At 51.7% G+C, this 115,343-nt stretch carries 88 protein-coding genes, 4 tRNA genes and 1 pseudogene (2 of these 93 cut by a window edge); 56 read left to right on the forward strand and 37 right to left on the reverse strand.

The window, feature by feature from the left end; all coding sequences use genetic code 11:
• The 13 genes from ACO064_RS01465 to ACO064_RS01525 all read left to right on the forward strand — a co-directional run.
• Window positions 1-1,188: the 3' portion of a hypothetical protein gene (locus tag ACO064_RS01465; protein ID WP_421825651.1), read on the forward strand. Its footprint begins 483 nt before the window's first position; the window shows 1,188 of its 1,671 coding nt (coding positions 484-1,671); the start codon falls outside the window, past its left edge; the stop codon is at window positions 1,186-1,188.
• 322 nt (window positions 1,189-1,510) lie between these two features.
• Window positions 1,511-2,242 carry a hypothetical protein gene (locus tag ACO064_RS01470; protein ID WP_421825652.1) on the forward strand — a complete coding sequence of 244 codons (732 nt, stop codon included), beginning with the start codon at window positions 1,511-1,513 and terminating at the stop codon, window positions 2,240-2,242.
• 120 nt (window positions 2,243-2,362) lie between these two features.
• On the forward strand, window positions 2,363-3,388 hold the full coding sequence (locus tag ACO064_RS01475) for a hypothetical protein (protein ID WP_421825653.1): 1,026 nt from the start codon (window positions 2,363-2,365) through the stop codon (window positions 3,386-3,388).
• Window positions 3,389-3,492: 104 nt separating this feature from the next.
• Window positions 3,493-4,527 (forward strand): hypothetical protein, encoded by a 1,035-nt coding sequence (locus ACO064_RS01480; protein ID WP_421825654.1) that lies wholly within the window; start codon window positions 3,493-3,495, stop codon window positions 4,525-4,527.
• Window positions 4,528-4,644: 117 nt separating this feature from the next.
• A complete protein-coding gene (locus ACO064_RS01485) occupies window positions 4,645-5,148 on the forward strand; it encodes a hypothetical protein (RefSeq protein ID WP_421825655.1) in 504 nt (167 codons plus the stop codon).
• Window positions 5,149-5,231: 83 nt separating this feature from the next.
• Window positions 5,232-6,311 carry an agmatine deiminase family protein gene (locus ACO064_RS01490; protein WP_421825656.1) on the forward strand — a complete coding sequence of 360 codons (1,080 nt, stop codon included), beginning with the start codon at window positions 5,232-5,234 and terminating at the stop codon, window positions 6,309-6,311.
• Window positions 6,311-6,649 carry a n-acetylglutamate synthase gene (locus ACO064_RS01495; protein ID WP_421825657.1) on the forward strand — a complete coding sequence of 113 codons (339 nt, stop codon included), beginning with the start codon at window positions 6,311-6,313 and terminating at the stop codon, window positions 6,647-6,649. The genes ACO064_RS01490 and ACO064_RS01495 overlap by 1 nt, the downstream gene beginning before the upstream one ends.
• 82 nt (window positions 6,650-6,731) lie before the next feature.
• Entirely contained in the window at window positions 6,732-7,340 is a 609-nt protein-coding gene (locus ACO064_RS01500) for a hypothetical protein (protein ID WP_421825658.1), read from the forward strand.
• 34 nt (window positions 7,341-7,374) lie between these two features.
• Complete coding sequence (locus ACO064_RS01505) at window positions 7,375-9,708, forward strand: peptidylprolyl isomerase (RefSeq protein ID WP_421825659.1); 2,334 nt, start codon at window positions 7,375-7,377, stop codon at window positions 9,706-9,708.
• A 100-nt stretch (window positions 9,709-9,808) separates the two neighbouring features.
• On the forward strand, window positions 9,809-11,170 hold the full coding sequence (locus ACO064_RS01510; protein ID WP_421825660.1) for a foldase protein PrsA: 1,362 nt from the start codon (window positions 9,809-9,811) through the stop codon (window positions 11,168-11,170).
• A 201-nt stretch (window positions 11,171-11,371) separates the two neighbouring features.
• Window positions 11,372-12,337 (forward strand): AAA family ATPase, encoded by a 966-nt coding sequence (locus tag ACO064_RS01515; RefSeq protein WP_114409524.1) that lies wholly within the window; start codon window positions 11,372-11,374, stop codon window positions 12,335-12,337.
• Between the two features lie 206 nt (window positions 12,338-12,543).
• Entirely contained in the window at window positions 12,544-13,329 is a 786-nt protein-coding gene (locus ACO064_RS01520; protein WP_421825661.1) for a hypothetical protein, read from the forward strand.
• A gap of 38 nt (window positions 13,330-13,367) precedes the next feature.
• Window positions 13,368-15,818: a carboxypeptidase regulatory-like domain-containing protein gene (locus ACO064_RS01525; protein WP_421825662.1), complete on the forward strand. Its 2,451-nt coding sequence runs from the start codon at window positions 13,368-13,370 to the stop codon at window positions 15,816-15,818.
• 36 nt (window positions 15,819-15,854) lie between these two features.
• Here the strand turns inward: ACO064_RS01525 and ACO064_RS01530 are convergent, their stop codons facing one another.
• From ACO064_RS01530 to purL, 6 genes are all read right to left on the reverse strand, one after another.
• Window positions 15,855-16,427, reverse strand: coding sequence for a dihydrofolate reductase family protein (locus tag ACO064_RS01530; protein ID WP_421825663.1), 573 nt, complete (start codon window positions 16,425-16,427; stop codon window positions 15,855-15,857).
• A gap of 256 nt (window positions 16,428-16,683) precedes the next feature.
• Window positions 16,684-17,274 carry a nucleotidyltransferase family protein gene (locus tag ACO064_RS01535; RefSeq protein ID WP_421825664.1) on the reverse strand — a complete coding sequence of 197 codons (591 nt, stop codon included), beginning with the start codon at window positions 17,272-17,274 and terminating at the stop codon, window positions 16,684-16,686.
• A complete protein-coding gene (locus ACO064_RS01540; RefSeq protein ID WP_421825665.1) occupies window positions 17,271-18,248 on the reverse strand; it encodes an XdhC family protein in 978 nt (325 codons plus the stop codon). The genes ACO064_RS01535 and ACO064_RS01540 overlap by 4 nt, the downstream gene beginning before the upstream one ends.
• An 83-nt stretch (window positions 18,249-18,331) precedes the next feature.
• On the reverse strand, window positions 18,332-19,102 hold the full coding sequence (gene truA / locus ACO064_RS01545) for a tRNA pseudouridine(38-40) synthase TruA (protein ID WP_421825666.1): 771 nt from the start codon (window positions 19,100-19,102) through the stop codon (window positions 18,332-18,334).
• Window positions 19,103-19,141: 39 nt separating this feature from the next.
• The gene (locus ACO064_RS01550) at window positions 19,142-19,744 is read right to left on the reverse strand and encodes a Uma2 family endonuclease (protein WP_421825667.1); all 603 of its coding nucleotides are present in this window, start codon (window positions 19,742-19,744) and stop codon (window positions 19,142-19,144) included.
• 15 nt (window positions 19,745-19,759) lie between these two features.
• A complete protein-coding gene (gene purL / locus ACO064_RS01555; protein ID WP_421825668.1) occupies window positions 19,760-22,009 on the reverse strand; it encodes a phosphoribosylformylglycinamidine synthase subunit PurL in 2,250 nt (749 codons plus the stop codon).
• 267 nt (window positions 22,010-22,276) lie between these two features.
• Between purL and ACO064_RS01560 the strand changes: the two genes are divergently transcribed.
• Window positions 22,277-23,071: a HipA family kinase gene (locus tag ACO064_RS01560; RefSeq protein WP_421825669.1), complete on the forward strand. Its 795-nt coding sequence runs from the start codon at window positions 22,277-22,279 to the stop codon at window positions 23,069-23,071.
• Window positions 23,052-23,432, forward strand: a complete 381-nt coding sequence (locus ACO064_RS01565) for a DUF3037 domain-containing protein (protein ID WP_421825671.1) — start codon at window positions 23,052-23,054, stop codon at window positions 23,430-23,432. The genes ACO064_RS01560 and ACO064_RS01565 overlap by 20 nt, the downstream gene beginning before the upstream one ends.
• A gap of 19 nt (window positions 23,433-23,451) precedes the next feature.
• Here the strand turns inward: ACO064_RS01565 and ACO064_RS01570 are convergent, their stop codons facing one another.
• The 4 genes from ACO064_RS01570 to ACO064_RS01585 form a co-directional block, all read right to left on the reverse strand.
• Complete coding sequence (locus ACO064_RS01570; protein WP_421825672.1) at window positions 23,452-24,012, reverse strand: cupin domain-containing protein; 561 nt, start codon at window positions 24,010-24,012, stop codon at window positions 23,452-23,454.
• Window positions 24,013-24,193: 181 nt separating this feature from the next.
• The gene (locus tag ACO064_RS01575) at window positions 24,194-24,418 is read right to left on the reverse strand and encodes a hypothetical protein (RefSeq protein ID WP_421825673.1); all 225 of its coding nucleotides are present in this window, start codon (window positions 24,416-24,418) and stop codon (window positions 24,194-24,196) included.
• A 91-nt stretch (window positions 24,419-24,509) separates the two neighbouring features.
• Window positions 24,510-24,583: transfer RNA gene (locus tag ACO064_RS01580), tRNA-Arg, on the reverse strand.
• A 74-nt stretch (window positions 24,584-24,657) separates the two neighbouring features.
• A complete protein-coding gene (locus ACO064_RS01585; RefSeq protein ID WP_421825674.1) occupies window positions 24,658-25,125 on the reverse strand; it encodes a VOC family protein in 468 nt (155 codons plus the stop codon).
• Window positions 25,126-25,314: 189 nt separating this feature from the next.
• On the opposite strand from ACO064_RS01585, the gene ACO064_RS01590 reads away from it, so the two are divergent.
• Both ACO064_RS01590 and ACO064_RS01595 read left to right on the forward strand, forming a co-directional pair.
• A complete protein-coding gene (locus ACO064_RS01590) occupies window positions 25,315-25,554 on the forward strand; it encodes a hypothetical protein (protein ID WP_421825675.1) in 240 nt (79 codons plus the stop codon).
• Between the two features lie 428 nt (window positions 25,555-25,982).
• Window positions 25,983-28,316: a T9SS type A sorting domain-containing protein gene (locus ACO064_RS01595; protein ID WP_421825676.1), complete on the forward strand. Its 2,334-nt coding sequence runs from the start codon at window positions 25,983-25,985 to the stop codon at window positions 28,314-28,316.
• A gap of 125 nt (window positions 28,317-28,441) precedes the next feature.
• Here ACO064_RS01595 and ACO064_RS01600 read toward each other — a convergent pair whose 3' ends face one another.
• The 6 genes from ACO064_RS01600 to ACO064_RS01625 all read right to left on the reverse strand — a co-directional run bounded on the left by ACO064_RS01600 (window position 28,442) and on the right by ACO064_RS01625 (window position 35,377).
• A complete protein-coding gene (locus tag ACO064_RS01600; RefSeq protein WP_421825677.1) occupies window positions 28,442-29,290 on the reverse strand; it encodes a DUF1206 domain-containing protein in 849 nt (282 codons plus the stop codon).
• Between the two features lie 625 nt (window positions 29,291-29,915).
• Window positions 29,916-31,397 (reverse strand): PAS domain-containing sensor histidine kinase, encoded by a 1,482-nt coding sequence (locus ACO064_RS01605; protein ID WP_421825678.1) that lies wholly within the window; start codon window positions 31,395-31,397, stop codon window positions 29,916-29,918.
• A 2,233-nt stretch (window positions 31,398-33,630) separates the two neighbouring features.
• Window positions 33,631-34,617, reverse strand: a complete 987-nt coding sequence (locus ACO064_RS01610) for an ISAon1 family transposase (RefSeq protein ID WP_421825679.1) — start codon at window positions 34,615-34,617, stop codon at window positions 33,631-33,633.
• Between the two features lie 48 nt (window positions 34,618-34,665).
• Window positions 34,666-34,971, reverse strand: a complete 306-nt coding sequence (locus ACO064_RS01615; protein WP_421825547.1) for an ISAon1 family transposase N-terminal region protein — start codon at window positions 34,969-34,971, stop codon at window positions 34,666-34,668.
• A 162-nt stretch (window positions 34,972-35,133) separates the two neighbouring features.
• Window positions 35,134-35,207 (reverse strand) — tRNA-Pro (locus ACO064_RS01620).
• Between the two features lie 80 nt (window positions 35,208-35,287).
• A tRNA-Ser gene (locus ACO064_RS01625) sits at window positions 35,288-35,377 on the reverse strand.
• Window positions 35,378-35,583: 206 nt separating this feature from the next.
• Between ACO064_RS01625 and ACO064_RS01630 the strand changes: the two genes are divergently transcribed.
• The 6 genes from ACO064_RS01630 (at window position 35,584) to ACO064_RS01655 (ending at window position 41,291) form a co-directional block, all read left to right on the forward strand.
• A complete protein-coding gene (locus ACO064_RS01630) occupies window positions 35,584-36,546 on the forward strand; it encodes a vWA domain-containing protein (RefSeq protein WP_421825680.1) in 963 nt (320 codons plus the stop codon).
• A 56-nt stretch (window positions 36,547-36,602) separates the two neighbouring features.
• A complete protein-coding gene (locus tag ACO064_RS01635; RefSeq protein WP_421825681.1) occupies window positions 36,603-37,310 on the forward strand; it encodes a tetratricopeptide repeat protein in 708 nt (235 codons plus the stop codon).
• Between the two features lie 25 nt (window positions 37,311-37,335).
• On the forward strand, window positions 37,336-38,511 hold the full coding sequence (locus ACO064_RS01640; RefSeq protein WP_421825683.1) for an acetyl-CoA C-acyltransferase: 1,176 nt from the start codon (window positions 37,336-37,338) through the stop codon (window positions 38,509-38,511).
• A 125-nt stretch (window positions 38,512-38,636) separates the two neighbouring features.
• Complete coding sequence (locus tag ACO064_RS01645) at window positions 38,637-39,596, forward strand: phosphoribosylaminoimidazolesuccinocarboxamide synthase (RefSeq protein ID WP_421825684.1); 960 nt, start codon at window positions 38,637-38,639, stop codon at window positions 39,594-39,596.
• 21 nt (window positions 39,597-39,617) lie between these two features.
• Window positions 39,618-40,025 (forward strand): STAS domain-containing protein, encoded by a 408-nt coding sequence (locus tag ACO064_RS01650; RefSeq protein ID WP_421825685.1) that lies wholly within the window; start codon window positions 39,618-39,620, stop codon window positions 40,023-40,025.
• Between the two features lie 93 nt (window positions 40,026-40,118).
• A complete protein-coding gene (locus ACO064_RS01655) occupies window positions 40,119-41,291 on the forward strand; it encodes an ATP-binding protein (RefSeq protein ID WP_421825686.1) in 1,173 nt (390 codons plus the stop codon).
• A 19-nt stretch (window positions 41,292-41,310) separates the two neighbouring features.
• Here ACO064_RS01655 and ACO064_RS01660 read toward each other — a convergent pair whose 3' ends face one another.
• Both ACO064_RS01660 and ACO064_RS01665 read right to left on the reverse strand, forming a co-directional pair.
• Window positions 41,311-42,333 (reverse strand): Gfo/Idh/MocA family protein, encoded by a 1,023-nt coding sequence (locus ACO064_RS01660; protein WP_421825687.1) that lies wholly within the window; start codon window positions 42,331-42,333, stop codon window positions 41,311-41,313.
• Between the two features lie 117 nt (window positions 42,334-42,450).
• Window positions 42,451-43,362: a sugar phosphate isomerase/epimerase family protein gene (locus tag ACO064_RS01665; RefSeq protein ID WP_421825688.1), complete on the reverse strand. Its 912-nt coding sequence runs from the start codon at window positions 43,360-43,362 to the stop codon at window positions 42,451-42,453.
• Window positions 43,363-43,480: 118 nt separating this feature from the next.
• Between ACO064_RS01665 and ACO064_RS01670 the strand changes: the two genes are divergently transcribed.
• Entirely contained in the window at window positions 43,481-44,392 is a 912-nt protein-coding gene (locus ACO064_RS01670; protein ID WP_421825689.1) for a ribonuclease Z, read from the forward strand.
• Window positions 44,393-44,514: 122 nt separating this feature from the next.
• On the opposite strand, the gene ACO064_RS01675 is transcribed toward ACO064_RS01670, so the two are convergent.
• Both ACO064_RS01675 and ACO064_RS01680 read right to left on the reverse strand, forming a co-directional pair.
• Window positions 44,515-47,766 carry a M4 family metallopeptidase gene (locus ACO064_RS01675; protein WP_421825690.1) on the reverse strand — a complete coding sequence of 1,084 codons (3,252 nt, stop codon included), beginning with the start codon at window positions 47,764-47,766 and terminating at the stop codon, window positions 44,515-44,517.
• A 29-nt stretch (window positions 47,767-47,795) separates the two neighbouring features.
• Window positions 47,796-48,239, reverse strand: coding sequence for an FAD-binding oxidoreductase (locus ACO064_RS01680; RefSeq protein ID WP_421825691.1), 444 nt, complete (start codon window positions 48,237-48,239; stop codon window positions 47,796-47,798).
• On the opposite strand from ACO064_RS01680, the gene ACO064_RS01685 reads away from it, so the two are divergent.
• The 5 genes from ACO064_RS01685 (at window position 48,238) to ACO064_RS01705 (ending at window position 56,824) form a co-directional block, all read left to right on the forward strand.
• Complete coding sequence (locus tag ACO064_RS01685) at window positions 48,238-48,393, forward strand: hypothetical protein (protein ID WP_421825692.1); 156 nt, start codon at window positions 48,238-48,240, stop codon at window positions 48,391-48,393. The genes ACO064_RS01680 and ACO064_RS01685 overlap by 2 nt on opposite strands.
• Window positions 48,394-48,982: 589 nt before the next feature.
• Window positions 48,983-53,554: a glutamate synthase large subunit gene (gene gltB / locus ACO064_RS01690; RefSeq protein WP_421825693.1), complete on the forward strand. Its 4,572-nt coding sequence runs from the start codon at window positions 48,983-48,985 to the stop codon at window positions 53,552-53,554.
• A 46-nt stretch (window positions 53,555-53,600) separates the two neighbouring features.
• Window positions 53,601-54,026, forward strand: coding sequence for a DUF29 domain-containing protein (locus ACO064_RS01695; protein ID WP_421825694.1), 426 nt, complete (start codon window positions 53,601-53,603; stop codon window positions 54,024-54,026).
• A gap of 5 nt (window positions 54,027-54,031) precedes the next feature.
• Complete coding sequence (locus ACO064_RS01700; protein WP_421825695.1) at window positions 54,032-55,519, forward strand: glutamate synthase subunit beta; 1,488 nt, start codon at window positions 54,032-54,034, stop codon at window positions 55,517-55,519.
• 93 nt (window positions 55,520-55,612) lie between these two features.
• Window positions 55,613-56,824, forward strand: a complete 1,212-nt coding sequence (locus ACO064_RS01705) for a pyridoxal phosphate-dependent aminotransferase (protein WP_150881336.1) — start codon at window positions 55,613-55,615, stop codon at window positions 56,822-56,824.
• Between the two features lie 292 nt (window positions 56,825-57,116).
• On the opposite strand, the gene ACO064_RS01710 is transcribed toward ACO064_RS01705, so the two are convergent.
• Both ACO064_RS01710 and ACO064_RS01715 read right to left on the reverse strand, forming a co-directional pair.
• Window positions 57,117-60,587: a PVC-type heme-binding CxxCH protein gene (locus tag ACO064_RS01710; protein ID WP_421825696.1), complete on the reverse strand. Its 3,471-nt coding sequence runs from the start codon at window positions 60,585-60,587 to the stop codon at window positions 57,117-57,119.
• Between the two features lie 10 nt (window positions 60,588-60,597).
• Window positions 60,598-61,821 carry an SGNH/GDSL hydrolase family protein gene (locus tag ACO064_RS01715; RefSeq protein ID WP_421825697.1) on the reverse strand — a complete coding sequence of 408 codons (1,224 nt, stop codon included), beginning with the start codon at window positions 61,819-61,821 and terminating at the stop codon, window positions 60,598-60,600.
• Window positions 61,822-62,098: 277 nt separating this feature from the next.
• On the opposite strand from ACO064_RS01715, the gene ACO064_RS01720 reads away from it, so the two are divergent.
• Both ACO064_RS01720 and ACO064_RS01725 read left to right on the forward strand, forming a co-directional pair.
• Window positions 62,099-62,884, forward strand: a complete 786-nt coding sequence (locus ACO064_RS01720) for a queuosine precursor transporter (RefSeq protein WP_421825698.1) — start codon at window positions 62,099-62,101, stop codon at window positions 62,882-62,884.
• A gap of 1 nt (window position 62,885) precedes the next feature.
• Entirely contained in the window at window positions 62,886-63,758 is an 873-nt protein-coding gene (locus tag ACO064_RS01725; RefSeq protein WP_421825699.1) for a YybH family protein, read from the forward strand.
• 214 nt (window positions 63,759-63,972) lie between these two features.
• Here the strand turns inward: ACO064_RS01725 and ACO064_RS01730 are convergent, their stop codons facing one another.
• From ACO064_RS01730 to ACO064_RS01755, 6 genes are all read right to left on the reverse strand, one after another.
• On the reverse strand, window positions 63,973-64,422 hold the full coding sequence (locus ACO064_RS01730; RefSeq protein WP_421825700.1) for a hypothetical protein: 450 nt from the start codon (window positions 64,420-64,422) through the stop codon (window positions 63,973-63,975).
• Between the two features lie 230 nt (window positions 64,423-64,652).
• Complete coding sequence (locus ACO064_RS01735) at window positions 64,653-66,194, reverse strand: SusD/RagB family nutrient-binding outer membrane lipoprotein (protein ID WP_421825701.1); 1,542 nt, start codon at window positions 66,192-66,194, stop codon at window positions 64,653-64,655.
• 23 nt (window positions 66,195-66,217) lie between these two features.
• Entirely contained in the window at window positions 66,218-69,415 is a 3,198-nt protein-coding gene (locus ACO064_RS01740) for a SusC/RagA family TonB-linked outer membrane protein (protein ID WP_421825702.1), read from the reverse strand.
• A 271-nt stretch (window positions 69,416-69,686) separates the two neighbouring features.
• Entirely contained in the window at window positions 69,687-70,337 is a 651-nt protein-coding gene (locus tag ACO064_RS01745; RefSeq protein WP_114409795.1) for a response regulator, read from the reverse strand.
• Between the two features lie 120 nt (window positions 70,338-70,457).
• Window positions 70,458-73,688: a ligand-binding sensor domain-containing protein gene (locus ACO064_RS01750; protein WP_421825703.1), complete on the reverse strand. Its 3,231-nt coding sequence runs from the start codon at window positions 73,686-73,688 to the stop codon at window positions 70,458-70,460.
• 179 nt (window positions 73,689-73,867) lie between these two features.
• On the reverse strand, window positions 73,868-74,635 hold the full coding sequence (locus tag ACO064_RS01755) for an RNA methyltransferase (RefSeq protein ID WP_421825704.1): 768 nt from the start codon (window positions 74,633-74,635) through the stop codon (window positions 73,868-73,870).
• A gap of 112 nt (window positions 74,636-74,747) precedes the next feature.
• Here ACO064_RS01755 and ACO064_RS01760 point away from each other — a divergent pair, with 112 nt between their 5' ends.
• The 7 genes from ACO064_RS01760 (at window position 74,748) to ACO064_RS01790 (ending at window position 82,976) form a co-directional block, all read left to right on the forward strand.
• Window positions 74,748-77,318, forward strand: coding sequence for an outer membrane protein assembly factor (locus ACO064_RS01760; RefSeq protein WP_421825705.1), 2,571 nt, complete (start codon window positions 74,748-74,750; stop codon window positions 77,316-77,318).
• Window positions 77,319-77,549: 231 nt separating this feature from the next.
• Window positions 77,550-78,974, forward strand: a complete 1,425-nt coding sequence (gene miaB / locus ACO064_RS01765; RefSeq protein ID WP_421825706.1) for a tRNA (N6-isopentenyl adenosine(37)-C2)-methylthiotransferase MiaB — start codon at window positions 77,550-77,552, stop codon at window positions 78,972-78,974.
• A gap of 22 nt (window positions 78,975-78,996) precedes the next feature.
• Complete coding sequence (locus ACO064_RS01770; protein ID WP_421825707.1) at window positions 78,997-80,298, forward strand: sigma-54 interaction domain-containing protein; 1,302 nt, start codon at window positions 78,997-78,999, stop codon at window positions 80,296-80,298.
• The gene (locus ACO064_RS01775; RefSeq protein ID WP_421825708.1) at window positions 80,285-80,857 is read left to right on the forward strand and encodes an LptE family protein; all 573 of its coding nucleotides are present in this window, start codon (window positions 80,285-80,287) and stop codon (window positions 80,855-80,857) included. The genes ACO064_RS01770 and ACO064_RS01775 overlap by 14 nt, the downstream gene beginning before the upstream one ends.
• Window positions 80,858-80,919: 62 nt before the next feature.
• Window positions 80,920-81,789 carry a hypothetical protein gene (locus ACO064_RS01780; protein WP_421825709.1) on the forward strand — a complete coding sequence of 290 codons (870 nt, stop codon included), beginning with the start codon at window positions 80,920-80,922 and terminating at the stop codon, window positions 81,787-81,789.
• Between the two features lie 56 nt (window positions 81,790-81,845).
• A complete protein-coding gene (gene secG, locus ACO064_RS01785) occupies window positions 81,846-82,214 on the forward strand; it encodes a preprotein translocase subunit SecG (protein ID WP_421825710.1) in 369 nt (122 codons plus the stop codon).
• 174 nt (window positions 82,215-82,388) lie between these two features.
• Window positions 82,389-82,976 carry a hypothetical protein gene (locus ACO064_RS01790; protein WP_421825711.1) on the forward strand — a complete coding sequence of 196 codons (588 nt, stop codon included), beginning with the start codon at window positions 82,389-82,391 and terminating at the stop codon, window positions 82,974-82,976.
• 305 nt (window positions 82,977-83,281) lie between these two features.
• On the opposite strand, the gene ACO064_RS01795 is transcribed toward ACO064_RS01790, so the two are convergent.
• Both ACO064_RS01795 and ACO064_RS01800 read right to left on the reverse strand, forming a co-directional pair.
• Complete coding sequence (locus ACO064_RS01795; protein ID WP_421825712.1) at window positions 83,282-84,085, reverse strand: DUF2490 domain-containing protein; 804 nt, start codon at window positions 84,083-84,085, stop codon at window positions 83,282-83,284.
• A 111-nt stretch (window positions 84,086-84,196) separates the two neighbouring features.
• Window positions 84,197-84,589, reverse strand: a complete 393-nt coding sequence (locus ACO064_RS01800; RefSeq protein WP_138994040.1) for a DUF4870 domain-containing protein — start codon at window positions 84,587-84,589, stop codon at window positions 84,197-84,199.
• 95 nt (window positions 84,590-84,684) lie between these two features.
• Here ACO064_RS01800 and ACO064_RS01805 point away from each other — a divergent pair, with 95 nt between their 5' ends.
• The 3 genes from ACO064_RS01805 to ACO064_RS01815 all read left to right on the forward strand — a co-directional run bounded on the left by ACO064_RS01805 (window position 84,685) and on the right by ACO064_RS01815 (window position 86,362).
• The gene (locus ACO064_RS01805) at window positions 84,685-85,251 is read left to right on the forward strand and encodes a Crp/Fnr family transcriptional regulator (RefSeq protein WP_421825713.1); all 567 of its coding nucleotides are present in this window, start codon (window positions 84,685-84,687) and stop codon (window positions 85,249-85,251) included.
• A gap of 86 nt (window positions 85,252-85,337) precedes the next feature.
• A complete protein-coding gene (locus ACO064_RS01810; RefSeq protein ID WP_421825714.1) occupies window positions 85,338-86,075 on the forward strand; it encodes a sterol desaturase family protein in 738 nt (245 codons plus the stop codon).
• The gene (locus tag ACO064_RS01815) at window positions 86,072-86,362 is read left to right on the forward strand and encodes a SelT/SelW/SelH family protein (RefSeq protein ID WP_421825715.1); all 291 of its coding nucleotides are present in this window, start codon (window positions 86,072-86,074) and stop codon (window positions 86,360-86,362) included. The genes ACO064_RS01810 and ACO064_RS01815 overlap by 4 nt, the downstream gene beginning before the upstream one ends.
• A gap of 299 nt (window positions 86,363-86,661) precedes the next feature.
• On the opposite strand, the gene ACO064_RS01820 is transcribed toward ACO064_RS01815, so the two are convergent.
• A complete protein-coding gene (locus tag ACO064_RS01820) occupies window positions 86,662-90,123 on the reverse strand; it encodes a pyruvate carboxylase (protein ID WP_421825716.1) in 3,462 nt (1,153 codons plus the stop codon).
• 387 nt (window positions 90,124-90,510) lie between these two features.
• Between ACO064_RS01820 and ACO064_RS01825 the strand changes: the two genes are divergently transcribed.
• The 3 genes from ACO064_RS01825 (at window position 90,511) to ACO064_RS01835 (ending at window position 91,532) form a co-directional block, all read left to right on the forward strand.
• The gene (locus ACO064_RS01825) at window positions 90,511-90,747 is read left to right on the forward strand and encodes a DUF433 domain-containing protein (protein WP_421825717.1); all 237 of its coding nucleotides are present in this window, start codon (window positions 90,511-90,513) and stop codon (window positions 90,745-90,747) included.
• A gap of 2 nt (window positions 90,748-90,749) precedes the next feature.
• Entirely contained in the window at window positions 90,750-91,091 is a 342-nt protein-coding gene (locus ACO064_RS01830) for a DUF5615 family PIN-like protein (RefSeq protein ID WP_421825718.1), read from the forward strand.
• A gap of 189 nt (window positions 91,092-91,280) precedes the next feature.
• The gene (locus tag ACO064_RS01835; protein WP_421825719.1) at window positions 91,281-91,532 is read left to right on the forward strand and encodes a hypothetical protein; all 252 of its coding nucleotides are present in this window, start codon (window positions 91,281-91,283) and stop codon (window positions 91,530-91,532) included.
• 57 nt (window positions 91,533-91,589) lie between these two features.
• Here ACO064_RS01835 and ACO064_RS01840 read toward each other — a convergent pair whose 3' ends face one another.
• Entirely contained in the window at window positions 91,590-92,975 is a 1,386-nt protein-coding gene (locus ACO064_RS01840; RefSeq protein WP_421825720.1) for an MATE family efflux transporter, read from the reverse strand.
• Window positions 92,976-93,409: 434 nt separating this feature from the next.
• Between ACO064_RS01840 and hflX the strand changes: the two genes are divergently transcribed.
• Together hflX and ACO064_RS01850 are read left to right on the forward strand one after the other, a co-directional pair.
• On the forward strand, window positions 93,410-94,678 hold the full coding sequence (gene hflX / locus ACO064_RS01845; protein WP_421825721.1) for a GTPase HflX: 1,269 nt from the start codon (window positions 93,410-93,412) through the stop codon (window positions 94,676-94,678).
• A 76-nt stretch (window positions 94,679-94,754) separates the two neighbouring features.
• Window positions 94,755-94,826, forward strand: a tRNA-Arg gene (locus ACO064_RS01850).
• 90 nt (window positions 94,827-94,916) lie between these two features.
• Here the strand turns inward: ACO064_RS01850 and ACO064_RS01855 are convergent.
• Entirely contained in the window at window positions 94,917-95,087 is a 171-nt protein-coding gene (locus ACO064_RS01855) for a hypothetical protein (protein ID WP_421825722.1), read from the reverse strand.
• A 502-nt stretch (window positions 95,088-95,589) separates the two neighbouring features.
• Between ACO064_RS01855 and ACO064_RS01860 the strand changes: the two genes are divergently transcribed.
• The 4 genes from ACO064_RS01860 (at window position 95,590) to ACO064_RS01875 (ending at window position 101,247) form a co-directional block, all read left to right on the forward strand.
• Window positions 95,590-96,300: a recombinase family protein gene (locus ACO064_RS01860; protein WP_421825724.1), complete on the forward strand. Its 711-nt coding sequence runs from the start codon at window positions 95,590-95,592 to the stop codon at window positions 96,298-96,300.
• Between the two features lie 329 nt (window positions 96,301-96,629).
• Window positions 96,630-96,863: a hypothetical protein gene (locus tag ACO064_RS01865; protein ID WP_421825725.1), complete on the forward strand. Its 234-nt coding sequence runs from the start codon at window positions 96,630-96,632 to the stop codon at window positions 96,861-96,863.
• A gap of 254 nt (window positions 96,864-97,117) precedes the next feature.
• Window positions 97,118-100,318, forward strand: coding sequence for a carboxypeptidase regulatory-like domain-containing protein (locus ACO064_RS01870; protein WP_421825726.1), 3,201 nt, complete (start codon window positions 97,118-97,120; stop codon window positions 100,316-100,318).
• Window positions 100,319-100,665: 347 nt separating this feature from the next.
• Window positions 100,666-101,247 (forward strand): Pycsar system effector family protein, encoded by a 582-nt coding sequence (locus ACO064_RS01875; protein ID WP_421825727.1) that lies wholly within the window; start codon window positions 100,666-100,668, stop codon window positions 101,245-101,247.
• Between the two features lie 125 nt (window positions 101,248-101,372).
• Here ACO064_RS01875 and ACO064_RS01880 read toward each other — a convergent pair whose 3' ends face one another.
• The 3 genes from ACO064_RS01880 to ACO064_RS01890 form a co-directional block, all read right to left on the reverse strand.
• Window positions 101,373-101,528 carry a hypothetical protein gene (locus ACO064_RS01880; protein WP_421825728.1) on the reverse strand — a complete coding sequence of 52 codons (156 nt, stop codon included), beginning with the start codon at window positions 101,526-101,528 and terminating at the stop codon, window positions 101,373-101,375.
• 69 nt (window positions 101,529-101,597) lie between these two features.
• Complete coding sequence (locus tag ACO064_RS01885) at window positions 101,598-103,190, reverse strand: SUMF1/EgtB/PvdO family nonheme iron enzyme (RefSeq protein ID WP_421825729.1); 1,593 nt, start codon at window positions 103,188-103,190, stop codon at window positions 101,598-101,600.
• 790 nt (window positions 103,191-103,980) lie between these two features.
• The gene (locus tag ACO064_RS01890) at window positions 103,981-104,274 is read right to left on the reverse strand and encodes a putative quinol monooxygenase (protein WP_421825730.1); all 294 of its coding nucleotides are present in this window, start codon (window positions 104,272-104,274) and stop codon (window positions 103,981-103,983) included.
• A 410-nt stretch (window positions 104,275-104,684) separates the two neighbouring features.
• Between ACO064_RS01890 and ACO064_RS01895 the strand changes: the two genes are divergently transcribed.
• Window positions 104,685-105,533: a hypothetical protein gene (locus tag ACO064_RS01895; RefSeq protein ID WP_421825731.1), complete on the forward strand. Its 849-nt coding sequence runs from the start codon at window positions 104,685-104,687 to the stop codon at window positions 105,531-105,533.
• A 626-nt stretch (window positions 105,534-106,159) separates the two neighbouring features.
• Here ACO064_RS01895 and ACO064_RS01900 read toward each other — a convergent pair.
• Window positions 106,160-109,747, reverse strand: coding sequence for a putative Ig domain-containing protein (locus tag ACO064_RS01900; RefSeq protein ID WP_421825732.1), 3,588 nt, complete (start codon window positions 109,745-109,747; stop codon window positions 106,160-106,162).
• A 481-nt stretch (window positions 109,748-110,228) separates the two neighbouring features.
• On the opposite strand from ACO064_RS01900, the pseudogene ACO064_RS01905 reads away from it, so the two are divergent.
• The 5 genes and pseudogenes from ACO064_RS01905 to ACO064_RS01925 form a co-directional block, all read left to right on the forward strand.
• Window positions 110,229-110,546, forward strand: a pseudogene (locus ACO064_RS01905) (DNA/RNA non-specific endonuclease); the annotation flags it as partial.
• A complete protein-coding gene (locus ACO064_RS01910) occupies window positions 110,504-110,743 on the forward strand; it encodes a hypothetical protein (protein ID WP_421825733.1) in 240 nt (79 codons plus the stop codon). The pseudogene ACO064_RS01905 and the gene ACO064_RS01910, both read left to right, overlap by 43 nt.
• A 41-nt stretch (window positions 110,744-110,784) precedes the next feature.
• On the forward strand, window positions 110,785-112,218 hold the full coding sequence (locus ACO064_RS01915) for a sulfatase (protein WP_421825734.1): 1,434 nt from the start codon (window positions 110,785-110,787) through the stop codon (window positions 112,216-112,218).
• A 15-nt stretch (window positions 112,219-112,233) separates the two neighbouring features.
• On the forward strand, window positions 112,234-114,069 hold the full coding sequence (locus ACO064_RS01920) for a sulfatase-like hydrolase/transferase (RefSeq protein WP_421825735.1): 1,836 nt from the start codon (window positions 112,234-112,236) through the stop codon (window positions 114,067-114,069).
• Between the two features lie 11 nt (window positions 114,070-114,080).
• Window positions 114,081-115,343, forward strand: the 5' portion of a protein-coding gene (locus tag ACO064_RS01925) for a sulfatase-like hydrolase/transferase (RefSeq protein WP_421825736.1). Its footprint extends 231 nt past the window's final position; the window shows 1,263 of its 1,494 coding nt (coding positions 1-1,263); its start codon is at window positions 114,081-114,083; its stop codon lies off the right edge, out of view.

Consider the following 115,343-nt stretch of genomic DNA (forward strand, 5'->3'; position numbering starts at 1 on the left):
TACAAGCGTCCGTGGGGTGACCAGGGATTTAAAAATAGTGTCTATACCGCCATGCAGGAACTCAACGGGGAATGCGAAAATTTTGGCGATTGTAACCCAAACACTAAATTAAACACCTACGGAAAAATTTTTTTTGATATTGAGAATGAAGGCGTTGGCAATGTTTTAAACCGGCAGGAACAGGTCAATCTCTACGTGTTTATGGTGAAGTCGCTCCAGGAGTGGATCAGTCCCTATACCGAAATCGGATCCATTGCCCCGGTTCCGCTTAACGGCTACGGGTATTCCCGCGCCCGCGAATACAAGGGCTCCCCGGAATGGCTGTGGGCCATGCCTGCCCGGCATACAGCCACCTCACGCCAACGCGGAATGCCCGACGAGATTGTTGGCAAAACCTTTTCCGACTACATTGATTTTCAGATGCCAGGCACGTACTACATGTTCCCGGATTTCGATTATTCCATTCCCCACAGCGACGATGGTGCCCGCCATTGGCTGGGTGCGTTGTTGCACGAGCAGGAGGTCAACGCCCGGCTTTCGCCCAAGAAACGCATTGCCTGGCAGTGGCTTTTCAATACCCAGAGCAGTGAATTCCCCAACAGCGAAAAAGCGAAAAATGCGGCTCCCCCGGCCGTTGCTGAGGGAATTGCGGTTTTTTACTGGTTTACGGGGGCCTATGGAGTGATGTTCTGGGATGATGCGACGGATCTGAAACCCGACCAGCCTACCCCGGCGGATGTGAATCAGCAGGGTCTGGGCAACGACCGGGTGTATGCCTGCTACGAACACTACATTCACGGCCTCTGGCGGTTGTTCAAACACCACGGCGACCTTTTCAATGGCCGCGAAAAATACCTGAACGACCAAACCGAATGCTCCGTCGACGGCGGAAAAACCTGGTATAAGTATACTGCCAATCAGCTAAAAACCAACAATGTGCCGTTTGTCAGAGCCATCGTGAACGGGAATCAAATTCTGGTGGCGGCAACCCAACCCTACGGAAAAGCAGACCAGCGCGAGCAGGTGCTGGTGCGATACATTCAGGACGGGTACCAGTTTTATACGACCATTAATCTGAAAGGCGATGAAATCTTTCTGGGTCGGGCCACCATGTCGGGTGATGCCGGAAGCCGGAAGAAAGCCGCCGGGAGTCCAAAGAAAGTTACTGTAAAACAAAAGAAAGCCTGATTCTCTTCTGCATTACGATTAGGCCTTTCTCTTTTTGCCCCTGAATCCCCTAAAGGGGACTTGGACACGGCTTAATCCGGATGCTAAAGTCCCCTTTAGGGGATTCAGGGGCAAAAAGAGAAAGTGTGATAAAATTATCAGACATAACTCCTGACGATAAAAACTGGTGAATTATGTCGAACCATAAAGTTCGGCCCGGTTTTTATCCTTACAGGCCATCAGTAAACCGTTTGGCTTAAAACGGTTATTTTATCATCTTGCGCCCATCTAATATTGTTCCGTCTTTCATCGGCAAGAACGATACGTTTTAACCTAACACAAGATGGCAGAACAAGAAACCAGTTCCGGGCTGGAGGGCTTCGGAAAAAAACTCCTGAATCTTTTTATAAAAGAAGAATCAACGACGGGTAAGCCGATTATCGTTCCTTCGCAGAGTCAACCCAACCCGGGTTCTGTGCCGACTCCGCCGGTTGCCCCGGTTCCGGTCGCAACGGTACGTGAACCAACCGCTTCGTCAACGGTGCCCGAGGGAGCAGTCGACACGAAGTTTGTCGATCATTTCGCGGCTGTGCTGTCGAAAGCCAACCAGCCCGGTCCCGATTATTTCGAGTTTCGGGAAACGCTGAAAAACCTGACGAATCTCAATCTGAGTGAAGACCAGCAGTATCAGGCGGCCTGGGCCAGCTTCAAGGCGATGGGTGGATCGGCGAATGTGGCCGGTCTGGTCAGTTCGGCCAACCAGTATCTGACGGCCCTGAACAACGACCAGCAGGCCTTTTCGAAAACCGTGGAGGAAGCCCTGACCGAAAAAGTCGGCGGTTTGTCCAACGAGCAGAAACAATTGCAATCAGAGAATGAGCAACTGGCTAAACAGATGCTGGAACTTCAGCGAAAAATGGACGCCAATACGGAACGGCTGGCCAAAATCGGCGGGGAATTAAACGAACAACGACAGAAAATTACCCAAAATCAAAGCAATTACGAAGCGACACTGGCCGTTTTCGTCGGCCAGATCAAGCGGGATTTGCTAAAACTGGGGGAGTATATTAAATAAGGGTTTCCGGTTTTCGGTTTATAGTTTTCGGTTGGCTAACGCCTGATTCTCTCAACCGAATACCATAAACTGAAAACCGGAAACCGAATGATCGTTAAACAATAAACCTTACACTTAACAATGGCATCAACTCCTGATTTTTCACAAGTGGGTGGCCGAACCGAGGACGGCGACAAACGTTCGTTCTGGAGCCGCCCGGAAGGCATCGCGGGGCTGTTTTTTCTGGCCGCCATCGGTGCCATGGGACTGGTATACTTTAACCGGATCGTTGAATTTCTGATCAAGGTTACCGAAAATACACTGTATCTGGCGGGTCTGCTGGCCGTTCTGGGCTTCCTGATCTTTCTCTTTACGAGCAAGGATGTGCGGACGGCGGTTTTCTTCCTTTACAAAACACTGATGCGGAAATTGACGGGTCTCGTGATTCAGCTTGATCCGATTGCGATCATGAAAATTTACGTCAATGACCTGAAAGACAAACGTCGCAGTATGCAGGGACAAATCGACACGCTGGCGGGACAACTGGTGAAACTGAACCGGAAAATTACCGAGAACAACGAGGTCATCAAGCAGAAGTTTGCCGAAGCCAACAAAGCCAATGCCATGACCGACCGGCCCGGTATGCGGGAAGCCGCCCAACTCGCCACCATCGAAGGTGCCGGTTTGCAGGAAATGAACGAAAAACTGCAACCGCTGCAGCGCAACATGCGGACGGTGCTGGAATTCATGGAGAAAGTGAACAAAAGCGCCGACTACATCATCAAGGAAACCGAGATCAAGGTCAAACTGAAAGAAGCTGAATATCAGATCGTCAAGGAAAGCTCCAACGCGCTCCGGACGGCCATCAGCATCTTTAAAGGCGACCCCGACAAGAAGTTTTACTTCGACGAGTCGATGGAGTACATTCAGGACGACATGAGCAAAAAGCTCGGCGAAATGAAGCGGGCCATGGACATGTCGATGGACTTCATCAACTCGGTCGACATCCAGAACGGGATTCTTTCGGATAAAGGCCAGGCTTTGCTGGAAGCCTACAACCACGGTGAATTCAAAATCATCAAGCTGGACGAAGCCCCCCCGGCCACACCCGCCAATCGGCAAGTCAATCCGCCGAAAGACAATGGGTATCGGAGTCTTTTGGATTAATTTTGAATGAGTGAATGATTGAATGAGTGAATATTTTACACCATCCTGATCCTTCACTCATTCATTCAATCATTCACTCATTCACTCATTTAAAATTTAACCCCATGCAACGCTTAACCGTAGCCGGAAGGCTCCTTATTACGGCCCTGATCCTGGCCGCTATCTACTTTGGTTTTAAATACATCGGTGGAGTCGATTTACTGAAAAAACTAGCGCCAAAAGAAACCGCACAACAAACCTCCGACTCGCCATCGATGCCATCGGCCTCTTCGGAAGCGACATCCGAAGAAAGCGCCAAACCCGCCGATACGGAAGCAACCGACGAAGCCGGTTCGCGTCCCACGTTCAACTATACCCCGCCAGCCCCGCAAAACGGCAAACTGAAAGGCGTCGTGGAATTGGGGGCCAGCGGTTTTAACTCCTTCATCATTACGGTTGATGCCCAGAAAGCCTGGAAACTGGAGAAATCCGAATTTGGGAATAGCCTGGTACTGGAAAATATGGCCACCGACCAGGACGTTCGCGAAGGGTTGAAAAAATACATATCCCAGATGCTGAACTACGGGGTTGCCGGACGTGATATTCATTTTGTCGTTAGCTCGGGAGCGGTGAAAGCCGATAATACCCAGAAAATCATCAAGGCGCTGAAGTCTCTCAATTACGTGGTCAATACCGTAACCGCCGAGCAGGAAGGTCGTCTGGCACTGCGGTCGGTTTTGCCGAAAGACTTTGAAAGCAACGGTTTTGTGGTGGATATCGGCTCCGGAAACACCAAGATTTCGTGGAAAGACGGTGGGAAAACCACTGCGCTGGAAGGCCCCGGTGCCAAATATTTCCAGAATGGCGACGATGATACCAAAGTGTACAACGAGGTGAAAACCCTTTCCGAAAAAATTCCGGCGGCCAATCGCAAGACGTGTTTCATCATTGGCGGGGTTCCTTTCGAGTTGGCCAAGCAGGTTCGGAACGGCAAGGAACGCTACACGGTTTTGAATGCGCCTTCGGCGTATACATCCGGTGAGGCCAAAACCAAAGCCGGTGTCAACATCTATAAGGCCATCGCCGACGGCACCAACTGCGACCAGTTCGTTTTCGACTGGGATGCAAACTTTACGATTGGTTATCTGCTGACTTTATAAGGTTATTACACAGAGATGATCAGAGGAAATCAGGGTTAATCAGAGAAGTTTTTATCAAAAGATACTCTGATTAACCCTGATTTCCTCTGATCATCTCTGTGTAATAACTACTTCAAAATGACACTACAGGATTTCTTCGACTCCGTTTCTGCCAACCCAGCTCTCTTTGCGGTTTTTCTGCTGGCCGTTCCGGCGCTGGCGTTTGTCGTCAATATGTGGTCGGGCGAGAAGGCGGAGGAGATCTGGCGGTGGCGGTTTGTATACGCGACGCTGGTGTACCTGGCCTGTATTCCCGGCATTTTTGCCTTTACATTAAACGTCTATCTGTTCCTCTTCGAACGGCAAAGCATCTGGCGGATGAACCTGGTCACGCAGGTGTTGCCGGTGCTGACGATGGTGGCCACGCTAATGCTCATCAAACGCAAACTGCCCTTCGCCTACATCCCCGGTTTCGGCAAACTGTCGGGCTTCATGACGCTCATTGCGGCCCTCATCGGCATTCTCTGGTTTGTGGATCGGCTAAGAATCTACGCCGTCACTTATATTCCCTTTACCTACATTTTGGTTGGCTTCGTCGGGCTGCTGCTGCTCGTTCGTTTCGCCTGGAGCAAGCTGTTTTAGCTCAGTCCATTTTTGGAAGCTGTTCATTCATGAGTTGAGTCATCCATAATTTTGTAGTTTTGTGGTGTGATAGCAAAAATTACATGAATATACATACCGAATATCATTCGTCAAACCCGCATTTCATTCCGGCTCAGAACGGTTTTTTCTTCCCGGCCGAATGGCATCAGCACGTCGCAACCTGGCTCAGTTGGCCGCATACCGAAGCCTCGTGGTCGAACGAGCGACAGGAATTGATGTTTCCGGCTTACCTGGAGTTTATCCGGGCCATCAGCGAAAGTGAGCAGGTATGCATCAACGCCCACAACGAGACCGTCATTCAAACCGCCAAAATGCGGCTGTTAATGGCAGGAATCGATCTGGAAAAAGTGACCCTTCTGCCCCACCCGACCAACGATTCCTGGTGCCGCGACCACGGCCCGGCTTTCCTGATCAATCCCGTATCGAAGGAAAAAATCATCGTCAACTGGGAATACAACGCCTGGGGTGGAAAGTATCCGCCGTACGAACGCGATGGCCTGATTCCGGTCGAAATTGCGCATTACCGGCACTTGCCGTACGTCAATCCGGGCATTGTCATGGAAGGGGGCGCGGTCGAGTTTAACGGCAAAGGCACGGTTCTGACCAGCCGGGCGTGTCTGTTGAATCAAAACCGAAACTCACACCTGACTCAGGCCCAGATTGAACAGTATCTGTGCGATTATTACGGCGTTCAGCAGGTGTTGTGGGTGGAAGAAGGCATTGTTGGCGACGATACGGACGGACACATCGACGATACCGTCCGGTTTGTCAACGAAGACACGGTGGTGGTGGCGACCGAAAACAATCCCAACGACGAGAACTATCCGTTTTTGCAGGAAATTCATCAGGAGGTGAAAGCCATGCGATTACTCAACGGCAAGCAACTGAACATCATCGAGTTGCCCATGCCCGACCCGGTCATAAGTGAAGGTCAGCGGTTACCGGCTTCCTACGCCAATTTTTACATTTCCAACGGCTCCGTCATCGTTCCAACTTTCCGCTGCGACAAAGACCAGACGGCCCTCGATATTCTTACCGGCTGCTTCCCTACCCGAAAGGTAGTGGGCATCGACGCAACCGAAATCGTGTGGGGGTTAGGCACCTTCCATTGCCTGAGCCAGCAGGAACCAACCATCGACTGATGCAGTACGACAAGAAGATCTTTGGCTCGGTTGCCAATACCGACAACGGGGAAGTAAGTGCCGCAACGACGTTCTGGTACCACCAGGAGGGCGAGGTGGTCTGGGCCGAATACCGGGGCGGATCGGTGGTAAAAGGGTTTCTCGTCGCAAAAGTGCTGACCGACGGGGAACTGGATATGGTGTATCAGCATTTGAATACGGACGGAGACTTCCGGACCGGTGTCTGTCGTTCTACGCCAGAAATACTACCCGACGGTCGCATCCGGCTGCACGAAAGCTGGCGATGGACCAACGGCGATGGCTCGGAAGGCGCGTCGGTTATTGAAGAAATGGCCTGATCAATCTCGCATGAAATTTCTGTATTTATTTGGTATCCTATTTGTTACCGCTTGCTCCAGTCAAAAACCACTCACGGCGGAAATGAAACTGAGTCAGCTTAAAGCGGTCAATCTGGAAGAGACGCTAACGCGAAAAGACGAGCTGATGATGACGTGGTCGCTCACGGCATTCGATAGTAAAAACCGCCTGGTGGGGGTGGCTTCCAGCGCCTGGGGTGTAGAAAAGGTTCAGAAAGGGGCGGTTTTGTCCTTTGAAAATCAGGCTCCTGTGCAGGTGTCCATGCCGAAAGGCGGCAAGGTTGTTGCGTCCCTTTTGCTGATCGAAGTCGATGACTACAGCCAGGCCCAGCAATGGATCAAACGCGTTCGTGACATCAACGGCTGGATTCAGGTGCCAGTCGGCTTTTTCGAGATTGGCGCCGAACTGCTGACACCCCTGAAATACGTTACTACGGCCCTGGCAGCCGCCGGAATGGGCGTTCAGTTGACCGACCGGCTGGATAAGGACGATGTTCTGGGACAAAGCAGCGTCGAATTGCGGGACAGCAGCAACGACCGCCAAAAGAAGGAGACGGCAATGCACGTACCGGCCCGGTTTTCGGGACGACACCTGCGCGATTCGTTTGAATACCAGGTCGACTATGACATTCGGCTCAGAAGAATAAAAATAAAGCCCGCTTCCAGTCGTTAAAAAAGTAGATAACCGATTCTAATTCATATCTGTTTTGACTTCAAACCGTATTTCACAAAAAGTGCCCGGTATCGTGTTGCTCTGTCTGCTGGCAGGCTGCAAATCCTCGGCACCCGTCGTTACTAAAGCACCCGAACCGGTTATTTTGAAACTGGGCAACAAGTCATTCACTACCGACGAGTTTTTTCAGTCGTTTACCAAAAATCAAATCAATGGCGATTCGGCCCGCCGGACGGATTTGCGCGAATACATCGATTTATTCACCAACCTGAAACTGAAAGTGATGGCCGCCGAACAGGAAGGGCGCGACACCACGGAAGGTTTCCGGGAAGAAATTGCCACCTACCGGAAACAACTGGCGCAATCGTATCTCAATGATAAAGAGGTCATTGAACACCTGACGGCGGAAGCTTACCAACATTTAAAGGAAGAAGTAAACATTTCGCACATCCTGTTTGCCGTGGCTGAGGATGCGGCCCCGGCCGACACCCTGGCCGCTTACAATCAGGCGCTCGATGTTCGGAAACAGATTCTGGCCGGTACTGATTTTTCAACGGCCGCCCGGCAATACTCCAAAGATCCCACGGCCGCCATGAACGGCGGCAACCTGGGTTATTTAACGGCTTTTCAGGTCGTTTATCCACTCGAACTGGCCGCTTATGCCACGCCCGTCGGTGGTGTTTCGGCACCAATACGGTCGCGGTCAGGCTATCACCTCGTGAAAGTGTTGGACAAGCGGGCCAACCGGGGCAAGATTCACGTCGCGCACATCCTGGTGCGGATCAGCCCCAGCGCAACCACATCCGGCGGGGGTGACGAAGGCCAGCGGGCCGCCAAAAACCGCATCGACGAAGCCTACAGCCGCCTGGAAAAAGGTGAGCCGTTCGACATGCTGGTGAAAGAATTTTCGGACGACCGGGAATCCCGCAACACCGGCGGACTTTTGCCCGTCTTTGGTGTTGGCCAGATGGTGCAACCGTTCGAGGAAGCCGCCTATGGGCTGTCGAAACCCGGCAGTTATTCCAAACCGTTTCAAACCAACTACGGCTGGCACATTGTGCGGTTGATCGAACGGCAACCGCTGGAATCGTTTGAATCGATGGCCGGGGCCTTGCGGCAGAAAGTGGTGACCGACACCCGGGCCGAAGTCGTGCGGCAGGCACTGGTGCAGCGACTTCGGAAAACGTACTCTGTGACCGAATCACCCGACGTGCTGGCCAAAACCCTCACCATGGCCGACAGCAGTTTGCTGACGGGGAAATGGAAACTGCCGGCAACGCTGGACGCAGCCATTGAAAAAAAACCGATTGTGCTGGTCAACAAACAACCGTATACCGCGAATGAATTTCTGGAGACCGTGGTGCGCCGTCAGCAGCCCCGCAAAGACCCAAGCTCGTCGGCGCGGGTGCAGATGGAGCGGTTGTTCCGGCGGTTTGTCGATGATAAAGTGATTGAACAGGAAGAGGCCGCGCTGGAAAAGAAATACCCGGAATTCCGCTCGCTGATGAACGACATCCGCGACGGCGTTCTGCTGTCGCAGGTAATGGAAATCAACGTCTGGGAAAAATCACTGGTCGATTCGGTCGGCCAACGGGCTTACTACGACGCTCACAAGGAAAAATACCGCTACGACCAGCGGGCTGCGGCATCGATTCTGGAAGTTCCGAACGACGACATGCTCAAACAGGCGTCGGAAATGCTGGCGAAAAGCCCCTACCAGCTCCGGCGGTCGGTCGAAGAACTGAACTACGGCGTCAATCAAAGTGCGCTGACCACCAAGCAGCGGGAAACGCTGTTTGATTTATTGGTGTTAATGATCAAAAACCCCGACTACCTCGTGGAGGTTTCCGGATCGGCCGATGCCACGGAACGGGATACGGTTTCGGCAAGCCGGATTCGGACGGTGGTGAATTTCCTGACGGCCAACCGCATTCCGATTGTCCGGATTATGGAAAAAGATTACGGAAAATTCCGGCCCGGCCCAGCCACCGGAGCGGGCAAAAATGAGAAGGCCCGGCGTGTGACCTTCCAGTTGTTTTCGACGTCTAAAGAAGATGTGGAGAAGATTCTGAATGCCAGACAACCGGGCGCCGTCAAGCTGACGGAAGGGATTTTTGCCAAAGGAGCCAACCCTTTCCTCGACGCCGTTGCCTGGCAACCGGGAACGACTACCATCCGGCGCGATGGCAAAGTAGCACTCATCAAGATCGACCAGATCGATCCGCCCCGGTTGAAAACCTTCGATGAAGCGCGGGGGGCAGTGATCAACGACTACCAGGCGGTTTTGGAAAAACAGTGGCTCGACCGGCTCAGGCAACAGTATCCGGTGCAAATGAACGAAGAAGAGGTACGTAAGCTGGCTAAATAGACTATTTCTTAACATCATTTAACAGATTCACCGGTTCGGCATATCAATAAATCCTTCCGAAATCCGTAATATTGGATAACAAACCTGAATGAAGTTCTTAATGAAATCAATCCTTCTCTCCTCCTTTGTTCTAACGGCGCTACTCGTTTCCGTATCGTCTCCCTCCTATTCGCAGGGGAAAGGAGTCAGTTTAAACAAGATCATTGCGAAAATCGATAATTACTACGTACTAAAGTCGGATCTGGAACAGGCCCGGCAGTCGTACGCACAACAGAATCAGAAAGCCCCGGCCGATTGCCAGCTTCTGGAAAGTCTGGTGGTTCAGAAAGTTCTGTTGGCCAAAGCCGAAATTGACTCCGTCACGGTCGACGACAAGCTGATCGAAAACCAGATGGACGGTCGGATGTCGTACATGATTCAGCAGTTTGGTTCGGAAAAAAACCTCGTCGAAGCCTACGGCAAAAGCATCGAAGCCTTGAAAAGTGAACTCCGGACGGAAGTGAAAGAACAGATGCTGGGGCAACGGATGCAGACCAAAATCACCGACGATGTGAAGGTGAGCCCCAATGAGGTCCGCAAGTTTTTCAACGGTATTCCGAAAGACAGTCTGCCCTACATCCCGGCCGAAGTTGAAATCGGACACATTGTGCGTCTGGCCAAAGTAACCAAAGAACAGACCGAAGAATTGAAAAAGCGGCTGCTGGCCCTGCGGGAGCGCGTTGAAAAAGGCGAAGATTTTGCCAAACTAGCCACCGAATTTTCTGAAGACGTCGGTTCCGCCCAGAAAGGTGGCAGCCTGGGTTTTGCCAAACGCGGGGCGATGGTCGCCGAATTCGAGGGCGCGGCCATGAAGCTGAAACCCAACGAAATGTCGGACATTGTTCAATCGGAATTTGGTCTTCACCTGATTCAGCTTATTGAAGTGCGCGGGGCTGAATACCACGCCCGTCACATCCTGCTCCGGCCCGACTACAATCGGCTCGATCTGACCGAACCCCGCCGGTTTCTAGACAGCCTGCGGACGTTGATCGTCGCCGACAGTATCAAGTTTGAAAAAGCCGCCAAAGACTTTTCCGAGGATAAAATGACGGCTGATGCCGGTGGCGTCATTCGCGATCAGCAGTCGAACAGCACGCTGATGCCCCACGATCAGAATATGGACTACACCCTGTTCATGACCTTGGATACGATGAAAGTCGGCAGTGTCAGCCCGCCCATGGATTACCGGCTGGAAGATGGCAAAAGCGCCGTACGGTTGCTGTATTACAAACGGAAGGTGGCCCCACACACGGCCAGTTTGAAGGACGATTTCGAGAAGATTGCCAACATTGTGATGGTGAACAAAAAGAACACCGCCATCGACGCCTGGTTCCGAAAAGCCGTCAGCGATGTTTACATCAATGTAGATCCGGAATACCGAAGCTGCAATATTCTAGGTGCCCAAAAAACCGAGGGACCTTAGAAGAGTTATGAGTTAAAGCCTTTCGCCATCTGCCCCTAAATCCCCTAAAGGACGGTCGGCCGCTGCCGGACTTTTGATGTGGATGGTTTCGAGTCCAAATCCCCTTTAGGCCGGGCCGACGTTTCGGGATTTAGGGGCAACTAGCTCAAATGTTTAATTAATACGAACCTGATTTAATTCTTAACTCTTAACTTCTATCCTGTGGTACAATATAATTCTGACGTTGAGGCTGCTGAAGCACTGAATGAAGCATATAAACGATTAAAGAGTGAGATTTCGAAAGTAGTCATCGGTCAGGAAGAAACCGTGCGGCTTTTGTTGACCGCCATTTTTTGCCAGGGACACTGTCTGCTGGTGGGCGTTCCGGGTCTCGCCAAAACGCTGCTCATTCAGACCATCGCTGGAGCCCTCGACCTGAGTTTCAACCGGATTCAGTTTACGCCGGATTTAATGCCGTCGGACATTCTGGGTTCCGAAACCCTCGATCAGGAACGACGGTTTAAATTCATCAAAGGGCCGGTTTTTGCCAACATCATTCTGGCGGATGAAATCAACCGGACTCCGCCCAAAACGCAGTCGGCCCTGCTGGAAGCCATGCAGGAATACTCGGTGACCATTGCCGGACAGAAATACCCGCTCGAACGTCCGTTCTTCGTGCTGGCCACCCAAAACCCGATCGAGCAGGAAGGGACCTATCCGCTGCCGGAAGCGCAGTTGGACCGGTTTATGTTCAACGTTTTTTTGGACTATCCCTCGTATCAGTCGGAGCTGGACATCGTGAAGTCAACAACCAACGACGCGAAATACCAGGTACAAAAGGTCTTGTCGGGCGACGAACTGCTGGCCTTCCAACACCTGGTGCGTCGGGTTCCGGTGGTTGACAATGTGGTCGAATATGCCGTCAAACTGGTGCATAAAACCCGCCCGAATACCGAAATGGGTTCACCGGATGCCAATACGTATCTGGAATGGGGTGCGGGTCCACGGGCGTCGCAGGCGCTGATTCTGGCGGCCAAATGCAATGCCCTGCTTAACGGTAAATATTCGCCGGACATTGAAGATGTGCGCGCCGTTGCCTATCCCATCATCCGTCACCGCATCGTCCGGAACTTCAAAGCCGAAGCGGAGGGTATTACGGTCGATCAACTCATCAAACGACTTTTGTAAGGATTACTTTTTTTATTCTGACTACGGTGCGGTTTTCCAGACGGGAAACCGCACCGTTTTTTTTTGACCGATTAGTAAATTGTCATACTTTCACCGGGATCATAAAGAAATATTTACAAACTTGATCGACGGATCGTGCTATCCGCAGCTTCTAATTGCCTTTTTCCGTGGATAATTGGAGCCATAATTGCGCGCACCCTTGCCCTATGACCCTAAACTCTCTGGCGCTTTTCGCCAGCCGACATCCGAAAGTGGCCGCCGGGCTGATTGTCCTGTCGGAGTGTACGAACGCCGTTCTGGGTCTGCTCCTGGGCAGTTCGCTCCTGGCCGATCAGCCGGGCTGGTACCTGTCGTTTCTGCTGGGCGGACTGGTTTTGGTGTGGTTTCAATTCAGGCGGTACATCGCCCTTCGCTTGCCGGATCTGGTTTCGACGGAGCGGTTCTGGTTTCAAAAACACAGCTATGCGGTTTTGTTTCTGATCAACTTCCTGGCCTATGGAATAGCAGGTGGCATCAGCGGCCGGACCATAATCTACCCGGAACCGTCATTCAGCGTGGCCAGCGAGCGTGTCATTACGTATTCCGCAACGAGTAAAGTGGATACACTGCCGCAACTTACGCCCAATCAGCGTTTGAATTCAACTCAAAACCCTGATCTGGTCGTTCGGGAAAAAGCCCAGACCGGAACCAAAATTGCGTATATTCTTCTGTTTTTGGCCAGTATTCCCCTTTTCATTCTGTCCAGTCGGCTGGCCTGTTCGCTGGCTTGTTCTAATCAGGGCTTTGCTGCGGTTTTTGTCATTTTACTTGGGATGGGCATGCTGGCAGGCGGTTTTTATTTCCTGGGCCGGGCAATCGACAAAAAAATGAAACCGTATAAGCAAATGACCACGGCCGAACGCAAACGGGAAGGTCGACGGTTCGGCAGAACCTTGCTGGGAACGGTTTTGGGTTTACTTATTTTTGCCTTGTTACCATCAGTCCTCCGGTGACCCTTTTTATCTTTTGTGATGAAATACCCATTGATCGTATGAAATACATTTCCAGTCTGCTTTTCTTTTTTTGCATTCATTCTGCTTTCGCCCAATCTTCACTCACCCAAACCGTCCGGGGCCGAATATCCGACAAGGAATCCAAATACCCCTTATCCGACGTTACCATTCAGATCCTGACTACGAATTCGACCGGGAACACTGCCGGAGCCCTTACGGATTCGTCCGGACGTTACCGCATTCCGAATGTCCCGGTTGGTCGTCGAACCATCCGAATTACCCGAATCGGTTATAAAGAAGCTTTGTTGAACAACATCATTGTCGATGCAGGGCGTGAAACCATTCTGGACGTCGATCTGGAAGAAGCCATCACCGAACTGGCCAGCGTCACCGTCAAGGCGCAGCGAACCGGCGACGCCCGCAACGAAATGGCGGTGGTTTCGGCCCGGCAATTTACCGTCGATGAGGCCGACCGCTATGCCGGAAGCCGGGGCGAACCCGCCCGGATGGCGTCTAATTTCGCCGGGGTGCAGGGGGCCGACGACTCCCGCAACGACATCGTCATCCGGGGGAACTCGCCGGGCGGTGTTCTCTGGCGGGTCGAGGGCGTCAGCATTCCAAACCCGAACCACTTTGCGGTTTCGGGAACCACGGGTGGGCCGGTGAGCATCATCAGCAACAAAATGCTGGCCAATTCCGACTTTTTTACGGGGGCCTTTCCGGCAGAATTTGGGAACGGGATTGCCGGTGTTTTTGACCTGCGCCTGCGCAATGGCAACAACGAAAAACACCAGCGAACGCTTCAGTTTGGTTTCCTCGGCACCGAAGCCGCGCTGGAAGGGCCGCTTTCCAAAAAAACCGGCTCTTCGTATTTTGTGACCTACCGCTACGCCAATCTCTGGCTGTTCAATAAAGCCGGTATCGACATCGGAACCCAGGCCGTTCCTTCCTATCAGGATGCCTCGTTCCGGTTTAATTTTCCGCTGAAAAAAAACGCCCGGCTGGCTTTCTGGGGATTTGCCGGCACCAGCACCATCGACGTACTGATTAGTGAACAGAAAGTCTCGGATCGAAATATTTACGGCCAAAACGACCGCGATCAATATTACACCTCCCGCATGGGCGTTGTGGGAGCTACCTACGAAAAACCGCTCAATCGCCGGACATTTCTGCGCGCCACACTGGCCCAATCGGGCTATGTGCAGTTGGCTCATCACAACTATCTGTTCTTTCAGAACGGTGCCGACGGTCGGCCGGTGGTCGAAAACGACCGGTACAAAATAACGAGCCAGGCCAAGGTGCTGGATTACCGGTTTGCCGACACCAAAACCGCCTTAGCTGCGTCGATTAACCACAAATTCAGTTCACGCAGTACGCTGAAAGCTGGCTTGAACGCCGATGTGTATCGCTTCAATTTTGTCGATAGTGCCCGAAATGTCACAATTTTGCCCAATCTACCGACGCAGTTGGCACCCTGGCAAACCCGTTGGGATTCGCAACAGGCCGCCTTGCTGGTGCAGCCCTATGTGCAATGGCGCGTCAATCTGGCCGACCGGCTGACGTTGAGCGCCGGTTTGACAAGCCTGTATTTTTCACTCAATCAAAACAGTTTTTCACCCGTTGAACCCCGCGCCGGCCTGGCCTGGGATTTGCCCAACCGCCAGAAACTCAGCGTTGCGGTGGGGCTGCACAGTCAGATTCAGCCCACCTACATTTACTTTTATCGATTCGACCAACAGCTTTCTCCCTCGGGCGGGCAATTCAGCCGGGATCTGGGGCTAACCAAAAGCTGGCATTACGTCACCTCGTATGACTGGCTTTTGGGACGAAATCTGCGGTTAAAAGTGGAAGCGTATTACCAGAAATTGTTCAACGTACCGGTCGAAGAGCAGAGCAGTTCGTTTTCCATTTTGAATACCGGAGCGAGTTTCTCCCGCGTTTTTCCGGGTCGGATGGTGAATAAAGGAACTGGCCGCAACTATGGAGCGGAACTGACGCTGGAGAAGTTTTTTAGCGACGGCTACTACTTTCTGGTGACCGGTTCACTGTTCGATGCCAAATACAAAGGTTCCGACGGCGTGTTGCGGAATACGGATTTCAACGGAAAATATGCCTACAACGCCGTTTTTGCGAAGGAATTTACGCTCGGCCGAAACACGTTGAGTGTGGGAGCCAAATTCACGGCCATCGGCGGACGCTGGTATGGCCCGGTCGATGAAGCCAAATCGAAAGCGGCTCAGGACATCGTTTACCAGACTGCCAACCGCAACACCCTTCAGTTTCCGGCCTACCGCCGGTTCGATTTGAAAGTCGACTACAAACTAAACCGCACCCGGTTGACGCACACCATTGCCGTCGATTTTGTCAATGTGCTGGGCATTCAAAACATTCTGAGCCTGAGCTATGCCCCCCAACCCGACGGCACGTTCATCAAACAGGAATACCAACTGGGCTTCCTGCCGGTCTTCTATTACCGGGTTGATTTTTAAATATAGACGATAGATTAGAGAGAAAAGATGCGTGCACTAACCCCGTTTGGGTTCGTAATGAAGAACAACAATTCCGCAGTCGAAAGCCGTAGACTTGACTAGTTTTAGATTTTTTCGGCCGTCAACTTCTTTGAAAATAGGCATTCCATTCCCGATGGCCGCTGGGTTGATGAACAAATGGTATTCGTCAATCAGATCGTGTTGGATGAGTGCCGATACAAAAGTCGCCCCACCGTAGGCAATGATGTCCTGACCATCCTGTTTTTTTAACGCATTGATCTCGTCAACAAGATCGTTTTTTGCTAACACCGTATTTTCCCATTCGGACTTTTCGAGGGTTTTGGTGAACACGACTTTGTGGGTTTCGGTAAATTTTATACCGGCTGAAACCTGCGGGTCGTCCGGATTTACGGCCACGCCCCCCCAGTAAGGAATGAACCCTTCTGCCAGTTTGCGTCCCAACACGATGCAGTCAATCGGGTCGGTGATGCCGCCCACATACGTTTTCAGATTATCATCCCAGTCGAACGTCATCCAGTCCATTTCGCCAGTTGGTCCCGCGATGAAACCATCGACGGTCATTTGCACCTGAAGTTTTAGTTTTCTCATCTTTTTGTAAGTAAGACTTATGTCTGATAATTCTATCACACTTTCGCTTTCTGCCCTTAAATCCCCTAAAGGGGACTTTTAGCATCCGGATTAGGCCGTGTCCAAGTCCCCTTTAGGGGATTTAAGGGCAGAAAGCGAAAGTCCTTGTAAGGTTATTTACAAAAATATGGTGTGCCACTGAAAGAGATGGGTTGCTGGTGCGGCTTTAAAGCGGGGCGATTGCGACAAAGGCGGTTTTCTTCTGACAAAGGCTACCTCACAATCCTAAAAACCGCTCGACATCCTGGCTCGTATCCAGGTCGATGCTTCCCGGTTCAAACGGCACTTCGGCACAGTCGTCCGGGTGGTTTTTGATGATCCATTTCGCACCCTGATCGCCTTCCAGACTGAGCAGTTCACTGATGTATTTGCGATCGAACAACGCCGGAACGCCTAGGCTGTTGGCGTAGCCGGAGGCCACGATGCCTTTCCCGGTTTCTTCGTAAACCTGCACCAGTTGCAGTAATAATCCCCGATCGACGTGGGGTTGATCGGTGAGCAGAAACAACACGGCATCAATCTCTTTCTGAGTCAGATACACAGCCGCCAGTCCGGTTTTTACCGACGACGACAGGCCCTGCTGCCAGTGCTGGTTGTCGATGATCGTCACGGGCAACCCTTCCAGTTCGGGTGCGATCCGGTTTTTGTTCGCCCCGACGACTACCACGACCGGCCGAAACGTCGTCGACAGGGCGGTTTCGACCACCCGCCGGATCAGGGTGCGCCCCTCCCACTCAATCAGTTGCTTGGGTTGGTTATTCAGCCGGGAAGAGGTTCCGGCGGCTAATATGATGATGGCAACGTTCATTCTACGGAAGTGCTGATCGACTGCACCGGCTGGTGGATGGGTGCATTCTTGAATTTCAGCGGTTGCGCGGAAGTCCTGCGAAAAACCGCCTGAATCTCGGCCAAAATCGACAGGGCTATTTCCTGCGGGTTATCGGCACCGACGTCCAGGCCCACGGGCCAGAAAAGCCGCTGTTCATCCGTCGGAGCAACAAAATCGCGAACGTCTTCCAGCAAGGCATCCCCCCGTTTTTTGGGACCCAGCAAACCGATGTAGGGAATCTCGGTTTGCAACAATTCCTGTAAAACCGCCTTATCGTATTTGAAATTATGAGAAATCAACACCGCTGCCGAGTAGATGTCGATCGGAATCTGCTGCCGGATTTCATGCCGCTGAACAGCCATCATGTCATCGGCTTCGCCAAACCGCCGGGGTTGCAGGTGCGCCACACAGTCGTCGGTGATCACCACGCGCCAGCCAATCTGTTTCGCCAGTTTCACCAGCGGTACGGCATCGTACCCGCCCCCGAAAACCAGCAACTGAATGTCCGGTTTGAGTTCCTCCACAAAAACACCCGCGCCGTCCGGCAGGGCGGTTTCAAAGGTTAAGGGCCGCCGTTCCTGCATGACGCGGTCGAGGGTTTCGAGCGGATTTTCCGAATCGTCGGGGTCGATGGATTGAATCAGGACGTCCAGCACCCCATTGCAGCCCAGCCCGATGCCGAAATTTTCGCCCTCGGGGTCGGACGTATCGTAGGTTACCAGGCGGGCCTGCCGGGTTTGCATCACCTCACGGGCTTTCCGCAGGGCGTCGCCCTCCAGACAGCCGCCACTGATGGCCCCGATCCACTGCCCGTCGTCGGTGATGTACATGCGGGCACCCGGCCGACGGTAGCCCGAACCACTCAGCCCCACAACGGTCGCCAGAGCGGCTTTGCGTTGGCTAAAGTCGGTTTTTCGGTATGCCCGGATGATTTGTTGAAATTCGTTGATCACGTTCTTAAATAATGATGACCGGGTCGCCGGTGCGATGATGAACGATGGATGATTAGGTATCTAAATTAGCCCTAATTCATCATTCATCGTTCATTATTCATCATTTTCTTACTAAATACTTCCGACGGATAGCCCACTTCGACCAGAAACAGCCCGCTGGCCGGGGCCGAACGACCGGCTTTCCGGCGGTTGTTCGCCAGCAAAATCTCCTGAAATTCGGCAACCGTCATTCGCCCCTGCCCCACTTCCAGCATGGTTCCGACCAGCGTTCGAACCATGCCGTAGAGAAACCGGTTGGCCTTGATGTGGAACACCAGTTGATCATTCTCGATCAGCCACTCCGCCCGGTGAATCACGCAGCGAAAATGCGATACGTTAGTTCGTACTTTGCTGAAACTCTCAAAATCAGTATGTTGCAGAACCAGTTGGGCGGCTTCGTTCATCAGGTCGACGTTCAGTTCCGGACGAAAGACGTAGACCAGGAAATCCAGAAACGGACTTTTCTGCTTCCGAATGCGGTATTGGTAATAGCGGGTCGTGGCCGAAAACCGGGCGTGCGATTCCGGATCGACCGGAAAAATGGACTGAATTGCAATGTCGGGCGGCAACATGCAGTTGAGGGCATGGATCATCAAATCCGTCAGAGCGATGGGTTTTTCGATGTCAAAATGCGCAAACTGCTGTTCGGCGTGAACCCCGGCATCCGTCCGACCGCTCCCTACAATGGCAATGCGTTCTTTCAGAATCAGGCTCAGCTTCTGCTCCAGAACTTCCTGAACACTGATGCCGTTGGGTTGAAATTGCCAGCCGTGGTAGGCCGTTCCGCGGTAGGAAAGTTGAATAAAGTAGCGCATAAAATGCAAAAATAACGTCCCAATGCGCCAAACCCTCTTTTAAGACCGAGCAGGTTCTTCGTCGATCGCTGTAAAATCGATGCCTTCGTAAATGGCTCCGACGGATAATTCAAAATTAAAGCGCGGAAAAACCACGAGATCGTCCGGTTGGACATACCGCTGATAAGTCCACCGATCCGTATTTTCCACCCGGGCATACAACTCCACCCCCAGCTTATACTGATTAATCAACAGATAATACATGAGGGAAGGCATTTTCTGGTATTCCTCCCACTTATAATCCCGATCGGTAGCCACCGACGATTTGGACAAAACTTCAACAATCAGGCTCGGCTGCCGGATGATGTATTGGCTTTGTAGATCGAAAGGATGGCAGGTCAGAACGATGTCAGGATACGGATAATACTCATTTTTGACAACTTCTACTTTGACGGTTTCGGAATAAACCCGACATCCTTTCGGGCGGAAATGGCTTTTCAACAAATCTTTTACGCTATCAACCAGCAAGTTATGGCGGAGTGTACTCCCCGCCATATCATAGATCTGTCCTTTATAAAATTCATGACGAATTTCACTAGCTTCTTCCAGCTTGAAATATTCTTCTGCCGTTAAAATCGATTTTCCAACCGGAAGTGCGTCCATATTATCAAAGGTTCTTTATTGCATCTTCTTACCCAACGCGTTGTCATACAACTCCTTCGCTTCCACAACGGACAAAACCGTCTCCCCGTCGATCACAAAACCGCCTTCCGAAACCGTTCCTAACAGCGTAACTGAAACACCCGATTTTTCCAGTGATCCTTCGAATTGAGCCTGTTTGTCCGGCGAAACCGACACCACCACCCGGCTCTGGCTCTCACCAAACAGGAAGGCATCTTTCCGGAAACTGCCGTCGGTCTGAATCGTAAAACCGGTTTCACCCGCCATCGCCGATTCCGCCAGCGTGACGAACAGACCGCCATCCGAAACGTCGTGCGCGGAAACGATCAGTTTTTCAAGGATAATTCCTTTTACAACCGCTTGCAGGGTAAATTCTTCCTCCAGATCGAAAACCGGGGCCGGAGAACCTTTTACGTTCCGGTACGAATAGAGGTATTCCGACGAACCGGCGTCATTTTTTGACTCACCCAGCAGGTAAATCAGATCACCCGGTTTCTGGAATCCGAGCGTCATGCGGTTGCCAGGGCTTTCCATCAGGCCGAGCATCCCAATCGTTGGCGTCGGGAAAACCGGGCCTTCGTCGGAGCTTTGGTTGTAGAAACTGACGTTACCGCCCGTTACCGGCGTGTTGAACCGTTCGCAGGCTTTTTTCATGCCTTTGATGGCACCCACAAATTGCCAGTAGACTTCCGGCACATACGGATTTCCAAAGTTCAGGCAGTTCGTGATGGCCAGCGGTTCCCCCCCCGAGCAAACAATGTTACGGGCGGCTTCGGCCACGGCAATGGCGCAACCTTCTTCGGGATCGGCGTTCACATAGCGGCTGTTGCAATCAACCGTAATGACGATGGATTTGTCGGTACCTTTGACGCTGACAACGGCGGCATCCGAGGGTGCGTTCGTGCTGCGGTTGGCGGTTCCCACCATCGAGTCATATTGCTCATACACCCAACGGCGTGAGCAAATATTGGGGTGCGACAGCAGGTGTTCGGCAACAGTCCGGATTTCACCGCTCTCCACATCCGGAATGCTATCAATAGAGAACTTTTTAAACTCCTGAAAATAAGCCGGTTCGCGGTATTCGCGTTCGTATTGTGGTGCGCCACCGCCCAGCACCAGGTCATCGGCCGGCACATCGGCGACCAGTTGACCGTAGCGGTGAAAATGCAGACGACCGGTATCGGTGACAACGCCAATCTGTTCGCAATTCAAATCCCATTTATCAAAAATCTGACGGATCACGTCTTCTTTTCCTTTTTCAATCACCACCAGCATCCGCTCCTGCGACTCCGACAGCAGGATTTCGAACGGTTCCATGTTGAGCTGGCGCGTCGGCACTTTGTCCAGGTCGATGTACATGCCGTGTTCGCCTTTGGCACTCATTTCGGAGGTCGAGCAGATAATACCGGCCGCCCCCATATCCTGAATACCAACGACATAACCCGTTGCAATGATCTCCAGCGTGGCTTCGAGCAGCAGTTTTTCCATGAACGGATCGCCCACCTGCACCGCCGGGAGTTTTTCGGTCGATTTATCCGAAATATCTTCCGATGCGAACGTCGCGCCGTGAATGCCGTCTTTACCCGTGGCCGAACCAACGATAAAAACCGGGTTCCCTACACCGTAGGAAGTAGCCTTGGCCACTTTATCAGTTTCGACAATCCCGGCCGAAAAGGCGTTTACCAGTGGATTGACGTTGTAACAATCATCAAAATAAACCTCTCCGCCTACCGTCGGAATACCGAACGCATTGCCGTAATCGCCGATGCCTTTGACGACGCCTTTCAGCAAGCGCCGGGTTTTGGGCAGCGACAAATTGCCAAACCGCAGGGAGTTCAACTGAGCAATGGGCCGCGCACCCATCGTGAAAATATCACGATTAATACCGCCGACGCCCGTGGCCGCGCCCTGATACGGTTCGATGGCCGACGGGTGGTTGTGCGACTCGATCTTGAAACTACAGGCCAGCCCGTCGCCAATGTCGACCAGTCCGGCGTTTTCTTCACCTGCTTTAGCCAGCATCCGGCTCGGCGCATCGCCCGTCGTGTCGCGGGGCAGGGTTTTGAGCCAGATGATCGAGTTTTTATACGAGCAGTGCTCCGACCACATGACGGAGAAGATACTCAGCTCCGTAAAATTGGGTTTACGGCCCAAAATGGCAATAATTCGGTCGTATTCGTCGGGAAGCAGACCCAGTTTGCGGGCCGTTTCGAGGGTTGGTAATTGATCGGTCGTTTCGGCAGACATGCGGATTGAGCAGAATGTTCGTTCCGGCAAAGGTAAGGCTTTTCGGTCATCCTGCCGAAGTCATTACCGAACGAATCGGGAAATCGACCCGGTTTTCTCAAAAAAATGGCCTAAATTTCCCGAATTTCCGTTTAAACCCTGAAGCCGTTTTGCCTCCAACCCCCTGAAGGTGGCTTGCCGGAATTGAGAAGCACCCTTCAGGGGGTTGGGGGCAAAACGGCTTCAGGGCGAAAATAAGGAAGGCAAATTTATTACTAATCAAACCTTGTGAGTACGAACGATTCCCAAATTCGAACCGTCCAGGTAACCCGGTATGTGACGCCCCTGCGCGAAGGCGGTTCGCTGCCCGCCATTGTGGAAGCCGACGATGATTTTCTGTACGTTTTGAAATTTCGGGGGGCAGGGCAGGGTGTGAAAGCGCTAATTGCCGAACTGATTGCCGGGGAAATTGCCCGCGCCCTCGGTTTCCGCATTCCCGAAATCGTGTTTGCTATTCTTGACCCCGTTATGGCCCGCACCGAACCGGATGAGGAAATTCAGGATTTGCTGCGGGCCAGCGGAGGGCTGAATCTGGGACTTCATTACCTGTCCCGCGCCATCACCTTCGACGCGATTGTGAACGACGTCGATGCCCGGCTGGCTTCCCAAATCGTCTGGCTCGACTGCTTCATTACCAACGTGGACCGCACCGCCCGCAACACCAATATGCTGATCTGGCACAAAGAACTGTGGCTGATCGACCACGGTGCGGCACTCTATTTTCATCATTCAGGGCAGAACTGGGCCGAACAGGCCGTCAAACCGTTCGGAGCCGTGAAAGACCACGTGCTGCTGTCGAAGGCGACTGAACTCGAAACCGTCGATGCGGAATTTCGCCGGATTTTAACGCCCGAGCGCATTGCGTCCATCGTGGCGCTTGTTCCCGATGCGTGGCTGGTTCAGGAAGGTTTTGCCGATTCAGCAGAGGAGCAGCGGCTCGTTTACACCCGGTTTTTGGAAACCCGGCTCGCCCATTCAGAAATTTTTGTCAAGGAAGCGCAACATGCCAAAACACTTGTTTGAGTACGCCGTCATCCGGGTCGTACCGCGCGTCGAACGGGAGGAATTTCTCAACGTCGGCGTCATTCTGTATTGCCCGGCGCAGGGCTTTTTGAAAACCGTGTTTGAACTGAATGCAGTACGGCTGTGTGCGTTTTGCCGCGAGATCGACATTCCGGAACTCCACGAACGGCTCCGGGCTTTTGAACGAATCTGCGCGGGTCGTCGGGAAGGCGGGGCCATTGGTCAATTACCCATTGCGTCCCGGTTTCGGTGGCTCACCGCCAACCGCAGCACCATTGTACAAACCTCGCCGACGCATACCGGTTTATGTGACGATGCGGGAGAAAAGCTACAACAACTTTTTGAGCAACTGGTGCAGTAGCGCCGGGAAGTCCGAATTGTTAGTCTACTTTCAAGGGAGGACCAACAACCTGCATGTCATGGTCGGCAAAGATTTTGGCAATTTCTTCATTTGAAGGCTCTTTTTCCAGGGAAGCCATGGTTACGAAAAACTCCTCCAGTTTGCCTGCGGGTTGAAGAATGACGGTCATTCTTCCTTTCTCACTGACCTGCGTCCAGGCATGCGGAACTTTCCGGGGCAGAAAAATACTGTCGCCTGCTTTGAGTTGGTATTTATCCTGGCCTACCAGAAACTGGTATTCTCCTTCCTGAACCTGAAAAATCTCATCCTGATTGGGATGAACATGGAGCGGAGTACCGCGTTTTGGCGATAGAGAGGTCTGTTCAAACACGGCCAAATCGCCATTAGTGTCTTTACCGGATATTTTAACATCCAGAATATTCGAATTGACGCCTTTCAATTGAATATGACCATGATACCGCCCCTCTCCGTTATTGACTTTAAATCCTTTTACTGCCCGGTCATTTCTCCCGAAGATTTGAATGGGAATGGCTGCGGGGGTCACAGCCAGTGTCGTTTGGATAAAGGTTCGACGTTTCATGCATACATTTGTCAGAATCGTTTTTAATAAACCACCTTTCTTTTCCCAGTTTTTTAGAGTAAGGGTGGATTCATCTTCAAAATACAATGGGTATTGCAGAAAGCCTTGTCCTTTTTATTTAACGTAATTTCATGTTATCAATAATGCTGGATTTCAGGACGCCGTCCGCAGGGTGGGTGATTCATTCAACCGGTTTATCGTGTTTACCTTCGTAAACTTCTTTCAGAAACAAGCCTGTCGATCCCGAAAACGACATAATGGCGTATTGGGTAGCGGTATAGCCCTGCTTTCCTTTGGTTTTGGCCAAAGCCAGCATTTCCGCCCGTTTTGATTCCAGGTGCAGGTTGAGCCAATGGACCATTTGCCGGTAGGCATCATTAAATTCTTTCTCTTCCTCCGGGTTCATTGCTCAATCGGCTAAATTTGTCCTGATCAGATTGTATACAAAAGAAAATAGCCACCCTTCCAAAAGAGCGGCTACGTGACTTGACATCCGGTGATCCCGTTTGGATTCGAACCAAAGACCGTCTGATTAGAAATCAGATGCTCTATCCAACTGAGCTACGGGACCGAAATCGAGTCCAAAAGTACAGGATTAGCCGCAATTCCACAAGAAAACACCATTTCATTGTCTAATTCATGAACTTACAGTCCCCCAGCGGCTTGCTTCAGGGTAGCAATATCGATCTTATCCATCGCCATCAGGGCCTGCATCACCCGCTGGGACCTGCCGGGGTCTTTATCATATAAAAGCTCCCCTAAAACGGTGGGAACAATCTGCCACGACAACCCGTATCGGTCTTTCAACCAGCCACACCGCGATGTGGAGCCTCCCTCAGAAAGTTTCTCCCATAATTCATCCACTTCTTCCTGCGTTTCGCAGTTGACAAAAAACGATACGGCTTCATTAAATTTGAAGTGTGGGCCGGCATTTAAGGTCATGATTTTTTGTCCTTCGAGCTGAAAGGTTCCGCTCATTACCGGCCCATCGGCACCCATTCGATTCAGACTCAGAATTGCTGAATTTTTAAAGATTGAAACGTAAAAATTCATGGCCTCTTCGGCCTGGTTATCGAACCACAGAAACGGGGTAACTTTTGGCTGGCTTGTCATCGGAGTCGTAGAAAAGGGTAATTCTTTTCAACAAATGTATCACCATTACCGCTGGGAAGACGGGGGTAAACGCGACAATCTAAAGGGTCGATTACGCCATCGGAACCGGTTTCGGTAGTAACTATACCACCAGAAATCCTTTCGTGAATTGGACGGGTTTTAAAAAATGAATCAAGCTTATACTGAACCATGGACAACTTCGATGAACAAAATGACGCAACGGGTAAATCCCCGGATGATCAAAAATCCGGAAACCTCAAAGACTCCCTGATCCAGCTCATCAGTCGGGTTGACCCGACCATTGACTGGTCAAAAGTTAACTGGGACCAGCGGGAAGGGGACGGTTTTGGCTCCTGCTCCTCAGACGATCAGAGGACGACCCGAAAGCTCGAAGCAGCTTTTTATGCCCTGAAGCGTGAAAAAGAATGACGTTTTGACCTGGTGAATTACCCGAAAACCGACAGAAGCGGGATCTCATGCCCGACTGAATGGCCTGGCATTTCGACCGCAATGCCAACGTCAAAATAAACGCCAATTTTGACGTTTAAACAGACATCAGAACAGACGTCAAAACATCCGCATTCACTTCTCTTTATTATTTGGCCTGACCGCCCCATCCATTCTGGCTTCAGGTAATTAGGACACCTTGCGTATCTCCCGGATTTAAACCATCTCATAAGCCCGGTTATACCAACTATCGATTCGTTTTATAGTGTTAGTAAGTCATTTTATGTCCACGCACAAAATTAATATCAACATAGTTGTATTCTTTTTTAACTTTAAGCCAGCTACAACCCTGATCGAGAAGGGCTGGCAGTTTAAACAAGTTTATATTCCGTATTAACCTTACATTTCTTATGCAAAACAACTACCGTTTAACCCTGACACGCCAGGGGTTATTACTATTCATCGCACTGTGGGGAAGCCTCTCTTCGCTGTTTGCCCAGTACCCTATTCCACCTGTTTACTGGCAAACGGTTTTCGATAAAACCAATACGCCGGATTTTAGCCGGGGCGAACTTTTTAGTTCCGTAGAAATGGCCCGCACGCCAGACGGTGGTAGTGTCATCATAGCACACCCTTTTTACTTTGTCAACAACCAGAGTAGACCTTTTATCACCAAACTGGACCCTACCGGCAAAGTCGCCTGGACTACGGCTTTACCAGACTTTTTTTTCCCTTCTGCCGTCCAAACCCAGCCGAATGGAGACATTGTGGTAGCGGGAAATTTTTCGTCCAGTTTTGCCCCGTCCAGTTTTGGATTTGTTCGTTATAACCCGGCGGGTTACATAAATTTTTACAATGCGCTTGTATTGCCCGATCAGTTTACAAAACCGCGTAGCCTGGGCGATATGGTTCCCGCTCCCGATGGTGGGTTTTTGTTGGTTGGCTATGAATACCCATCCACTACGCCTGACCAGCGCCTGGACATTGTGTTAGCAAAGGTTGACCAAAATCTTACTTTAAGCTGGTATAAATCCGTTGGCGGAAGTGGTATAACGTTTTTATTTAAAGCGGTTCGAGCCTCAGAGGGCGGAGGATACCTGATTCATGCTCAGACTACTGCTCCTACGATTACAGGGAATCCGGATATGAGTTATGGGCTTTCATTTGATTTTAAAATTGATGAAACAGGCACGATTGTCTGGCAAAGTGTAGGCCGACAGAATGGGGTCCTGCGCGCACTTTCTCCGCGGAAAGGCGGTTATTTTGCCATCGGAAATTACGGCTGGATTACATCCAGGGCGGTGTTTAAACTCGACGAACAACTTAATATCATTCAAGGCGTTCCATTGCCTGATTCGGAAGAAAATAACAGTCAACATTCCATTTCAATTGCCACAACACCCGATGGCGGGTGTATTGCCGTTGATAAATTAACAGACCGCTATCCCAATGGGCCTCATTCGGACTACCGGATCACGAAGTATTCTCCCAATTTGGACATCGAATGGCAGGAACAAGGGGGAGGTCCGGGAAATGAAGAAGCCCGTCGTGTCATCGTCAACCCCGACGGAACCTACCTGATAGCAGGCACTACGACATCACCCCGGCTATTTGGTGGGGTCGATGCCGAAGGGAAAGTAGCCGTTTGGGTCCGTCGGCAGGCGGCTTTCGTTAACGCTTTGCAGCTCAAAGCTCCGACCTACGATTGCAATACCGGGGCCATTACCTTCAATACCGCAGGCGGTGACGGTAGCCCTATTACTTTTGTGGCACCGGGCATTAGCAAGGCCACACCGGCCAGTAACTCAGGAGTTGTGGAAGCCGGTTTACGGTTTGACCCCAAACCCATCCCGATTCAGGCTACTCAAAATGGCGTCACGGTAAGCCTTGCGTTTGACCTCAAAGCCTATTGTATCGGCGGAGAACCCGCTCCGGGTGGAGGGAGTCTGTCGCTAATCCAGCCCACCTATGATTGCAATACCGGGGCTATTACGTTTAACACGACGGGTGGGGATGGAACCACCATTACCTTTGCGGCACCGGGTATCGCCCGTTCCAGTGTCACGAGTAATACGGGAACGGTGGAAGCCGGTTTACGGTTTGACCCCAAACCCATCCCCATTCAGGCTACCCAGAGTGGTAAAACGGTAAGCTATCTGTTTGATTTACCGGCTTACTGCAACGGTGGGCAGCCTTCTCCGGGTGGAGGTAGCCTGTCGCTCACTCAGCCCACCTACGATTGTGTCACCGGGGCCATAACGTTTAATACGACGGGCGGAGATGGAAGCACCATTACCTTTGCGGCACCGGGTATCGCCCGTTCCAGTGTCACGAGTAATACGGGAACGGTGGAAGCCGGTTTACGGTTCGACCCCAAGCCCATCCCCATTCAGGCCACCCAGAATGGTAAAACGGTAAGCTATCTGTTTGATTTACCGGCTTACTGTAGCCCCAATTCGAATGCGCGTCTTGGAGAAAGCGAATTTGGCCAAAAACTGACGGTCCGAATCCTGGAAAACCCCGTACGTCACCAACTCCGTGTTCAACTGGCCGGGTCCGCTCAGACACCAATCCAGTTACGAATTACTGACTTACAAGGCCATGTTCTCCAAACCCGAACCATCAATCCTGACCAACGAAAAGACAATCAGGTGTTTGGGGTTGATCAGTTGCCGACCGGGCTCTTTATCCTGCAGGCCACGACAGGGCAGCAGGGCCAAAGCATTAAGTTCCTGAAAAAATAACCTGTTCACCGATCATAACCGGCTCCACTTCACTCGGCCCTGGCTTTAAAAGCGAGAGCGCACAGTCGAGTGGAGCCGCTTTTTTCGACCGGTAAACCGCGCTGCTGCCATCCCGAAAGAGAGACTTAGCTGTTCGTGTTGATCACTTCGTACCGGGCGCGTACAAACATGAATATACCGTAGCAAAACAAGCCCAGTGCCACGGCGCCAAGCAGGAAAGAGCCGTAACTGGCTTTCTCCAGAAAGGCAAAAGCACTGCTACTGCCTCCGACTTCGCGGGCATTGGACTCCATAGCCGCTTTTATAAATAAGTAGCCGATCAGACCCCAGACGATTCCCCGCGCGATATATCCAATTTTCCCGGACCGGATGATCATCTCTTTCAGTTCTGTTTTGATGGAAGAGGTTCGGACATTTTTCAGGTATTTACCAGACATAGCCCGGTAGATTTGGTACACCCCGATGCCAATGATACAGACGCCGATCAGGCCGACAAGCCATTGGCCATACGGTTTCTGCAGTAGTTCGCGAACGAGGGTCTGGCGCGAATTGTCTCCGCCATGATTACCCCGGCTACCCAGTACCATCCGGAAAGAGCCATAGGCCAGGAATCCATAGACCAATCCGCTGAAGGCATACCCTAACCGACGACCGATGCCTTTGGCGTCGGTTCCCTTGTGCTCGTTGTCAAGAAAAGCCTGTGTGAGCCGCCAGAGGGCGTAGCAGACCAGGCCTGTGGCCACCAGTGCCAGCAAAAACTGCCCGAACGGTTGAGCCAGTATAAATCGAAAAACGCCCTGTTTATTGAGATTACTTTCCGTACTACCGCCAATTTCAAAAGCAGCCATAAACGCCAGTACGCCAACCAGGCAATAAACCACTCCTTTGGCCACCAGGCCAAACCTGGCAAAACGTTTCACCCATTCAGGCTGGGTCGAGGGTAAGTGGGAGGAGATGCCGGATAAGTTCATCATCGAAATCGTTATGTGTAAGTTGCTTTCCGCACAGTCGGACTGCTGTAAATAACATAATTGATTTAGATTCTAAATGTTTTATGATTCGCTGCGGAACCAGCTTATGGCGGTCTGAATACGGTGCTGAAATACTATGGAAGGATGAAATAACCGGTTCTTTGAGTCGTATCAGGATGTCTACGATGATGCGGAAAAGTCGGACGAATCGCCCCTGTACAAAAACGGGGAAGGCGTTTTAACCTCGCTGATGGATATTGCCAAACTGGGCGTTTACGGCAAATTCGATCAGGTCTGAAAACAGAACGTGCACACGGTATGGATTTTTCTGCAGGATAATAATTTGAAAATTAAAAGTGAAAGTAAAACTCGATTTAATGTAAATTATTCATTAAATGAACAATTATATACATAAAGACGTAAACGTCAATATGCTACTGAAGAACAGAAAGAGGCCGGTGGATCCACTACACGCTCGTATCAAGTTAGGGACTTTACCTATTCTTGCCAGTAGTAGGCTATAGCCAAATAGTAAAAAATTAAGGAAAGGGTAATTGCTTTTAGCTAGACCTTATGAACGTCCGATCCTCAATATTTGAGCGGTCTGGAAATTGGTGGACCTCACTGGTTATTTAACGTTCAGGGAATCTACAGGGCTATTTGGCAAAACGATTGAAAAAGTAGTTCCTATTCCTTCAACACTGTGAACACTCAGTGTACCCCCATGAAGTTCTACAAACTGCCGGGCGATGACAAGCCCCAGGCCGGTTCCCTGAATAGAGGAGGTATTTCCGGCTCGGAAAAAGGGTTGGAACAAGGCTGAAAGATCACTGGCGGGAATGCCAATACCCGTGTCGATCACCTGAATCATAACCGTTTCGGACGTAAAGCGCAGTACCAGTTGCGGGCTATCCGGAGCGAATTTAAAGGCATTGGATAACAAGTTTACCAGTACATGACTCATCAGTTTTTCATCCAGGGAAATGCTATATGGTACCCCTTCCAGTGAAAAATCGACGATCCGACCATCTATTCGATCACTGAAATGCCGGTCAATAACGTGTTGGCACATCATTACGACATCGGTCCAAAGCGGATGAAACGAAACTTTTCCCGCTTCAATGGTTCCCATGGTGAGCAAATCCGTCATCAACTCGTTCACATGTTCAATCTGTCTAGAAATAACCTCTGCATACTTTTCGATGAAGGGCTTAGCAATATCCTGGGGTTTTGCCAGATACAGTTTGATCAAATCCGTACTACTTTGAATGACGGTCAGGGGGGTACGAAACTCGTGAGAAGCGATGGAGACAAACCGGGATTTGAGGTGGTTAAGCTCCTGCTCGCGTTGTAAGGATTGTTGCAGGATAAATTCATTCTCTATCTGGGAAGTGACTTCAGCAGCCATAACCATTACCCCGGTGATGGTTCCGGATACATCACGAAGAGGGGTATACGTATAGTTAAAATAAGCGTCCTGCAACGTTCCATTCCGCTTGATCAGAGCCCGTTCTCCCGTGCCGAAGTAGGGCACTCCGGTGTCGTAAACGGCTTCCAGTAGTTCGATGAACCGTTGTCCTTTGAGGACCGGCTGAGCCTCGATCAATTCCATACCAACAACAGAGGGGTTCTCAACAAAGGAGCTTTCCCGCCAGATTTCGCGCATCGCTTCATTAGCGACATTAATGACCATATTCCGACCACTCAGTAGAGCAATTCCCAGGGGAGCCTGTTCAACAATGGTGCGAAAGCGCTCTTCACTTTGCTGAATTTTTTGTTGAGCAATAATCAATTGCGTCGTTTCCTGGCACACGACCAGAACTCCGGCGACCCGACCAGAATCCGTCAAAACGGGACTGTAACCAAACGTCCAATAAACATTCTCCATTTGACCATTTCGGTAGATCGGCAGGAGTTGGTTTTCACTCCTGGTAGATTCCCCTCCGGCTAGCACCTGATCGATCAGGGGCTTGATGGTCGGCCAGATCTCAGGCCAGCAATCCTGACCCCGCTGGCCCAATGCACCCGGATGCTTCCCCTGATTGCCTAAACTAGGCCGGAAAGCGTCGTTGTAGAACTGGATCAACTCGTTGCCCCAGAACAGTACCATGGGAAACTTGGATGACAGGATTAGTGATACCGTGGTAAGCAAGCTCAGGGGCCAGTCCTCGGGGTTGCCCAGTGGAGTACTCTCCCAATCAAAAGCTCGGGTTAGTACTCCCATTTCCCCACCACTATTCAGAAAGTTGACCGATCGTGTTTGATTTTTCAACATAAAAAAACTAAATAAGATTTTATTAATAATCAGCCCAAAAAACGTTACTATTTATCGAATTGAAACTGTCTTTGGAACCACTAATTTTAGCACTTCCAATTAATTCGATACAAACTCCACTTCTTCGCCCTGAAAGAACTTACCGACTTGAATGGAAAAGTAGTAACGTGCAAAAGTTGCCCCCGTAGCGCAGACGGAGTACGTATATAATGAGATACCCTCCTCAAACCAGCAAAGAGGATTTTGATTCGCTTGTAGCTAAGGGTACTTGTTGATTGCATTTAGAGAGACACTTGAATTAATAATTTCGAGAGATTTCCAGATATTGTATGAGGCATGGTTTACACGCCCGCCGGAAGGAGGAGTTTTATACACTTTTGGGGGAATACCCAAAAAATATCAACTTCAGCGTGCTTAACGACTGAGTATCGTGCCCGAAAGCAGACAATAGATTAGTACATATATATGTTTGCTGCTTAATGCAGCTAGCTTTGATTCATGAATTTTTGAAAACCCGTGTGAGAACCAGACCCATCAGGTAATAATCCAGATCGAATTTCAGGTAGTTCACGAGCACAAAAAACGGGAGAGCATAAATCGTATAAAACGAGTAGCTCAATAACATTCCCCCCAGTAAAATCCCGGTTCCAGAATGCGTGCTTCCCCACACTGCATCTCATTAAACCGCCGGTAGTGGGCACTGCTGGTGATGAAAAAGTCGCCCTGGTGGCAAGATGAACATTTTCGATAGCATTTTAACATCGGCATCTGTACCCAAGAAGTAAAGTTCTTTTTATTCATAATGCACACGAACTTTAGTTCTTAAGTAAAATGCAAATGTACCTCAGGAATCATCATCTTTCTAAGACAAAACCGGACAGTTATGGCACAAATCAACAATCAGGCATTTTCTGACTGGCGAAATCTCACTGGCGTTTGCTTTACGTTGAATGCGTGAAGAGAAAACAGTGACCAATATGCCCCAGGTGAAAGATAACGATCTGTCGTTCTGATGCCCGCCAATTACAAACCCTATTTCCGAAGTGGAACCGGATCAGGCGACTGATCCGGTTCCACCGGAAAAAAAGCCGAAAATGCAAGCTATATTTTCCGCAAAAAAGTGCACAATAATTGTACTCTTTACGTATTTCTTAGTTGCTTGTAAATGCTTCACCAGCTCGGAAGGGATCATTCTAGCTAAGATATCCGGGCCGCCAATTGCGCTTGCGAAAGTGTCTACTCTCCGAGATAAAACCCAGATCTTTTCCCTCTTATGCATACATCTGACTCGGCAGGTCGCTATCGGTTAATGGCTTCCAGTTACGGGTTGTTCGGATGTCCTGCCTTAAAATTATCCTTCTCGAAGCCGGGCTATGTCCCAAAAGACACTACATTGATAAGACCAAATAACAGCGATACACTTTATCTTGAGAAAGTTAAATAACATGGGTAGAGAAATAGTCGATTAAACCTCAGTATTGTTTAAACCTGGCAACTTTCATTAATCCATAACCAATCAGTATGGGGCCGGGTGAAAGGATAACCAGTAAACCGATTTTTCTAAACAAATAATCCGTGAGAATGTGGCCTATGATGGTCACCCCAATAAAGAAAATGGAATAGATAAGCCTGTACATTGCAAACTTCGAAGTATCTGGGATTGATGGCAAAATTATACTACAGCGGGTCATATTTCTCACTAGCGGCCCGTGGCTAAATGGCACTCAGTTTCACCACTAATTTAGAAAGTGCCTTGCCAGCTCTGGACTTGATCCCATTTTTCTCTTCGATATGCACATGAAAGCATCAGCACGATCGACAGAGGTTTAACTGCGTCGGCAGTCCGATCGAAATTTTCCAGGATGAACTCGGATAATAGAAACTGGACCATGGACAAGAAGCGTTCCAAAACAGGCCGGTTTGATGAAAACACAAACCTAAAAAAATACTATGCTCTCCACAACATTATGAATTGATCCAGGACTACGGTTCGAATTTTGGGTTATTTTCGTCACAATTCACTCTTGGAAAAATAGGATCAATTACAAAAGTTGTGGATCAAGTTGGATTAAGCATATAACTGCGTTAATCGATAAAGAAAGAATTCAACGTTTCTTACCCCTCTGAACTGAGCTCGGAACGCTTTGATTTTGGCATTGAAAGATTCGGCCGAGGCATTCGTGCTGCGGTTGTCAAAGTAGTTCAGGATCGTGTCATAGTGATTTTGAATCGAACGGGCCACGGTGTTGAAAGCCTTAAAACCGCATTGCCGGACCTTTTCATGCCATTTGGCTAGGCGGGCCAAGCCATAGAGTTTGTCGGTGGTGTTCTCAAAAATGTGGCTTAGGCTTTGACTCAGTTCATAGGCTTGTTTTAGAGCAGGATAACGATCAAAGAGCAGTTCAGCCCGTTCCCGTTGGCTTTCAGTCCAATCACCCGGTTTTTTATAGAGCACATACCGACTGCGGGCCAGCAATTGTTTGAGCGTATCGCCATTGGAAAGCAGCTCCGGCTCATACGTGTTTTGAGCTGATTTGGCTTGTTCAAGGGCTGCATTTTCGGCATCCAGAGCTTCCCACCGGTACTGGACACGCATCTCCTGGACGGCTTCCAGGGCTAATTGCTGAACATGAAACCGGTCGGTGACCTGAGTGGCGCGTGGAAAGCTTTTTTTGGCGATCAGGCTCATATTGCCCGCCATATCCAGGGTGATTTCGGTCACCTTTTTGCGGAGCTTTTCGGGGATTTTCCGGAGAATAGCGATCACGGTTTCCGCTTTTGTACCGGCGATAATGGCTACAATACTGCCCTTTTGGCCTTTGGCTGCTTTATTGGTCAGAATCGTATATAACTCGCCATGCGAAAGGCTAGTCTCATCAATTGACAAATGCGTTCCTATATTTTGGGGATATAACAGCCACTGTTTAGCATGTTTTAGCTGGGACCAGTTCTGAAAATGGCTCAAATGGGTCCGATACTGGCGGGACAAACGTTTTCCGTCAACGCCATATAAACGACCCAGGCTATTGGTACTGTGGGGGGATAAATCCGTCAAGCTGGTTTAAAAAAAGCGCGAATTCTTTCGTCATTCGCGTTCCCTCTGCTACCTGTGACCAATCTCTTTGCTGGATGTGACCGGTCTGGGTATTGAGCCGCGCCACGGTGGCCAGCGACGACGTTTAATATGAAGAAAAACCCGTTTATCACGGATGGGGAAGTCCTGGATGGTAATTTCAGGTAAGAAACCCTTCGATAAAAGAAATGCTTTAGCGGGATCGGACTCCGGGTAGTTTTTCTCTTCCAGATAAACATGAAGCAGATCCGAAGACTTCTCGACACGGGTCAGTTCATAATAGGCTACGATAAAATCAGGTAACAGGTATTCGACTAAAGGTAAGAAACTCTCCAAGACGGTCAGGTTTGATTAAAAACACAAACCTAAAAAAATCCTACGCCCTCCACAACTTTTGCACTTGATCCACAACTTTTGCACTTGATCCGAAAAATACAATTACGAGCAGATATCACAAAAAAAACCGCCTAAATCGTTAAATTTAGGCGGTTTTTAGCGTCGGGGTGGCAGGATTCGAACCTACGACCTCCTGGTCCCAAACCAGGCGCGATACCGGGCTACGCTACACCCCGATTACTTTCGAGAGCACAAAGGTACGATTTTAATTTGGAAAAGAAAATCGGGGCCTTTAAAATCCCTCTTATTTACATTCTGGCGGAGAGAGAGGGATTCGAACCCTCGGTACCGTTGCCAGTACGACAGTTTAGCAAACTGTTCCTTTCGGCCACTCAGGCATCTCTCCAGGACAACCCCAAAGCCGCTGTGGCGTTGTTGGGGTCACAAATATAGAGGTATTCCCGCCGTTTCGCCAAGATTTCAGCCAAAAAAGTTTCGCGGCAATTTGTGATCTCCAATAGGCCATCCGGTCATTTCCTCCTAATTTCGCAGCTTCACGGAGTCAATCCAACGGCCTTCGGTTCGTTGATGTCCTGATCCTTTGCGAATTGCATGAACTGGAATCATAGTCTGACCCAAACCGAATACCTCTTCATAGCTGTCTTCGTGCTGCTCTATGGCTATTATTTTTTTCGAACTTTTCGGGTGGCCCGCTTGCTGGGCACCACCGCCTGGGCCACCATTCCGAAGTTTTTTCTGCGAACCGGCTACTTCACCCTGCTGCTGATTGCGTTGCTAGGCCCTTCCTTCGGGGTCGTCGAAAAAGAACTGGTCTCGGAAGGAAAAGATATTTACATCGCCGTCGATCTTTCCAAATCCATGGACGCAACCGACATTCCGCCCACGCGGCTGGAAAAAGTAAAATATGAACTAAAACGGCTGATCGACGCGCTGCCCGGCAACCGCTTTGGCCTGCTGGTTTTCTCCACCGAAGCCTACGTCCATGCCCCCCTAACGTCGGATCAGGGTGCGCTAACGCTGTTCATCCAGTCGCTAAATACGAAGCTCGTCCCCGAATCCGGCACCAACCTGTGTTCCGCCGTAGAACTGGCCCTGCGGAAACAACTGGCCGAAACCTCGGATCTGACCCAAACCAAAGTGTTAATTCTGCTGACGGATGGCGAAGATTTTGGGGAGTGTGACCCGGCGCTGGCCGGCCAATTGCGAAGATACGGTATTGCGCCCTTCGTCATAGGCGTCGGCACCGAAAATGGCAGCACCATTCCAACACCCAAAGGCAACCTGCGCGACAAAGATGGCAAGATTGTGCAAACGCGCCTGAACCGCAGCTACTTGCGACAATTTGTAAAAGATACCCGTGGCTCGTACCTGGAGTTGACCTCCTCATCCGGTGACCTGACACCCCTCATTTCGGCCATCCAGACGATGGAAAACCGGCTGGTCGATCAGCGCAAGCTGGAGGTGACAACCAATAAATACTATTACTTTCTGGTCGTTGCGCTGGTGCTGATCGCCATCGACATCCTGGTGACGGTTCGAACGTTTAAGCTGTAAACCCGTTCCAGTTGTCCAAAAGAGTTCGTATTTTTGCGAACGTTTTAAGCCCAAATATGACCTACCTGATTTTATCGGTATTGCTCTGGTTGTACGACAATCGCTCTTTCGATAAGATTTCGCATGATAACATCGCGCGGATTGAAGGGCTACGGGCCTACGAGGCCGGTAATTACAAACGCGCGGCCGAGCAATACGTTGCTCTGGTCAACTCGGCACTGTTTGTGGAACCGTCGGCCCGGCTGAACCTGGCTCACTCCTATTTTCACCTCCGGCAATATGCCCAGGCCCAGAAACATTACCGGCTGGTGGCGCAGGTCAGCCAACCCGACCTGGCCGCGGCAGCCGAAATCCAACTGGGTGTCATTGCGGTTTTGCAGGGCGATTCAACCGCAGCACTGACCTTGTTCCGGAAAGCACTTACTGCCGTTCCCGCGCTTGAGCCCGCCCAGTTCAATTATGAACTGATCAAAAAAACGTACTCCGGAAAGCCCATTCAGAACAGTTCCCAGCGACCCAAGCCCAAACCCCAGCAATCGCAGCAAGAAACGGAAACAGTCCTGGAGCGGGGCAAAGAGAGCGGAACGGAAGTGGAACAGGGAGACACTAAAAACGAGTTGTTGCGTCGGCTGCGGTCACTGAATCTATCGGAAGAACAGGCTTTATCGATCCTGAATTCCATGCAGGCCAACGAAGTGCAGTACATCCACCAGCGAAAACAAAAGGCGAAAACGAAAGACCGGCTTACATTCAATACCTATTAGGTCGCTCGGGCAAAACCCCTTTCATATGAATGACGTAGTAATTGTCTCGGCCGTCCGTACGCCGATTGGTAGCTTTGGCGGGGCGTTGGCACCCCTGACCGCGACCGAACTGGGTGCGCTGGCGATCCGGGCGGCTTATCAAAAAGCCGGTATCCTTCCTGAACTGGTGGAAGAAGTCATTATGGGAATTGTCGTATCGGCCAATCTGGGGCAGGCCCCGGCCCGGCAGGCGGCATTGAAAGCCGGTTTGCCGGTGAACGTCCGCTGTACAACCGTCAATAAAGTGTGCGCATCGGGAACCAAAGCCATCATGATGGCGGCTCAAACCATTCAGTTGGGCCAGGCCGACGTCATCATCGCCGGTGGTATGGAAAGCATGTCGAATGCGCCTTACTACATTCCAAAAGCGCGCTTTGGGTATAAATACGGCGACGGGCAATTGATCGATGGGCTGGCCAAAGACGGTTTGGTCGATCCGTTTGACCAGCGTACAATGGGCTTTTTTGCCGATCAAACTGCAACCAAATACAACATCAGTCGCGAAACTCAGGATGCTTTTGCCATTCAATCGTACCAGCGGGCCGCAGAAGCCACGAAAAATGGTAGTTTTGGGGCCGAAATCATCCCGGTTGACGTTCCGACCAGCAAAGGCAGCCTGACGGTAAGCGAAGATGAGGAGTATAAGAATGTATTTTTCGACAAAATTCCGAAGCTGAAACCGGCTTTTTCTTCCGATGGCACCGTTACGGCCGCCAACGCGTCGACCATCAATGATGGTGCGTCGGCCCTGGTATTGATGAGTCTGAAAAAGGCGGAGGAACTGGGACTAAAGCCGATTGCCCGCATTCTGGGTTACGCCGATGCGGAACAGGAACCGGCCCTTTTCACTACCTCCCCCACGCTGGCCATTCCGGCGGCTTTGAAACGGGCGGGGGTGAAACCGGAAGACGTTGACTATTACGAAATTAACGAAGCGTTTTCCGTCGTAGCCCTGGCGTGCAGCCAGATTCTGGAAATACCGCAGGCGAAACTAAACGTCAACGGCGGGGCGGTTTCACTGGGACATCCGCTGGGGGCGTCCGGTGCGCGAATCGTAACGACGTTGGCGAACGTTTTGCAACAGCGCAACGGACACATTGGCGCCGTTGGCATTTGTAATGGTGGCGGAGGGGCGTCGGCACTGGTGATTGAGAAAATGTAATCTGTAACCTTAAGCGAACCAATCACTTTTTTATTTAACATTACTTATTTGACATTTATGATTAAAATTTAATTTCAAATGTTAAATGATGAATGCTAAATGTAAAAGTTAAGAATCATTTGAAAATGAGTAATCCCAGGCAGGCAATAAAAGAAACGAATTTTAATTTTGACGGACAAACCGGTTTTTACCGGGGTAAAGTTCGCGATGTGTACCATTTCGACGACCGCCTGATCATGGTGGCCAGCGACCGTATTTCGGCTTTCGACGTGGTGTTACCCGTCCCGATTCCGTACAAAGGACAGGTGCTGAACCAGACGGCGGCTCACTTTCTGAAAGCCACCGCCGACATCGTCCCGAACTGGCTGCTGGATGTTCCCGACCCGAATGTGAGCGTGGGACTGAAATGCCAGTCGTATCCGGTCGAGATGGTGGTGCGCGGCTATCTGGCTGGCCATGCCTGGCGTGAATACCGCGCCGGAAAACGGATGCTTTGCGGTGTTGCCCTGCCCAACGGACTGAAAGAAGCCGATAAACTCCCCGAACCGATCATTACGCCCTCCACCAAAGCGCAGGAAGGACACGATGAGGACATTTCGCGGGAAGAGATTCTGGCTCAGGGCATTGTCCCCGAAAATGAATACGTACAGCTTGAAAAATACGCCCTGGCCCTGTTCAAACGCGGCACCGAAATGGCCGCCGAACGCGGACTGATTCTGGTCGATACCAAGTACGAATTCGGGATGCTTGAGGGTCAGATTTATTTGATCGACGAAATTCACACGCCCGACTCATCCCGGTATTTTTACGCGGACTCCTACGCCGAAAACCAGGACAAAGGCATACAGCAGAAGCAGTTGTCGAAGGAGTTTGTCCGGGAATGGCTGATCGCCAACCAGTTTCAGGGCAAAGAAGGCCAGACGATTCCGGCGATGAGCGACGAATGGATCGACCAGATTTCCAATCGCTACATTGAACTCTACGAAACCGTGACCGGCCAGCCTTTCATCCGGTCGGAAACGGACAATATTTACGACCGCATTGAAGAAAATATCCGTCGTTCGCTGACAGTTCGTTATTTTTGAAACGGAACAAGGTTATCCATTATGAATTATGCCATTGAAAAAAACGAGCAGTATTCGCTCGTTACGCTAAACGAAACGGTATTTGGCGGGGAGGTTCCGACGACCTTTGAAACCCTCAGCCGAAACCTTTTCCGGGAAGGCTACAGCAACATCATCGTCGATTTGACGGCGGTTCAGGAAATTGAAGACGATGGTATTCCCACCATCCGGAAAATCAACCGGCAATGTACCAATGAGTCCGGTTTACTGATTCTGGTGACCAAAAACGAGGATGTGATCGACTTTCTGGACGGTTCGAAAATCCCGGATCTGACGATTTTGCCTACGGTCGAAGAAGCCGTCGATGCGGTATTTATGAATGAACTCGAAAACGACTTCCGCAGTGAAGACGACGACAGTTACGAGTTTGGGGGAAGCTCAGACGATTGATAGGTTGTCAACAATAGCTCTTCCCTTACAATTTTTCTTGTTTATTGTGACTTCATCCTTGAAATTTAAAAATTGAATCTTTAAATTTCAAGGATGATTTATCGACAACTTACCCACCGGATCACTCAGGATCTATCGTTTTTCCCAACGTTGGGCCTAATCGGCCCACGGCAGGTCGGCAAAACTACACTGGCAAAATCGCTGGAAGGGAAACTCAATAAACCTATTTTATATCTTGATCTTGAACTGTCCACTGATCAGCAAAAGCTTACTGATGCAGAAACCTATCTAAAACAGCATTTTGACAAATGTGTGGTGTTGGATGAGATTCAGCGAATGCCGGATTTGTTTCCTTTACTCCGTGCCTTAATCGATCAAAAGCGGGAACCCGCCCGGTATTTATTATTGGGGTCAGCTTCTCCGGAACTCATTAGAAATAGCTCCGAGAGCCTGGCGGGTCGAATTAGCTATCTTGAATTGATGCCATTTTCCTGGCCGGAAGTACAATCGGTTTCTACCCTTGAAATGCACTGGCTAAAAGGAGGTTTTCCTGATGCCTTCACCGCACCCAATCTGATCTTCACCTTCCGTTGGTTAGCCAACTTTGTACAGACTTACCTTGAACGTGATTTACGACTGTTAGGGTATGAAATTTCCGGATCCACGCTGAACAAATTGCTTTCAATGCTAGCTTATGTTCACAGTAATGTTCTGAATATGAGTGATCTTTCCCGTTCATTAGGTGTTTCACAACCGACAGTTAACCGGTATTTGGATTTATTGGAAGGAAGCTTCATTATTCACCGGTTGCCTCCCTATTTTTCTAATGTGAGCAAACGCCTGGTGAAAGCGCCCAAACTGTATGTCCGGGATTCAGGCTTATTGCACCAGTTGGCTCAGGTAACTAACTCCGAAGTGTTACTGGGACATCCGATCGTGGGCGCTTCCTGGGAAGGATATGTCATTGAACAGATCCGGCGAACATTACAAACTGGCTGGGAATTTTATTACTATCGAACTCATGCCGGGGCCGAAATAGATTTGCTTCTGGTGGCTCCGAATGGCAAAAAAGTGGCGATAGAAATCAAATTTTCCAATGCCCCTGTGGTTTCCAAAGGCTTCTATGTAAGTATTGATGATATCAAACCGGACCATGTCTTCGTGATCATTCCAAGTGGCGAAAGCTATCCCAAATCAGACGGTATTTGGATCTGTAATCTGACCGATTTCTTAGTGAACCGCTTACCGGAAATTTATTTGGAATAGTTGACTTGAAAACCAATTTCTACCGTTCCGCCGACGCGTAAATCCGCTCCACGACTTCTTGCAAAATCGCGCCCTGCTCCGCCGTGCAAACGTTGGACGGTTTTCCCAGACAGGCATCCAGAAAAGCCGCCGTATTTTTAAGCTGAATATCGACGTCTTCCAGGTGCGGAAAGTGAACATCCGCCAGTTCACCGGCCACTTCGGTGTAGAGTGAAAACGGAAACAGCTTTGCCCCGCCCTGGGTGCCAAACACCGCCAGATTACGGTCGATGTCCGCTTTCGTATTCAACGCAAACGAAGCCGAAAGCATGATGGACGCCTTGTTCGAAAACGACAGATACGCCATACAGGCATCTTCCACTTCAAACTTCTGCGGGTCCCAGGCCCCCATCAGCCCTTTACCGCCGGTTTTGCCGATGAAGTCGTAGGTATTCGCCAGAATGTTTGCCGGAACCGCATAGTCGAGCGCACACAACGCCAGGTCGAGGACGTGAACACCCAGGTCCATCAACGCTCCTCCGCCCTGCATTTCCTTGTTCGTAAAATACCCCCAGCCCGGAATACCCCGCCGACGCAGAAAATTCGCTTTGATGTGGTAAATGTCGCCCAATTGACCGTTGGCTTTGCACCGCATCAGCAACTCCCACTCGCTCGTCTGCCGCAGTTGCAGATTGTAGGCCAGAATTAGCCCCTTTTGAGCGGCCAGATCGGCCATTTCACGGGCCTGACGGGCGTGGAGCGCAGGCGGTTTTTCGCACAAAACGTGGCAATTGTTTTCCAGTGCCTGCATCGTGAACGGATAATGCAGCGTGTTCGGGGTGCAGTTGATGACCACATTAGGTTGACAGTCCCGGTACATTTCCAAAGCGTCGGCAAAGGCGTGCGGAATACCGTGCTGATCGGCCAGCGCCCGGGCTTTCGATTCGTCGCGGCTGCAAACGGCCACAATGTCGACCAAATCCGCAAGGTTTTTTAGGGCTGGGATGTGGTTTTTATCGGCAATACTTCCTCCGCCAATGATGGCAGCTTTAAATTTCGGCATGCGGGTTAGCGAGTTTGAAAATTGACTGTTACACAGGGTTAATCAGAGAAAACCAGAGTCAACCAGAGAATCCCCTGATAACCTCTGATGTACTCTGATTAACCCTGTGAAATAACATCAGGCCAGAAACTGGCTCAGGTAATTACGTGCGGTGAGAATGGCCGTCTGCACGTCTTCGGCACTGCCTTCGTAGGCCTTGTCTTCCACTTCGATGCAAACCGGGCCGCGATACCGGACGTCGGTTAATGCCGTGAAGAAATCCCGCCAACGGACGTCGCCCAAACCGGGTAGCTTCGGCGAATGGTATTCCAGCGGATTGGCCATGATGCCGACACGGTTGAGTTTGTCACGGTACAGCTTTACGTCCTTGAGGTGAATGTGGTGGAGCCGGTCTTTGTAATCGTATATGGGCCGCACTTCGTCCATGATCTGAAAAATCAGGTGCGACGGATCGTAGTTGAGTCCCAGAATCCGCGAGGGAATGATCTCGAACATCCGGTCCCAGATGGCGGGCGTCGTCGCCAGATTCTTCCCGCCCGGCCATTCGTCATTCGTGAACCACATCGGGCAGTTCTCGATGCCAATTTTTACGTTGTTTTCCTCGGCAACCTTCACAATTTCGGGCCAGTGGGCCGCAAACAGCTTCAGATTCTCCGTGATGTTGAGCGAAGGATTTCGCCCAATGAAGGTATTGACTACCGGCACGTTCAGCTTCGCAGCCGCCCGGATTACCTTTTTGATGTGTTCGCGGAAGTAAGCGGCTTTTTCCGGATCCGGATCAAGCGGATTCGGATAATAGCCCAGGCCCGAAATGTAGACGCCATATTTCTGCGTTAGTAACTGAATGTGCTCGACATCCAGGTTGTCGACGTCAATGTGCGACACCCCTGCATACCGCCGGGCGTCCGCGTGATCCGTCGGCCAGCACATTACCTCCACGCATTTGAAGCGTTGCTCCGACGCAAATTGTAACACGTGTTCCAGATCGGATTCCGCCAGAATGGCACTTACAAAACCAAGATGCAGCATAGAGTGGGTTGAACGGTTTTCAATTTAGGGTTTGTAAACGCGAATCAGATTCGCATCCGATAAAAGAATACATCGGGATTTGGAAACTGATTGGTTTCCCGGCAAGTTTACAAAAAATATGACATTCAACCTGACTATACTTGGCAGCGGTTCGGCAACGCCCGTTCTGAATCGCCACCCGACCGCCCAGGTCATTGCGATGGAAGGCGATTATTTCCTGATCGACTGCGGGGAAGGCACGCAATACCGCCTGATGGAAAACCACCTCCGGCCCGGTCGGCTTAAATACATTTTCATCAGCCACCTCCACGGCGACCATTATTTCGGGCTCGTTCCGCTGCTGTCGAGCCTCAACCTCTCCGGCCGCACCGACGATCTCTGGCTGTTTGGTCCGCGCGGACTTTGGGAAATTATCACCACGCAGTTCCGGTATTCCGACACAAAACTGAATTATCCGCTTCACTTCCAGGAAACCGACCCGCACCAGCCAGCGCAGATTCTCGACCACCCGAACGTTCGGGTCGAAACCATTCCGTTGCAACACCGCATCGACTGCACCGGTTTTCTGTTTCGGGAGAAAAACCGCAAACGCAGGCTGATTGCCGAAAAACTGCCCGCTGATTTGCCGGTGGCTTTTTACCGGCATTTAAAAGACGGGAATGATGTTCTGGATGATTCGGGGCAGGTTTTATACCGCGCCGAAGACTACACCATCCCCGCGCCCCCGCCCCGTTCCTACGCCTTTTGCTCCGATACACGCTACAACGAGGCCATGTTTGAGCAGATTCGGGGCGTAAATTTGCTATACCACGAAGCCTCGTTTCTGGACGATATGAAAGCGTTGAGCGAAAAGTACTTTCACTCCACCGCCCGTCAGGCGGCTTTAACGGCGGTTCAGGCGGAAGTGGGCCGGTTGATGATCGGACATTTCTCTTCGCGCTACAAAACCGCCGACGAGTTTCTGCTCCAGGCCCGGTCGGTTTTCCCGGAAACGGTTCTGGCGGTTGAAGGGGCAACGACGGAGGTGTAGCCCTGAAAGCGGTCGAAGACCCTGTCAGCGGCTACACCTCGTCGTTGCCCCTTCAACCGCCAGAACCGTGATCAAACCCTGTCAGGGTCTCCGACCGTACGACGGCCCGGCGCTGACAGGGTTTACGGTTTCACCACCTTCCGATGCACTGCCCCTTTTGGCGTTTGCACCTTCAAAATATATAGACCCGATGGTAACTGACGCATATCCAACGTCGTCTGGCTCACCCGGTTTTTCACCGGCTGTTCCAGAAGAGTCGCCCCCGAAACCGTGGTCAGGGTTACACCTTCGAAAAACTCGCCCGTCGGCAACTCGACCGTGAGGGATGCACCGACCGGATTGGGATACACCTTCAGGACGTCATCCCAGGTGGGCTCGGTCCCCGTGACGGCCAGCACGTTAAATTTTCGTTCGACTGGCGTGGCCGCCGAAAATTGCTCGTTTCCGGCCTGTGTAGCCCGAACCGTCACCACCCCCGGTTTCGTTGGCGTCAGGCGGTTTCCGGACAGCGTTGCCGATCCGGAAACGATTTCAAAACTGACCGCCAGTTTGGACGAAGCCGTGGCCGTCAGGTTGAACGAACCGTCGTCAGCATAGCGATCCGGCAAAGCGTTGAATGTAATGGTCTGGGCGGTTTTGCCGGTTTCGGCCCGCGTTCCGGCGGCATACCAGACCGCCCACTTCGCATTTTCATACAACGCCTTCACCTCTCCTTTCGCCGTCATTTTGTCGGCCTGCAAGTCCAGCGACGCCACCATTTCCTTGTCGCCCCCCGAACTCAATGTGTTGAATACGAGCCGGTCATCCAGTCGTGAATAGGCCGGGAAGCTCAACGCGACATTGGTCAACACCGTGTTTAACGTACCGGTTTTCAGATTCCCTACCCACACCTTATAGCTGTCGTCGACGGCATTGTAATAATCGAACGCGATAATGTTGGGCGAATTCCGGGAGAAACTCGGGTTGCCCACGCTCTCGCCTTCTTCCAGGTTCTTGAACAGCTTCAGAATGGCACCGTCGCTAAACGTTTTTTGCGCATTGCTCCACACCTCCAGCAGACCCACATCCCAAAAGTCAATATCCTCACCGTCACCGCTTTTCAGTTTATTAAAGGCGTCGTAGACCAGCACCTCACCGGCGAAATCCCACTCGAACGAATCGGCATACTCCACTTCGCCCGTCGAAACTCCCTCGGCGGAGGTGGGATTGCTCAGCGGAAACTGCTTCCATTTTTTTAGGTCATAGCTGTAGACCCAAATCGATTTGTCCTTCTCTTTCGTCAAAGCCGCCAGCTTGGTGCCATCCCTCGAAATGGCCACATTATCCCAGATTGGCTCATCGGAAATAATGACTTCCTGAGCCGCCCCGGTCAGGGTCACGGCCCGAATCCGGCCGTCGGTCGTCACGTAATAGGCGGCTTTTCCGTCGTCCGTAATGCTCGGGCGGTGGCTAATTTCCGCCTTGATGCGGGCCGTCAAATTGCCCGTGCTGACGGGAGCCGTATACAGCTTCTGGTCGCCAATGCTATACAGAATGATCATGTCCTGACCGTTGTTGGCCGGCACATCCTGTGGTTCGTCCGGCTGCTGGGTGGTTTCCACAATGCCGACCGAATCGAACGCGTCCCTGGCCGCTTTCACTTCGGCGCTGTTTTCGCCGTATAAATCAGTGGCCGAACGGATGACGCCCAACCGCAAATCCAGAAATTTCGAGTTCAGTGTCAGGTAGTTGGTGAGGGTGCGGTAATACACCTGCTCGGCTTTTTCCTTCCCGATTTTGGTGGCAAACAGATAAAAAGCATGATTGGTAATCCCGCTGTTCCGGTGAACCCCGCCGTTATCATCTTTGGTAACGATAAATTCGGCCATCGTCCGGGGCTGATACCCCAGCGTCCCTTTTCCATTCTGATTCGGGTTCGACATGCTGCGCATGGCCCCGGACGTATACTTACTCTTCAACACCACATCTTCCCCAATCAACCAGTCGTCCCGGTCGACCATCGCGCCAAAAACATCCGCCATCGACTCATTGATGGCCCCCGATTGATCCTGGTAAATCAGATTCGCCGTGTGATCGATCACGCCGTGGGTCATTTCGTGCCCGGCCACATCCAGACCGCCCGCCAGCGGTTTGCAGTACGTATTCCCGTTGCCGTACACCATAAACTCCCCCGTCCAGAAGGCGTTATCCATCGCTTTTCCGTCCTCCAATACGTTGACAATCGATATCATCGTCCCCCCTTTGCCATCCAGCGAATTACGCTTGTGCGTTTTTTCGTAATATTCGTACGCCAGACTCCCGTTGGTGTGGGCCGAAATGGCGTTGGCATTCCAGTCTTTATTATCTTTTGAGGTTATATCATAGGCTCGAAAACCACCATTTGCGTCTTCCTTGTTTTTGGCGTCATAGGTCACGATGGCTCCCACCGGCTTGGCAACCGTCGATTTTTTGGCATCGTACATCGCCCGCGTCGCATCCAGTAAGTAATAATTCGATCCCGACTGATACGTCTGAAAATTCCGCATCACACCGTTCAAATCCTTGCCCGATGCTTTCACCGGGCCGTCTACCCCGCAGGTGTTGTTGTACTTGTTCAACACCGCACCGGTTTGCGCATCGACAACATACTGCCACCGTTCGAGCATATTGGGGCGAATCGTCAGGTTGTAGGCCAGGGCCATTTTTTCGCCCACGGGATACAGACACAAAGTTCCTTCCGAGGGCTTCAGGTTGAAAAGGTTCTGCCCGAATGGCCGGACAATCGACTCCTGGCCTATGTCCTGAAAAGCCCGGTCGGTCGCCTGCTGTAGCGAAAGCCGGGGCGTGGTCGAAACCGGTTTGGCAACCCGGTATTGTCCGTTCAGCAGCGTCACGGTTCCGTTGGTGAGGTGCGCCACCAACTCGCTCCCATACACCGGAATGCCCTGAACGGTTTGCGTCATTCTGATGTGCGTTTGCCCCAGATGATCGGTTTCTGTTTTGGAAATCTGAAATTGTTCTTCCGGTTTTTCCACCTTCAGCAACGACTTGATCTGACTCATGAACGAGAAAGCCGACGCGCGGGCGCTCATTCGAGCCCCTTTATTCGAAGAAACGGGTGAGCGGTTTTCGATGTAAACCGGCAGGTTCGTCGCCGTGTCGCGGACAATCCGCAGTTTCAGTGACCGGACATCAAATTGAGGATTTGGGGTCGATGCTGCGAGCCGGAAGTTGCCCGTTCGAGTTGAAACCGGCACCACATCGGCCTTCAGTTTTTGCGCCAAACCGGGCGTTGGAGCCTGGGTTTTAAGCTTTCGTCCGAAACCGGGTTGCGGTGCTTGCGCCAGCACACCGACCGAATACGCCAGCAGAAGACTGGATAAAATTAATTTCATGGATGTATTTGTTGTGGGTAAAATGAATGCTAATGCTTCGGTTTGGGCATCTGCGCCAGAAACGATTGGTAGAACGTTACAAACCGGGCCGGTGGCGGTTGCCGCGGATCACCCCAGCTTACGGTAAATTCCTGCTGGTTTTTCTTCCAGCTTACAAACTGGTAGCGGTTTCCCGGCTGGTTAAACCGGGTGGTTTTAATCCGGCACGTTTTCTCCAGTTCGTTGAAAAACCGCCGGGTGGTGGCCGCCGGTTTCCGTCCGAGCCGGGTATAGAGCGAATCATTATCAGACTTGACGTATAGGTATCCGTTTTCCAGCCAGCAGTAGACCCTTGACGCACCGGTGATGCCGCCCCCCTGTCCGATCATGATCTGACGGTTTTTGTAGGTATAGGGATACCGGGAACCGGTTTGCGCCCGGCACAGCCCGACAGCAACCAGGACAAGACATCCGAGAATAAAAGTTTTGAGCATGATGTGGTTTGTTCTGAACCTGGGCGAATGTAGCGGACCAACCGCCCGTTCTGCTACCATTCCATGCATGAGTCGTCAAAAAGGGGTGTTGAAGCGTAGGTCGTTGAGCAAGCGGTTGGTGGCGGCTGAGCAGCGCGTTCGTCTGCGGCTTTGAGAGAAACCCACCGGAGTGGTTTTTCCGGTGGACTTGTTGAGGAAATTTGCCGTTTCGAACCGGTGGAAAATAACACTGGACAAGGAAAATAGACATTTCGAAAAAATGGCTATTTTTCAACTAATCTTGGCCATTTTTAGTATAAAATCATCCATTTACAATCAAAAACAAAACCTATTATTCACAATAGCAACGGTTTTTATAGAAAACTACTTTATTTTCACAGTGTACATATATTTTCAGACCTCTGGCAAGTGGATTGATTCAAAAGAGCCTTTAACTATATTATTAGTAGTTGCTTTTAAGCAAAACCATACCCATACAGCTCGTTTTAATTTCTTCAATCCAAGTCTATTTTTACTAAAATCTATTCACTAACCAAGACAATTTTGCACCAAAATTATAAAATTGGCTATGCAAACGAAATTTTGTGTTTTGGACTTTTCGCAAAATATATTTTAATGTAACTTGCACATCCAACGCAAAAACAGTAGTGTCTGCTGATTATAGTTCGTTTTTTCGTTACTCGCCTGCAGATATTTTGATTTGCCATTTTTTCAATAACAAAACCACAAACGAGTTTACGCCGATGTCTTCTTCTAACGCACCGCAACAGGGTCTGTACCGGCCTGAGTTTGAACACGACGCCTGTGGAATTGGATTCGTAGCGCACGTCAAAGGTCGCAAGTCGCATCAAATTGTCGAGGATGCCCTTACGATGCTTACGCGCATGGATCACCGGGGTGCGGTTGGCTACGAACCCAATACGGGCGATGGCGCCGGAATTCTGATTCAGATTCCCCACGAACTTTACGTCGATGAATGCCGGAAGCTGAGCTTCTCGCTGCCGTCGGCCGGCGATTATGGCGTCGGGATGATCTACATGCCCAAAGACGAGCGTCTGCGGAAAGAATGCCGCGATATTCTCAACCGAACCATCAAGAAATTGAACCTGGAGTTGATCGGCTACCGCGTCGTTCCGGTCGATTCGTCCGATCTGGGCAACGGTTCACGCTCGGTGGAACCGGTGATGGAACAGGTCTTTATTCGCAAACCCGAAACCCAGACTTCCGACGAATTTGAGCGTAAATTATACATCGTACGAAACTACAGCAGCCGGATTATCAACGAAACCGTTGCCGGCGTTGAGAATAATTTCTATTACTCCTCGCTTTCGAGCCGGGTTATTACTTATAAGGGTCAGTTAACGACCAAACAACTCCGTGACTACTTCCCCGATTTGCAGCGGGAAGAACTGGTTTCGGCCCTGGGTGTGGTTCACTCCCGGTTTTCGACCAACACCTTTCCTTCCTGGAAACTGGCGCAGCCATTCCGTTACATTGCCCACAACGGTGAAATCAATACCGTGAAGGGAAATGTCAACTGGATGAAAACGGCGGAAGCCATGCTCGAATCCAAGCTGTTTACGCCGGAAGAGCTGGCCATGCTCCGCCCAATCTGTAACCTCAACCAGTCGGATTCGGCCAACCTCGACAACGCCATCGAATTGCTGGTGATGTCGGGACGCTCGTTGCCGCATGTAATGATGATGCTGGTTCCGGAAGCCTGGGACGGCAACGAAAGCATGGACCCCGATCGGCACGCTTTTTATGAATACCATGCGGCCATTATGGAACCGTGGGACGGTCCCGCGTCGATCTCGTTCACCGACGGTCGCATCGTGGGTGCCACCCTCGACCGGAACGGCCTACGGCCTTCGCGCTACTGGGTGACGGACGAGGACGTGGTCATCATGGCTTCCGAAGCCGGTGTCAACGACATCGACCCGGCACGGGTGGTCAAGAAAGGCCGTTTGCAACCGGGCCGCATGTTTGTCGTCGATCTGGAGCAGGGCCGCATCATCAGCGATGAAGAAGTAAAAGCAGACATCTGTTCGCGCCAGCCCTACAAGCAGTGGCTCGACGAATATAAAATCAAAATTACCGAGTTGCCAAAACCAGTCCGCACGTTCAGCCACATGCGGAAACAGGACATTACGCAACGGCAACAGGCGTTTGGATTTACGTCCGAAGACCTCCGCATGATTCTGGCACCGATGGCCGAAACCGGTCTGGAAGCCCTCGGTTCAATGGGGACCGATTCCCCCCTGGCCATCCTGTCGGAACAAAGCCAGCACCTGGCCAACTACTTCAAGCAGCTTTTTGCCCAGGTGACCAACCCGCCGATCGATTCGATCCGGGAACGGGCCATCATGTCGCTGATCTCGTTTGTCGGCGCCACCGGCAACCTGTTGAGCGAAGACCCCGAGCACTGCCGCCTGATCGAATTGACGCAGCCGGTTCTGACGATCGAAGAGTTTGACAAACTGCGGTTTGTCGATAAAAACCACTTCCAGGCCAAAACCATCAATACGTATTTCCGCGCCGACGACAGCACGGGCCTCGAACGCGCCCTGGAACGGATTTGCCGCTACGCCGAAGACGCCATCGAAGACGGTTTTGAAATCATTATCCTGTCGGACCGCGCCATCGACTCCGACCACGCACCGATTCCTTCCCTGCTGGCAACCTCGGCCATTCACCACCACCTGATTCGCCGGGGACTGCGCGGCCAGGTCGGTATTCTGGTCGAAGCCGGTGACGTCTGGGAAACCCACCACTTCGCGACCCTGATTGGCTACGGTGCTTCCGGGGTGAACCCGTACATGGCGTTTGAAACCATCACGGATATGAAGGAGCACGGCTTGATTCAGGCCGATTATCCGGTTGAAAAACTGCATCAGAATTACATCAAGGCCGTTAATAAAGAGTTGCTCAAGATTTTCTCGAAAATGGGCATCTCAACGCTTCAGTCCTACCAGGGTGCCATGATTTTCGAGTGCCTTGGTCTGAACAAAGAAGTCGTTGACAAATACTTTTCAGGAACGATCTCCCGGATTGGCGGAATGGGTTTGGAACAAATCGGCCGCGAAATTCTGGTTCGTCACCGGCAGGCTTTCCCAAAAAACAACGTCCTCAATCCCCGGCTGGAAGTGGGCGGTGTTTATCAGTGGAAACAACGCGGTGAAGCGCACATTTTCAACCCCGACACGATTCACCTGCTGCAACAGGCGACCAAAAAGAACGACTACCAGATTTACAAGAAATACGCCAACCTGATCGATGACCAAACCCGGAAGGCGCTGACGCTGCGCGGTTTGATGAAGTTCAAGAAAGGCAATCCGGTTCCCATCGAAGAAGTAGAACCGATTGAAAGTATTTTCACCCGGTTTGCGACGGGAGCCATGTCGTTCGGTTCCATTTCGTGGGAAGCCCACACAACGCTGGCCATTGCCATGAACCGCATCGGCGGCAAGAGCAATTCCGGTGAAGGCGGTGAGGACGAATTGCGGTATACGCCCCTGGCGAACGGCGACAACATGAATTCGGGCATTAAACAAGTGGCTTCGGGCCGGTTTGGCGTCACGAGTCATTACCTGACGAACGCCCGGGAATTGCAAATCAAAATGGCGCAGGGTGCCAAACCCGGCGAAGGCGGTCAGTTGCCCGGTCATAAAGTGGATGACTGGATTGGCCGCACGCGTCACTCGACGCCGGGTGTCGGCTTGATTTCGCCCCCGCCCCACCACGATATTTATTCCATCGAGGATTTGGCGCAGCTCATCTTCGACCTCAAAAATGCCAACCGGGCCGCCCGCATCAGCGTCAAGCTGGTGTCGGAAGCTGGCGTTGGAACGATTGCCGCCGGGGTTGCCAAAGCCCACGCCGACCACATCCTGATTTCGGGTCACGACGGCGGAACGGGAGCCTCTCCCCTGAGTTCGATCCGCCACGCGGGTCTGCCCTGGGAACTGGGACTCGCCGAAACCCACCAGACGCTGGTTCGCAACAAACTGCGGGGCCGCGTGACGGTGCAAACGGACGGTCAAATCCGGACGGGCCGCGACCTGGCCATTGCCGCGCTGCTCGGTGCTGAAGAATTTGGCGTTGCCACCGCTGCGCTCGTCTCCGTTGGTTGCATTATGATGCGGAAATGTCACCTGAACACCTGTCCGGTGGGCGTTGCCACGCAGAATAAAGACCTGCGGGCGTTGTTTACCGGAAAACCGGAACACGTCGTGAACATGTTCACCTTCCTGGCGACGGAACTGCGCGAAATCATGGCCGAACTCGGCTTCCGGACCATCAACGAAATGGTGGGACAGTCGCAGATGCTCGAAATGCGCAAGGACATCAAGCACTGGAAATACGACCACGTCGATCTTTCGGCGGTGTTGTTTAAAGACGCCAACAACCTGGATGTAGCCCTGTACAAGCAGGAAGAGCAGGATCACGGTATGACCGATATTCTGGACTGGGAACTGTTGAAAGTCTCCAAACCCGCGCTGGAAACCGGCGAATCGGTGTATGCAGAATACCCGATTATCAACCTGAACCGGGCGGTGGGTACGGTTTTATCGAACGAAATTTCGAAAGTATACGCCGGAAAGGGACTACCCGAAGGCACGATTCACTTCAAATTCCGGGGTACGGCCGGGCAGAGCTTCGGCGCGTTCAACACCCACGGCATCAAACTCGAACTGGAAGGCGATGCCAATGATTATTTTGGCAAAGGACTCTGTGGCGCGCAGTTGATCGTGTATCCCGACCGCATGGCACCGTTCAAACCGGAAGAAAACAGCATCGTCGGAAACGTGTCGTTCTACGGAGCGACCTCCGGGGAAGCTTACATCCGCGGGATGGCGGGCGAACGGTTCTGCGTCCGGAACTCCGGGGCAAAAGTGGTGGTCGAAGGCATTGGTGATCATGGTCTGGAATACATGACGGGCGGTTTAGCGGTAATTCTGGGTTCAGTCGGTCGGAATTTCGCAGCCGGGATGTCCGGCGGTGTAGCCTACGTCTGGGATCAGGAAGGAGATTTTGCGTCCAAAGTGAACGGCGAAATGGTCAACCTCGAAGCCCTGGACAGTGAAGACGTCGCTCTCATCAAAGAATTCGTCGAAAAACACTTCCAGTATACCACCAGCAATGTAGCCCTGCAACTGATTCAGGACTGGGACAACCTCATCAAGCAATTTGTCAAAGTGATGCCGAGCGATTTCCGCAAGGCGCTGGCCGGACGCGGGATTTCCCTGGCCGATCAGATCCGCGACAAAAATGTGGTATACCAGGACATCGTTGTGGACGTGGCACACGGATAACAACTGATTTTCTTTCGTTATCTTTGTTTAAAAACAAGGTAATAGCATGAAAAACTGGGATGAAATTGCCTCCACATCCGAATTACTGGCAGCCGAGGAAATCAAACGTTCCTGGGATGAGGGTGATCTGGAAGATGCGGCTCTCGGTCTGAATCAGTTAATTGAAACGATGTCACGTTCTGAACGCCGGGCTTTGCAAAGCCAACTGGTTCGGTTAATGCACCACATCATCAATTGGAAAATTCAGCCGGAAAGACGATCCAAAAGCTGGATTATATCGATCAAAAACGCCCGCTATGAAATTGCCGGTTTGCGAAAATACACACCTTCTCTGAATGAGAACTTCATCAATAGCATTTGGGAAGAAGCCTTTACCGAAGCTCTTGACGAAGCTGAGACTGAAACGGATGTGTCAGCAAAAGGCATTCAACTGACCTGGGACGAAGTATTTGAAAAACCGTATACGCTTTAATCTACATGGGAAAACCCACTGGATTTTTAGAATTCACCCGCGAACTGCCGAAGAAACGCGACGTTCAGCAGCGGGTTCATGATTACAAGGAAATCGAACAACCGTTCGCCGTTGAAGATACGCAGAAACAGGCAGCCCGCTGCATGGATTGCGGAATTCCCTTCTGCCACAACGGGTGTCCGCTGGGCAACATCATCCCCGAGTTCAACGACGCCGTCTACGAACAGAACTGGGAATATGCCTACGAAATTCTGGCATCGACCAACAATTTTCCGGAATTCACCGGCCGCATTTGCCCTGCGCCCTGCGAGTCAGCCTGTGTGCTGGGGATCAATAAACCGCCGGTTGCCATCGAATTCATAGAAAAATCCATTGCCGAAGCGGCCTTTGCGCGGGGGTTTGTTCAACCCGGCAAAGTGGCCAAACGGACGGGTAAAAAGGCGGCTATCGTGGGTTCCGGTCCGGCTGGACTGGCCGCGGCTGCCCAAATGAACAAAGCGGGTCATGACGTGACGGTATTCGAACGGGCCGACCAGATTGGTGGTTTGTTGCGGTACGGTATCCCCGATTTCAAGCTGGAAAAATGGGTGATCGACCGTCGGCTGGCCGTGATGGAAGCCGAAGGCATCACGTTCAAAACCGGCGTCAACGTCGGCGAACACATCAAAGCGAAAGAACTCCTGTCCGATTTCGACGTCATCTTACTGACGGGCGGTTCCACGGTTCCCCGCGATCTGCCGATTCCGGGCCGGGAACTGAAAGGTGTTCATTTTGCGATGGAATTCCTGAGCCAGCAAAACAAACGCGTGGCCGAACGCCCGGTTGTGGTTGACCACCGGGGTGCCAACTACGAAAACGGCGACCTACTGGCTACCGGCAAAAATGTTGTGGTCATTGGGGGTGGCGATACGGGTTCCGACTGTGTGGGAACGTCGAACCGCCACGGTGCCAAATCGGTAACCCAGATTGAGTTGATGCCGATGCCCCCGGCCGATCGGGCCGAGAGCACGCCCTGGCCGAACTGGCCGATGATGCTCCGTACCTCGACCTCCCACGAGGAAGGCTGCGAGCGGCACTGGTCGATCAACACGAAAGCCTTTATTGGTGACGAAAACGGCAACCTGAAAGCGCTGCGCATTGTCGATCTGGAGTGGCAAAACGTCGACGGCCGCATGAACATGGTCGAAGTGCCGGGTTCGGAACGCGACATTGAATGTGAGCTGGCGCTGCTGGCAGCCGGTTTTCTGCATCCGCAACAGGAAGGCCTGCTGAATGCGCTCGAACTGGAATACGAGCGGGGCAACGTCAAAGCTGTGAACTACCAGACCACTACGAATCCGAAGGTATTTGCTGCTGGCGACATGCGCCGGGGACAATCCCTAGTGGTATGGGCCATTTCCGAAGGCCGTGAAGCCGCGCGAGCGGCCGACCTCTTCCTGATGGGTGAAAGCCAACTGGAAGCGAAAGCCAAGTCGATGTTCGCGACGGTCTGACCACGGAAAACGATACTACGTAGCCGCCGGTTTGACGACCGGCGGCTTTTTCTTTTTTTATACCTTTGCCCACTCCTGTTTCCATTACCCATTATGACATTTTTGAAATCCAACCGGCTCAATGATTTACGCTACGAAATTCGCGGACCGGTTTACGAGAAAGCGCTTGAACTGGAAAGTCAGGGCTATAAAATCATCTCGCTGAACATCGGCAACCCGGCTCCGTTCGGGTTCGACGCACCCGATGAAATTGTTCACGACATCATCCTGAACATCCGGAATGCACAAGGCTATTCCGACTCACGGGGGCTGTTTGCCGCCCGGAAAGCGGTGATGCACTACACGCAGAATCTGGGGATTAAGGACGTTGCGATCAACGATGTCTTTATCGGCAATGGCGTGAGCGAACTGATTCTGCTTACGATGCAGGCCCTCATCAACGAAGGCGATGAGGTGCTGGTGCCGTCACCGGATTATCCGCTCTGGACGACTTCGGTGGCACTTTCCGGCGGAAAACCGGTGCATTACCTCTGCGACGAACAGGCCGACTGGAACCCGGATCTGGAAGATCTGGAAAGTAAAATCACCTCCCGCACGCGCGCCATTGTGGTCATCAACCCCAACAACCCCACGGGCGCGGTGTACGACAAACACATTCTGCAAGGCATCGCCCGGATTGCGGAGAAACACCAGTTGATTCTGTTTTCGGACGAGATCTACGACAAAATTCTGTACGACGGTGCCGTGCATTATCCAATGGCGACGATGGTGGAAGACACCCTCTGTATCTCGATGGGCGGTTTGTCGAAGAACTACCGTGCGGCCGGTTTTCGGGGGGGCTGGCTCATTTTGAGCGGGGCCAAACACCGGGCCAAATCCTACATCGAAGGGTTGACACTGCTGGCCAGTATGCGACTTTGCGCCAACGTCCCGACCCAATACGCCATTCAAACCGCGCTGGGTGGTTATCAGAGCATCAATGACCTGATTATGCCCACGGGTCGGCTTTACCGGCAGATTCAGCTTGCGTATGACCGCATTACGGCCATTCCGGGTCTGACGTGCGTGAAACCCAAAGGCTCGCTGTACATCTTTCCGAAAATTGACCTATCGCAATTCAGGATTGCCAACGACGACGATTTTGTGTTTGACTTACTGGAAGAACAAAAGGTGCTGGTGGTGGCCGGAACGGGCTTCAATTACGTCCACGACGACCATTTCCGGATCGTCTGCCTGCCCTCCGTCGATGACCTGAATCCGGCCATCGACCGCATCGAAGCGTTTCTGGAAAGCCGTCGGAAGTAACATACCAGTGTCCCGGTAGGGACAAAACAGCGTAGCGTCGGTAGCAAAAAAAGAATTAGGACTTTCGCTTTTGCCCCTAAATCCCCTAAAGGGGACTTTCTGATCCGGATTAAGCTGCGTCCAAGTCCCCTTTAGGGGATTTAGGGGCAAAAGCGAAAGTGTATAGAGTTATCAGACATAAGTCCTAAGAATGATAAATGTAAAATGAGGAATGTTAAATGTAAAAGTCTTGCAATCCAGCACTTTTACATTTAACATTCCTCATTTTACATTTATCATTCCCTTTCTCCTTTTACCGCCCCATCACCAAGCGCGTCTGGGCCGGTGATCGCTCGGCATCCTGGAGCTGGATGTTCAATGATCCAGTTGCCTGAACCGCCCGGTCAATGGCCAGCGTGATCGTATGAACGCCCTGCGGCAGCTCCGCCACGATGCCCTGATCGGTGAGTTTGACCGGTTTTGAGCCCATCCAGGCCGTAACCCCCGCCGTTGAACCAAACACCAGATTGACGTTGCCTTTGCTGACCACTTCGATGTCAAACCGTACAAAACTGTGGCGTTTGCTGGCGGCCGTTTCCACCACCGGCAGTTCATCGAGCGGCAGTTCTCCAACCACTTTGCTGTACGCCGGTTGAAAAGGCACTTTCGCATTATCCTTTGCAACATACCCCAACCCTTCCTCGCGGATTTTTTTAGCCAGTTCTTTCGTCGGAAAAACCGTGTTCCAGCGACGCACAAACCGGGTGGTCGGTACCCGGAACTGACCCGATTCGCCCATTTTGGACAGAAAACCAACCAGGTTGATGAACTCCTGCTTCTCCAGACTCGCCGTCAAACCCGCAGGCATCAACGAACCGGGTACTTTTTCGATGACATTGATCTGGCTTTTAGGAACCGAAACCTCCATCCCGGCAACGTCCCGAATCACAATATCCGACGTTCCGTTGCTGACAATATAGCCCATTAGTTCGCTTCCGTCTTTTTTCGCGATCCGCTGCAATTCGTAGCCTTCTTTGATGGACTGGTTCGGATACAGCAACGAGCGGATGATCGTTTCGACCGGCGAACTCGTTCCAAGGCTGCTCAAATCCGGGCCGATTCGCCCCCCGGCCCCGCCAATCGCGTGGCAGGTCTGGCAGGTCAGGGCTGCCTTCCGGAACACCAGTTCGCCCTTCGCCGGGTCGGCGGTTTCCTGAATGATTTTCGCCAGACTGGTAATTTCCGGGCCGGACAGTTCCTGCGCCATTCGCTCCACCGGCAAAACCCCGCCCGATGCTTCCAGGGCCTGGGTCAGCAGTTTGACGGTTTCGTCGTTCCGGCGGTTGTAGGGAATCTGGCGCTGCAGAAGCTGCCGCCCGGCCTTTGCCATGCTTTCCGGTATTTTCCGGGCCGTCAGTTCGTCAGCGAGGGCTTTCGCGCCCTGTTTATTGGACAGAAACGCCTTAAACAGGTCGGAGACATCCGTCTGAGCGGGCAGGCTTCGCAGCAGGTCCCCCCCGATCCGGGCGGCTTCGGAAGCATTCACCGACACCAGTTGAGAAGTCGCGGCCAGTCGTAAATCGGCCGGATTTTTTGCTCCCGTCAGGTCCGTCAATAGTTTCCGGCTGCTTTCTGTATTCAGTGTTGCCAACGCGCCCAAAGCCGCTTTTTGCGTGTTTTTGTCGCCCTTTTGGGCCAGGCTCACCAGCGTTCCGCTCAGGTTTTCCAGTTTCCACAAACCCATCAACCGAATGGCGCTGGTGGCAACGGCGTCATCATCGTTTGCAATAAAACCGGAAATCCGATTCAGATCCTGGCTGGGTTTCACGCCCCGGCGGGCGGCTTCTTCGAGTGCTGCCAGTTGAGCCGCTCCGTTTTTATTCCCGTCTAAGGCTTTATTAAACAGAAGCGTCACATCAGCCGTACTGCCAAATTTAGCAATCGACCCCAGCACGTCTTTCTGGTACTCGACCGGAATCTGGTCTTTCTGGTACAACTGCGCCAGTTGCGAAACCGCTTCGGCACTGCTCACCGACTTGAGGGCAAAGGCGGTTTTTCGGGCATCACCCAAAAAATCGGGCTTCGCTTTCAGGCTGGCCATCCACAACGGCTCCAGTTCGCGAACGGTTTGCCACAGGGCAAAATCCAGAAATTCATCCATCGGCTGCTCCAGAACCGACAAGGCGGTTTTGGCCGCTTCAGCGGTTTTCACGTTGCGGAGCGCAATGACGGCTTCCAGCCGCACCTGGGGATGAGGGTCACCCACGGCTTTGGTCAGCCGGGTTGGCACGTTGCTTATTTTAGTGTGCCACAACTGAAGCGCCCGCAAGGCAGCCGCCCGGGCGTTGTGGGTTTTGGCATCCAGGAGTGTCGACAGCAGCGGTTCATTGATCACATCCAGCGTCTGATACACCCATAGGGCTTCCAGCAGATGGTGTTCGTAATCCGGATTGGTTTTGTCCAGTTCCTGCACCCACTTCTGCAGGGCCGGAATCACGTCTTTGGCGCCCCGGGCTTTCAACACCTGCTTGGCCTGCGAACGGGTCCAGTCTTCCGGTAACTTGAGCGCTTCCAGAAGCTCAGTGACGGAAGCTTTGCTCAAAGGTGGTTTTTTAACCAACGGGCGGTTTTTGGCCACAATCCGCCAGATGCGCCCGTGTTCCTGATCCCGGCGCGGGTCGTGGAAATCGACCTCGCCGTGCTGAATAATCGGGTTATACCAGTCAGCCACGTAAATCGCTCCGTCAGGTCCGACGTTGATATCGACGGGACGAAACGCGACGTTGTCCGTCCACATCAAATCTTCGACCTGCCGGGAAGCGTACCCACTGCCCTGCTCTTCCAGCTTGAACCGGTTGATGCGATTGGCGCGGAAGTCGTTGGTAATCACGCTTCCCTGCCACGATTCCGGCAAGTGACGGCCCGAAATCACGTCCAGCCCGCTGTGTTTGGGTTGACCCGGATTTAAGCCCCGGATGATTCGGGCGGCCCCCGGTGAAGTCACGAACGTTGCCCCCGGAAAAGCGTAGTTGATGCCTTCGCCCCCCGCGCCGTCTGTCAGAAACGACTGCCCCCAGCGGTCGAACTGAAGCCCCCACGGGTTGATTAATCCTTTGGCGTAGATGTCCAGATCGAGCGTTTGCGGATTCAGTTGCCAGACACCACCGCCTTCCAGCCGCCGGATGCCTTTGGGCGTTTCTACGTGGCTGTAGATGTAGATCGACTGGTTGAAATACAACCGCCCTTCCGGTCCCCAGCGAAACGTATGGATCAGGTGGTGGGTATCTGCCGTGCCGAAACCGTTCAGAATCCGGCGTTTTTTGTCGGCTTTGCCATCGCCATCCGTATCGGCAAAGTGCAGAATTTCCGTCGAGTTGGCGACATAAACGCCCCCGTCGCCGGGCAGAATTCCGGTGGGCGTCAGCAGGCCTTCCGCAAAAATGGTCGATTTATCGGCTTTGCCGTCGCCGTCTGTATCTTCGATAACAAAGATTTTGTCGTTGGCTTCTTCGCCGGTTTTCAGGTGCGGATAGGCCGTGCTGCTCACCACCCACAACCGACCGTCGGCATCCCAGTTCATCTGGATGGGCTTGGCGACAAGCGGTTCGGCGGCAAAAAGGGTCACCTCAAAACCGTCGGCAATTTTAAACGACTCCAGTTCTTTCTTCACATCCGGGTCCGGATTTTCCTTCCGGTCGTCCTGGTTAACGGAAGAGGTAATGAGCAAAACCAGCGGAATGACAACGAGCCTTCGCAGGATGTTCAGGGTTCGGATATTTTTCATGACTTTTAGGCTATTTCAAGGGGGTAAGTTGATACACGCTCGCTTTGGGCGTTCGGTTCAGGGCGATCTGGCTTTCCAGCCACTTGATCAGGATATTCTGCTCCTCCAGGCCCTTCACATGCCGACCCTGTTCGTAGGAGCGGAATCCCAGAATGTAGGTCGTGTTCAGCGGGCGGTATTGGAAATAAAACAGGTCGTTCTTTTTCAGGATCATCTCCCGCAAACGGCTGGCCTGCTCGAATGCCGCTCCCTGGCGGATCGGAACCCCGGCGGCCCAGTCTTTGGCGGAAGCCGTGATCACGTCGGTTTTGTCATTGGTGAGCGTATAAAAGCCTTTTTTCAGTCCGGTAATTTTAACGACGCGCACAGCCTCCACGGTTTCCGGCAACGGAAGCGAACGTTCTTCCAGCGTAAACTTCAAATTGGCACTTTCCTGATCCGGGTTCAGTATCTTGACGGGCGCGGTCGCTTCGGCACCTTGTTTGGAAACCGTGATCACGACATTCCCGGTTCTGGCCGGAAGTCCCAGGCTTTTTTCCAGAAGGGTTGCCAGATAATAATAACCGGTTTCGTTGAGGTGAATTCCGTCTTCGGTAATGGTCGCTTTCTGGCTTACCTCCTGAATCGGTTTGAAGAGATCGATGAATGGTTTGTTCCGCTCCGACGCCATTTTAGCCATCGCCGAAGCATACACTTCCAGCATGGTATTGCGTTTGGCCCGGTTTTCGGGTGTATCGGCGGAGAGAATCGGAATGGGCGACAACAGAATGGTTTTGGCACCCAACTGGTCAATTTTGTCGATTAGTTTGGCTAAACCGTCGCGAAAAACCGGCAGACCGGCCTCGCCATCCTGGGCTTCAATGCCGCCAAAAGCCAGAAAAACCAGGGTTGGTTTGGCTTTTGTGAGGTGTTCCATCAGCAGATCGTAGCCGGTGGGCGGGTTGGTAATGGTGCTTCGGGCTACGCCAAAAACATTGTCTCCGGTCCAGCCCAGGTTGCGGAAGGTAACGTCGCGGTCGGGAAACCGGGTGGTCAGGGCGAGTTCCAGGTAGCCGAACTGCATGTCGTCCTCGAAAAGTGAATTTCCCAGGAAAACCACACGCTCACCATTTTTAAGATCAAAGGGGGGATTAGAAGCCACGGGGGTAGTCTGAGCAACGGCCAATCCGACGGGGAAGGTAATCAGCAATGCAAACAGGAAACCGAATGTGGCCGATACTATAATCTTTCTCATGCAGATGAATTTTGGTAATCCTCAAAGGTAAAGATGGATTAAAGCCTTTCCATCCGGTTGACTCCTGTATTTATACGATTTGGGAGAATTCCGTCGAAAATCCGTCGTTCGGACCTCAAATTTAGGCGAAAAAAGAAGCTCTTTCGAGGAAGATACCAGTGGAAATATAAATCGATCAGGGGTTCTGAATGAAGCGTTATGAGTTAAGCATTATGCGTTATATCTTGTCAGTTCTTTCGTCACCGACAACTCATCATTCTTAACTCATAACTACAGTATGGCCTCTTTTACCAGCAAAAAAACCAACCTTTACATCTTTCTCAGTGCGGTTTTCTTAACCAATGCGATTATTGCCGAAATTATCGGGGTAAAAATCTTCTCCGCCGAAACCCTGTTGGGCGTCCCCCCGGCGCAATTGCACCTGCTCGGCGATTTTGTGCTGGATTTTAACCTGACCGCGGGCGTCGTGATCTGGCCTTTCGTGTTTATAACGTCCGACATTATCAACGAATATTACGGCATTAAAGGCGTCAAACAAATCTCTTACATTACGGCCGGTTTTATCGCCTACAGTTTTTTAATTATCTACTTCGTCACCACCCTTCCACCGGCCCAATTCTGGCTCGATGTCAACAAAACCGACGCCGTTGGGAATCCGGTCAACATCAATAACGCGTTTGCCATGATTTTCCGGCAGGGCCTCGGCATCATCATCGGTTCGATTACGGCCTTCATGGTAGGGCAATTGCTGGATGCCACGGTTTTTCAGTCGCTGAAAAGAATTACCGGCAGCCGCAAAATCTGGCTCCGCGCCACCGGTTCGACACTCGTTTCGCAGTTGATCGACAGCTTTGTCGTGCTGACCATCGCTTTCTACGTTTTCGGAAACTGGCCTTTCAAACAGGTTATTGCCGTCGCCATTGTCAATTACATCTACAAATTTTTCATAGCGGTTGCGCTAACACCTATCCTGTATGTCGCTCATTATCTGATTGATAACTACCTCGGCAAAGAACACGCCAAAGAATTGGCAAACGAATCGAGCATGAGTTCGTTTATGTAGTATGAAAACCGTTTTCCTGTCTGTTGCCCTCCTGTCCGTGGCTGGTTCGGCCCTGTCACAGAGCCCGTTGCTGACTCTGGTCAACACCGAAAAGAAATTTGCCCAGCAATCCCGCGACAGCACAACCAAAGCCGCCTTCCTGTCGTATCTGGCTCCGGACGGTATTTTGTTTTCTAAGGGAAAAGTAACCAATGGGCGGGAGTTGTTTGAAAAAGGCCCCGAAAGCCCCGGAAAGCTGACCTGGCAACCCATTGCTGCCGATGTGTCGGCTTCAGGGGATCTGGGCTATACGACCGGGCCGTGGGAATCCCGGCCAAAAACCCTGGCGGACAAGCCTACGGGCTATGGTCATTATGTTACCGTTTGGGAAAAACAGAACGATAATAACTGGCGGATTGCCTTGGACATCGGCATCACCCACCCGGCACCCGACTCCCCACCCGTCAACACCATTCGGGCGGCAACCGGTATTCGCAGCGTAACCAGCCCGGACACGGCCAAAAACCGGGAAGCCCTGCTGGCTTTTGATACCCAGTTTGTCAAGGTGCTGGAAAAAAGCGGAGCGGCCGCGACCTATAAGCAATACCTTGCCCCCCAGGCCCGACTGTATCGGATGAACCAGCAGCCGTACGTTGAACGCACAGCCATAGACTCGCTCCTGAAGCAGCCCGTGACGCTGGGTTTCTTACCTCTGAATGCCTCCGTGGCCGAATCGGGCGATTTAGGCTATGTGTATGGAAATTCGCAGGTGATGGCAACCGTAGCTGGCAAAGCCGTTAAACAAATGGGAAACTACCTGCGGGTTTGGAAAAAAGACAGCCAGGGTCAGTGGAAAATCGTGCTGGACCTGATTAATCTGGAACCGGCAGAGTGAAGAAAAGGAAGCGTTGTTTCGCGGAGTAAATCAGAGTTAAGCAGAGTTTTCTTTAAAAACTTTTCTCTGCGTACCTCTGATTTACTCCGCTTAACTCCGCGAAACAACTCTTTACAAAAACCATCCCCCGCAGCGAAGAACGACGTAAAAGAGCGGCCTTCTTTTACGCACGTTACCTTCGTCAGCGAGGGATTGATCAGGCCGGAAAAACCGGTTACTCATTCAGCAGGGACACAAACCGGGCGGGTTGCTTTACCTCCACTTTCTGCGTTTCGAGCCGGAAAGCTTTCGTGATTTTGGTGAATCCATCACTCACCTCAAAGGTATACAACCCGTCTTTCATCGTTTCCATATCAAATTTTCGCCAGTATTTTTTCAGCCGTTTCCCCACTTTCTCGGCGTGAAGCACTTCTTTGTTTTCATTCATCAACGTAACCTGGATCGGGACTTCAATGTAATTTTCGATCATCAGGTTCATCTTGGCGGTATTGATGGACCGGTAAATGGCCACTCCCATGGATTTGGTCCGGGTTACGTTCGGCGCGGCCGAAACCGACCCGGTTTCTTTATCGTCGTCGGGAGTTGGTGTTGGCGACACGGTGCCGGCCAAAACCGGGGCACTCAGAAAGAGAAGTAAGGCGGCTGATTTCAGGATGCAATTCATCGTATTTGTTGTTTATTAGTGACCAATGATTCATTTTTCGGCAAACTTTCTATGGGCTAAAAGTACCCGAATTGAACCTGCTCCGCGTACCGCAAATGAGGTGATTTTAGGGGGATGCGTCAGAAGTGTGATGAGTGGTCGAAAGAACGGATAAAGAAAAAACCAGCCAACTTGGCTGGTTTTTGATCGTAAAATCATTGTTCCCTAGACACTTAAATTGCGAATCTGACTTAATCGACATCCCACCAAACGGGGGTGAGCACGTCGCCGGGCGCAATGCCGGTAGTCGCAATACTCGGATTTCGCTGGAGTTCCGAGTCGACGTACGGCAACCTTTTCATAAAGCGGTTTCCGGTCAGATTCACCACCGGCAGGGTCGGTGCCGGAAAACCGGTCCGGCGTTGTTCCACCCAGGCTTCTACCCCATTCAGACCGTACAAGGCCAAATATTTTTGGGTAATGATCGCCTTGATTTTATCGGTTTGTTTGGTGTAATCGACACCCGGTTTGGTCAGATAATCGCCGGGTTGAACCCCAAACCGGGTCATCGACGCGGTGATGGCTTCGTTGTACAGTCTGGCCGGGTCATCGGCGGTGGTTCCGGCCCAGCCTCTGGCGATGGCTTCGGCCCGCAGCAGCAGACTTTCTTCGTAGGCCAGAAACACCACCGGCCGCGCCTTGGCCGCATTGTCGTCCGACGTCGTTACCCCGCTCGTAGCTGCGGTCCCGTTGATGGCTCCGTTGAGAAACCGTTGCCCGATAAAATACTTACCCGGATACGAACTGAGGATCGCCGTGTTGGTCGAGGTCGTACCGTTGGGCGTAAACACGTACTCAATTTCGGGCGTCCGCAAATCGGCATCCAGAAAAAAGACCGGCATCCGGGGGTCGTTGTTGGGCTGCATCAGGTTGCCGATGGTCGTGCTGGCCGTCAGGTTATTGGGCGAACGAAAGTTGGCCTGCCAGAGCGGATTTTCCGAATTCGTAATCGTTCCGTTCACCAGTTGCAGGCTTTCGCCGGTTCGCATAAATGCCGTTCCGCTGGCAGCATACAGGGCCTGTACACCGGTTCGGGCCGCCGTCGGGTCCACCTGGCTCATCCGCAGGTAAAACTTCAGTTTCAGCGTGTTGGCCAACCGAATCCACCGGTCCATACCGGCTTCGTTACCGGCCTGATACAGCATGTCCGCTGTTCCCGGAAAGCGCCCCTGTCGCTTTGCAATATCGGTTTTGGCCTCATCCAGCAGCGTTTGCAAACCGGCATAAATATCTTTCTGAGCGTCGTATTTGGGAATGATGGTTTTGTCGGCATCGAGGGCTTCCGAAAACGGAATGTCGCCGTACAAATCCGTCAGCACACCAAAACCGTAGGCCTTCATGATTTTCGAAATGCCCACCATACGCCATTCGTTCTGCTGGCTCCCCTGGTTGATGACGTACTGAAAATCCTGCAAAGCCCCCGCGTAGAAATTGGCAAACTGACCACCCTGCCCATCGAGTGTGGAGGAAGTGATGTTGTACTGATCCCAGGTCCGAAACTGGTTTCCCCCTCTCGGGATCGACCAGTACTGCGACAGAATACCGCCGAGGATGTTGAGTTGCCCGCCCACGATAAAGGCCACCTGCGCCTGCCCCGCCGGCAATGTCAGGTTAATATCCGCTTCGGAAGGGTTGTTGGGGTCGGTGTTGATGTCTAAATAATCTTTTTCACAGGCGGTGTTCAGTCCGACAAACAGGGACAGCAAAACCGCTTTTAAGAGGATCCGTTTCATAGAATTGAAAAATCAGGAATCGGTTATAACACAATTTTCAGACTGGCCCCGTAGCTTCGGGCCGACGGATAGGCCAGGTATTCGTAACCCTGGCTGTTGCCGGTGCCGAACGAACTCACTTCCGGATCGACGTTGGGTTGTGATTTGGGCGTCCACAGCATCAGATTCCGGCCAATCAACGACACCTGAATCGTGGAGAACGGCGTCTTGCCAATCAGCGATTTCGGCAGGGCGTAGCTCAGGCTCATTTCGCGCAGCTTCACAAACGAGGCATCGAACAGCGTATTTTCACCGAAGTTCGACACCGTCGACCAGTACTCGTAACCGCCGTTCGTTTTGACGGTGGTGTTGGGCGTAAAGGTGCCGTCCTGGTTCTGAATCACCGAGTTTGGATAGACAAACGGTTCGCGGTCATTGTAGGTCGTTTCTTTGGTATAACCGGCAAACCGACCCAGATTTGCGGTTTGGGAAAAGAATTTACCACCCTGACGCGTATCCACCAGCACATTGAAAGACAGCCCTTTAAAGGAAACTGTATTGCTCAGACCGGCCGAAAAATCGGGTTGAATGTTGCCCAGCACCTGCAAAACCGGGTCGGTGAGCGGCCGGCCGGTGGTGGCATTGACGACCACGCGCCCCTCTGGGTCACGCAGCATTTTGCTACCAAAAAACGCCCCATACGGCTCTCCCAACCGGGCCTGCAAACTCGGCGAAGACAAACCGCCCAGGCCAACCGGCGCCAGCGGATTATACAACTCGGTGACTTTGTTGCGGTTGCGGGTAAAGTTCAGCGAAACATCCCAGCGGAAACCGGAGGTCGATTTCACCGGTGTTCCCGTCAGCAGCAATTCGATGCCCTTGTTGGTCATGGCCCCGGCGTTCAGCGTTTGCGCCAGAAAACCGGACGTACTCGAAATGGGCACATTCACAATCTGCTGCTCGCTTTTGGAGTTGTAATACGTAAAATCGACGCCCAGCCGGTTGTTGAAGAACAATATTTCGGTCCCAATCTCCCAGGAGGTGGTTAGCTCCGAGCGCAGATCCGGATTGCCCCGGATGTTGCCGACCGAGAAGCCCGCTATGCCGTTGAGCGGAAACTGATATGCTGCCTGAAATCCGTCGGTGGTAGCCGTTCGTGTAAATACCGGGTTGATCTGGTAGGCGTTGGCCACCTTCCCCACCTGGGCGATGTTGGCCCGGAGTTTCAGGTAACTCAGCGCATTGTTTCTCAAATCCAGAAAAGCCGAGGTGGGAATAAAGCTCACGCTGGCACCCGGATAGAAAAACGACCGATTTTTCTTCGGCAACGTTGAGGAATAATCATTCCGCCCGGTTACATCCACGAACAGGTAGTCCTTGTAGGCCAACTGCACATCGCCGTAGATCCCGTACAGCCGCGTGCGGCTATCAACCCGCGTGGTGACAATCGTGCTGGCATTGCTGAGGTCGTAAAAACCCGGAACAATCAGGGGCTGACCATCATAAACGCCCCGCGACGAGTTGTAATCCTGCAGGTTATGGCCCAGAATTACTTTCAGATTCAGGTTGGAGCTTAGATCCCGGTTGGCCGTAACGATAAAGTCCGAGAGCAGACTCTGGAAATTCGTATTGTCTTCCACGAAACGTCCGCCAACCGTGGCAATGGTGCCCTGCGCAAACCGCTGCGTCCGTATATCGGAGTACATATCGGTTCCAATCCGGTACATAAAATTTAGCCAGGGTACCGGATCATAACTGATCTGGGCATTTCCAAAAAACCGGTTCACCTTGTCTTTCAGCAGGTTATTCTCCAGAAGCCAGTACGGATTGTTCCGAAATCCGGCCAGGTAGTACCCATCCAGGTTGTACCGCGGATCGTTGAAATCTTTCTGATCCGTAATTTCAATATCACGGGGCGTGTTGTAAATCGTTTGCAGGATGTTCGACCGGCCCTGGCCCTGCACCCCCCGGTCGCCACCGGAACGGGTGAAGGTGGCCGACAGATTCGTTGACACCTTGTTGTTGAAAAACTTGGTTCCGGCCCCCACGTTCACCGCCGTCCGGTGGTAGTTCGTGTTGGGAATCATGGATTTGGTGTTGACATCCGAAACCGTCAGAATGTAATTGGACGTTCCGTTGTTGTTCCGCACCGAAAACGAATTGTTGAGCGTCACCCCGGTATCGAAGAAATTGCGGACGTTGTTGGGCCTGGCCACCAGTGGAATCGAATCCGGATTGTCCAGTTGCCCGAGGGCATATAAACCGTAGGTACGCCAGTCGGCCACCTTCTGCCCCTGAATTTTCGGCCCCCAGCTCACATTTCCGGCATCGTTGAGGTCATAAACCCCGTCGAAACCGGCCGCAAAGGTGTTCTGGTAGTCGGGTAAACGCAGCGGATTTTCAAAGTTGACCGAGCTGTTCAGGCTGATCTGGGGTTTGTCGGTGACGGCCTTGCTGCGGTTTTTGGTCGTAATGATGATCACCCCCGAAGCCGCCTGCGAACCGTAGAGGGCAGCCGCAGCGGGTCCTTTCAGAATCGAAACCGACTCGATGTTGTTGGGGTCGATGTCGGCCGCGCGGTTGGTAATGTCCACGCCGTTGTTGAGGTCGCCACCGGTTCCGGCCGCCGACAGCGTTCCGTTTCCGTTGATGATGGCCGTGGTCGTGTTGTTATTGCTGACAATAATCCCGTCGACCACATACAGCGGCTGGTTGTTGCCATTGAACGACTGCGCCCCGCGAATCACCACGCGCGTGGCGCCCCCGGCGGCTCCCGACGCGCTCGAAATCTGAACCCCCGGCACCCGGCCCTGCAACGACCGCAGCATGTTCGACTCATTGGCGCGGATCAGGTCCTCGCCTTTCACGTTGGTCACCGCGTAGCCCAGCGTCTTTTTCTCGCGCTCGATGGCCGACGCCGTCACCACAACCTCGTTCAGGATGGCTGCACTTTCTTCCAGCACAATGTCGAAATTCGTCCGGTTTCCAACGCCGATTTCCTGGGTTTTGTAGCCGATGAACGAAAACACCAGCGTGGCATTGTCCGGAATTCCGCTGATGCGGAAGGCACCGGTTCCGTCACTGGTGGCCCCCTGGGTAGTTCCTTTGACGCCGATGGTCACCCCGGGCATCGGCAATTTGTCGGACGCGCTCCGGATGGTTCCGGACACGGTTTTTGATTGGGAAAGCCCATACTGATAGCATAAGAGCACCAGTACGATCGCTCGTAGCAGTATTTTCATTGGTTTGCTGATTAGTGTCTGTCACAAAGGTCACGAACCTAACCAGTCTGGAAATCCCGCAGGAAGGGTGATTTTTTTAAACGAAAAAAACCAGCCGAATCGACTGGTTTTTCTATTTACGTTCATCTCATAGAGTAGGTTCAGAAGGCTCGGAACCTGACTTCATTTTTTGTCGAAACGCACATTGCATTTGCCCTGCCCACGCATCAACATCACAAAAGTACGGCAACGTCTGGGCGGCACTCTACCCCATTAGAGGGGATTTTACCGCCTAAATCAGCCTTTCTTTGATGGCTTTCTCGATGGCTTCGGCTTTGGAATGGACTTCCAGTTTCCAGTAAATGTTCTTGATGTGCGTCCGGATGGTCTCTTTGTCAACAAACAGTTGCTCGGCGATGGTGGTGTAACTTTTGCCTTTCGACAGCAATTCCAGCACCTCGGTTTCGCGGGCCGTCAGGGGCGAGTTGCGGTTTTTCTGAAACGACGCCACCACCATCCGCGCAATGTTGGTGCTCATCGGTGCGCCCCCCTCCTGAATGTCCCGAATGGCTTCCAGCAGGCGCGTCGGCTGCATGTTTTTGGTCAGATAACCGCCTGCTCCGGCGCACAAGGCCTTGAATACCAGCTCGTCATTTTCATAGACCGTCACCACGATGATGTTGGTTTTGGGGCGGAGTTTCTTGATTCGCGCAATCCCCTCGATTCCGTTCATGCCCGGCAGTTCGATGTCCATCAAAACCACATCCGGCGAGTCGGAATGAATGTTTTTCAAAGCATCTTCACAACGATAATAGGTGTTGATGATCTTAAAACCGTAGGTACTGTTGATGAGCAAGGCGAACCCGTCGCGAATCAGATTGTCATCCTCCACAATGCAAATTCCGATCGTTTGCGGACTGCGTAACAGTTGAGTTCCATTCATAGTGTGTTCATTAGAGTTTGCAAGGTAAATAACTACTTTTTTAGGGCATGATCCACCGTTATTACACCAACGGGGCAATTGTCTTTACGAAAGGAAGTCGATGAAGCGGGGATCGGGCTTTCACCCAATGTGCGGGATGTCCATTCGGAAGATAACCGTGGTTCCTTCCATCATTTCGGACTGAATATCTACTTTTCCGCCAATTTTTTCGGCCCGGCTGCGGATGTTATACAATCCGTTGCCGGTTTTGGCCTTGTTATTTTCCTGAATCCCGATGCCGTTGTCTTTCCACAGCACTTCGATCCGTCGGTTCAGCATCGCAAAGTGAATCTGCGAAACCGTGGCGTGGGAATGTTTGAGGGTGTTGCTCATGGCTTCCTTAAACAGAAAAATCAGGTGGCGGCTCGTGCCAACCGGCAGAATGGCCTTCCGCAGATCGTCGGTGATGCCCAGGGCTTCGAACGTGATCTGGCTCCGGTCGAAGACGTCATCGCCGAAATCTTTCAACCGGATGGCAATTTCCAGAAAATTGTCGTGTTCGGGGTTGATCGCCCAGATGAAATCCTTGGTGCCCTGATACAACCGGTTGCTGTTGTCGCTGATTTTGGTCAGCAGGGGCGAAATCTCCGCGCCGTGGCCGTTCAGTTTGCTCTTGATAATCTCAGTCAGCATCGAAATCCGGGTGATCGTGTTGCCAAACTCATCGTGCAGATCCTGAGCGGCCATTTTCCGCACGCGCTCGTTCTCTGCCAGCGTCACCCGTTCCAGTTCCAGCAGGTGTTTTACTTTTACTTTCACCCGATAATTGTACACCAGCCAGACCGCTCCGCCGATTACGGTGACGAGAATCGCCAGAAACCACCACGTTTGCCAGAAAGGCGGCAAAACCGTGATCGGAATTCGCAGCATATTGGCATCGCTCCAGACACCATCGCTGTTGGACCCCCGCACTTTCAGTACATAATCGCCGTGTTTCAGATTCGTAAAACTCACGTACCGGCGCACCCCGCTTTCAATCCAGCCGTCGTGGAAACCTTCCAGCATATACGCATACTGGTTTTTGTGCGAGTTGGTATAATCCAGCGCAGCAAACGAAAACGAAAAGAAATTCTCGCCCGGCCGGATCTCGATCCTGCCGTTCCTGGCCAGCACACTATCGACATTCACCGGTTTTTCAAACTTCTGAAACGAGGTCAGCACCGTGCGGGGCAAGTGCCGGTTTTTCACCATGCGCGTCGGCAGAAAACTGACCAAAGAGCCAATACCGCCAAAAAACAGCTCACCGTCGGCGGCCTGGTGGTAGGCGTTCATGTTGAACTCGTTGATGGTCAGGCCGTCGTTGATGTCGTAATTTTCAAATTCCTCTTTCTGCGGATCGAAACACGACAGCCCCAGGTTCGTACTCATCCAGATGCGCCCGCGGGCGTCTTCCAGCGCTCCATAGACCAGTTCATTCGGAAGTCCGTTGCGTTCGGTATAGTGAATGAACTTCTCCTCGCCCTTCTCGCCGTACACCATTTTACTGAACCCTTTGTTGCTGCAAATCCAGAACCGGTCTTTGCTGTCGCGCAGGAACCCCAGCACCTGTTCACCAATCAGGCTGTTGGGGTCTTTGGGGTTGTTTGCATAATGGGTGATTTTTCCGGTTGACGGATTCAGTTTGTTCAGCCCGAATCCCGTTCCCACCCAAATCATTCCATTCCGGTCTTCATGAACCGCGTAGACGATCAATGCCCGCAAACTGTTGGGGTCTTTCGGATCATGGCGATATGTCGTCACCTGCCCGGTTTTCGCATTGATCCGCCGTAAACTCGAATAACCGCCCACCCAGAGATTGCCCTTTCTATCTTCATACAGACTCAGAACCCCGTCGCCTTTTTCGCTGCTCCGCGAACTCATCTCCTTTCCCATTCCCGCCAAACGACGCTCGAACCGGTTTTTCTGCCGGTCATACCGATACAGTCCTTCCGTGGTGCCAACCCACAAATTTTCCCGGCGGTCTTCGTGCAAACACTGAATCCGATCGCTGCCGAGGCCATACGGATCGGCCGGATTGGCCCGAAACCGCTGAACGGCCGATGTCAGCCGATCCACCTGAATCAGCCCTTCGTGTGTTCCGATCCAGAGTTTCCCGGCATGATCCGTCGTGACGGCAAACACCAGCCCGGCCGCCGACGACTGCTGCCGGTTGGTGATCGTGGGCCACTGCCGAAAGCTGTTTTTAGACCGGCTGTAGAGCTGCACACCCGCGTCGTGCGTGCCGATCCAGACAATGTCTTCCAGCGGTGCCGGGCCTTCGTAAATGACATTGATGGCGCCGGTTTTCAGTCCTTTCTTGCCAAATAAATCCTCCTGAATGCTGTTGATGTAGCGAATGTGCTGATCGCTGGCGATTTTAAAGCGGTAGATTCCGTGCTGGGGCGTACCGATCCACAGCACGTTGTAGCGGTCGATGTGAATCGAGGTGATGGGGCTATCGCCCATTCGTTCGCCAATTTCCGGGTAAATTTCCGATTGCTTCAAAGCCGGATTAATCCGCGCAACCCCAGCGGGCGTGCCCACCCAGATGGTCCCAAAATCATCCAGTGACAAGGTTTTCACCCAGGCATCCGGGAGTTGATACAGCAGTCCGGACGTACAAGCCACGAGTTTAACGGGCAAGGGTCGGGAGGTCTTCTGGTTTGGCGGACTGATGGGCAACTGCGCCAGACCGCTCGCTGTGCCCACCCACAACACGCCATTTCGGTCGGCCAGCAGGGCGTTGACCATCTGGGCGCGCCGGTCTTCCTCGCTTTCGATGGTGTACTGAACGACCTCGTATTGCGTCGTATTTTTGAAAACCATCCGTTTGAGCCCCCAACTGGTGGCCAGCCACAGGGTTCCGAAGCGGTCGGCGGTAATGCCGTTGATGGTCGTCAGGCCGTAGCGACGTTGTTTGGGTTCCAGCAAATCCCAAAACCGCCGGAATTTTCCGGTAACCGGATCGTATTGATTTAGGCCGTTGACGGTGCCGACCCAAATTTTTCCGCGGGCGTCTTCATACAACGACATGATCTGGTCGTGTGAAACCGAGCTGCTATCGAACGGATTGTGCTTGTAGTGGGTGATCTGATAACCGTCGTAACGGTTTAACCCATCCTGTGTCCCGAACCAGACGAAACCGCGGCTGTCTTTCAGGACACAATATACCTCGCTCTGGGACAGGCCATTATCGACCGAAATCTGATCCAGAAAATGCATTACCGGCCCCCGCGATTCGAAGGAATTTCCCGACGGCAAACTTTTAACCGCCTGGGTGAACGCGTTCACCCAACTGACGCAGAGGAATAGGATGCCTAAAAGTGTTCTCATTGGGTTTGGGGGAGAAAATCCCCCAGTTTCACAAATTTACGCCTTATCCTGTTTTAATAAATCCCCCATATTGGGTTAAATGTCGTGCAACTCTTTGGTCGTATTTTTGTAAACAATATGTACATTTAGTTTAGGTTAAGAAAGCAGTAAAAGTAGCCTTGCGTTGAACAGGGCTACTTTTATTTTATGCCCTCCCGACCGGTTTCCACCCGCCGAAGATTATCACAGATAATGGCCGTGGCAATGCCGACATTCAGCGATTCGGCCTCTCCGAAGCGGGGAATGGTAATCCGCTGACTGACAAGCTCCGCTACCTCCGCACTGATCCCGTTCGCTTCGTTCCCCATCACCAGATACCCCGCCGTTCCGAAGTCGAGCGAATGAACCGAAGCACCATCCAGAAAAGCACCGTAGACCGGCCCCTGCGCCTGTTCGGCCAGATACGTCTTCAAATCGCAGTAGTACCAGGCCACCCGCGTGAAAGAACCTTTGCTGGCCGAAATCACTTTGGGGTTGTAGACATCGGCGGTTGAAAGCGAACAGATCAATTTACGGATTCCGTACCAGTCGGCAATGCGCAGAATGGTTCCCAGGTTGCCGGGGTCGCGGATGTCGTCCAGAATCAGCACAAATTCGTTGGGATCGGCCACTAAAAACCGGTTTTCTTTCGTTTTGACTACGGCCAGCGCACTGTCGTTGACCACCAGCGAACCCACGCGCTTGAGGTCGTCGGCCGAAACCATTTCCAGCCGAACCCGTTGTTTATCCAGCAGCAGCGCGTTTTCTTTGTAAAAGGGCTCCGTGACCAGCAATACTGCAATCTGATAATCCGACGCACACAGTTCCAGGACATTGATGGCACCCTCGACCAAAAAAGCCCCCAGTTCCTGCCGGTATTTTTTCTGATGGAGTGACTGAATATATTTGCTGAGCGATTTGGAAATCATGGGAAGAAATTACGAAGTAAAGGGTACAAATGATGAATTAGGGAAAAGCCTGCTGTGCCGTAAGCCGCAATTTGCCATTCGTACTGTTTATTTTTTAGTTTTTTGCCTTGGTTTGGGTGTTTCCCTCACGGGTTGCGTAAGTTCGGAAAATTTACAAAAAAACCAGTATCTGCTCTTCAGTCAGACCGTTCGGGGAAACCGAACCCTGCCCAGTTCCGACTTTGAAGCCCTTATTCCGCAGAAGCCCAACCGCCGGATTCTGCGGTTGCCCATCACCCCCGCGCTCTGGTTCTACCGCCTGGGATCACGCACCTACGACCAGGAAGCCGCCCAGCGCGCGCTCGAAGCCAAACGCAAAGAATATGACCAGTTTACCGAAAAACCGGACTCTACCAAATCGTATCGAAAACAGGAACGACGCTATAACCGCCAGCTCACGCGCCTGCGCCGGAGAGCCGAAGAAGGCAACTGGGTAATGCGTTCGCTGGGCGAACCACCCGCCTTTTTTGTTGAAACGGAGGCCAAAGAAAACGCGCAGAAAATGCAGCGGTTTTTGTTCAACAACGGTTTTTTTCTGGGCAAAGCGTCGTATTCGGTCGACAGCAACAAAACGCTCGGACGCCGGGTGCGGGTGACCTACAACATCGTCGAAAACGTTGCGTTTCACCTCAACCAGATTACGTATCAGATTGACGATCCCCGAGTCGATTCCATTGTCCGGCCCACGCTCAAACGCTCGGTTTTGAAATCCGGGGAACGCTACAACGCCGAAAAAATCGAAAACGAACGCATCCGGATTGAGGAACTGCTGCGCAACAACGGGTATTACAGCTTCACGCGGCAATACATTCCGCTGCCGCTCAACGTCGATTCGTCCCGAACCCTCAGCACCGATTCGGCCTTCCGCAACCTGAACCTCTGGCTGCGGATTGCCAACCCACCCGGCCAGTCGCAGCATCCGGTTTATACCATCGGCGAAGTGGAAGTCCGGGTGGCGCGGGCCGAAGACCGCTCGTCGCTCGATACGGTTCAGTACCGGGGGTTAAAATTTCTGCTGGGGAAACAGAACTACGCGATCCGGTTGCTCGACAGCCGAATTTTCCTGCGCCCCGACAGTTTGTACCGTCTCAAAAACTACCAGGAATCCCAGCGGCAGTTGTTTTTGCTGAACCAGTTCCGGTTTGCCAACATCAGTTTCACAGACACAACCAACCGGCGGTTACGCACGCGGTTTAACTTGGTACCTATCGACAAATACGAACTGAGCAGCGAAGGCGGGGTTTTTGTTTTGTATCAGGGCCAGGGCTATCCGGGTCCTTTTGGAACAGCTTCGTTCCGGGTTCATAATATTTTTGGTGGGTTAGGGACCTTCGAGACGGCATTGCGATACGGTTTTGAAGCACAGACCGGTTTCTCATTAAACAGCAGTGGAATTGGTTTTGCCCAGGAATTGGGCGTAAACACTTCCCTGATTTTCCCGCATATCCTTTTTCCGGGAAAAGCCCGGTTCATCTTTAGCCAGCTCAATCCCCGCACACAAGTTAGCCTCGGCTATAATTATACCAGCCGCCCTGATTACGGGCGACGGCTTTTAAGGACCGCATTGTCTTATAACTGGCTGAAAAACAATACCCACCAATACAATTTTACGGTTGCCGAGATCAATTATTTAAAAGCGACGATAAAGCCGGGAGAAGATGGGCTTGCTTTCCTGAATTATTTAAACACCCAGGACTCACTGGGAAGTACGATTCGAAAAAGTTTTTTGAGTGCATTTTCTTCCAGTATCGGTTTTACGTATACGTACAACACGAATATTCTGGGACAAAACCGTCGTGCCAATTTCCTTCGCTTGTCGTTTGAATCAGGAGGCACAACCTTAAACTTTTTCAGTAATCAGCAACTTGAAAGCTTTTTTAATACCACGGCCACATCCGGTTTGCAGTATTATAAGTATTTGCGGGGCAATGTCGATTTCCGGCACTACATCCCCTTGCGCCCCAAAACGACGATGGCTTTTCGGTTCAATACTGGCCTTGTGTTTGGTTATGGAGCGAACAAAACCGCGCCATACGAGAAACTCTTTTTTGCCGGGGGGAGCAACAGCATCCGTGCCTGGCTCCCCCGCCGACTCGGTTTAGGTTCTTCAATTCCCTACACTTCCGATACCGATATTTTGGTGCCTGAATTTAATCCCAAAAGGCCCGGCCAGTTTCGCTACGATTTTGAGCAACCGGGTGATATTCTGATCGAAGCCTCGGCGGAATTACGGACGCATTTGTTTCATTTGGGCGGTGATATCAACGGGGCGGTTTTTATCGATGCCGGGAATGTCTGGACGCTGCGTGATAATGGCAGTCGATTGGGCGAAAACTTCCAGGTGCGAAAATCTCCCAGTGAATACCTGTCCCGAAATTTCGTTCAGCAAATTGCGGTGGGAACCGGCGTTGGCCTGCGAATCGACTTTTCCTTCTTCATCATCCGGCTGGATGGGGCCATTAAAGTGTACGATCCCGCCCGGTATTTCATTTACGACCCCGACCGAAATGGCTATGTTGTGGAGGGAAAACGGCCGGGCGAATTCATCGACGAGCGGTATTTCCTCCCCAAATTCCGGTTCGACAAAATGTTCAAAGGCCCCAACCCGCTCGTTATCAACTTCGGGATTGGCTATCCATTTTAAGCCCCTAAATCACCTGAAGGGAACTCGGACACAGAATGTCTGGCTGCAAAAAGTCTCCTTCAGGTGATTTAAGGGTAATTCCACTAAAGTCCGTACCTGACAAACTGTCACAGTTCCCCAAAATCTTCGTAACTTTGAAACTCAATTTCAGGAGTTTTCGGTTAATCCCGTAACGTGTTTTGGAAATGCTAAAACAGGGAACGGGATTTCCAGTCGATGACAATACAAATTATGGAACGCATTACGGAGACATTAGCCATACTGACGGAAGCGGATAAAACGGGCGCGGACGAACCACGGGTGCTGGAGGAAGAACTGGCGGTGGGCAAGAAACGGCTGTACATCGAAAGCTACGGTTGCCAGATGAATTTTTCAGACAGTGAAATCGTCGCTTCGGTGATGCGGAATGCGGGTTTTGCCACCACGGCTTCCGCCGACGACGCCGATGTGATCTTCCTGAATACCTGCGCCATCCGCGACAATGCCGAACAGAAAGTCCGCAACCGGCTCAAGCAATTGAACATCCTGAAAAAACGGAAACCGGAATTGCTGGTCGGCATGTTGGGCTGCATGGCCGAACGGCTGAAAGCCAAGTTGCTGGAAGAAGAAAAAATGGTGGACATCGTGGCCGGGCCAGACGCCTACCGCGACATTCCGAAGCTGGTGGAAGAAGCCGAGTCGGGCCAGAAAGCCGTCAACGTTTTCCTGTCGCGGGAGGAAACCTACGCCGACATTTCTCCCATCCGCCTGAATTCCAACGGTGTAACGGCGTTTATCTCCATCATGCGGGGGTGCGACAACATGTGCAGCTTCTGCGTGGTGCCCTACACCCGGGGCCGTGAACGGAGCCGCGATGCACACTCCATCGTTCGGGAAGCCCGCGACCTGGCTGCGGCTGGCTACAAAGAAGTTACCTTGCTGGGGCAGAATGTCGACAGTTACAAATGGACATCGGAAGACGGTTTGGAAAAAGTAAACTTTGCCCAACTGCTCGAACGCGTGGCCCTGGTCGATGCCGACCTTCGCATCCGGTTTTCGACCTCGCACCCGAAGGACATCACCGACGAGGTGCTGTACACGATGGCGAAATACGATAACATCTGCAAATACATTCACTTGCCCGCACAAAGTGGTAACGACCGGATTCTCAAGCTGATGAACCGGACCTACGACCGCGCCTGGTATATGCAGAAGATTGACCGGATCCGGGCCATTCTGGGCGAAGATTGCGGGATTTCCCACGATATGATTTCCGGTTTTTGCTCCGAAACGGAAGAAGAACACCAGGATACGCTGTCGTTGCTGGAATACGTCCGGTATGACTACGGCTACATGTTTGCCTACTCGGAACGCCCCGGCACCCCGGCAGCTAAAAAATATGCCGATGACGTGCCGTATGACATCAAACTCCGCCGGTTGAACGAGATCATCGCCCTGCAGCGGGAGCTGTCGCTCGAACGCAACCAGCGGCACATTGGTCATGTTCAGCGCGTGCTGATCGAAGGATTTTCCAAACGCTCCGACGATTTTCTCTGCGGACGCAATGACCACAACAAAATGGTAGTTTTTCCGAAAGGAGATTATCAGAAAGGCCAGTATGTCAACGTGTTGGTAACGGATTGCACGGCGGCCACGCTGCGGGGCGTTACGGTTTAAGAGTTTCCCTTTTTCAGCTCGTATGAATCTAAAAGAAATCCAGTCGGTTAAGCTGCGGTTCGGTATTATTGGCAACGCACCGGCCCTGAACTACGCCATCAACGTGGGGATTCAGGTCGCAGCCACCGATTTGACCGTACTGATCACGGGCGAAAGCGGCAGCGGGAAAGAGTCTTTTTCGAAGATCATCCACAGTCTCAGCAGCCGCAAACACGGCCAGTTTATTGCCATCAACTGCGGGGCCATTCCCGAGGGGACGATTGATTCGGAACTGTTCGGCCACGAGAAAGGCTCGTTTACGGGGGCTGTCGATCAGCGGAAAGGCTATTTTGAAACCACCAACGGCGGCACCATTTTCCTGGACGAAATTGGCGAGATGCCAATGGGTACGCAGGCCCGGCTTTTGCGGGTGCTCGAAAACGGGGAATTCATTCGCGTGGGCTCGTCGAAAGTGCAAAAAACCGATGTGCGGGTGGTGGCGGCCACCAATGTCAACCTGCTGGCGGCCGTTGAGCAGGGCAAGTTTCGGGAGGATTTGTATTACCGATTGAATACCGTTCCGATTTTCGTGCCGCCCCTGCGCGAACGGGGTGACGATATTGAGCTGCTGTTCCGGAAATTTACGACGGATTTTGCCGAACGCTACCGCATCAAACCGATTCAGTTGTCGGAAGCCGCCAAGCAGGTGCTGCTGCGCTACCCGTTTCCGGGGAATATTCGCCAGCTTAAGAACCTTGCCGAGCAAATTTCCATTCTCGAATCGGAAAACAATAAAGTCATCGAAGCCGAAACCCTGGCGAAGTATCTGCCGCCAGTTTCGTCACAGTCGTCCCAGTCGCCGATGGTGCTGCCGGGTGGCCACTCGGAAAACAATTTCTCCGAGCGCGAACTGTTGTACAAAGTATTGTTCGACATGCGCCGGGATATGAACGAGCTGAAACGGCTGGTGCTCGATGTATTGAAAAACGAAAAGAACGGCCACGAAATCCTGAATAACCACAAGGATTTGTTCGACACGCTCCAGTCGGGCGAGCTAATGCCGGAACCGGAGCCAGCCTTACCCCGCCTGCTGCCGCCCGCCAATCTGATCGATGTGGACGAATATGAAGAGACGGATGCCAACAGTGATGTGACGGTGGAAGACATCACCCACGAAACCGAAGAAGACGATTCGCTCTCGCTGGAGAAGAAGGAGAAGGAAATGATTGTCAAAGCCTTACGCCGGAATAACAACAAAAGAAAGTACGCAGCCCAGGCACTCGGCATTTCCGAGCGGACGTTATACCGGAAGATTAAACAATATCAAATCGATGAAGAAGACTAAAGGAGTTAAGAATTATGAGTTAAGACGGGGCCGCCCGGCGGTTATGAGTTATTTCACCAGAATTTTGAGTTTACTCTTCATTCTTCACTCTTCACTCTTCACTCTTTCCTGCGGAAAGTATTCGTTTACCGGCACGACGCTGGACCCGAATATCAAGACCATCACCATCAACACGTTCACGACTTCGGCGGCTGGTGGCCCGGCCAACCTGACGTTGCAGTTTACGGAAAAGCTGAAAGAATATTACCAGCGGTATACCAACATGAAAGTGGTGCCCTCCAACGGCGACATTGTGCTGGAAGGTTCCATTACCGGCTACGACGTTTTGCCCGTGGCCGCAACGGCTTCGGACCAGGCGGCTCAGAACCGTTTGCAGGTCACCGTTCAGGTACGGTTTTCCAATTCGAAAGACGAAACGAAGAATTTTGACCAGCCTTTTTCATTTTACCAGGATTTTCCGGCCAACCAGACGCTCACCCAGAGTGAAAGCCGGCTGGTTCCCAAGATTCAGGATCAGTTGGTGTTGGATATTTTCAATAAAACAGCCGCAGACTGGTAGAAACCCGGTTTCATTGTGTTAAATTTGACCAAAGCGACACCACCTCCCTACCCTTCCATCCAATGAACAAATTGGACAAAGAAACCTTTTCCTTCTGGGTAACCCACCCCGAAGAACTGTTACCCACTGATTTACAACAATTAAAGGAAGCCATTGCCGCTTATCCCTATTGTCAGTCGCTGTATTTGCTGGCGGCCAAGGCAACCTCCGTACACCAGAAAAGTCACGCCATCGAGTATGTCCGGCAGGCTGCCGCCCACGCCCTGAGCCGCAATGCACTGCGAAAACTGATCGAGAATGAATTTCAGTGGTCCGAAAACCTGTTGAGCCGCCTGAATGAGTTATCGCTCAAGCAGGTGCCCATTCCCGACGATTACACGAAAGAAAGCTACGAACTGTTCAAACGAAAAGCGGAGCAAACCCATACGTTTTTCGCCAATCCCATTTTTGATTTTGCCAAATCAGTGGGCGAGCTCCCGGTGGTTGAAAGCCCGGCGGACGGGATCGATAGCCCCCCTGAGACCATGGAAGTAGTTCTACCGATGATTGACGAGGTGATTATTGCGGAGAAAGTTCTTCAAACAACACTGGAACAGCAGGAAGCGACCGTCGAAGAACCGAAACCGGATTCGGTGCCGGACCCCGAGCGACACCGTCAACTCCTCATTATCGAGGATTTCATCAAACGGGAACCCATGATCCAACGTCCGCGGATGCACACCAGCGAGCAGGCCGACCAGGAAGACCTGACCCGCCGGATGCCAGCCAACTCGGGTGCTCCCATTACCGAAGCCTTTGCCCAGATTCTGGCCCGACAGGGGAAGTCGGAGCGTGCGATTGACATTTACGTGAAACTTATGTTGAAAAATCCGGAAAAAAAGGTTTATTTTGCGGAGAAAATTGAGGCCCTGAAGAAGCCAAAAGATCAATAAAAGACTCCTTTTACTTAACAATACGCTTACTTAAATAACCGCAAGGGCAAATCGAAATGCTAACGGCAATCATTGTATTAATTTGTATCTGTACTGTACTTCTGATCTTAGTTGTACTCATTCAAAATTCAAAAGGGGGCGGTTTGTCCGGCGAATTTGGCGGCCTTGGCTCCAACCAGTTGATGGGCGTTAAAAAAACCACCGATTTGCTGGAACAGATTACCTGGGGACTCGGCATTGCCATCATGGTATTGACACTTTCTACCTACATCGTGATCGATCGGAACCCCATTGGTTCCACCATCAACAGCGCCAACGTCGACGCTGCGGCCACGAAAACCGTTCCGGGAGCCGGTTTGCAAACACCTGCCCAGCAACAAGCGGCTCCAGCCACGGCACCCCAAAGCGGAACAGCACCGAAATAATCCGCTCTGCCCGGAAAATTTCAGAAAATCTAAGACATTGACTTTCAGACCTGTAGGGATTAATCAGCCGTACAGGTCTTTTTTTGATCATATTTTCTGGTTCAGGAAGTATAAACCCGCGGATCGGTTTCGTTGTAAAGGCAGGTTTTGCATCCTGAATCTTCGTCCAGCCTGATGAGAAATAGTGCCTTTGCGCCGATTGCCGCCCTTTTCTGTTTCGTTACCGCTTCCTGTCATCGTCCCTACGCACGATACCAGCCCATTCCCGTCGAGTCGTTTCGCTCGTCCGGCATCCCCAAACCGGTGATCGCCGAAACCGATTCAGTTGTCGTTCAGGCCATCGAATGGCCCCGAGTGGCAAAGGCTCCCGAAGAATCCGAAGCTACGTTGCCGGAATTTCACGCATCGTCGGCCGTAGTTCCGCCCACCCGGTCGGTTCAGCACCACGCCCGGCAAACCACCTCGACGCTGGTCAATCAGGGAGTGAAGACATTCGAAACGAATGCCTTACCGCAACCCCGGCCTAAAACCGGCAAGAAGAAAACGCTGCGGGAAATTCTGGGTCTGAAACCCCGGAAGAAACTCAACTGGTGGCAACGCATTCCGTGGCAGCTCAAGGCGTCGATTCCGGTGATTGGGGTCGCCATCGTCTTTGCCGTTCTGAACATCACCATCCTGGCCATCATCTTTGGCGTCCTCGGTGCTTTCCTGCTCATTCGCGGCATGAAAAGATCCTTCAAAGTCCGCCGACCGTGGTTTTGAATTGGTTTAGAAGTTGTTTGAATTAAGGCCAGAGGCCTGTTCTGTCAATAGTCAATAAGATCCATCAGCTCGTGGTAGCTCCGGAGGAGCGGTCTAAAAACATCTTCAGGCCGCTCCTCCGGAGCTACCACGAGCTGATGGATCTTATTGACTATTGACAGAACGCCCTTCCAGGGCTCTCCCCGGTTAACTCAAACAGCTTGTTACGGTTTTCAGTATTCAGTTTACGGTTTACGGTGGCTGACGCAAGAGTAAGAAAGCATAGCGTCAGCCACCGTAAACTGAATACTGAAAACCGTAAACCGTCAGTCAACTTGCGTCGGCAGTCGCACCCGCTCGCCGTTTTTGCGGTGGAGACGGTACATAACCGATAGCACCACGTTATTTTTATCGCCAATGTTGACCGGGGCCTGGTCGTATTGGTTGACCCAGCCCGCCTGAACGATCCAGTTGCGGTCGATCTGATAACCCAATCCGGCATAAACCCGGTTGCGTTCCAGATGGGGGGCCTTGAAGTTCAGGAACAGTTCGTCGTAAATCGATACAAACACGGTTTTGGGTTGGATGGTCATGGCATTCAGCGGAATCATGAGGTTCATCCGGTAACGAACCCGGTTGCGGAACCGGCCCTGAATCGCCACGTTCTCCGGCGTCGATTCGCCAAACCAACGCTGCTCGACCCGGTAACGGTGTTCGAACTTCAACCGCTCCACATTCTGGCTCATCGTAATCTGTTCCCACAGGCGGGTTTCAAGAAGCTGCGGGCCGTCGGCCAAATCCCGGAAATTGTAGGTATGATACCGGCCCGTTGCTATCATGGCCGAAAAAGCCGGGCCTAAATCGTAGCTGATTCCTCCTTTTACTTCGTAGTAATTGACCTGATCGAACAAGGTATTCGACCGCACCTGCCCTTCAACAAAACCGCCCCAGCCCCGTTCACGGGCGGGCAGTTGAACGGTGCCGATAAACCAGGTGCCCAACGGTTGTGGTTTCGGCTGTGCCTGGGCGACATATGAAAAGAGAAATAAGCACAATCCCGCCAATCGCCGGGCCATTTTCAGAAAACCGTGGTCGGGCAAACCGTTGGATAAAGGCACAAATTTATTCACCGCGGTTGGCGGGCCAGAATACGTAGAGCTCATTGAAGGTGACTTGGTGTCGTAATTCCCAGCAAAAATACGAAACCCGTTACCCGAAAAAAACCGTCGGCGACCGAATGGTCAGTTAATAAAGCGAAAGGTGAACGGATACTTGTAATACTCGCCATTATTGGCTTTCACCCCGGCAATCACCGAGAAAACGAGACTCAGGATGCCCAGCACAATCAGAATGGGAAGGCCAATAACGACAATGATCAGCAGCAGGGCAATGCAAAATGCAATCGTCATCGTAATCTGAAAATTCACGGCTTCTTTGCCGTGATAATCGACGAACGCCGATTTGTCTTTCTGAATCTGCCAAACCACCACGGGGCCAATGACATTGCCAAAGGGGATGATAAAACCGGCTAAAGCACTGAGGTGGGCCAGCATTCCCCACAGGCGCTCGTCGGAAGGGCTGAGGGGTGTCACCGATGACGGAGGCAACGGGTTGTTGTAGGGTTGGTTTTCCATGATCGTAAGTGATTTAACAACAACCAAGTACGAGGAAAGAAATGATTTTTGCAATCTTTGTTTAAAAATCCCTTCTGTCAGGTCCATCTACCGAAATGGAAACTTTACTGAGCGTTGTCCGGCAACTGCAATCCATCTCCGAACCGTTGGAAAACGCTTTGCGGCAAACGCTCCGGCGGCACGAACTGCCCCGGCGTCACTGGCTGCTGCAACCCGGACAGGTTAGCGAACGGATTTTCTTCATCGAGAAAGGGGTCGCCCGCGGGTATTACCTGAAAGACGACCGGGAAGTAACCTCCTGGTTTATGAAGGAATCGGATTTCATTATCTCAATCGTTAGCTTTTATTCCCGACAACCCGCTCAGGAATACATCGAACTGCTGGAAGACAGCGTGTTATGGTCCATAACGTACGACCAGCTCCAGCGTTTGTACGACGCCTTTCCCGAATTTAACAAAGTGGGTCGCTTGCTGACTGAACGGTATTATCTGCTGAGCGAACGACGGGCGCAGAACCTCCGGATGCTGTCGGCCCGGGAACGGTACACGCAGTTGCTCGCTGATTTTCCGGATATATTTCGGCGGGTTTCGTTGAAACACATTGCCTCTCACCTGGGTTTGTCACCAGAAACCGTAAGCCGGTTACGGGCCAATATAGTCTGAATACCTTATACCGAACTTGATATTTGTCAATTTTTCACGGACTGGCAATGGGTTACTTTGGCTGTTCACCAAACCCTGTTACGGCCATGCTACCGGTTATTTTTGTCACCTTCGCTTTCTGCTTTCTGCTCGAACGCTTTATCCCCGGCTGGAAACTACCGCCGGTTCCGACCTGGACCATCCGCGTTCTGGCGGTTAATTTCATTCAGTTGCTGGTGGTTCTGCTGGCGGGTTTTACGTGGGAACAGTGGTTGTCGAGCCATTCGGTTTTTGCGTTGTCCGACCATGTCAATCCGGTTTGGGGTGGCATCATCGCCTATTTCATCGCTACCTTCGTGTTTTACTGGTGGCACCGCTGGCGGCACACCATCGACTTTCTCTGGACGCACTTCCATCAGATTCACCACAGTCCGCAACGGATCGAAGTCATCACCTCGTTTTACAAACACCCTTTGGAAATGACAGTTAACTCGGTGATTGGCAGTCTGCTGGTGTATACAATACTGGGCTTGAATCCCGAAGCTGGTGCAATTTACACGCTTTGCACGGCCCTGGGTGAGTTTTTTTACCACACCAACGTAAAGACACCCCGCTGGATCGGTTATATTTTTCAGCGCCCCGAAATGCACCGAATTCACCACGAGTACAATAAACACACCAACAATTACGGCGATATTGTCTGGTGGGACATGCTGTTTGGAACCTATCAGAATCCGAAGGAGTTCAACTCAACGTGTGGTTTTGACAACGACAAAGAACAGCAGTTGAGCGACATGTTGCGCTTTCGGGATGTTCACAAAAATCCAACCCAGAAAACAGAATGAAACCCGTTATTACCCTCGAATACTGCCCGAAATGTGGCTGGCTGATGCGTTCGGCCTGGATGGCGCAGGAAATTTTAACCACCTTCACCGAAGATGTTCACGGCGTGCTGCTCCACCCGTCGGAAATCAGCGGGCGGTTTTCAGTTCAGATTGACGGCAAGAAAATCTTTGACCGGAAGGAAGCGGGACGGTTTCCGGAGATCAAGGAGTTGAAGCAGATGATCCGGGATGTGGTCAATCCGGAAAAATCGCTTGGTCATTCGGATAAATTACCCCCAACTCCCTGAAGGCTGGGCTGTTAAGTTCTGGAAATTAGGATCGTTAAACTTAGAAATATCGATCCGCTTTTCGCCCCCAACCCCCTAAAGAGGCTTTTGCGGAACCATGTCCACTTATATGGCGGATGAATCCCGTAGGGATGGTTCATCTTGTAGAAACCGTGTTCGTTTACAGGAAATATGAATCCCGTAGGGATGGTGCATTTTGTAACAATTCGGCTGGGCAACCCTACAGGATTGTTTGGATTTCTGCGGACGCGTTTGCTACAAAATGAATCATCCCGACGGGATTGTTTTTAATTCTCCTGTTACGCCAATTCCACAACCCAGTCGTCCTGCACCACCACGGTTCCCTCTTTCAGGATCACCTGTTTGACGGTTCCGGCTTTCGGCGCGGCCACTATGCTTTCCATTTTCATGGCTTCGATGACGAACAACGGCTGGTTTTTGGTGATGACATCACCCGGTTTGACCAGAATTTTGGTCAGACGACCCTGCAACGGAGAACCCACGTCGCCGTCCTTGCTGACTTTGGCATTGGCCTCAAACTCGACCTTCTGCGACCGGTCGCGCACCTGAACCTGGCGGCTCTGGCCGTTGAGCTCAAACGTCACCATCCGGTTACCGTGTTCGTCGGGTTCCGACACATACAGCAGCCGCACGAGAATGTTTTTACCCTCATCGATCTCGATCAGGATTTCCTCGTTCTCCTTCAAACCGTACAAAAACGCCGGGGTTGGAATGATGCTGACGTCACCGTGTTGCTGAACGGCCTTGTAGTATTCTTCGTAGACTTTCGGATACATCTGGTACGAGAGGTAATCCAGAAAGCCCTCGTTCATCGGAAACTTCTCTTCAAACTTCTTGAAGTCTTCCTCAAAATTAATGGGGCTCAGTTTTTCATTCGGGCGACCGGTCAGCGGTTCTTCACCTTTCAGGACGATCTCCTGAATTTCCGACGGAAAACCGCCGTAGGGCTGACCCAGTTCGCCTTTGAAGAAGCCTTTGACCGATTCGGGGAAGGAGAGCGATGCGCCTTTCTTCATGACATCCTCCGCCGTCAGGTTGTTGGATGTCATGAACAGCGCCATGTCGCCCACCACTTTCGATGACGGTGTCACCTTGACAATATCCCCGAACATCTTGTTGACAACCACGTAGTTCTTCTTCAGCGTTTCGAACTTGTCGCCCAGACCCAACGCAATCGACTGCGGTTTCAGGTTCGAGTATTGCCCACCCGGTATTTCGTTCTGATACACCTCCGCACTGCCAGCCTTCATGCCCGACTCAAACGGATAATACCATTCCCGAACATCTTCCCAGTAGTTGGAATAGGCATTCAGCGAATTAAGGTTAATTGCACTTTCGCGCTCGTGTCCCTGCAACATCGCCACCACCGAATTGAAATTGGGCTGCGACGTCAGACCCGATAAAGCACCCAGCGCACAATCCACAATATCGACCCCGGCATCGACCGCTTTCAGATACGTTGCCGCCTGAATCGACGAGGTGTCGTGCGTGTGCAGGTGAACGGGAATGTTGACGGCCTGCTTCAGTTCCCGCACCAGCACCTCGGCCGCCAGCGGTTTCAGCAAACCGGCCATGTCCTTGATGGCCAGCAAATGCGCCCCTTCGTCTTCCAACTGGCGGGCCATATCGAGATAATACTGTAAGGTGTATTTTTGCTGATCGGGCGCCAGCATGTCGCCGGTGTAGCAAATCGCGGCTTCGGCCAACGCGTCGGTGCGTTCGCGAACGGCCCGGATGCTCACTTTCATGGCTTCGACCCAGTTCAGGGAATCAAAAATCCGGAAAACGTCGATGCCGGATTCCCACGATTTTTCCACAAATTTCTCAATCAGATTGTCCGGATAAGCGGAATATCCGACGGCATTGGAACCGCGAAACAGCATTTGCAGGAGCATGTTCGGCATGGCCTCGCGGAACTTCTTCAACCGCGTCCACGGATTTTCGTGCAAAAACCGCATGGCTACGTCGAACGTTGCGCCCCCCCAGACTTCCATCGAGAACAATTCCGGGTGGTTTTTGGCGAAACCTTCGGCCACATTCAGCAGATCCTTCGTCCGCACCCGCGTTGCGAGCAGCGACTGGTGACCGTCGCGGAAGGTGGTGTCGGTATACAAAACCGGTTTCTGATCGCGCACCCATTCCACGAACTTATCGCGTCCGAGTTCTGTCAGGCGGTCTTTGTTTCCTTTCGGATAGTCGCCAAACCGGTCGAAAATCGGAATAATGGGTGTTCGAAATTTTTGGGTAGGCCCTTTCGATCCCGGTTTCACTTTCACTTCCGGATTCCCATTGACGATCACATCTGCCAGGTAATTCAGCGCACGCGTCGAGCGGTCTTTCGGTTTGCGGAGATCGAACAGTTCGGGGTGGTTTTCGATGAACGAAACCCGGGCGTCACCCGCCTGGAAAATGGGGTGATCGATTACATTCAGCAGGAACGGAATGTTGGTTTTTACCCCGCGAATCCGAAATTCGACCAACGCCCGTTTCAACCGCTGGGTAGCTCCCCGGAGCGTTCGGCCTCGGGCCGAAACCTTCACAATCATCGAATCGAAATACGGCGAAATTTTCACGCCGGGATACGAACTACCTTCGTCGAGCCGAATCCCAAAACCGGCCGCGTTGCGGTAGGCAATGATGGTGCCGAAGTCGGGACGGAATCCATTGGCGGGGTCTTCTGTGGTAATCCGGCACTGGATGGCGTAACCGTTCAGCGGAATCTCGTCCTGGTGGTTGATGTAAATGCCGTTGTCCGACAATTTATACCCCATCGCAATCAGAATCTGTGTCCGGACCAGGTCAATCCCGGTTACTTCTTCCGTGATGGTGTGCTCGACCTGAATCCGCGGATTGACTTCGATGAAGTAGATATTTTCCTGTTTGTCGACCAGAAATTCCACCGTACCGGCATTGGAATAATTGGCCTGACGCCCGATTTTCAGGGCATATTCATACAGTTTATTTTTCGTTTGCTGTTTCAGTCCAAACGAGGGTGCCACTTCGACAACCTTCTGAAAACGACGTTGTACCGAGCAATCCCGTTCGTAGAGGTGGACAATATTTCCGTGCGTATCGCCCAGCAACTGCACTTCGATATGCTTGGGGTCGATGACGAATTTTTCCAGAAAAATGGTGTCATCCCCAAACGCATTCTTCGCTTCGTTGCGGGCTTCGTTGAAGGACTTTTCAAATTCACTTTCTTCCCGAACTACGCGCATGCCACGTCCTCCCCCACCGGCAACGGCTTTGATCATCACCGGAAAACCGATTCGTTTGGCTTCGGAAATCGCGACAGAGAAGTCTGATATATCGATCCGGCTGTCGGGAATCATCGGCACATCGGCTTTGGTTGCCAGGTTTTTGGCCCGGACTTTATCGCCCAGCGCTTCCATGGCTTCCGGCGTCGGCCCCACGAAAATAATGCCTTCTTCCCGACACCGGCGCGCCAGCGTCACGTTCTCCGACAAAAAGCCATAGCCCGGATGAATGGCATCGATTTTTTTGTGTTTCGCCAGCTTGATGATGCCTTCAATGTCCAGATAGGGTTTCAGCGGTTCGTCGTCGCGACCAATCTGGTAGGCTTCATCGGCTTTGTAACGGTGAAGTGAATACCGGTCTTCGTAGGTGTAAACGGCGACAGTAGTAATTCCTAACTCGGTAGCGGCCCGCATGATGCGGATGGCGATTTCGCCCCGGTTGGCGACGAGCAGGCGATTAATCGGGCGAATATAATCTTTCATGGGTCCCAAAAAAATGCAGGATGGGGTTTCGAAACTGGTGAACAATGCAGCAAGTTTAGGGAAAAGTTTGTAAAAATCAGGTTTTACCGAAGGTTCATTGGAAAAGACTGGTTTTTCGCAAAATAATACAGATTTTTGTTTTTTACTCTTGGTAGCCGAACAGAAAGCTGACTAAGAGACAAGTTACTTGCCCTTAGGCAATGGCTATTTATTTTCATGTACTCCCGATAAAGATTTATCGTACGTATCCATAGACATACGCCTAAAATATAGATTAAAGTGTACATCATAGGCGTACATTCTACCCTAAAAACATGTATTTTTACATAGAATCGTCTTAATCTATATGAATAAATGTAGGTTCAATAAATAAAACTTATATCATTTATGACTTATTTATCAGACCGGATTACCACTGACGAAAAGCTTTGCAACGGAAAACCAACGATTCGTGGTATGGGCATTACTGTTGCTACGGTTCTTGAGTTTTTGCTAGCTGGCGACACAAAAGAAGAAATTCTTGCTAACTATTCAATTCTTGAATCCGAAGATATTGATGCCTGTATTGAATTTACACTCAATATGGTCAATCACAATCTTACTGTCCGACGGCTTGCCGCCTAAGTATGCATAAATACCTGATTGACGCCAATTTACCTGACCATTTCGCTCTTTGGGATTCCGATGACTATCTATATGTTAAAGATATTGATCCAATGTGGATCGATAGCGACATTTGGCATTATGCAGAAAAGAATCAACTCACAATCGTCACCAAAGACCGCGATTTTTACGACAGAATTTTACTAAAAACTCCTCCTCCAAAAGTTATTCACATCAGGTTTGGCAATATGAGAATGCGTGATTTTTACCAGACTATGCATTTGGTTTGGCACGAAACCTGCCAACTGAGCGAAACACATAAACTTGTATTAGTCCACCGAGATCGGTTAGAAGCCATAGAATGATTTCTCGATGCCTTTATTTCATTAGAAACAACCAAAAACTGAGGAGAGACAATAATCTTTTTCGTGATGACTTTACTAAGTCGATAGCGTTCAAATTCTTCAAAAACCACTCACTCACTATTTCCGTTTACCGACCGCCGTGGCTTCAAATTTGTCAGGGTTTAGTGATACCATCCTACCCTTACTTTCATGTGGCTTTACATCTCCCTGTTGTCGTCGCACGGCGAGAAGTTCACGGTTAAGCTCTACTCAGTGGAGATCGACCATCAAATGGAACTCGTCAATCAATTGTATACTGCTGGTTTTCAAATGACTTCGGCGTTTTTAATCGATCGGGAAGGAAAACGGACCGATTTGCCGCTGGAAGCGTTCGACGGTGCGCCCATGGCTGCGAATCTACAGGAATTGAAACTGGCGTATTTGCAGATTTTAAGTACCTAATGGAATAAAGTGAAGGCCGGTCGGCGGTTTTCAGCAAAAACCGCCGACCGAATCCTGTTACACCTTCACCAATTTCCAGCGTCCCCGCCGGAAAACCAAAACCGCAATCACCGCCAGCAACGATTCACTGAAGGCTACCGACCAGAACACGCCCTCCGGCCCCCAGTCAAACGTATTCGCCAGCAGATACGCCAGTGGTATTTCGATCACCCAGAAACAGACCACGTTGATGAGCGTTGGCGTTCGGGTGTCCCCGGCTCCGTTCAATGCCTGGCTGATGACCATGCCGTAGGCGAAAAAAACGTAACCCAGACAGAAAATCCGCAGACACTGCACCGCAATCTCCACCACCTTCGGGTCGCGGTTGAACAGGCCGACAATTTCGCTGGCACCGGTGTAGAACAATATACCGACCCCCAGCAAAAACAGCATGTTACAGAAAGCCGCCCGCCAGGCCGAGGTTTCGGCCCGCTCAGGTTGCCCCGCGCCGAGGTTCTGACCCACGAGTGTTGCGGATGCGTTCGCCATGCCCCACGACGGCATGATCGTGAAAATCATGATCCGGATGGCAATCGTATAGCCCGCAACGACATCACTCCCGAACGTCGAGAGGATCCGCGTCAGGAAAACCCAGCTCGCCGAACCCACCAGAAACTGCGCCGTTCCGCCCGCAGCGATGCCCAGCAGGTTGCGGATGATGCCGGTATGCGGGCGAAAATCCGTGGCCGCAACCTGAACGATGCGCCCATTGCGCATCAGACTATACAATTGGTAAACCGCCCCCGCCGAGCGGCCGATCGTGGTGGCAATGGCCGAACCGACCACGCCCATCTCAGGAATCGGCCCCCAGCCAAAGATAAAAATGGGACAGAGTGCCATGTTGAGCCCGTTGGCAATCCAGAGCGACCGCATGGCCGTGGAAGCTTCCCCCGCGCCCCGCAAACACCCACTCAGGGTATACAGCAGAATAATGGCAGGAGAACTGGCGAAAATCAGCCGTGTAAAACCGGAGCCATTGGCAATGAGTTGCTCGTTGCCGCCCATCAGCCGCAGAATGTCCTCGGCAAAAACCGCCCCCGGAATGCCGATGATCAGGGCAATTCCGATGGAAACGAGGATCACCTGCGCCACCGACTTACCGGCTTCGCGCGCATTGCCCTCGCCGACGCGCCGGGACACCAGGGCCGTAGCGGCCGTACTCAAGCCAATGGCGATGGAATAAACAATGGTCAGAACCGACTCGGTCAGGCCAACGGTGGCGACGGCTTCCGTACTGATTTTGGCGACAAAAAAGACGTCGACGACCGCAAAAAGGGACTCCATCACCATTTCCAGCACCATCGGAACCGACAGCATGAAAATGGCCCGGTTGATGCTACCGGAGGTATAGTGATTTTCTGTACCGCGCAAAGCGGCTAGTAACAGGCGAAAAAATTTCGTCATGAGTGAAAACAGGAAACAGGCGACATAATCGCCGGGTAATACACAGCTTGAATAAGGAAATGTCAGATCGTCGGTCGGTCAGACAGGACGATTGAAGGAGACGTGGAGGGGACCCTTAGCGGGTGAGGGTGTTCATGGGCTTTTCGCTTTGAGACTGCAAATGTACAGAAAGATTTTAGCCAAAAAAGAAAGTTTCAGGAAAGTGTATTATTTTTTTGAGAATAAAAGCGTAACTTTGTACCGCTTAAAGGTAGTACGCCCATGAACATTGTTGCCGATTTCGGCCCCTTCCGCTTCCGCTAAAAACCGTTTGTGTATTCCACGGTTATATTCTTTATTCTCACGTAATTTAAGGTTATTGAACCCGGGATCGGCGATTGATGCGTCGAATCGGTGCTGTGATCCGTTCAGTACCTTCCTAACTAGTTTCCTCTATGATTGAAAATCACAAACAGCCCGAAACTGCGGTGCTGGTGGCCCTGGTAACGCAGAAGCAGTCGGCCGAAAAAACCCAGGAATACCTGGACGAACTGGCCTTTCTGGCCCAGACGCTGGGTGTCATTACCGTCAAATCGTTTATCCAGAAACTCGACCAGCCCGATACCCGAACGTATGTGGGGAAAGGGAAGCTGGAAGAGATTCGCACGTTCGTGATTGACAACCCGGTCGATATGGTCATTTTTGACGATGATTTGAAGCCCTCGCAGGTTCGAAACCTGGAAGCGGCTTTTACTGACGTCAAGGTGCTGGACCGAAGTCTGTTGATTCTGGACATCTTCGCGATGCGGGCGCAAACCGCCCAGTCGAAATTGCAGGTTGAACTCGCTCAGTATCAATACATGTACCCCCGTCTGACCCGGATGTGGACCCACTTAAGCCGGATGAAAGCCGGGGTGGGAACGCGGGGTCCGGGTGAAAAGGAACTCGAAACCGACCGCCGGATTGTGCAGGATCGGATCGCGTTTTTGAAGGAAAAGCTGGAAAAAATTGATAAACAGAGCTACACCCGGCGCAAGGAACGGGACCGGCTGGTGCGGGTTTCGCTGGTGGGCTACACCAACGTGGGCAAGTCGACGCTGATGCGGACGCTCGCCAAAGTGGAGGTGTTTGCCGAAAACAAGCTGTTCGCTACGGTCGATTCCACGGTTCGCAAGGTCGTGCTGGGCAACATCCCGTTTCTGCTGACGGACACCGTCGGTTTCATCCGCAAATTGCCTACAACGCTGGTCGAAGCCTTCAAATCGACACTCGATGAGGTGCGCGAAGCCGATATTTTGTTGCATGTCGTGGATGTTTCCCATCCGTCGTTCGAAGAACACATCGGGATCGTCAACGATATTTTGACGGAAATCGGCGTCGGCGGTCCGGCGGGCGAGAAGCCAACGGTACTGGTTTTCAACAAAATAGATCAGTTTGAACCCCGCGACGAGTGGATGCACCAGGAGGACGATTTTGACGACGATCTGCCGGTGGCGATTCGGAAGCAAACCGCCCTCGATTATTTAAAAAAGACGTATTTAACGCAAAAAGCGGAGCATGTTGTTTTCATCTCGGCCGAGACCCGCGAGAACATTGAAGAGCTGCGTAACCTGCTGTATGCCATGGTGAAAGAGAAGCACTACGCCATCTACCCCAACTGGCTGGAGGTGCCGCTGGGCAACTGGGCCGAGGAGACTGATGATACCGGTAATTTTGGTAAATAACAGATTTCTAAGCATTTTTGCGTATAATACCCTAAATCAAACCTGGAAGGTTCGAAAAACCTTCCAGGTTTTTTCTGGTCTCATAGTTCAACGGATAGAATAGAAGTTTCCTAAACTTTAGATCTGGGTTCGATTCCCGGTGGGACCACTTTTTACCTACTTAATAGGCTAACTATCAACTAGTTAGTCTATTTCTTTTCAACACGTTGACGATATGGTTGACGCAAATTCCGGGGGTTTATACATCCATATTTACGCCTTTGCTCCTGGTGATCTTGTGATTTCTGACACTTTTTGCAATTAAATCGCGTACCGCATCGGATACGCTAATCTCGCGCTCATCACACGCGGCCACAAATTCAGCTTTCAGTTTGCTGCTAATTTTCAGATCTAATCGGCTGTCTTTCATACTGGTTATAGTGATATGGTTTGCTAATAAAGATAGCGAATTTTACGGATAATGTACGTATAAATCAGCGAGTTAAATGTACGGACGTTTACCGTATCGCTCTATAACAAATCTTGAACGTCCGTTTAACATTTGTTATAGATGTACTTTTTGCGTACTTTTAAGTAGCCAAACCGCACAGCCAGAAATGCGAAAGAGGCATGAATGAATTGGCTTCTAATGCTGCGCCATCGGCATGACGGGCCTTGCAAAGAAAAAACTACTAGTGGTTGCTGTTGTCATTACGGCCGGTCTGATTCAGTCCTGTACCAAAAGTCATGGACAATCTCAGAACGTTATACCTGAGGTTGTCACTATTAAGCATGTGGCGTTAAGCCATAAAGAGATAAACCGAAGAATTGCTATCGAGTATAACAGGAACTATAGGCTGGTAAGCTCTATTACTTCCTGCTACGAACAGAGTTGCATCACAACCTTGGTATTTAAAAAGTAGGCTAAAACTATGGCAAAGAAAACAACCTCCTCCACTGCCGAACAAAAGAAGTACGTCGCTTACTACCGAGTTTCGACCAAAGTGCAAGGTGATTCGGGACTTGGGCTAGACGGGCAGCGGGCGGCAGTCCGTGGCTTTGTTCGGGACGCTCCGATCATTACCGAGTTCACGGAAGTAGAAAGTGGAAAGAAAAACCAGCGGGAACAGTTGCTACTGGCTATTGCTGCCGCCAAAAAGAACGATGCGGTTTTGATCATTGCGAAGCTCGACCGGTTGAGCCGGAATGCGGCATTTATCTTCACGCTAAGAGACTCGGGCGTTAATTTCCTATGTGTTGATATGCCGGACGCAAATACGCTTACTATCGGCATCTTTGCGACGCTGGCACAACACGAACGCGAATTGATCAGTAGCCGGACCAAATCAGCATTGGCCGTAAAGCAGCACCAGGGCGCGATATTGGGTAAACCCGAGAACCTGACCAGCGAAGCCCAGGCGAAGGGCGTAGCGTCGATCAAACGGAAGGCAGCGGACAATCAGAACAACCGTCGGGCGTCAGCAATGGTAGCCCACCTGCGGAGCCAGGGCAAGACGTTTGCTGAGATAGCGGAGCAATTGAACCGTGACGGGTTTGTAACCTCAACCGGGAAAGAGTTTCACGCGATGCAGGCGCAGCGGTTGCATAAACGGGCGACGTCCATAGAAGCCGGTCCCTTCTAATGTTTTAAAAACTCCCCCTCTATTGTTTCGGGGCTATAAGCGAAATAAACTCTCCCCCGCGAATACACCTCGCCAATTCGTCCGTCGGTAGCAATAACTAAGCATTTCTGTATTCCCCCCTCCTCATCCATGAAAAACCTTGTTTGTCCTTTTCTCATGATATTGTTTGTTTTTCCTGCAAGTTCGGAACTTCTGATATAATCAATATTATCCTTAATGAAAAAAAAATAAAGTCTTTTTTCAGCCCTCACTTTCGTCACTTCCGTCACCGTTCGTCTCCCGCATCCACCAACCTTGTGACTTTGCCCGCACCGGAGCGTCTAAGCAGTATGAAAACCCTGCTGCTTTACTCCGCCCTCGCTTTCGGGCGGCCCGATACTATTCCGTCGACGGACACAACCAATTATTACGATCTGGTGCAGGCGAGTGTTCAGAAGGATATGCAGGCCCGCAGTAACGCATGGAAGCCGATGGAGAAACGCATCAGTCGGGCTATCTGGGTTTTTATCGGAGTGGTTGGTACCTGGACTTTGGTGCTGATCACCCGGCGGGGGCTATGGTAAAGGAGAAGCCCGTCGGGTTGGGCTGAAGGACTAAGCGGCAGGAATCGGGGCACTGGGAAAATACCAGCCTAAAGACCATTGTCCCGAACGGCGACGAACAAACGCTGGCATCGCCGTTTTTGACCCGCCAACCCTCTTTACTTCATTGCCAGCGAGTTATATTATCTCAAACGTAACAATTTAGTAACGACTACATAACACCCGCTAAACGCTGAGGGTGTCTCTTTGTTGAGGCAAACTTAAAAACCTCAATTATGAAGAATGCATTACTCCATTTCACTTTATTAATCCTGCTGTTGGTTGGCAGAATCGGTAGCACCAATGCCCAGACCACCCAGACCTCGGTAGTCGGTGTGGTGCTCGAGAACGGCAAAACGCCCCTGCCCGGTGCCACCGTGCTGCTCCGCAATGAATCGACGGGTTTCTCGACCGGAACCGTCACCAATGCAAAAGGAGAGTATTTGTTTAAAGAACTTCCGCTCGGAGGTCCTTACTCCTTGAGGGCGACGTATGTCGGTTATGGTGAACAGAAACTGACCGGGTATCTGCTTAATCAGGGTGACTTGATCCGCATCAACTTCAGCATGCAGGAAATCGGGCAGAATCTCGCCGTGGTGGACGTGGTGGCGTCGGGTTTGCAGAACAAGGTCGAAAACTTTGGAGCAGCCACGGCCGTATCGGCAAGGGCCATTGCGACACTGCCCGTCAATGGCCGTAACTTTACGTCCCTCACCGACCTCTCTCCACTGGCGGGCCGGGGCGGTAACCTGTCAGGACAGCTTGGATCCTCGACCAACTTCACCGTTGATGGTATGACGGCCAAAAACCCGACCTCAGCGGGTGCGACCACGAGCCGAAGCGGGGCACCGTATTCCATTTCCATCGAAGCCGTGCGGGAGTTTAAAGTTATTACCAACCAGTACGACGTAGTATATGGCCGCGCCGGGGGCGGTATCATCTCGGCCGTCACCAAGGCGGGCACTAACCAACTTACCGCCAGCGCCTTCAACTATACCCGTGCCAACTGGCTGGCCAGCCAGTTTGATATTCGGGGTAATCCGCGCTCGGTTCGTTATGCGACCCATCAGTTTGGCCTTTCGCTGGGTGGCCCAATCATTAAAGACAAACTCCACTACTTCTTTGTATGGGACCGTCAGCAGGATTCACGCCCACTGATTATTGCCGACGTGCAGTCGCCCGCCGATGAAAACCGCTTCAATGTGACGCGTAGTACGCTCGACCGCTTCGTGAACATTGCCCGCAGTCAGTATGGCGTGGCCAACACTCCGCAATACGGCTCGTTCGACAAAGTGCGGGGGTCAAATGCCGGTTTTTTACGGCTCGACTGGCAGATCAATGACAACAATTTGCTTACGATTCGCAATAACTTCACCAGCGACCGTAACAATCTGGGCTTAGTTGACAATACGCCGATCAACATCTATGAATCGACGGGCAACGACTGGAACTGGGACAACAGCCTGCTGGCCACGCTGCGAACATCCGTCAATCCGCGCATCACCAATGAACTGAAACTACAGCACCTGTATACCTATCAGTCGAGCAGCCCCGGCGATCAACTGCCGGAGCGGAATATTCCGCGTAACCTGGTCGAAAATGTTGTGTCGTCGATTGGGGGTGCAAACCGCTCGACCAGCATCCAGATGGGTGGTCACCGGTTTGCGCAAGAAGGCTTCAAAAACAACGTGATGCAATTGATTAACAACCTCTATTACAATACGGACAAGGCTCAGTTTACATTTGGCGTCGATCTGATGTACACCCGCGCCAACTCGGTGTACGGCAGTGAGGTCAACGGACGGTTCCACTACACTGTGTCCGGTGCCCTTACGGCACTGGACAATTTTGAGCGGTTACAACCCTACCGCTACTTTCGCGAGGTGCCGCTCAAAGACGATATCAGTGTTCGCAGCAACATCTGGAACGCAGGAGCCTACGGGCAGATGAGCACCCGCTTAGCCACGGGCCTGGACATGATCGCCGGGCTGCGGTTCGACTACGCCCACTACCCCAAAGCGTCGCTCAATCAACTGGTACTCGATGAACTCAATCTGCGCACCGACAACCGGCTGCAGTCGTTTGTAGTGCAGCCTCGTCTGCAGTTTACCTGGGATATTAACGAGAAACGGCGCGATATTATCCGGCTGGGTGGCGGGGTTTTTGCCTCGGACCTCAATAACTACGTTATCATCAACAACCTGACGTTTGACGGTAGTAACCTGGCCACCGTCGACGTGCGAGGGGCCAATGTGCCAAAGCCCGATTTTGCGGCTTATCGCAGCAACTACAACAGCATACCGACCCTGGCGCAGTTTCAGTTGCCTACCATCAACATGACCGGTGCCGATGCCCGCGTGCCGGTGCTCTACAAAGCAAACCTGTCGTACACCCGTTTTTTGAACGACCGCCTGAAGGTGAGCCTTTCGGGCTTTATGTCGCTGGCCCGCAACAACTACACCTACATTGACCGCAATATCGTTGCCGAGCCATTTTTCCGGTTAGCCAACGAGGCTAACCGGGGCGTATACGTACCGCTGGCGTCGATGCCCGCCAACGGTGCGGGCGACTGGCTGGAGGGCCGGGCCAGCAAAAGAGTGGGCCGGGTGCTGGAACTAACCAGTGATGGACGGGTCAACCAGTTTGCTGTGGTTGTCGACGGGACGTATCGCTACTTCCGGGATGGTGAGATTACGGCCAGTTACACCTGGAACGACACCCGCGACAACACCTCCTACAACGGCAACGTAGCCAACACTGCCACGCTGGTACAATCCGTCAAAGATGACCCGCGCGACCTGAGCCGGATCACGTACTCGGATAATCATTTCCGGCATAAAGTCGTGGTCTACGGGACGCTGCCAACTTTTCTGGGCATCTCGGTGGGCGTTCGCTATTCAGGGCTGGGCGGCACCCGCTACACCCTGCTGTCGGGTGCCAACAGCAACGCCGACTTTGTAGCAGGTCAGAACGATTTGGCCTTTATCTTCGACCGCAATAATGAAAGCGTGCCCGCCAACGTCCGCACCGGCTTACAGGCCATCCTGGATAACCCGGATGCCAGCCCGAGCATCAAAGACTACATTAACCGGTATTCGGGACAAATTGCCGAGCGTAACGGGGGTATCAACGGATTCTTTGGGGTGATTGACATTCGGGCCAGCAAGCGGTTTCGCATTGTCAAAAAGCACAATATCGAACTGTCGGCTGACGTCTTTAACTTCTCAAACCTTTTGAACAAAAATCGGGGCGTCAACCGTTCGCTGGGTTCGCAGGCCTTGTATGCCCTGGGTATTCCGGCGTCAGGCAATACGCCCGCCGTGTCCCCCTTCGACGCGGTCAATCAGCGGTTTGTCTACCGGGTGAATACGGCCGGTATCGTAAACCCCTCTGGCGATCCGTTTCAGGTACAGCTTGGTGCCCGCTATAATTTTTAACTCTGTCAATCCCTCCCCTGCAGCAAGGGGAGGGATTTTTAATATGGCTACGGAATCAATTTTTCTTCCCCTAGCCTGGCAAAAAGATAAAAGAAAGAATCACGGGTATCCTGATAAATGGTAAAGCCCAATTTACGGCTCTTCGACATATCGGTCTTCACCTCAATGGGCCTGCCCAGATCCGTATACTAGGCAGATGCCAGACGGTCCTGACCAGGTTTTTTTAAGCTATTTTTGGCTGGCTATGTCTGTCCACAGGGATCCATCCGGAGCAATCGCTGCTTCCAGCGGGCGAAGGGTGGGTTTATTTTCGCGGGTCATCCTTTTACACACATAAACAACACACCATGCATTCTTTATCTTCTTCATCAGCTGAGTCTGGCCTACTGGCTGAGAAATTTCACGAAAGTGGCGTTAATGGTTTTTTCAGGATTATGTCGGCTAATCTGCATCAACAGAACGGTTTAGCAGATCGAAAAGCCAACATTATGATTTCAATAAATACGGTAGTTCTCTCCCTGTTGATTGGCTCGATGGCCCGTAATATCGAATACTGGCAAAATCTGCTGTTACCCATTACGTTCTTAGTGTCAACGTCTTTGACAACAACGGTTATTGCCGTCCTAGCCACCCGGCCCCGACTAATTCGGGGTCACGTATCGAAGGAATCCATTCAAAACCGGACGGCTCAGCTCCTTTTTTTTGGTAATTTCACTACGCTTTCGCTTGAGGAATACGAGGAGACGATGATGACAGTTCTGAAAGACGACGATTACCTGTATCGCAGCGTTTTGCGGGATTTTTACGCACAAGGCGTCATCTTAAACCGCAAGTACAGGTTGCTTCATATTTCGTACAATGTGTTCTTAATCGGGATGATAACATCGGTCGTTACGTTTGGGGTGTGGCTTTGGGTGTCCAAAATTTAAATGGTTGACAGTGTCGTCAGCACTTCGGTGAATTCACCTTCGGTCGAGCTGATTTCAATTGTTTTCCGGTGTATTTCTATGAGGGTGTGTTTGCCGTTTCGTGTCCTACAACCACGAGGTTTTATTCAGGCATAAGGCACCCCTAAACTGTACTGGTTGCTCACATGGCGGAGTTGATGCGAAAAATTGCCGCCTACGTCCTGATCGATGAGAAGCCCGTCGTGGCTTTCGGACCCAGCGGAATCGGTCTGGAAATAGGCACCGCGTTTAGGGCCCTGCATCGAGACAATTACAAACGGATGATGGCCCTATGGCTGGAAATGTCCGCTGGAAACAGGAACATTAGAGGATTATCTATTCTTCTCAGGAAGAACTACTCGAAACCCGAGCCAGCTGATACTTGTTACAGGCTCAATGCCCATGCGAGCCGACACACGATTGTCCTCGGCATCGTGGAACCAGCTACCACCGCGAACAGTGCGATAAGCCCCCCTACTGGGGCCTGTAGGGTCGCGTTCTGGACTATACGTGTAAAAGTCTTCACTGGACCAGTCGCTGCACCACTCCCATACATTGCCGCTTAAATCATATAAACCCAATTCATTTGCTCGCTTTTGGCCCACTGCATAGGTACCTCTTCGTTGAGTATGCCAACCCACTTCATTCAAATTATTACTCCCTGCATAGATCGTTTTGCGACTCTGTTGCCCCCCACGTGCCGCATATTCCCATTCCGCTTCGGTTGGTAGGCGATACTGTTGCCCCGTCCTTTGACTCAACCACTCGCAGTACGCTACGGCATCTTTCCAACTGACGTGGATCACCGGATGGTTGTACTCCGAACGTGGACGAACTTTTCCCTCTGTATCGCAACGCCAGTATGCGTCTGCTTTCGTTTCCCATTTCCCATTACTATATACTTTGCTTCCATTGCCTTTCTCAGCCTCGGTTTGATAGCCCGTAGCCTCTACAAATCGCTCAAATTCGGCCACCGTCGTTTCGTACTTCGCCATCATAAAACGGCTGAGCGTCACGCGATGAATGGGTTTCTCCCATTCATTATTGCTACCCATCATAAAACTGCCGCCGGGGATGCTTATCATCGCAATTGGTTCTAAGTCTACGACTGGCTTGGCGGGTTCTTCCTGCCTGGAGATCTGTGTCGGGGTATCGGTCCGTTTGAAATAAAAATCATCCGTGATAAAACCGGCCTGATAGGGAGTCTGGCGGGCGTTTTTTCCTTTCACCGCCCGGGCGGTGTTTTTAAAAATACTGATCAGCTCCACATTGGGTTGACGCAGTTGCTTGAGCAACTCCTGCGTAAAAAGACCGTTCCGCTGCCCCGCGTTTTCGCTGGCCGTCTGGCCGGGAGAAGCCGCAAAAAAGGCAATCGTACCGCTGGGCGCATTGACGGCTCCCAGGCCGGAAGCCGTGTTACGATCCCACCCCCGGAAGGGATTGTTCCGGCAGGCGTCGACCAGCAGAATATTGGTATGGCTATTGGCTTCTTTCATGCTGCTCATCACGTCATTGAGGCAGAGGGACTTTCGCTTGGCCAGGGTTTCATTCAGGTCGCTTCGCACTTCGACCGACATGAGGTAATTCAGGTTGTCACCGGCTTCAAAACCGTGTCCCGCAAAATAAAACAGGCCCACTTCGTAATTTTTCAGGCGTTGGGTAAACGCGGACACCACGTCTTCCAGTTCGGTCTGGTTGAGATTCAGTTTGAGGATCACCTCAAAGCCCAACTGCCGCAGTGTGGCGGCCATGTCCTGGGCATCGTTGGCGGCATTGGGGAGAGCCTGTCCGGGGTACGCGGAGTTGCCGATCACCAGGGCCAGGCGGCCTTTTTGCGGTTGGTTATTAGTTCCGATGGGTTTAAAAGCCCGCTGGGCCTGCAAGGAAGAAAAACACAACAAAAAGAGGAATAGAACGTATTTCATTGTCGGTTCTGAACAGAACTATGATTCTAAAATAACCATGTCAAAAATAATCATTCAGGGTTACAAACACGGCCCTTCTTTTTTGACATCCATTAATGGCTGTGGCTAGCAATAAGTTATCAAAGTAAAAGAACAACAGCCAAAATCACAAAACATCCATAAAACGAAACCCGGTAGAATCTACCGGGCTGTAGTTAACCTTTACGTGTATTCATCTTCAAAAATATATAGCCAAAATTGATGCCATTCAGTCCCGCTTACCTTTCTCGTTTTACTAACTATCTGGCTTACGATAGAGATAGCCTACAGAAAAATAATGGCCCTGCCTTCGTCCATGTCACCGACCACTAAGGGGGCCTGAATCAGAATTGGGTCTTACGGGCCGGACAAATCTAAGGAAGGGAACCTAACTAGAATGTTAAATATTAATCAGCACTATTAATTTCTAATTAACCTCCGATATGAGATAGAACCTGAATAAAGCAGAAGTAAAGGCATGGCTTCTTAACGAGATCACTACCCTAATTGAATCATTTGGGCAAGCTGGAGAAATACCCTCACACTTCACTGATGAAGAACGGGCCGATATTGAAAGGTTGAAAATTCGCTTTTCGAAACGGCTCGGCCCGGTTGATTGGGACGCAGAAAATACCGCAAGTCAAAAATTGGATTCGAGACTAACCAACGCCCATTATTAAAAACGTCGCATTAAAAGTCGCTTGATTTGTAGGAGGGTAGTGACTTTCATACTCTACATCCCAAAGTACGAAAGTCACTTCTGTCATAACTGTTACTTAACAGCTAGTAATTCAAGCTGTTCGATCACTGGAGGTACACTCAGTAGAGTATCAGCATTTGCCATCAACGCCTTAGCAATTTCACCGCTCAGGTGGGCTTGCCGGTCGCCTTCAGTGGCAAATGTGTCGAAAATACCAAACGTATTCTCATTTATCTTAAAGGCATACCAACGAATGGTACCTTCTTCCAGTTGGGCCATTGCCAGCGCTTCTTTCAGAAAATTCTCGACCGTAGCTTCGTGGCCAGGTTTTGCTTGAACACGAGCAAGTAATGAAAGTTTTTCCATGATATTATGAGTCTAAAGGTTTGAAATGCATATGATATTGAACAAACACATGACTTTGGTCACACTTTTTTTAATTCATAAAAGACACGTGATAGTTAAAATAGATTGTGTCACTTGAAACGCCCATTAGAGACGATATGAAAGGAGCATAGTATTAAAAGGGTGGGAAACCCATTCAAAACGCAAGCCAGTAGCTATTTGCTATTTAATTGCAAAAAAGTTAGCCAATGGCCTAAAAATGAAGCTTTTGTTTAGGTTTCATTCAACAAACCTCCAATTCATTACTCACTTATTTTGCGGACTTAGGTAAATACGTTTGTTTTATTAAATTGAGTAACCTACTGTTTAATGATTCCAAAAACGGTTTTCGGCGTAAACCCGAACTTTTTCATCGGTAATCAATTCATGGAATGAATGTAAAAAACCTTATTCGAGTTTACCTCATACTTGTCCCTTTTGTGGTGGCAATACTTGGTTTTGCCTTAGGGCATAGTCATTACAAGCTGTATTTTCCCATTTGGCTCATTCACGCCGGTTTAATGAGCTGGGCAACATGGACCCTGAGTAAACAGTCCATCCACAATCAGCATCAGCGAAAAAGTCATCTCCTCATTGGCATTTTGTTTCTGATAGCTCCCTGGCTATTTATCGCCATTTTTGCCGGTATGGGTCCACCACCCACCACGGCAAAAGGCTGGGTAGCTACCGCTACTGAACAACAAGTGCGCTACTGTATTCTGGTGATTAGCGGGGTATTGATGACCATTGGGTTTACCTTCTTAAGCAATCAATTAAAACAAGCGGGTGAAGAGGTTTATTCGTTGCTCGGGCTAACGGCCATTTTTTTGGCAATGCCCTTGTTCATACTTAATATGACGTACTGGGGTAGCTTTTTAACCGAATCATTCCGGATTTTTGTAGCCTCTGGTTCGACTAAAAGACCTGACTGGTACTTACCTTTGCGAGACCTATTTGCCTGGATAAGCGGAATTGAAGTAGGATTAACCTACTTGGCCAGTGCTGCTTTTGGGGCCTCGCTGAAAACGACTCGTTGGTTCAAGCCACGAGCTTGCTGGAGCTACATCCTGATTAGTTTACTAGGCTTTTTACTGAGCGTCTTACCGGACTTCTCCCTGATGCCCCTTACGGTTGGCTCTTATTTAGTTTCTATTCCAGCAATTCCGTTTATAATACCCTACTTAATGGCGGTTAATCTGCTGAGTCGTTCTGGCACGATTCAACCAACTCAAGAAATTTAATTGTTTCTACAAAGCAGGTATCTTGCCATTTGGCGACCTATCTAACGAATTACCTACTTAATATAACGTGAGTTATACAGGCCCATTAAGGGAAAGGAAATTTCTTCCAAGTTTCTTCATTGATATTTAGTTAATAAAACCTCCAAAAACAAACCCACTGACTGCCCTTAATTACCCTTTACAACTGTTTTGTGTACCCAAGCCTCAATAATAGCTTCACCACTGGTGCCACTTCTGAGCCAAGGGGTTGCTGTTTCTCCGCTTCCTGCTCGGCAATTCTTTCGGCTGTCAGCAACGCTCCTTCCAGTTCGCTGATAGGTCGTGAATCGGAATGCCGGATACAAGAGCCATGATGCGACAATCCTTTTCGGAGACTTCAACGGCTAACTCGCAGGCTACTTCGTGAGCGAGAAAGGATTTTGAATAACTTTCCATGAAGCGAAGATAAGATTCCAGCCGAGTTCTGAGGGTGGGGAGTAGAATTAAAGGATATGCTTACCTTACTTGCCCATCCTCAGGCCTATGTACTGAATCACTGTTAATCAGTTTTTCGATTCGATCAACATAAAACAGTAAGGCGCAGATCATCGACCCGCGCCTTACATTTATACTATTTCACTAGTCAATTACTGCTTCAGCACTTTTAGTGTCAGGCTTTTCAACCCACTGCTGACCCGCAGAAAGAACAAACCTGCCGGTTGTCCCTGAACCGTCAACGTTTGCCGCTCAAGCACGGTAGCCGCTTCAATGTGTCGTTGATGGATCAGCCGCCCACTGGCATCCGAAAGTTGCAACTGCAGCGGCTGGCCTTCCGCACCGTGCACTTCCACCAGCACCCGATCTGATACCGGGTTACCCAGAACCGTTACCTGAAGCCCCGAACCGGTTTCCGCCGACAGGCGGGCCGGGGCACATTGATACGACTTTGGTGACCCTTTCAAGTCATACGTACTCCCCAACACCCGGGCTCGAATCAGGGTACCATTAGTCACACTGCCCGGTGGGGTAAAGTTGTAACCATGCGCTCCGTTGCCTTTCCCGGCGTCTTTCAGATCCTGCCGAAAAATGTTGGCGACCGTACTGCCTAACACCGTATCCGATCCATCCACATAGAATTCGACCGTCAGGGGTGTGTTGGGTTTATTACGATCCCAGACCCAGCCGCGAATACCGCCACAGTCCAGTTTATCCAGATATCCTTCGAAGCTGCCCGTGACAGTGGTGGTCTGGGCCGGGTTTATCGTGAGCGGGAAGCTGACGCTGTTGGTCAACGGGCCGTTGTCGGTGGCTGAATACGCCAACACGAATGTACCGGCTTCAGTGGGTGTCCCCGAGATAACCCGCGTGCCTGCATTGATCGACAGACCATCCGGCAACCCGGTGAGCTGATAGGTCAGAGGCTGGCCTTCCGGATCGGTGAACGGAACGAGTGTTCCCGAGAAAGGCACGCCGACCTGACCCGCCAGCGGAGCGACCAGGACGGTGGGTGAAGGCGGCTGGGGTGGTTTGTTGCCACCCGGTACGGCAACGCCTTCGCAGATCAGGGCCTTGGGCGAATCTTTCAGGATAAAGCTGCTACTGGCGACGCGGGCCGAGAGGGTATGTGACAAACCATCTTTGATCGATTCGGGAATCGGGAAGCGAAAACCGTGTTTGCCGTTGCCTTTCCCCGCATCGAGCAAATCCTGGCGGAAATCCCCGGCCAGCAGCGTGCCGATCACCGTGGAACCATCCAGGATTTCAACGGAGACGGCGGTATTTCCCTTGCCCCGATCCCAGGCCCAGCCCCGGAAACTGCCGCAATCGGCCCCGTTGACAAAGCCGTCGAACGAACCGGTGACGGTTGGTGCCGTAACCGTGACGGTGGCCGAACTGGGTACACCGGGACAGGTACCGACGCAACTCGCTGAATACACAATCGTCCCCGTGGCCGAAGTCGGTACGAAAATCGTGTTTCCTTTTCCGCTGGTCGCGTTGGAACCCGACCAATTGGGCACTCCCGAACAACCGCTGATGGTCAGTGTCACATTGAGCGTATTCTGAATTACGCTGATGCTGGAAGGCGTCAGGGTCGGAACGGGCGGCACTTCTAGGCGGGTGACCGTGGCCGACCCGCTAACGGTTCCGCCGGTGGGTGCTTCAGAACTGGCCACTGCCAGCAGGTTGAAGGTGGTAGTGGCCGCCGGATTGACCGTAAAGGTGTAGGGAGAGCTGGTGATTCCGCCGAGCGTGACCGGCGTGGTTCCATCGGTGTACGTGAGCGACCAGGGAGCTGTTCCGGTCAGGGCGACGCTGAGCGTGGCGGGTTGTCCGGGACACAGGCTCGTACTGCCCGAAAGACTGGCGGAAGCCGGATTGGTGACCACCAACGTCACGCTGGCATTGCCTGAACAACCCGAGGTGGTTCCCGTCACGGAATAGGGCCCGGCGACACTGACGGAAATAACCGGGCTGGTTTCTCCGGTCGACCAACGGTATGAATCGGCCCCGGAAGCCATCAGGCTGGCGCTCTGACCCTGAACAATGGTGGTGGAAAGGCTGGGTGAAATGCTGACCGTGGGAGGTGTGTTCACGGTCACCGAAGTAGTGGCCGTGGCGGAACAACTGCCCGTGGTTACGGTCACGGAAAAGGGGCCGCTGGTGGAAACCGGGAGGGTGGCCGTGGTAGCGCCCGTATTCCACCGGTAGGTGCTGGTACCGGAAGCCGGGCTACCAATGGCGGTGAGGATGGTGCTGGAGCCTGCACAAAGGGTCGGTGCTGGCGGGGTGATGCTAGCCGTTACAGCAGGGTCCACGGTGATGGTGAAACTTTGGGAAGGACCCTCACAGGAGATTGTTCCAAAAAAATTACCACTGGCAGTCGGATTGTTGCCCACCGGAATGGGGTTTGGCAAAACCGTGTTGGTAGCCACATCGATCACGCTCACCCTGTCCTGACTAGGTTCCATGGCATAGATTTTACTCCCATCAGGAGTAATACCAAGGCCTGCCGGGGAAAAAGGCTCGAAGTCGATCTTGCCCGAGACGGTATTGGTAGCCACATCGATTACGGTCACCCTTTTCGGGTTTGTCGAGACATAGACTCGCTGGCCATCCAGGCTCGCGCAGATGGAAAACTGGAGTCCGTATTGAACCGTTTCAATGGTGGCCGAAACGGTATTGGTGGCCGTATTGATCACGGTCACTTTATTCGTAGAAATAGTCGAGGTATACAGGCGGGTGCCATCGGGGGTGATGCAGATCGCAGCCGCGCCACCGTTCACCGGAATGGTGGTGATCACCTTTTGCGTCGCTACATCGATCACGGCTACACTGTAAGGATACGACGGATTTTCCGGGTTTTGCATGGTAACATAAACGCGCTTGCCGTCCGGGCTCATCACAATACCACCATTTGGCGAACCTTCCACCGGAATCGTGGCCGTGACTTTATTGGTGGCCACATCGATCACTTGGACGGTGGACGAATTAAAACTCCCGACAAAGACGCGGGTGCCGTCGGGGGTCACGTTGAGAGCCGACGGGAAGTCAATCCCCTCAATAGTTGTCAACACCGTTTGGGTGACCGCATCGATGACGGTGACATTAGCCGACAAATAATTTGCGACATAGACGCGGGTGCCGTCGGGAGTCACGCAGATTCTCCATGGATAACTACCCAACGGAATGGTGGTTGGCAAAACCGTATTGGTGGCCGTATTGATGATGCTCAGGTAGCTCGGGACCCGATCGTCATAATCTGGATGATTATTATTAATAATATAGGCCAAAGTCGGCCCCTGCCCCAGGGGTGTGACGGTGATGGTGGCCGTCTGGGCTGAGCTGGTGGTGTTGAGCGCGGTAAACGAGTCGATGGTGCCGGTGCCGCTGGCGGGCAGGCCGATCGAGGGGTTGGAATTGGTCCAGCGGTAAACGGTTCCGTTTCCGGTAAAAGGAACGGGAGCGGTGGTGCTGCCCGCACACAGGGTCTGGCTGGCCGGAGCCGCCATCGTTATGGAACAGGGATTCGCCAGTTGGGGGCCGGTGCGTCCGGATTGGCCTGCTCCGGCGACTTTGCTTTTCGAAGGCGTTACTCCTGCCTTAACGGAACGACCGGAAGCGGTAAAATCAATGGCCCAAACTCCGCAATGAAGTCCGGCCAGTAATAGAAAAGTGAGTACCCAGCGGGCGGAAGCGGTTCGGCACAGGGTCGGGATGCGTAGTACTTTTTTCATGCAATAATTTTTAAAATGGATGGTTGGCAGAGACTCCAGTAATCGGGCTGGCATTGAGCAGGACTTTTAGTTCGGTCCAACGAACTCCGGCACTCGGAAGCCCGCCCTGAGAAAAAAGGTTCATGTTTGGAAAAGAGTTAGGAAAACGTTTGCTCACAAACCTAAGGGAAGGAAAACGGACTGAACATAAGGCGTGTTCCAAATACCATAACGGATGTTCCATTTTGCCAAACCGGTCCAAAAATAGCCGGTAAAGAGTGCGGCATACGGGGAGAAAAGCCCTTTGGAGCAACTTGACCGGATATTCTGAAGAATACTTTCGGAAAAGTTTTATCTAAATCGCTAACCGCGATGGATGGTGTCGCTACAACGGCTAGCGATTCAAAGAATTTCAGCCTCACCCCGACGGACATCCCTTGTTCTCCATTCGGGGTAAGTTTACTATCGAAAATGGACAGGTTATTTAGCCTGGGAAGGCTACACCCGGAAGCTCATCGCCGACGGCAACGAAGCCTACATCATTGCGGGAACGCACGGCGAAGGTGACATCGGTGACAATGGACAAGCCGAAAGTATCGCGGGCGGCAAAGTAACGGTTCCCTCTGCGCTCTGGAAGGTGATCGTCGTCCTACCGGTAGGCAGTGACGACCTCACCCGGATCAACGCTCAGACGCGGGTTATTGCCGTGTTTATACCCAATACCAACGCATTTGGCGAAAAGCGGCCCCGACCAACAGCTTTGCCAGTACGATCAGCGTGGCCAACCCGGATCAGAATGACTGGCAGTTGTACAATCTGAACGACGATTTCAACGAACGCATCGACCTGGCGAAGAAGAATCCGCAAAAACTGGAAGAATTGAAAGCCTTGTTCGAAGAGCAGGCCCAAAAGTACAACCTCTATCCCTACATTACCTGGGATGACGTACTGAAACGCCGGGTTCTACCCCTGATTAAACAGGAACCGGCGAAAGCCGAAAGCAAAGGCGAGAAATAGCGGACGATGAAGTTCTTTAAACTGGTATAACCCGGAATCCAATGATTATCAAAAGCTTTATTACCGTGCTGTGGCTGTTTGTGTGGAGTTTTCAAGCACTACTTTTCGCGCAATCGAGAAGCAAACAACAACCCACCAACATCATCTTTATTTTGTCCGATGACCACAGCGCGCCGTTCCTGAGCAGTTACGGGTATCCGAGCATCAAAACGCCGAACATCGACCGGCTGGCGCAGGAAGGAATTCGGTACACGAGGGCGTACACGACCGCTCCGCAGTGCGTGCTTTCCCGCGCGGCCCTGATGACCGGCCGGTCCACGCTCGATATCGGGATGACCCGGTTTTCGGCGCCCTTGCCCGCCGACATCGTCACCTATCCCGAACTGCTCCGCAAGGCTGGGTATTATACCGGTATCTGCGGCCGGAATTTTCATCTCAACGGCAACCGCGCCATCAGGGAATCGGCGGCAGTCTACGACAAATACGGCCTGGAAACCTTTAAAAACCGGGTAGATTACCTGAAAGTGTCTGCGAACAGTGACACCATTTTCCATCAGTACACGGAATTTCTGGACAAGGTACCCAAAGGCAAACCTTTCTTCCTGCAAGTGGGCTACAGCGATCCGCACCGGGTTTTTACGGCCAAAACGTCCGAACCCGACCCGGCCACGTTGAAACTCCCGGAAGGCTGGCCGGACACCAAACTGGTACGCGAAGATTTTGCAGCTTATCTGGGCGAAATTCAACGGCTCGACGGCGACGTAGGCCGCTTGCTGGACGAGATCAAAAAACGCGGACTGGAACAAAACACACTGGTGGTGTTCATGGGCGACAACGGGGGCGCTTTGCTGCGGGGCAAAGGAACGCTCTACAACCTCGGCATCAACGTGCCGCTCATTGCCCGGCATCCCGGTTTGATCAAAGCGGGTCAGGTTAGCAAAGCGATCATTTCGGGCGAAGACCTGGCACCGACGTTTTTGCAGGTTGCAGGAACCACTATTCCCCAAATCATAACCGGTAAAAGCCTGGTGCCGTCTTTTCAGCAGGCGGCCTACGAACCCCACGATTATGTCTTTTCGGTGCGGGGCGCTCACGGTCACGGCTTGCCTACCAGCACCGTTCATTTTGATTTGGGTCGAACGATCATTACCAACAAGTACAAGTTGATTTACAACGCCTTGTGGCAATTGCCGTACACACCCGTCGATTTTGCGGCCCAACCGTTCTGGCTGGACCTGACGCAGTTACACGCAGAAGGCAAACTGGACAAGAAGATCGACCAGCGGTTGTTTGCGGCCCGGCGGGAGCTGTTCGAATTGTTCGATCTGGAAAAAGATCCGAATGAATTCAACAACCTCATCGGCGACGAACAGTACAAACACATCGAACACCAGCTCAAGGCGCGGTTACAGGAATGGATGATTCTGAACCGGGATTATCTGCCGTTACCGATTCCGCCTGCGGGGAAATATTAAGCAAATAAAACGCCCATGATCCGATTGAAAAATTACTTTCTTAGTCTGCTGCTGCTTGTTTTCTGGCAGGGAAAAGCCCAGCCAACCGCCGACCGGCCGAATATCCTCTGGATCGTCAGCGAGGACAACAACACCTCGCTGATTGGCTGTTACGGCAATGCGTATGCCACCACGCCGAACATCGACCGGCTGGCCAAAGAAAGTATTCTGTACAAAAATGCGTTTTCGACCGCGCCGGTTTGTGCGCCTTCGCGCAACACGCTGATTACGGGAATGTATCCTCCTTCGCTGGGGACTGAGCACATGCGGAGCACGAATCCGGTGCCGTCGTTCGTAAAATTCTTCCCGAAGTATTTGCGGGAAGTGGGTTACTACACGACGAACAATGCCAAAAAAGATTACAACACCGTTGATCAGCCCGACGCCTGGGATGAGTCGAGCGACTCGGCCACGTACAAAAAGCGCAAACCGGGGCAACCGTTCTTTGCGGTTTTCAACTTGTTTGTGTCGCATGAAAGCTCGCTGCACCAGCCCGCTACCCGTTTGCACCACGATCCGGAGAAAGCTCCCATCCCGACGTATCACCCGCGAACCCCCGAGTTCAAGCACGACTGGGCGCAGTATTACGACAAAGTGGAGACAATGGACCAACAGGTTGGCAAGCTACTCGATGAACTGAAAGCGTCCGGGCTGGCCGACAACACCATCGTTTTCTACTACGCCGACAACGGCGGGGTACTGGGGCGCAGCAAGCGGTTTATGTACGAATCGGGGCTGCATGTGCCGCTGGTGGTGCATTTACCGAAAAAATACGCCCATCTGGCTAAGAATCAGGCCGGTTCGCAAACCGATCAGTTGGTCACCTTCCTGGATTTTGCCCCAACGATTCTGAGTCTGGTCGGCATCAAAATACCGGACTACATGCAGGGACAGGCATTTCTTGGCGCTCAGCAAAAACCGGAACGCCCATACGCCTACGGTTTTCGGGGCCGGATGGACGAAGCCATCGATCTGTCGCGGTCGGTGCGGGACAAGCAATTTCGTTACATCCGCAACTACCTGCCCCACCGGATTTATGGCCAGCATCTCGATTATTTGTGGAGAGCGCCGTCGATTCCGTCCTGGGAAGCCGAGTTCAAAGCCGGTCGGTTAAACGAAGTGCAGGCCCGGTTCTGGCAACCCAAACCGGCGGAAGAATTGTACGACGTGATCACCGATCCCGACAATATTCACAACCTGGCGACCGATCCGAAATACGCCAACGAATTAACGCGGCTGCGAAAGGCCAACGAACAATGGCTCCGGCAGAGTCAGGATGTCGGTTTCATTCCCGAAACGCTGCTGACCCGGATCGCCGAGAAAACACCTTTGTACGATTACGCCCGACAAGGAAAGTACAACCTGAACCGGGTCATCGAAACCGCCACGCTGGCGTCTTCGCGCAAGCCGACTGACGGCGGGGAATTGATCCGGCGCCTGACCGATCCCGATCCGATTGTCCGGTATTGGGCAGCAACGGGCAGCACGGTGTTGAAACTGGCGTCGGCCAAAACCGCCTTAAAGCCATTGCTTCAGGACGACGAAGAAACCGTTCAGGTCGCGGCTGCGGAAGCGCTGTTCCAACTCGGCGAAACGGATGAAGCCTTGGCGACTCTCCAAAAAGCGCTCGCCAGCCCCAGCCGTCCGGTGCGGCTTCAGGCGCTAAATGCATTGCAAACGTTCGGTCCGGCTGCGGCCCCGGCTCTGGAAGCAGCCCGGGCTTTAATTCCGAAAAATCCGTCGCCTAACGCCGTCAATGAAGCTTATGACGTTCGGGCCGCCAAAAATCTTGTCGAATCCCTGGAAAAGTAAATCCCAAAATCATGAAAAAAAACCTGCTGTTTCTATTCACATTCTTTCTTTCGGTTGCCGCTTTTGCGCAGGAACCGAAAGGCAAACTGGGTGATACCAAAAAATCGCCGGAAGCCATTCTCAAGGAAATCCAGAAAGGAGAAGCCTACCTGGTGGATGTCCGCACGCCCGAGGAATACGGGGACTCCAAACCGAACATCGTCTTCATCATGGCCGACGACCTGGGTTACACCGATCTGGGTTGCTACGGCAATCCGTACATCCGGACGCCGAACATCGACAAGTTGGCCAAAACCGGTCTTCGGTTTACCGAAGCCTATTCAGCCTGCCCGGTTTGCTCGCCGTCGCGGGCGGCCATTATGACCGGCAAGCACCCGGCCCGGCTGCACCTGACCAACTTCATCGCCGGGGATCGTAAAGACCCTAAATCGCCGGTGTTGCCCGCCCAGTGGACCAAATACCTGCCGTCGGCCGAAACGACGCTGGCGGAAGTGATGCAGAAGAACGGTTATGCCACGGGCATGGTCGGGAAGTGGCACCTGGGCTCGGCCGACTCCACCAGCCCGGCGGCTCAGGGCTTTGCCTACGACCGCGTAATTGCCAAAAATGGGCTGGATTATTACAACTACAGCATTACCTCGAAAGGCAAAACCGTCTTTGAAGACAAGGGCACGAAGTACCTGACCGACCAGTTGACGGATTACGCGGTGGAGTTTATTGACCAGCAAAAAAATCACCCGTTTTTCCTGTATTTGACGTATTCGGCCCCGCACATTATGCTCGTTCCGCGGGCCGACAAGTTGAAGTATTATTTTGATAACTACGGGAAATCGGGCGGCAAATACGACCCCAATTATGCGGCCATGATCGAGAGTATGGACGACGGCGTCGGGCGCGTCATCGAGCAATTAACAAAACTTAACCTGCTCAATAACACGATTCTGGTTTTCACCTCCGACAATGGCGGTTTGGGGCTGCCGGAACTGGGCCAGCGCCCGACGACTTTGGAACCGCTGCGGGCCTGGAAAGGGCACGTGTACGAAGGCGGTATTCGGGTGCCGCTCATCTTTTCGTGGAAAGGGCGGATTGCTATTAATACTGAGACGAAGAATTACATCACCGGCACCGACTTTCTGCCCACGTTTCTAGACTTGCTGGGTATTACCGGCCAGCCTGCCAACCCGGACGGCAAGAGTTTTGCCCGGATACTGAAATCGCCCGAACAGGCCGTTGACCGGGGACCGATTTTCTGGCACTATCCGCATTTCAGCAAC

The organism is Larkinella sp., assembly GCF_965227735.1.
Lineage (GTDB): Bacteria > Bacteroidota > Bacteroidia > Cytophagales > Spirosomataceae > Larkinella.

Excerpts from the sequence above, each read along its gene's own strand:
- ACO064_RS01900 (WP_421825732.1), bottom strand. The coding sequence starts at position 109,747 with ATGAAAAAAGTACTACGCATCCCGACCCTGTGCCGAACCGCTTCCGCC.
- ACO064_RS01825 (WP_421825717.1), top strand. The coding sequence starts at position 90,511 with ATGACTTATTTATCAGACCGGATTACCACTGACGAAAAGCTTTGCAAC.
- ACO064_RS01665 (WP_421825688.1), bottom strand. The coding sequence starts at position 43,362 with ATGCTGCATCTTGGTTTTGTAAGTGCCATTCTGGCGGAATCCGATCTG.
- ACO064_RS01700 (WP_421825695.1), top strand. The coding sequence starts at position 54,032 with ATGGGAAAACCCACTGGATTTTTAGAATTCACCCGCGAACTGCCGAAG.
- ACO064_RS01865 (WP_421825725.1), top strand. The coding sequence starts at position 96,630 with ATGAAAACCCTGCTGCTTTACTCCGCCCTCGCTTTCGGGCGGCCCGAT.
- ACO064_RS01650 (WP_421825685.1), top strand. The coding sequence starts at position 39,618 with ATGAATTATGCCATTGAAAAAAACGAGCAGTATTCGCTCGTTACGCTA.
- ACO064_RS01480 (WP_421825654.1), top strand. The coding sequence starts at position 3,493 with ATGCAACGCTTAACCGTAGCCGGAAGGCTCCTTATTACGGCCCTGATC.
- ACO064_RS01870 (WP_421825726.1), top strand. The coding sequence starts at position 97,118 with ATGAAGAATGCATTACTCCATTTCACTTTATTAATCCTGCTGTTGGTT.
- ACO064_RS01535 (WP_421825664.1), bottom strand. The coding sequence starts at position 17,274 with ATGAACGTTGCCATCATCATATTAGCCGCCGGAACCTCTTCCCGGCTG.
- ACO064_RS01705 (WP_150881336.1), top strand. The coding sequence starts at position 55,613 with ATGACATTTTTGAAATCCAACCGGCTCAATGATTTACGCTACGAAATT.
- ACO064_RS01475 (WP_421825653.1), top strand. The coding sequence starts at position 2,363 with ATGGCATCAACTCCTGATTTTTCACAAGTGGGTGGCCGAACCGAGGAC.
- ACO064_RS01790 (WP_421825711.1), top strand. The coding sequence starts at position 82,389 with ATGAGAAATAGTGCCTTTGCGCCGATTGCCGCCCTTTTCTGTTTCGTT.
- ACO064_RS01550 (WP_421825667.1), bottom strand. The coding sequence starts at position 19,744 with ATGGACGCACTTCCGGTTGGAAAATCGATTTTAACGGCAGAAGAATAT.
- ACO064_RS01830 (WP_421825718.1), top strand. The coding sequence starts at position 90,750 with ATGCATAAATACCTGATTGACGCCAATTTACCTGACCATTTCGCTCTT.
- ACO064_RS01730 (WP_421825700.1), bottom strand. The coding sequence starts at position 64,422 with ATGAATTGCATCCTGAAATCAGCCGCCTTACTTCTCTTTCTGAGTGCC.
- ACO064_RS01725 (WP_421825699.1), top strand. The coding sequence starts at position 62,886 with ATGAAAACCGTTTTCCTGTCTGTTGCCCTCCTGTCCGTGGCTGGTTCG.
- ACO064_RS01755 (WP_421825704.1), bottom strand. The coding sequence starts at position 74,635 with ATGATTTCCAAATCGCTCAGCAAATATATTCAGTCACTCCATCAGAAA.
- ACO064_RS01820 (WP_421825716.1), bottom strand. The coding sequence starts at position 90,123 with ATGAAAGATTATATTCGCCCGATTAATCGCCTGCTCGTCGCCAACCGG.
- ACO064_RS01510 (WP_421825660.1), top strand. The coding sequence starts at position 9,809 with ATGAAATCAATCCTTCTCTCCTCCTTTGTTCTAACGGCGCTACTCGTT.
- ACO064_RS01745 (WP_114409795.1), bottom strand. The coding sequence starts at position 70,337 with ATGAATGGAACTCAACTGTTACGCAGTCCGCAAACGATCGGAATTTGC.
- miaB (WP_421825706.1), top strand. The coding sequence starts at position 77,550 with ATGGAACGCATTACGGAGACATTAGCCATACTGACGGAAGCGGATAAA.
- ACO064_RS01685 (WP_421825692.1), top strand. The coding sequence starts at position 48,238 with ATGATGTGGTTTGTTCTGAACCTGGGCGAATGTAGCGGACCAACCGCC.
- ACO064_RS01750 (WP_421825703.1), bottom strand. The coding sequence starts at position 73,688 with ATGAGAACACTTTTAGGCATCCTATTCCTCTGCGTCAGTTGGGTGAAC.
- ACO064_RS01645 (WP_421825684.1), top strand. The coding sequence starts at position 38,637 with ATGAGTAATCCCAGGCAGGCAATAAAAGAAACGAATTTTAATTTTGAC.
- ACO064_RS01695 (WP_421825694.1), top strand. The coding sequence starts at position 53,601 with ATGAAAAACTGGGATGAAATTGCCTCCACATCCGAATTACTGGCAGCC.
- ACO064_RS01660 (WP_421825687.1), bottom strand. The coding sequence starts at position 42,333 with ATGCCGAAATTTAAAGCTGCCATCATTGGCGGAGGAAGTATTGCCGAT.
- ACO064_RS01860 (WP_421825724.1), top strand. The coding sequence starts at position 95,590 with ATGGCAAAGAAAACAACCTCCTCCACTGCCGAACAAAAGAAGTACGTC.
- ACO064_RS01640 (WP_421825683.1), top strand. The coding sequence starts at position 37,336 with ATGAATGACGTAGTAATTGTCTCGGCCGTCCGTACGCCGATTGGTAGC.
- ACO064_RS01605 (WP_421825678.1), bottom strand. The coding sequence starts at position 31,397 with ATGGTACTGTTCTGGGGCAACGAGTTGATCCAGTTCTACAACGACGCT.
- ACO064_RS01595 (WP_421825676.1), top strand. The coding sequence starts at position 25,983 with ATGCAAAACAACTACCGTTTAACCCTGACACGCCAGGGGTTATTACTA.
- ACO064_RS01780 (WP_421825709.1), top strand. The coding sequence starts at position 80,920 with ATGAACAAATTGGACAAAGAAACCTTTTCCTTCTGGGTAACCCACCCC.
- secG (WP_421825710.1), top strand. The coding sequence starts at position 81,846 with ATGCTAACGGCAATCATTGTATTAATTTGTATCTGTACTGTACTTCTG.
- ACO064_RS01565 (WP_421825671.1), top strand. The coding sequence starts at position 23,052 with ATGCCAAAACACTTGTTTGAGTACGCCGTCATCCGGGTCGTACCGCGC.
- ACO064_RS01875 (WP_421825727.1), top strand. The coding sequence starts at position 100,666 with ATGCATTCTTTATCTTCTTCATCAGCTGAGTCTGGCCTACTGGCTGAG.
- ACO064_RS01485 (WP_421825655.1), top strand. The coding sequence starts at position 4,645 with ATGACACTACAGGATTTCTTCGACTCCGTTTCTGCCAACCCAGCTCTC.
- ACO064_RS01770 (WP_421825707.1), top strand. The coding sequence starts at position 78,997 with ATGAATCTAAAAGAAATCCAGTCGGTTAAGCTGCGGTTCGGTATTATT.
- ACO064_RS01585 (WP_421825674.1), bottom strand. The coding sequence starts at position 25,125 with ATGACAAGCCAGCCAAAAGTTACCCCGTTTCTGTGGTTCGATAACCAG.
- ACO064_RS01915 (WP_421825734.1), top strand. The coding sequence starts at position 110,785 with ATGATTATCAAAAGCTTTATTACCGTGCTGTGGCTGTTTGTGTGGAGT.
- ACO064_RS01520 (WP_421825661.1), top strand. The coding sequence starts at position 12,544 with ATGACCCTAAACTCTCTGGCGCTTTTCGCCAGCCGACATCCGAAAGTG.
- ACO064_RS01470 (WP_421825652.1), top strand. The coding sequence starts at position 1,511 with ATGGCAGAACAAGAAACCAGTTCCGGGCTGGAGGGCTTCGGAAAAAAA.
- ACO064_RS01895 (WP_421825731.1), top strand. The coding sequence starts at position 104,685 with ATGAATGTAAAAAACCTTATTCGAGTTTACCTCATACTTGTCCCTTTT.
- ACO064_RS01740 (WP_421825702.1), bottom strand. The coding sequence starts at position 69,415 with ATGAAAATACTGCTACGAGCGATCGTACTGGTGCTCTTATGCTATCAG.
- truA (WP_421825666.1), bottom strand. The coding sequence starts at position 19,102 with ATGCGCTACTTTATTCAACTTTCCTACCGCGGAACGGCCTACCACGGC.
- ACO064_RS01490 (WP_421825656.1), top strand. The coding sequence starts at position 5,232 with ATGAATATACATACCGAATATCATTCGTCAAACCCGCATTTCATTCCG.
- ACO064_RS01635 (WP_421825681.1), top strand. The coding sequence starts at position 36,603 with ATGACCTACCTGATTTTATCGGTATTGCTCTGGTTGTACGACAATCGC.
- ACO064_RS01815 (WP_421825715.1), top strand. The coding sequence starts at position 86,072 with ATGAAACCCGTTATTACCCTCGAATACTGCCCGAAATGTGGCTGGCTG.
- ACO064_RS01890 (WP_421825730.1), bottom strand. The coding sequence starts at position 104,274 with ATGGAAAAACTTTCATTACTTGCTCGTGTTCAAGCAAAACCTGGCCAC.
- ACO064_RS01710 (WP_421825696.1), bottom strand. The coding sequence starts at position 60,587 with ATGAAAAATATCCGAACCCTGAACATCCTGCGAAGGCTCGTTGTCATT.
- ACO064_RS01495 (WP_421825657.1), top strand. The coding sequence starts at position 6,311 with ATGCAGTACGACAAGAAGATCTTTGGCTCGGTTGCCAATACCGACAAC.
- ACO064_RS01500 (WP_421825658.1), top strand. The coding sequence starts at position 6,732 with ATGAAACTGAGTCAGCTTAAAGCGGTCAATCTGGAAGAGACGCTAACG.
- ACO064_RS01840 (WP_421825720.1), bottom strand. The coding sequence starts at position 92,975 with ATGACGAAATTTTTTCGCCTGTTACTAGCCGCTTTGCGCGGTACAGAA.
- ACO064_RS01570 (WP_421825672.1), bottom strand. The coding sequence starts at position 24,012 with ATGAAACGTCGAACCTTTATCCAAACGACACTGGCTGTGACCCCCGCA.
- ACO064_RS01670 (WP_421825689.1), top strand. The coding sequence starts at position 43,481 with ATGACATTCAACCTGACTATACTTGGCAGCGGTTCGGCAACGCCCGTT.
- ACO064_RS01590 (WP_421825675.1), top strand. The coding sequence starts at position 25,315 with ATGGACAACTTCGATGAACAAAATGACGCAACGGGTAAATCCCCGGAT.
- ACO064_RS01735 (WP_421825701.1), bottom strand. The coding sequence starts at position 66,194 with ATGAAACGGATCCTCTTAAAAGCGGTTTTGCTGTCCCTGTTTGTCGGA.
- ACO064_RS01720 (WP_421825698.1), top strand. The coding sequence starts at position 62,099 with ATGGCCTCTTTTACCAGCAAAAAAACCAACCTTTACATCTTTCTCAGT.
- purL (WP_421825668.1), bottom strand. The coding sequence starts at position 22,009 with ATGTCTGCCGAAACGACCGATCAATTACCAACCCTCGAAACGGCCCGC.
- ACO064_RS01775 (WP_421825708.1), top strand. The coding sequence starts at position 80,285 with ATGAAGAAGACTAAAGGAGTTAAGAATTATGAGTTAAGACGGGGCCGC.
- ACO064_RS01920 (WP_421825735.1), top strand. The coding sequence starts at position 112,234 with ATGATCCGATTGAAAAATTACTTTCTTAGTCTGCTGCTGCTTGTTTTC.
- ACO064_RS01810 (WP_421825714.1), top strand. The coding sequence starts at position 85,338 with ATGCTACCGGTTATTTTTGTCACCTTCGCTTTCTGCTTTCTGCTCGAA.
- ACO064_RS01530 (WP_421825663.1), bottom strand. The coding sequence starts at position 16,427 with ATGAGAAAACTAAAACTTCAGGTGCAAATGACCGTCGATGGTTTCATC.
- ACO064_RS01855 (WP_421825722.1), bottom strand. The coding sequence starts at position 95,087 with ATGAAAGACAGCCGATTAGATCTGAAAATTAGCAGCAAACTGAAAGCT.
- ACO064_RS01655 (WP_421825686.1), top strand. The coding sequence starts at position 40,119 with ATGATTTATCGACAACTTACCCACCGGATCACTCAGGATCTATCGTTT.
- ACO064_RS01800 (WP_138994040.1), bottom strand. The coding sequence starts at position 84,589 with ATGGAAAACCAACCCTACAACAACCCGTTGCCTCCGTCATCGGTGACA.
- hflX (WP_421825721.1), top strand. The coding sequence starts at position 93,410 with ATGATTGAAAATCACAAACAGCCCGAAACTGCGGTGCTGGTGGCCCTG.
- ACO064_RS01575 (WP_421825673.1), bottom strand. The coding sequence starts at position 24,418 with ATGAACCCGGAGGAAGAGAAAGAATTTAATGATGCCTACCGGCAAATG.
- ACO064_RS01885 (WP_421825729.1), bottom strand. The coding sequence starts at position 103,190 with ATGAAATACGTTCTATTCCTCTTTTTGTTGTGTTTTTCTTCCTTGCAG.
- ACO064_RS01880 (WP_421825728.1), bottom strand. The coding sequence starts at position 101,528 with ATGCAGGGCCCTAAACGCGGTGCCTATTTCCAGACCGATTCCGCTGGG.
- ACO064_RS01600 (WP_421825677.1), bottom strand. The coding sequence starts at position 29,290 with ATGATGAACTTATCCGGCATCTCCTCCCACTTACCCTCGACCCAGCCT.
- ACO064_RS01675 (WP_421825690.1), bottom strand. The coding sequence starts at position 47,766 with ATGAAATTAATTTTATCCAGTCTTCTGCTGGCGTATTCGGTCGGTGTG.
- ACO064_RS01805 (WP_421825713.1), top strand. The coding sequence starts at position 84,685 with ATGGAAACTTTACTGAGCGTTGTCCGGCAACTGCAATCCATCTCCGAA.
- ACO064_RS01630 (WP_421825680.1), top strand. The coding sequence starts at position 35,584 with ATGAACTGGAATCATAGTCTGACCCAAACCGAATACCTCTTCATAGCT.
- ACO064_RS01525 (WP_421825662.1), top strand. The coding sequence starts at position 13,368 with ATGAAATACATTTCCAGTCTGCTTTTCTTTTTTTGCATTCATTCTGCT.
- gltB (WP_421825693.1), top strand. The coding sequence starts at position 48,983 with ATGTCTTCTTCTAACGCACCGCAACAGGGTCTGTACCGGCCTGAGTTT.
- ACO064_RS01835 (WP_421825719.1), top strand. The coding sequence starts at position 91,281 with ATGTGGCTTTACATCTCCCTGTTGTCGTCGCACGGCGAGAAGTTCACG.
- ACO064_RS01715 (WP_421825697.1), bottom strand. The coding sequence starts at position 61,821 with ATGAGAAAGATTATAGTATCGGCCACATTCGGTTTCCTGTTTGCATTG.
- ACO064_RS01680 (WP_421825691.1), bottom strand. The coding sequence starts at position 48,239 with ATGCTCAAAACTTTTATTCTCGGATGTCTTGTCCTGGTTGCTGTCGGG.